The sequence below is a fragment of the Nocardioides sp. NPDC092400 genome (genome assembly GCF_040684155.1).
In the GTDB taxonomy this organism is placed as follows: domain Bacteria; phylum Actinomycetota; class Actinomycetes; order Propionibacteriales; family Nocardioidaceae; genus Nocardioides.
The window spans coordinates 188234-300901 of sequence record NZ_JBFBFJ010000002.1; the positions used below are offsets into that span (position 1 = coordinate 188234).

Below are 112668 nucleotides of genomic sequence, written 5' to 3' on the forward strand. Positions count from 1 at the left end.
GCACATGAACAACCTCGAGTCGGTGCTGACCTACGAAGGCACCGTCGAGATGCACACCCTCGTCGTCGGTCAGGCGATGACCGGACAGGCCGCGTTCCGCTGAGGCGGACCCGCCCGCCGCGCCCGGCCCGTCCGCCGGTCGCGGCGGGCGCGCGGCCCGGCGTCCCCACCTCGGCCGGAGCCGGACCCACGGCTCGCCCGAGGCGCTGCAGCGCGCCTCCGCACGCGGGCCGCCCGTCGGTCACGACGTGACCCGGGCCACGTCGTAACCGAATCGTTACCTCCCCGGTCTGGTCTCGTCATGGAACTGGTGAGAACGTTATCGCACTCAGTGAGAACGTTCTCGCATCCCTCGACACCATGGAAGTAGAGACCAGTGACTTCTCTCGCCCTTCCCCTCCGCCCTGTCGCACCGGACATCGCACCGACGCTCCGCACGACCGTCGGCCAGCGCTCGTTGACCCAGGAGATCGCCTCCGAGGTCGTCCGTCGGGACCTCGACACGGTGTTCTTCGTCGGCATGGGAGGCTCGTGGGCCTCCTCGGTGCCGGCCACCTTGAGCCTGACCGGGACGGCCACCGGTCTGGCGGTGCACAACGTCAACGCCGCCGAGTTCGTGCTCACCCACCTCGACCGCGTCGGTCCCCGCTCGCTGGTGGTGGCCTCCTCGCACTCGGGTGGGACGCCGGAGACCGTGGCGGCGGCGCAAGCGGCTGCGAAGGCGGGTGCCCACGTCGTGTCGGTCGCCCGGGACGCCGACAACCCGCTCGCCGAGGCGGCGCGGCACCAGCTCGTCTACGGCAGCGAGAAGACCGCGACCAGCGCGAAGTACGAGCTGCTCGAGGAGCTCAGCTGCTCGATCTTCGAGGCGACCGGCGCCGGCGTCGACGTGGCAGCGGTCCGCGCCGGCCTCGACGCCATCGCGGACGCGACGGTCGCGGCCGTCGAGGCCACCGAGGAGCAGACCCGCGCCGCCGTCGCGAAGATCTACGACGCCGACAACGTCTTCGTGCTCGGCACCGGTCGCCTGCTGGGCCTCGCCTACATGCTGTCGGTCTGCTACCTCGTCGAGATGCAGCGCCAGAAGTCGACGCACTTCAACAGCGCGGACTTCTTCCACGGTCCGTTCGAGATGGTCGACGAGCAGAGCACGCCGGTGATCCACCTCGCCGGTGAGGACGAGACCCGGCCGATCTCCGAGCGGGTCGACCGCTTCCTGGGGCGCTACGGCCGTGACCACTACGTCCTCGACTCCGCGGCGCTCCCCCTGCCCGGTGTCCCGGACGAGGTGCGCGGCAGGGTCGCGCACATCGCCATGGCCTCGGTCGCCTCCCGGATCGCCTACCACTTCGAGCCGATGACCGGGCACGACCTCGACATCCGCCGGTACATGTACAAGGTCGAGTACTGAGCCGATGACACGCATCTGCGGGGTCGGCGACAACGTCGTCGACCGGTACCTCGAGACCGGGTTGATGTACCCGGGGGGAAGTGCGGTGAACGTCGCCGTGCACGCCCGGCGCCTCGGCGCCTCGGCCGGGTACGTCGGCATCCTGGGCGACGACGAGGCGGCGACCCACGTCCTCAAGTCGTTGCTCGACGAGGGCGTCGACGTCTCGCGCGTCCGCCACGAGGCGCACCCCAACTCCTTCGCCGACGTGACGCTCGACCCGGACGGCAACCGCGTGTTCGGCGAGTTCGTCCCGCCGGTCGGTCGTCTCGAGCTGGACGAGGACGACCTCGCCTACCTTCGCGGCAGCGACTGGCTGCACACCGGCCACAGCAGCTTCACCCTCTCCGAGGTGCCGACGCTCGGGTCGCTGGCGCCGGTGGTCTTCGACTTCTCGTACAAGAGCCTCGAGTGGGCAGCCCCGGTGCTCCCGCACGTGACCGCGGCGTTCTTCTCGCGCGGCGAGGCCGACGACGAGCAGTGCGTCGCCTTGATCGAGGAGGTCCGTGCGCTCGGCCCCGGCCTGGTCGTCGTCACCCGCGGCGCGCGGGGGTCGGTGGTCTGGCGGGAGGGTGACGTCGTCCACCTCGAGCCGGCCGCGCCGGCCGCGCCGATCGACACCCTCGGTGCCGGCGACGCCTACCTGGCGGCGATGCTCTGCGCACTCGCGGAACACCGCGGGCTCGACGTCGCCGCTGCCGAGGCGGCGGCGTACGCAGCAACGGTCTGCGAGCACTTCGGGGCGTTCGGACACCCCGTACCCATCCATCAGCCGACCGAGGAGGCGACACGATGACCGCGACACCGCCCACCCCCGTGCTCGACGTGGCAGGCGTCACCAAGACCTACGGGCACGTGCAGGCCCTCCGGGGGGTGGACCTCCAGGTCCGCCCCGGCGAGGTCCACGCCCTCGTGGGGGACAACGGGGCCGGCAAGTCCACCCTGATGAAGATCATCGCGGGAGCCGTCCCACCCACGTCGGGCACGGTCTCGGTCCGCGGGGACCGGGTGAGCTTCGCCAGCCCGTCGGAGGCCCAGGCCGCCGGGATCGAGACGGTCTACCAGGACCTCGCGCTCGCGCCCACCCTGACTCCGGGCGAGAACCTCTACCTCGGGCGCGAGATCCCGCGGAAGGGCCTGCTCGGCAGGCTCGGCTTCATCGACCGCCGGTCGATGAACCGGTCGGCCGAGGAGCAGCTGACCTCCCTCGGCGCCAGCCTCCAGTCGCTCAGCAACGAGGTCGGGTCGCTCTCCGGTGGGCAGAGGCAGGCCGTGGCCGTCGCCCGCGCCTCGCTGTGGGGCAGCGCGCTGATCATGCTCGACGAGCCGACCGCGGCGCTCGGGGTCTCCCAGACCGAGCAGGTGCTCCGGCTCGTCGAGCGACTGCGCGACGAGCGCGGCCTCGCCGTGCTCCTGATCTCCCACAGCATGCCCGACGTCTTCCGGGTCGCCGACCGGGTGACCGTGCTCCGCCTCGGCCGCACGGTCCTGACCGCGGACACCTCGACCCTGAGCACGAACGACCTCATCGCCGCGATGACCGGTGTCACCACCGGACTCGCCCCGGCCACGCAGGGAGGTGCGGCATGACCGTCACCATCGAACCGACCCCGGGCGTCGACGACCCCACGCCGGAGCCGGACCACCGGCCGGGCCTCGGGACGCGGCTGCTCGCCAGCCAGCGCTTCTCCAACGTCACGATCTTCGGGCTGCTGCTGCTGATCGTCGTCTTCTTCAGCATCGTCACGCCGAACGGCTCGTTCCTGTCGAACTTCAACCTGACGAGCATCGCGCTGTCGGGCTCCCAGCTGCTGCTGCTGGCGGCCGGTGTGACGTACCTGCTCATCGCCGCCGGGCTCGACCTCTCCGTCGGAGCGATCGTCGTCTTCTCCTCGGTGCTCGCCGTGAAGCTGATGGTCAACCTCACCGCGGGCCTGGCCGACACGACGGCCGGCGGAGTCGAGCTCTGGTCCCGGATCCTCCTCGCCCTCGGCGCCGGGCTGCTCACCGGCGCGGCCTGGGGCCTGGTCAACGGCCTGCTCGTCGTGAAGTCGAAGATACCCTCGTTCATCGTCACCCTCGCGACCAGCACGATCATCCTGGGCCTGGCGCAGGTGTGGACCGGCGGCATCAACGTCAGCGGCGTGCCGCCGGCGCTCAGCACGTCCTTCGGCCTCGGGAAGGTCCTCGGGATCCCGTGGCCGGTGGTCGTCTCCTTCGCGGTGACCGGCGTCCTGTGGGTGATCCTGGCCGGGACGCGCTTCGGCATGCGGACCTACGCGATCGGGGCCAACCCCGAGGCCGCCCGCCGGGCCGGCATCAACGTCGATCGGCACCTGCTGGTGCTCTACACCCTCGTCGGGGTGCTGGCGGGCCTGGTCGGGATGATCGACATCGCCCGCTTCACCACCGCCTCGGTGACCGGGTACAGCACGATCGCCCTCCAGGCGATCACCGCGGTGATCATCGGAGGCACCTCGCTGTGGGGCGGGCGGGGCAAGATGTCGGGCACCGTCGTCGGCGCCTTCATCCCGGCCACGCTCACGAGCGGCTTCGTGATCATGAACCTCCAGCCCTTCTGGCAGAACGTCGCCATCGGCTGCGTCCTCATCTTCGCCGTCTTCGTCGACCAGTACCGGCGTCGGGCGGTGAACACCCTGTGACCAACGGACCGGGGATCTCGGACACGCACCACATCCAACTGTCGTGCCGTCGGCCGACCAGCGAGAGGAACCGACCATGAAGCACCCCTGGCACAAGATCGCCGTCCTGACCCTGGCCGGGCTGGCGTTGACCGCCTGCTCGACCGAGGAGGACACCGCCGCCTCGGCCTCGCCAGGAGGCGATGCGGGCGACATCAAGGTCGTGATGCTGCTCAACGACCAGTTCGACCCGTACTACCTGACGCTGGTCAAGGGCGCCGAGGAGAAGGCGGAGGAGCTCGGCATCGACTTCTCCTGGCAGGCTCCGACGACGCTGGACGTGGCGAGCCAGACCCAGCTGCTGCAGTCGATCGCCGCGACGAAGCCCGACGGGATCATCATGTCGGCCCTCGACGCCGACGCGATGGTCGCACCGATGAAGCAGGTCCAGGACTCGGGGATCCCGATCGTCACCGTCGACAGCGACGTCAACGACGCCTCCGCCCGCCTCGCGACCTTCAAGTCCGACGGCAAGGTCAACGGGGAGATGGCCGCCGACGAGATGGCCGAGCTGCTGGGTGGGGAGGGGAAGGTCGGGTACGTCGGCTACACCCCCGGCATCCAGAGCGTCGACATCCGCCTCCAGGGCTGGACCGAACAGCTCGAGGAGCACGCCGGCCTCGACAACGAGGGCGAGCAGTACGCCGGCGCGGACATCGCCGAGAACGCCGCCAAGGCCTCGGCGCTGATGTCCCGCGTCCCGGACCTGGCCGGCATCTACGCCTCCTGGACCAATGCGACCATCGGCGCGGCCAACGCCGTCCAGCAGGCCGGGAAGAGCGAGGACGTCGTCGTCATCGGCGTCGACGCCTCGCCCGACGAAGTCGCCCTGCTCCAGCAGGGTCAGGTCGACGCGCTCATGGTCCAGAAGCCCTACGACATGGGCAAGGACGCGGTCGAGGCGCTCGTGGAGCACGCCCAGGGTGGCGAGGACCCCGACAGCGAGAACCTCTACGACGTCGTGATCGCCACACCCGAGAACGTCGACGACCCCGACATCAGCCAGTACCTCTACGTGAAGCCGGAAAGCGAGTAGACCCGTGACCCGACTTGGGATTGACGTGGGCGGGACGTTCACGGACGTCGTCGTCCTGCACGAGGACGGCCGCCGTGTCGTCGAGAAGGTGCCGAGCACGCCGGAGGACGCCTCGATCGGCATCCTGCGCGGCATCGAGCAGATCCAGGCGACGCGGGGCGTCGACGTCGGGGAGCTGGACGTCTTCTGCCACGGATCGACGGTCGCGACCAACGCGCTGCTCGAGTCCAAGCTCCCGCGCACGGCCCTCGTGGTCACCCGCGGGTTCCGCGACGTGCTCGAGATCGGCACCCAGCTGCGCAGCGACCTCTTCGACCTCCGGGTCGCGAAGCCCCGTCCCTACGTCCCCCGGTCGCGGGTGATCGAGGTCGACGAGCGCGTCGACCGCCTGGGCGGCGTCGTGCGGCCCCTCGGGGACGCCGAGGTCGAGCGCATCGTCGAGGCCGTCCGGGCCGCGGACGTCGAGGCCTGCGCCGTCACCCTGCTGTTCGGGTTCCGCAACGACGAGCACGAGCGACGGCTCGCCGACGCCCTGCGCGCGGCGATGCCGGAGCTCTCGGTTGCGGTGAGCAGCGAGGTGGCCCCGGAGATCAAGGAGTACCCCCGCGCCTGCACCACGGTGGTCAGCGCAGCGCTGCGACCGCTGGTGGCGCGCTACATGGCCGGGATCCTGGCCGGCCTCGAGCCGGCCGGGGTCACCTGCCCGACGTTCATCATGCAGTCCAACGGTGGCGTGATGAAGGTGACCGAGGCGGCGGAGAACGCGCACCGGATGGTGCTCTCCGGCCCCGCCGCCGGCGTCCTCGCAGCCACCCAGGTGGCCGCGCAGTCGAGCTATCCGCACCAGATCACCTTCGACATGGGCGGTACCTCGACTGACATCTGCCTGGTCCACGAGGGCAGGGCGCGCGTCGAGCGGGAGAGCCTCTTCGAGGGGCGGCCGATGCTGGTGCCGCAGTTCGACATCCACACGATCGGCTCCGGCGGCGGCTCCCTGGCGTACGTCGACGAGGCGGGCGGCCTGCACGTCGGGCCGGAGAGCGCGGGCGCCGTGCCCGGGCCCGCCTGCTACGGCCGTGGCGGGACCCGCCCGACCACCACCGACGCGCAGCTGGTTCTCGGCCGGATCGACCCGGCGTCGTTCCTCGGGGGAGAGATGAGCCTCGACCTCGAGGCGGCGCGCCTCGCGGTGAAGACCCACGTCGCCGACCCGCTCGGCGTGGACGTCGACACCGCGGCCATCGGGATCCTCGACGTCGCCGACGCGGTGATGGCCCGCGGCGTGCGCGTCGTCAGCGTCAACCGCGGGTACGACCCGCGCGACTTCCACCTGCTGCCGTTCGGCGGGGCGGGCCCGATGCACGCCCTCAGCGTGGGCGCCCTCGTCGACGTGGGAGCCGTGCTCGTCCCACCGAACCCGGGCACGTTCTCGGCCGTCGGCCTGGCGGGGTCGGACATCAAGTACAGCTTCGTCCGAGTCGTCGACGTCGACGTCTCGGACCTGGACGTCGCCGACGTGGAGGCCACCTACGCCGACCTGCAGTCCGCAGCCGCCGACCGCTTCGCCGGCTCGGGGGTCGCCCGGGTCGACCACATCCGGCTGGCGCGCTTCCGCTACGCCTGGCAGGACAACGACGTCGAGGTGATCGTCGAGGGCCCGGTCCTCGACGAGAACGCCCTGCAGCAGGCCGTCAAGCAGTTCCACGAGCAGCACCACTTCGAATTCGGCCACAGCAACGTCGAGGACCGGGTCGAGCTCGTCGCCGTGGGCCTCGAGGCCTACGGCCTCCTCGACACCAGCGCCAGCGGCGCGGTCGTGCCCGTCCAGGGGACCGCTGAGCCCGCCGAGCACCGCGAGGTCTACTTCAAGGGCCCCGGACGTGTGCAGACACCGGTGTACCTGCGGCCGGCGCTACCGCCGGGGACGGTGATCGACGGGCCGGCCATCATCGAGGAGCGCGAGGCCACGACGGTCGTCATCCCGGACACGACCGTGCGCGTCGACGACGACCTCAACCTGCTGATCACCTACAACGACCGTGAAGGGGCTTGACGCCATGACTGCCACGACGGACGCGGTCGGCGAGCGCCTCGCCGATCCGATCACCACGGAGGTCGTCCGCCACGCCCTCGAGACCATCGCCGAGGAGATGGGCACCGCGCTGCGGCGCACCGCCCTCAGCGTGGTCGTCAAGGACATGCGCGACTACTCCTGCGCGCTCTTCGACGCGCAGGGCCGGATGCTCGCAGCGGCACTGGACATCCCCAGCCTGCTGGCCTCAATGGCGCCCGCGCTCCAGTCCTGCCTCGAGAAGTGGGGCGACGACATCGAGCCCGGCGACGTCTTCATCAACAACCACCCCTACCTGGGTGCCTGCCAGACGAACGACATCAACATCTTCGCGCCGGTGTTCGACGCGCAGGACGTGCTGGTGGGGTTCACCGGCGTGATCGCCCACCACGCCGACTGGGGCGGCCGCACGCCCGGCACCGCGGCGGCTCGCTCGGAGTCGGCGTACGAGGAGGGTGTGCTGCTGCCGGCGCTCAAGGTGGAGGTAGCCGGCAGGCCCAACACGACGGTGCTCGACATCATGAACGCCAACGTCCGGCACCCCGCCCAGAACGTCGGCGACCTGCGTGCGCAGGTGGCGGCGGCCCGGTCGGGCGGCACCAGGTTCGCCGCGCTCGCCGAGAAGTTCGGGACCCCGGTGCTGCTCGCCGCGATCGACGAGCTGTTCGGCTACACGGTGCGCCGCACCCGCGCGGAGCTCGCCAAGCTCCCCGACGGTGACTACCGCGCCGAGGGCTACCTCGACAACGACGGCCTCGACCTGGACTCGCCGGTCAAGATGGTCGTCACGGCGACGATCGAGGGCGACCGGATCCACTTCGACTTCACGGGGTCGGACCCGCAGATGCGGGGCGGGATGAACATCCCGAACTCCACCCTGCGGTCGGTGGTCCACTACGCGGTGAAGTGCCTGATGCCCGCCGACGTGCCCTTCAACGAGGGCTCGCTGGCCCCGGTCACCCTGCACGCCCCGTCGGGCACCGCGGTGAACCCGGACTTCCCGGCAGCGGTCGGTGACCGGCACCTCGCCTCGCAGCGACTCGCGTCGATCGTGACGCGTGCGCTCGCGGAGGCCGCCCCGGACCGGGCCTCGGCGGAGTGGTTCGTCGGGTGGCCCGTGCTCGTGTGCGAGTCCCGCTCGCCGAAGTCGGGTGAGGGCGTGGTCCTGCTCGCGAACGTCGCCGGGGGCGCCGGCGCCTGCGCCGAGCACGACGGTGCCGACGCCCTCGACGTGCACATGGCGAACTGCCAGCTGATCCCGGCCGAGGTGATCGAGTCGTCCTACGAGCTCCGCGTCGAGCAGTACGCGCTGATCCCGGACTCCGGCGGAGCGGGTCGCTACCGAGGCGGCCTCGGCATCCGAGCCGACTACCGCAACATCTCCGAGAAGCCCCTGCACTTCCTCTCCGAGGCCGAGCAGACCCGCCCGGAGTACGCACCGCTCGGCCTCGACGGCGGACGGCCCGGCCGCTCGGCGTCGCTCGCCCTCATCGACGAGGACGGCCACGAGGCCGCGCTGCCGGTCAAGGGCCAGGGCGTCGCGGCGCCCGGGCAGGTCGTCAGCCTGCGCGCCGGCGGGGGCGGCGGGTACGGCGATCCGGCGTCGCGCCCGGCCGAGGCCCTGGCCGCCGACGTGCGCGACGGGCGCGTCAGCGAGGAGGGGGCCGCCCACTACGAGGTGGCGTCGCGGTGACGGTCGACTTCGATCGGCTCTGGCACGTCGGGGTCGTCGTGGGTGACCTCGAGCAGGCGATGGAGCAGCTGGCGGACTCCTTCGGGCACGACTGGGCGACCGTCCTGGAGCGGGAGGTGCCGGTGCACGTCGTCGGCGGGACGCAGAGCAGCCGCGTGCGCTGGACGGCCTCGCGCGGGGGGCCGCCCCAGTGGGAGGTCATCCAGGCCGAGTCCGGGGTCTGGTCGGTCGACGCCAACCCGGGCGGCGGCCTGCACCACCTGGCCTACTGGAGCGACGACCTCGCCGGCGACAGTGCGGCGCTCCAGGCGCAGGGGTACCGCCTCGAGGCGTGGGGCGACGACGAGCACGGGACCACGCGCTTCATCTACCTGCTGGGACCGAACGGCCTGCGGATCGAGATCGGCGCGGCCGAGACGCGGCCGGCCTGGGAGGAGTGGACGTCCGGTGGCGACTACGGCATCCGGTTCTGACGTGCTCGCTGGTGGTGTCGCGCACGTCGGCGTCGTCGTCGACGACCTGGAGGCGGCCATGGCCGACCTGCCGCTCGTGGGTGCGTGGAGCAGCGTGCTGGAGTGGGACACCACGGTGCGTCGGGCCGACGGCTCGATCGAGCGCCGACCGGTCCGTTTCGTGACGGCCGCCGGTGCACCCGCGCACCTGAAGCTCATCGAGTCGGCGCCCGGCAGCGTCTGGGCGCCGACCGGCGGGGTGCAGCAGCTGCACCACCTGACGTACTGGGTCGCTGACCTGGGCGCGGCGACGGCCCAGCTGCACGCCGCGGGCTACCGGACCGAGGCCGACGGCCTCGAGGAGGACGGCAGCGTCCGCTTCCGCTACCTGGTGAGCCCGCTGGGTGTGCGCATCGAGCTCGGTCTCCTGGCCAACAAGGCCGCCTTCGACTCCTGGGCCTCCGGCGGGGACCACGCCTGAGGGTGGTCAGGGAGCGGCGGGCGCCGCGGGGGCCGTCGACCCGCGGACCAGGAACGACGTGGGCAGCAGGATCCGGCGCGGCTCCTGGTCGTCGCCCGCGATCCGCTCCAGCAGGCGCTGGGCGGCGCGGGCCCCGATCTCGTGGACCGGTTGCTCGACCAGCGTGAGAGCGGGGCGGACGAGCGTCGTCCAGTCCAGGTTGTCGAAGCCCACGAAGGACAGGTCGCCCGGCAGGTCGAGGTCGAGCTCGCGGACCGCGCGGAACCCGCCGACCGTCATCACGTTGTCGATGGTGACCAGCGCGCTGGGGCGGTCGGAGCGGGAGAGCAGCTGGCGAGCGCACTCCACCGCGCCGTCCACCTCGTACGTCCCGGTCCGGCAGACCAGGGTCGGGTCGACCGGCACGCCGGCCGCCCGGTGCGCGCGGAGGTAGCCGAGGAGCCGGGCGGCGCTGGCGTTGAGCTCGCCTCGGTCCCGGTCGAGACCAGGGCCGAGCAACGTCTGCCAGTCCGCCTCGCGCTCGATGCGGAGCTCGGCCAGGATGCCGATCCGGCGGTGCCCCAGCTCGAGCAGGTGGGAGACCGCGAGCTCGGTGGCGCGGACGTCGTCGACCGTCACCACGTCGGCGCTCAGCATCGAGCTGATCCGGTCGATCAGGACGACGGGAGTGCCGCGTTCCTGCGCCGTCGCCAGGTGGGCGACCTCGCAGACGTCCGCGGCGGAGACCACCATCCCGTCCACCCGCTTGTCCATGAGCAGGGCGATCGCCTCGCGCTCGGTGGCGACGTCCTCGTCGGTGTTGACGAGGAGGATGTCGAAGCCGGCCTTCTTGGCCTCGTCGGTGACGCCTCGGACGACACCGGCGAAGAACGGGCTGGAGATGTCGGCGCAGACGACGCCGATGGTGTTGGTCCGGCGGGTGATCATGCTGCGGGCGACGCTGTTGGGACGGTAGCCGATCTCCTCGGTGGCGGCCTGCACCCGGGCGCGCGTCTCGTCACTGACACGGCCGTAGTTGCCGAGGGCCCGGCTGGCGGTCGCGACCGAGACCCCGGCGACACGAGCGACGTCGCGGATCGTCGGGTTCCGTCCGGGCTCACGCACATGAGAACGTTATCGCACCGGCGCCCGGAGTGCTCGTCGCGCGTCGGGGGGTCCGGGCGGGGACCGCCCGGACCCCCGGGTCGTCACCCGAGGTTGGCGGCCATCTCGTTCGGCTCGTGGTCGAGCTCGACCGAGGCGGTGGTCTCGCCGGTGGTGAGGTCGACGGCGTGGACCTGGTTGGTGGCCGGGTCCGCGACGTACACGGTGTCTCCGTCGACGGTCAGCGCCGGGTGCGGGTCCTGCCAGTCGGCCGGGCCCTCCCACGGGTCGATGACGGGGTAGTCGTCGGTGATCTCGCCGGTGGCGGGGTCCAGGACGTGGATCGCGCCGTCGGTGCCGAGGAGGTACGCCAGGTCGTCCGGGCCGCGGACGACGCCGCGCCAGGTGTAGGCGACGCCCTTGGGCAGGTCGACCGTCTCGAGGGTGCCCTGCTCGGTGTCGATCAGCGCGACCTGGGTCAGCTCGTAGCCCTCGGCGTCCGGGTCGGTCTTGTAGTCGCCGACGACCAGCGGGCTGGTCTCGGAGACGTAGGCGTTGCCCATCCGGCCGAACTCGTCGGGGGCCTGGAGCTTCTCGAAGGCCCCGTCGCGGTAGAGCAGCGCGCCGTCCTCGCAGCCGAAGACGACGGCCTCGCCGGCCGCGGTGCCCTCGCCGTGCACGCCGGGGCACTCCTCGTTGCGGGCGGTCTCGGTCCAGTCCTCGCCGTCCGGCTCCAGCGCCATCGCGCCGGAGCGGGTCTCCTCGTCGCCGATCGTCGTGAGCAGGGTGCCGCCCTCGAGGACGATCGAGACGCCGTGGTGCGCCTCGGGCGCCCGGAAGCCGGTGGTCTCGGGCAGCTCGCCCTCGCCGGCGAGGAGCGCGTCGGTCTCGAAGATCGTCGTCTCGCCGGTGCCGTCGGCGAAGAGGATGGTGTGCTCGCCGTGCCGTACGACGTGGCCCGCGGCCTCGGCGGCGAAGACGGCGTCGGTCAGCTCGGGCGCCTGGGTGTCGATGACCTGGAACCCCTCGCTGGTGGTGAGCAGCACGTGGTGGCCGTCGCCGACGGCGTTGACGCGGGTGAACTCCTCGGTCTCGAACTCCTCGAGGACCTCCAGGGTCTCGCCGTCGAGCACGGCGACCCCGTCCTCGTAGGTGACCGCGAGGCGCGGCTGCGTGGTGGCCGCGGCCGCGGTGGTCTCGGGGGCGTCCTCGGACGTCGCGGACTCCTCCTCGGCCCCGCCGCAGGCGGCGAGGGCGAAGGTGAGGACCGCCAGCGCGGCGGTGCCGCGCAGTCCTCGGGTGGGGCGTCGGTGCATGGTGTTCCTTCCGGTCGGGGCGCTCAGGACGAGAGCCCGGTGGTGATGCGTGCGGTGTTGGCGCGCTGCATGTCGAGGTAGGTCTCGGCTCCCTCGCCGGGCCCGGTCAGGGACTCGGTGAAGAGCGGGACGACCCGGACGTCGAGGCCGACCTCGTCGGCGAGGACCTGGACGAGCCGGTCGGGCTGTGAGGACTCGGCGAAGATCGCGGGGACCTCGGCCTCCTCGATCGCGGTGGCCAGATCGTCGAGGTCGGCGGCGCTGGGCGAGGCGAGGGTGGTGCCGCCGGGGATGACGGCACCGACGACGCGGAACCCGAAGCGCTCCGCGAGGTAGCCGAAGACGTGGTGGTTGGTCACCAGGCTGCGCCGCTCCTCGGGGATCGCCGCGAACGCCGTCGTCATCTCCTGGTCGAGCCGCTCGAGCTGGCCGCGGTAGTCGGCCGCCCGCTGCTCGAGCACGCCGGTGTCGAGCCCGTCGACACCGGCGAGCGCTTCGGCCAGCGCGTCGACGACCTCGACCACCTGGGCCGGGTCGGTCCAGAAGTGCGGGTCGGGCGCGCCGCCCTCGGCGGCGGAGTAGTCGAGGACGTCGACGTGCTCACCGGCGACGAACATCTCCGCCCCGGACCCGGCCGCGCGGTCGAGGTGCTGCTGCAGGCCCTCCTCCAGCCCGAGCCCGTTGGAGACCACCAGGTCCGCCTCGGCCATCGAGGCCGCCTCACGGGCGGAGATCTCGAAGGAGTGGGGGTCGGCGTTCGGGCGCATCAGCACCGTGACCTCGGCCTCCTCGCCGACGACGTTGCGGACCAGGTCGCCGAGGATGTTCGTGGTCACGACGACCTCGGGCCGGTCCGGGCCGTCGTCGGCGGTGCAGGAGGAGAGCGCGAGGACCGTGGCCGCGAGCGCCGCGGCGAGGGCGCTGGCGCGGGTGCGCCGCGTCATCGGCCCGTCTCCGCGAGGAAGGTGGGCGCGACGTTCGTGCGCAGGCGCCGCGCGACCCGGGCGGAGTCGGCGTAGTCGATCTCGTGGACGACGCCCTCCTCCGGCGAGCTGAGGTACGCGCGCTCCTGGTCGACGACCAGCTCCACCCGTGCCGCGGCCCGGGGGCGCCGCACGCTGCCGGCCACGAGCGGAGCGGTCACGGCGAGCTGCTTCCCGGTGCCGGCGGCGTACACGCGCACCCGGCCGCTCCGGTCGAGCGCGACCACGTGGCCCTCGGCGTCGTCGCTGGCCGAGACCCGCAGGAGCGGTACGTCGACCTCGTGCAGCCGCCAGGTGCGCTCGCGCGTGTCGAGGAGCCAGAAGCCGTCCGTCCCCGCCAGGGCGGCCACGGTCGGTCGGCTCTTGCGGGCGTCGAAGCCGGTGGCCGGCGGGGCCTGGGAGCCGCGGGGATAGGGGATCCGCTCGACCGCGGGCCGCTCGCCGTCCTCGGTCCACAGCAGCGCGCCGTCGGCGCACCCGACCACGAGGCCGACCGAGGTGGTGATGGTGCCGCTGGCGTCGGGGCAGGAGGTGCGCGTGCCCGGCACCGGGGTGCCGTCCGCGTCGAGCAGCTCGACGTCGGTGGCCGTGCCGGAGGCGTCGGGGACGGTGACCACGGCGCCGTCCGCGAACGGCGCGACCAGCCCGTCGTGCGGACGCGTCGACACCCGGAAGGTCTCGCGCAGCTCGCCGTCGGCGAGGGCCTCGTTGTCGAGCAGGACCGCCTCGCCGGAGCCGGCGAGGAAGAGGCCGGTGCCGCCCGCGGTGGAGAGCGGCCCGGTCGAGACCGTGGCCTCCCCGCGGCCGGGGACGGTGCCGAGGACCCGCGGCTCCGCGCGGTAGTAGTGGTGGTGGTCGCCGTGGTTCCAGGTCCACACGCCGCTGTCGACGACCTCGACGCCGGAGGCGGTGGTGGCGAAGACGTACCGGCCGTCCGAGGCGACCGCGGACGGCTCCCCGACGGTGCCGACGGTGGAGGTCTCCTCGGTGAGGAGGTCGAGCATCCCGACCCGGCCCGTCGCGTCGACGGTCGTCAGGTGCAGCTGGGGCTCGGCCACCTCCTGTGCGCCGTCGACGGCGCCGTGCCCGTCCCCGCCGGAGCCGGTGGCGGAGGACGAGGGTCGCTCGGCGGGCCGTGCCTCGGAGGTGTCGCTGGAGCAGGACGTGCCGAGCAGGAGGACTGCTCCGAGCGCGGCGGTCAGGGTCCGGTGGGTCATGGGTTCCTGTCTGGTTCCGGGGTGGTGGGACACGCTGGTCGCGGGGTCGACGGCCGCGGGCTCAGTGCGCGGGGGCGGGTCGCCGGGGCCCGGGGGTCAGCCGGCGGACGACGGCGGACAGTGCGGCGAGGACGACGGCGGTGTAGGCGATCGAGGACCCGGCGGCCGTCCCGGCGTGCCAGCTGACGAGCAGGCCGGTGAGGACGGCCAGCACGCCGACGAGCGCGGCGAGCGCCATCGTGGTGGGGATGCGGGTCGTCCACTGGCCGGCCGCCACGGCCGGCGCGAGCAGCAGGCCGACGACGAGCAGCGAGCCGACGGCCTGGTACGACGCGACGACGGCGACGGTCACCAGGCCCACGAGCACCGCCTGGGCGAGCCCCGGTCGGAGGCCGAGCGTCCGGGCCACCCGCGGGTCGAAGGCGGCCGCCACGAAGGCGCGGTGGAAGACCGCCGTCACCACGAGGGTCGCGACGGCCGCCAGCGCGAGCAGGGCGAGGTCGCCGTCGCGCAGGGCCAGGACGTCGCCGAAGAGCATGACGGTCGCGTCCGTGGCGAAGCTGCCCGAGTGGGAGACGATGATGACGCCGAGCGACAGCATGCCGACGAACAGCAGGCCGATCGCGGTGTCGTACGACAGCCGCCCGCGCCGGTGCAGCGCGCCGATGGTCGCGCTCATCACCACGGCGCTCGCCGCGCCGCCCACGAGCACGGGGGCGCCGACCAGCGTCGCGACCGCGACGCCGGGGAGCATCCCGTGCCCGATGGCCTCCCCGAGGAAGGCCATCCCGCGGATGACGACCCACGTGCCGACCGCGCCGCAGATGACCGCGACCAGCGAGCCGCCCAGCAGGGCGCGCTGCATGAAGTCGGTGCTGAAGGGGTCCTCGAGGAGTGGCACGGCCAGGACGCTAGATGATTTTGAGAATCATTACCAATTAGTCAGGATGAGGCCATGGACGCGCCGAGCCACCCCGTGGTCGCCACCGGACTGTGCTACGCCCACGCGGACGTCGACGTCCTGCACGACGTGTCGGTGGTGCTCCCGAGCGGAGCGGTGACCGCGGTCTGCGGCCCGAACGGCGCGGGGAAGTCGACGCTCGTCGAGCTGCTCGCCGGCGTCCGCGCACCCCGTCGGGGCCACGTGTCCCGCACGGGGCGGGTTGCCCTCGTCGTCCAGCGGCCGGCGGTGCCGGACAGCCTGCCGGTGACCGTCCGCGACGTCGTCACGATGGGCACGTGGGCGAGGCGACGTCCCCGAGCGGCGGCCCGCCGCGCGGTCGAGGACGCGATCGCGCGGGTCGACCTCGTCGGCCTCGAGGACCGGCCGCTGGCCACCCTGTCCGGTGGTCAGCGGCAACGGGCGCTGCTGGCGCAGGGCATCGTCCAGGACGCCGACGTCCTGCTGCTCGACGAGCCGGCGGCCGGCCTGGACGCGGCCAGCCGGGAGACCACCCGCCGCATCCTGCGGGACGAGGCCCACGAGCGTGGCGCGGCCGTCGCCTGCGTGACCCACGACGAGGAGAGCGTCCGCGCCGCGGACCGCGTGCTCCGCCTGGAGGCGGGCCGCGTGGTCGGCCGGGACCCGTCGCTCGCGCACGGCGGGCGTCGTCCGTGAGCAGCGGGCGGAACCCGGACGGCGAGCGACCGGTGACCCTCGTCGCCGTCTGCGGCGGGCCGGGCTGCTCCTCGGGGACCGAGTCCGTGCTCGCCGAGCTCCGTCCCGTCGTGCGTGGAGCGCCCGGGGCGGTGCTGGTGCGTACGCCGTGCCTCGGCGGGCCGTGCGACCCCGCGCCGCTGCCCGACCCGACCACGAGGGTGAGGGTCCAGCGCTGCGCCGGCGGCCCGGCCGGGCTCCGGCCGACCGGGCGGCCGACCGACCTCGCCGTCGCCGATGCGGGTCGGTGCGCTCGCACGGTCGCGGCCTGGCTCCGCGCCGGGCTCGTCCTGCGGTGGCGCGGCTGAGGAGGCGGCCGAGGCGCGGCTGGGGAAGCGGACGACGCGGGCCCGACCCCCTCCCGGGGTCGGGCCCGCGCCGCGTCCGTGCCCTCCGGGCCCGCTCAGCCCTGACGTGCCTTCAGGCGCGGGTTGCGCTTGTTGATCACGAACGTGCGCCCGCGGCGGCGCACGACCTGTGCTCCGGGTTGCTTCTTCAGCGAGCGCAGCGAGTTGCGTACCTTCATCGTCCCTCCCTCCTGGGCTGTCCGGTGCCGGGGCCGACGAGGCCGCGGTGGACTGCGGCCACGAGCCTGCGGGGGACCCGGTGGCGCTCGCCGTCGACGGTGACGGTCACCAGGTCGGGCGGGGCGGCCTTCCACTGCGAGCGGCGGTGGCGGGTGTTGCTGCGCGACGTCCGTCGCTTCGGTACGGCCATGGTCGTGACCTCCTGGTCGGTGACGCTCTCGGGTGTCGGTGCGGGCTAGGCGACGTCGCGGACCGGGCCCAGCCAGGGCTCGAACCCGTCCTCGCCCACCGTCCAGCGGGTGGCCGACGCCTCGTCGGGCCCGAGCAGGGTCGCGTCGAAGACCCGGCGCAGCTCGGCCGGCGCGGGCCCGATCCCGGTGGCGACCAGCCGGGTGTGCGGTGGCTGCGAGGCCCACGCGTGGGCGTCGCCCACGCTCAGCTGGCCCCCGGAGCCGTCCCACACGAGCGCCCGGCCCGGCCGGGTGGGCAGCCAGAACACGCCGCGCGAGCGGTGGCCGTCGCCGGCCAGCGCCTCGAGGTGGTCGAGCAGCCGGTCGGGGTGGAACGGGTGCGGCGAGGCCAGGTCGAGGCGCCAGGCGAGCGCCGCGTCGGCGCCGGCGAGCGGTGGGACCGGCCCGTCGAGGGCCGGACCGGTCCAGGCGAGGGTGCGCTCGTGGTCGTGCAGGCGACCGGTCGCGCGTGCCGCGTCCAGGTGCTCGGTCCCGGCGACCACTTCGGCCCCCGGCCGCGCGAGGGCGCGCAGGAGCGCGAGCGCGACCGGGTCGGTGTCGCCGTACGTGACGGCCACGTCGGCCCGCTCGACCATGGCGCAGCCCACCTCGCCGACCCCGCGGCGGTCGTCGGGCCCCGTGTGGGCACCGCGCTCGGCCAGCAGGTCGTCGCCGAGCAGGTCGTCCACCACGGTCGGTCCCGCGAGAGCGGTCACGACGCTCGCGATCCGCAGGTGCCGGGCGAGCCGGCTGTCGACGGCCACGACGTGGCACAGCTGGTCGGCCTCGGCGCCGACCGGCAGGTGCGCCACGATCGTCGACCAGCGCCCGGAGCGGGCCACCCGCTCCAGGGTGGGGAGCACGTCCTCGCGCAGGGCGCAGCTGACGCACGCGTGCTCGAGGCCGGTCTCGTCCTCCTCCACCAGCCCGTGCACGTCGCTGACGACGCGGCGCAGCACGCTGCGCTCGACGTCGATCTCGTGCCGCACCGACACCGCTCCGGGCAGGTCGAACTGCAGGCCCACCGCGGTGGCGGCCACGGCGTCGCGGTCGACCCCGGTGAGGACCACGACGGGCACCCTCACGAGCCGGCTCCGTACCGCCGGCGGAACCGCTCGACGCGGCCCTCGCTGTCCAGCTCGCGCGCGCGGCCGGTCCAGAACGGGTGGCTGTGGCTCGTGACGTCGACGTCGACGACCGGGTAGGTCACGCCGTCGACCTCGACGGTCCGGTCCAGGGTCCGGGTGCCGACGAGGGTCGACCTCGTCACCACCACGTCCCCGGTGGAGCGGTCGCGGAACGCCACCGGCCCGTACGCCGGGTGGATGCCCTCTCGCATGGGTCCTCCTGTGTAGAATGAGAATCGTTCTCATTATCGTACCCGTCAGGAGGAGCCATGTCACGCACGTGCCAGGTCACCGGGCGCACGCCCGGGTTCGGCCACCACGTCTCCCACTCGCACCGGCGCACCAACCGCCGCTTCGACGTCAACGTGCAGCGCAAGCGGTACTGGGTGCCCTCGCTCGGGCGCTCGGAGACCCTCCGGGTGAGCGCGCGCGGCATCAAGGTCATCGACGTGCGCGGCATCGACGCCGTCGTCGCCGAGGTCCTCCGGCGCGACGGGCGGATCTGATGGCTCGCCGCGGCAACGACCTCCGGCCGATCGTGAGGCTGCGCTCGACCGCCGGCACCGGCCACGCCTACGTGACGCGCAAGAACCGTCGCAACGACCCGGACCGGCTGGTGCTGCGCAAGTACGACCCGCGCGTCCGCCGCCACGTGGACTTCAAGGAGGAGCGCTGAGATGGCCAAGACCAGCAAGATCGCCGCGCAGCGGCGACGCGAGCGCGTGGTCGAGCGGTACGCCGAGCGCCGGGCCGCCCTCAAGCAGGTGATCCGCACCGCCGAGCCGGGCTCGATCGAGCACGCGTCCGCCGTGCGCGGCCTCTCGCGCCTGCCGCGCGACGGCTCGCCGGTGCGTCTGCGCAACCGCGACCAGGTCGACGGGAGGCCCCGCGGCCACCTCCGGAGGTTCGGGCTGTCACGGATCACCTTCCGGGCGATGGCCCACCGCGGCGAGCTCCCCGGGGTCACGAAGTCCAGCTGGTGAGTCCCGGCGGCGGTGCTCGGGCCCCGGAGGCCGGCCGGTCGCGTCGGTATCGTGACGGCGTGGCCCCCACGAACAGCTCCCGGACGACGCCCGCCCACGACGCCGCGTCGCCGGGGCCGCGGAGCACCCGGCAGCGCCGCGCGCTCGTGGCGGAGCTGGCGGCCAGCGAGGGGTTCCGCAGCGCGCAGGACCTCCACCACGCGCTCCGCGAGCAGGGCGAGCCGGTCGGGCTGGCGACGATCTACCGCGCCCTCCAGGCGATGGTGGACGCGGGCGAGCTGGACACGGTCAAGGCCGACGGGAACGAGGCGGTCTACCGGCTGTGCAGCCCGGCCCACCACCACCACCTCGTGTGCCGGCGGTGCGGCCGGACCGTGGAGGTCTCCGGCCCGGCGGTCGAGCGCTGGGCCAGCAAGGTCGCCGAGGAGCACGGCTTCGCCGACGTCGACCACACCCTCGAGCTGTTCGGCGTCTGCCAGGTCTGCCGCACGGCCGACGCCGGCTGACCGGGCCTCCCGGTCACCGGAAGCTCGCCGGGGGAGCGCGGGCGTCCCGTGCGACGTTCGCGCGGACCGTCCCCGCGTGCAAGGAGCTCCCCGTGACCGAGACCGCCCCGGCAGGCGCCGCGCTCCTCGACGTGGCGCCGGTCCCGCTGGACCGGGTGCCCACGTTCGACCACGAGGTCGACGTGCTGGTGGTGGGCCTGGGGTGCGCGGGTGCCGCGGCGGCGATGGAGGCGGCCCAGGCGGGCGCCTCGGTGATCGCGCTGGAGCGCGCGAGCGGGCCGGGCGGCTCGTCGGCGCAGTCCGGCGGTGAGCTCTACCTCGGTGGTGGCACCGCGGTGCAGCAGGCGTGCGGGTTCGCCGACGACGCCGACAACATGTTCGCCTTCCTCCGCGCGGCGCTCGGGCCGCACGCGGACGAGGGGAAGCTCCGGCTCTACTGCGACGGCTCCGTCGAGCACTTCGAGTGGTTCCGCTCCTGCGGCGTCACCTTCAACGAGTCGCTGCACGACGCCCCCACGTGGATGCCCTTCACCCAGGACGGGCTGATGTGGCTGGGCGAGAACGCCTGGCCCTACGACGAGCTGGCCCGTCCGGTGCCCCGCGGACACCGCCCGGCCACGAAGGGCTGGGCCGGGCACACGCTGATGGGCGCGCTGCTCCGCACCTGCGCGGAGCGTGGGGTGGTCACCCACACCGACACCCGCGCACGGTCGCTGGTGGTGGACCCCGACGGCCGGGTCGTCGGGGTGGTGGCCCGGCGCTTCGGCGAGCAGGTCACCTACCGGGCCCGGCGCGGGGTGGTGCTCACCACGGGCGGCTTCGTCGACGACGAGGGGATGCTGGCCGACCACGCGCCGGTGCTGCTGGGCCACGGCAAGGTCAGCGACGGCCTCGACGACGGCTCGGGGATCAAGATGGCGGCCGCGCTCGGCGCCGCCACCCGGAGGATGGGCTTCGTGGAGGCGGCGTACACCGCGGTGCCGGCGATGGTCTGCCGCGGCATGCTGGTCAACGGCCTCGGCCAGCGGTTCGTCAACGAGGACGTCTACCCCGGCCTGTTCAGCCACGCCGCCCTCCACCAGCCCGGCCCGTGCTGGGTGCTGCTGGACGAGCAGGGCCTGGAGTCGGTGCCCGAGGCCGACCTGATGGGCGTCCGGCCGACGTACGCCGCCGAGACGCTGGCCGAGCTCGAGGAGGAGCTCGGCCTGCCGGCCGGCTCCCTGGAGCGGACGGTGGCGACGTACAACGCGCACGCGGCGGTCGGGGAGGACCCGCTCCACCACAAGGCGGCCCGCTGGCTGCGCCCGCTGAAAGGTCCGTGGGCGGTGGTCGACCCGCGGCTGGGCTTCTTCGCCGAGGGCAGCGCCGCCGGCGGCGGCACGGGGTTCCAGGGGTTCACCCTCGGCGGGCTGAGCACCACCGTCGACGGCGAGGTCCGCTCGGTGGCGGGCCCGCCGGTGCCCGGCCTGTACGCCGCGGGGCGCGCCAGCAGCGGGATCCACGGCGAGGGCTACATCTCGGGCACCTCGCTGGGCGACGGGACCTTCTTCGGGCGCCGGGCGGGACGGGCCGCGGCGCGCGCCTGAACCTCTCCCGGAGGTCAGCGCGGCAGCGGCGTCAGCAGGAGGCGGACGGCGAGCCGCAGGTCCTCCTCGCCCTCCTCCTGGGTGGTGTGGCCGTTGAGGATGGAGATGAGCACGCCGTACCAGTTCTGCTCGACCAGCCGCACGAGCCGCAGGTGGATCGGCTCGGGGTCGTGCGCCGCCCGGAGCGCGCGCAGCATGACCCCGTGCGAGACCCCGGCGACCTCCCGGCCCAGCGGGGTCGCGGTCAGGGCGTTGTTCGACTGCATGATCGAGGTGGTCAGCACCGGGTGCTCGAGCATCCGGCGCCCGACGCGGATGAGGAGCTCGCTGAGCTCGTCGGCCGGGTCCCGGTCCAGCGACGGCCCGACGTACTCCGCGTCGAGCCGGGCGACCTGGTCGGCCATCACGGCGGCGAACAGGTGCGTCTTGGAGGGGAAGTAGCGGTAGAGGGTCGCGATCGCGACGCCGGATGCCTTGGCCACGTCGTGCATCTGCACCCGGTCGATCGGCAGCCGGGCGCCGATCGTGGTGGCCGCGCGCACGATCCGGTCGCGCCGTGCCCGCTGCTCGAGCGACACCGGGGCGGCCGGCGGGCGGCCCTCCGCGATCCTGGGCACTCGTCCCCTCCGTCGGTCCCGTGCACGCCGGACCCGTGCCGGCCGGGTCATCGTGGCCCGCGCCGGGGAGGAGGAGCGTCGGCTCGCCCGTTGAGTGAGACCTGGCTCACAGCGGACCCGGCTGGCTCCTCAGGCCCCGCTCGGGCCGGTCGCGGGGTCCGTCCTCGGGCCCAGGTGGACGGCGAGCAGCGCGACGTCGTCCTCGGCGCCCCCCGGCACGAGGCGCTCCAGCAGCCCGTCGCAGACCTCGTCGAGGGGGAGCCCGTCGGCGACGAGCCCGGTCAGCTCCCGCACCAGCCGGTCGATGCCCCGGTCCAGCGCCTCGCCGCGCCGCTCGACGAGCCCGTCGGTGTAGAAGAGCACGGTGCTGCCGCGCGGCAGGGCCACCACGTCGTCGGTGCGCTGCTGGTCCGGCACCACGCCGATCAGCGTGTGCCGCTCGGAGGGGGCGAGCACGGACACGGTGCCGTCGGGGGCGACGACGACGGGGTCGAGGTGGCCGGCGTTCGACCAGCGCAGCCGGGTGACCCCGGCGCGGCGGTCCTCCGGGATCTCCTCGAACCGGGCGACCAGGGCGGTCGCCATCGTGTCGACGGCGAGCGCGTCGACGACCCGGTCGACGCCGGCGAGCACCACGGCCGGGCCGTCGCCGGTGTGCGCGGCGATCCCGCGCAGCAGGCTGCGCAGCTGGCCCATCGCCGCCGCGGCGTCGACGTCGTGGCCGACGACGTCGCCGATCACCACGACCATCGCGCCGTCGTCCTGCACGAACGCGTCGTACCAGTCGCCGCCGACCTGCGCGGAGTGCGCCGCCGGGGCGTATCTGACCGCCACCTGGAGGTCGTCGGGCTGCGGCGGCTCGGTGAGCATGCTGCGCTGGAGGGTCTCGGCGAGCTCGCGCTGCCGCCCGAACATCCGGGCGTTGTCGATGGCGATGCCCGCCCGGTTGCCGATGTCGGTCAGCACGGTGACGTCGTCCTCGCCGAACGCGCCCCGCTCGGGGCCGCGGAACGCCGACAGCAGGCCGACGACGTGCCCGCGCGCCCGCAGCGGCACGAAGGCGCCCGACCTCGGCCGGAGCACCTGGATCGCGTCGTACGCCGGGCCGGGCGCGAGCGCGGCGAGCAGGGCCTCGGTGGCGTCGGTCCGGTGCAGCACGGGGCGCTGCTCGGCGACCGCGCGGGCGAGCGGCGCGCTGTCGGCGAGCGCGGTGAGCCGGGTGGTGGCGTAGTCGTCGACCGCTCGCCGCAGCGCGGGGTCGTGGTGCCAGTAGCCGGCGTCGCGCAGGTTCTCGCGCCACCCGGGGTCGACGTCGACCTCGGGCGCGCCCTCGACGGTCACGCCGCGACGGGTCCGCGCGCTGCTGGGCGCCGGCTCGCGCAGGAGCGTGATGATGCACCAGTCGGCCATCACCGGCGTGACCAGGCGCGGCAGCCGCCGGACCGCCTCGGTGATGTCGAGGGTGTCGGTCAGCGCCTCGGTGACGCTGGCGACCAGGCCGGCGCGGGCGGTGGCCCGGTCGACGTCGGACTGCGCCCGGCGGCGCGCGCTCACGTCGACGAAGTAGACGGCGAGCCCGTCGGGGGAGGGCCAGCCGCGGATCTCGTACCACCCGTCGAGGGGCGCGGGGTAGTAGGCCTCGAAGGCGACCGGCTCGCCGGAGCGGACCGCCCGGCGGTAGTGCTCCTCGAACGCCGTACCGACGGTGGCCGGGAAGAGCTCCCACACCGAGCCGCCCACCAGCTCCTCGCGCCGCCGGCCGAGGAGCCGCTCGGCCTCGGCGTTGAGGTAGCTGAACCGCCACTGCCGGTCGAGCTGGTAGAACGCCGTCGGCATCGACTCCAGGACGCGGGCGACCCGGGACTCCTCGCCGCGCACCGAGGTCGAGTCGTGGGCGGCGCCGAGCAGTCGCACGGCGCTGCCGTCGGGGCCGGGCAGCGCCCGGCCGCGGGCGGTGATCCAGCGCTCCTCGCCGGTCGGGAGGACGACGCGGTACTCCGCCTCGTACTCGCCGCACTCGTCGACCGCCCGTGCCAGCGCGGCCGAGACCCGGTCGCGGTCCTCGGGGTGGACGCACGCGCTGAACGCCTCGATGGTGCCGGCGAAGGTGCGGTGGTCGAGCCCGAAGAGCTCCAGCAGCCGGTCGTCCCACCGGAGCCGGCCGTCGACCAGGTCCCAGTCGAACGCCCCGACCCCGGCCGCGTCGACCGCCACCCGCCAGGCTGCGTCGGGCACCTGGTCGAGGCCGTCGAGCAGGCGGGCGACGAGCCGCGCCTGGTCGGCGGTGACCGGCGGGTCGGCGGGGCCCGACGCGCCTCCCCGACGGGGGAGCACGGCGCCGCGCTCCCCAGGGTCGGGCTGGGACACGTGCAGGACCTCCAGAAGGTCGGTTGTCCCGAACGATCCCACACACCGCAGGTGCGCCGTCGCCGAACGGTCACGGCGGTGACGCACGTCGCCGCCGGGGTGCACGGCCGCCCGTCGCGGGACCGCGCCGCGCCGCTCCCGGAGCGTCAGCCCAGCCGCGCGGGCAGTACCTGGTACCCCCGCAGGATGCGGGTGTCGCGCCTGGCGGCGCCGGGCTCGAGGCGCAGGTCGGGGTACCGCTCGACGATCCGCTGCAGGCCGACCTGACCTTCCATCCGGGCCAGCGCGGCGCCGAGGCAGAAGTGCCGGCCGGCAGAGAACGACACGTGGTCGGCTGCGTTCTCCCGGCTGACGTCGAAGCGGTGCGGGTCGGCGAAGACGTCGGGGTCGCGGTTGGCCCCGGCGAGCAGCGTGGTCACCACCGCCCCGCGGGGGACGGGGACGCCGGCGACCTCGGTGTCGCGCACGACGGTGCGGCCGGTGAGGAGGACGGGCGGGTCGAGCCGGAGCACCTCCTCCACGGCGTTCGACCACAGGCCGGGGTCGGTGCGCAGCGCGGCGAGCTGCTCGGGGTGCTCGTGGAGCAGCGCGATGCCGTTGGAGAGCAGGTTGACCGTCGTCTCGAACCCGGCGGCCAGCACCAGCCCGGCGGTCGCGACCAGCTCCTTGTCGGTCAGCGCGACGCCGTCGTCGTCCCGGGCCGCGACCATCTGGCTGAGCAGGTCGTCGCCCGGCCGGCGCCGCTTGCTCTCGATGTGGTCGACCAGCCAGGCCTCGAAGGAGGACAGGGCGCCCTCGACGGTGCGGAAGCGGCGCCACGAGAGGCCGAGGTCGAGGCTCGGGGCGGCCGCGGTGCCGAACTCGAGCACCGTGTGCCGCTCGGAGTCCGGGACGCCGAGGATCTCGGCGATCACCGTGACCGGCAGCAGGGCGCAGTAGGCCTCGACCAGGTCGACCGGCCGGCCGCCCGCGGACTGCCGGGCGAGGTCGCCGAGGAGCTTGTCGGCGATCTGCTCGGTCCGCTCGCGCAGCCGCTGCACGGCCTTGACCGAGAACACCCGGGTGACCAGCTTGCGCATCCGGGTGTGGTCCGGCGGCTCGGTGACCAGCAGCGAGGGTGGCGTCAGCGGGCCCATCGGCGTGGTCTCGTGCGCCCAGCGCCCGATCCGCCCCAGCGGCCCCGCGCCGGTACCGAGGTCCACGCCCGCGCGCACGTCGGGGTTGGCCAGCACCTCGCGCACCACCGGGAGGGTGGCGGTCACGTAGGCGTACCGCGACCGGTGCAGCGGTCCGCTGGCCCGGATCTCGTCGAAGAGGTCGACCGGCACGTCGCTGCTGGTGCTGCTGGTGACGATGAGCCGGGCATGCAGGTCGCCGCGGCGAGCGGCCGCTCGCATGACGGTCTTGGGCAGGGCGTGACCCAGGCCCCAGCGGACCGCGGGGCGCGCGGCCGAGCGCAGGGCATCGGCTCTCGGCACGAGCGGGTGGGTCGCGGTCCGGAGCAGCACGGGCCCTCCTGGGCGTCGGGAGCGGGGTCGGTTGGATACCGGCCGGTATCCGATACCTTCCGGTATCGTCCCCGCCATGTCAACGGTCCCGCCCGCGCCGGCCGAGGCGCGCAGGCGCCCCGCCCGCGAGGAGGTGCGGCGCGCGCTGCTCGACGCGGCCGCCCGGACCTTCGCCCGCCAGGGCATCGACGGCGCGAGCCTGGACGACGTGGCGGCCGCGGCCGGGTTCACCAAGGGCGCGGTCTACAGCAACTTCGGCAGCAAGGAGGGGCTGGTCGCCGCCCTCGTCGACGACCGCGTCTCGGCGTACCTCGACCTCGGCCTGGCCGCGGTGGAGAACGACCCCGGCGCCACGCTGGCCGAGCGGGCGCGCGCGCTCGGCGACCGGTTGACCGCCGCGACCGACGAGCAGCACGACTGGCACCTGCTCTTCCTGGAGCTGTGGCAGCGGACCGTGCGCAGCGGCCGGACCGAGGGGGCCTTCGTGCAGCGCCGTCGCGAGCTGCACGCCGCGGTGGCGGGGGCCGTCGCCGCCCACGCCGAGCAGGCGGGCGCCGAGCTCCCGCTGCCGGCGACCTCGATGGCGACGCTGCTGATGGCGCTGTCCAACGGGCTGGCGATCGAGCGGCTGGTCGAGCCCGGCTCGGTGCCCGACGACCTGATGGGGCAGGTGCTGGCCCTGGTCGTCCAGGCGGGCCCCGTCGCCGGCACTGGAGCAGACCAGCACTGACCTGGCCGTTTGTGGCGGGCGTCGCCGGGCACAGTCCCATCACCCCCGAGAAAGGTGACGACATGAACACCCGCACCATCGCCATCATCGCCCTGATCATCGCTGCTGTCGTGCTGGCGCTGCTCGTCCTCTGACGGCGGCCGGAACACCTCGGCAGGGGCCTGCGACCGCTGGTCGCGGGCCCCTGCCGCGTCGTTGCGGGGCGTCGCGAGCCGGCACGCGAGACTGGTCGGCGTGACCGCCTCGCTGACCGCCGTCCGCCTCGGCGGCCGCCCCGACCTCCCCCTCCTCGTGCTGGGGCCCTCGCTGGGCACCTCGGCGACCGCGCTGTGGCGCGACTGCGCCCGCCACCTCGCGCGCGACTTCCAGGTCGTGGCCTGGGACCTGCCCGGCCACGGCACGAACGCCGCCGTACCGTCGACCGCGGAGGAGCCGCTGACGGTCCCCGACCTCGCCGCCGGGGTGCTCGCGCTGGTCGACACCATGGCCCAGGGCCTGCACGCGCCGAGCTTCCACTACGCCGGCGACTCCGTCGGCGGTGCGGTCGGGCTGCAGCTGCTGCTCGACGCGCCGGCCCGCGTGGAATCGGCGACGCTGCTGTGCACCGGCGCGCGGATCGGCACCCCCGAGTCGTGGGCCGAGCGGGCCGGGACCGTGCGCGAGCGCGGCACCGAGGCCCTGGTCGAGGCCTCCACGGAGCGGTGGTTCGGGCCGGGGTTCGTCGAGCGGGAGGCCGAGAGCGCGGCCGCGCTGCTCCGGTCGCTCACCGCCGCCGACGACGAGGCGTACGCCGCGGTGTGCGGTGCGCTCGCCGCCTTCGACGTCCGCGACCGGCTCGGCGAGGCCACGGTGCCGGTGCTCGCGGTGGCGGGCTCCCACGACGTGCCCACGCCGCCCGGGCTGCTGCGGGCGCTGGCCGAGGGCGTGCCGGACGGGCGGTTCGCGGAGCTCGACGGCGTCGCGCACCTGGCGCCGGCCGAGGCGCCCGAGGAGGTCGCCCGGCTGGTCCGCGAGCACGCGCTCGGCCCCGACCAGGACGGCCCGCCACCGGAGGTCGAGGCCCTCCTGGCCGCGGTGCGGGCGGCCCGGGCGGCGGGCCTGCCGCCGGCCGAGGTGCGCGAGGTCGTGCGGGCGGCGCTCGCGGAGTAGCGGCGGCGACGCCGGCTGCTGCCAGACTCGGGCCATGAGCGAGGACCGCCCGATCGAGTACTGGCTGACCGACATGGACGGGGTGCTGGTCCACGAGGAGGACCCGATCCCCGGCGCCGCGGAGTTCCTGGAGGCGCTGAAGGAGTCGGGGAGGAAGTTCCTGGTCCTCACCAACAACTCGATCTTCACCCCGCGCGACCTGCGCTCGCGGCTGCTGGCCAGCGGGATCGACGTGCCGGAGGAGTCCATCTGGACCTCGGCGCTGGCGACCGCGCAGTTCCTCGCCGACCAGCGGCCGGAGGGGCGCGCCTACGTCGTCGGGGAGGCCGGGCTGACGACCGCGCTGCACGACATCGGCTACGTGCTGACCGACCGCGACCCCGACTACGTCGTGCTCGGGGAGACCCGGACCTACTCCTTCGAGGCGATCACCCGGGCGATCCGGCTGATCGACGACGGGGCGCGGTTCATCGCCACCAACCCCGACCCGAGCGGGCCGAGCCAGCAGGGCAAGCTGCCCGCGACCGGGTCGGTCGCCGCGCTGATCAGCACCGCGACCGGGCGGACGCCGTACTTCATCGGCAAGCCGAACCCGCTGATGATGCGCTCGGCGCTCAACCGGCTCGACGCGCACTCGGAGTCGGCGGTGATGATCGGCGACCGGATGGACACCGACATCATCAGCGGTCTCGAGGCGGGCATCCGGACGGTGCTCGTGACGACCGGGTCGACCCGCCGGGAGCAGGTCGAGACCTTTCCCTACCGCCCGACCCGGGTCGTCGACTCCATCGCGGACCTGGTCGACCTCGCCCGCGGGCAGAGGCTGCCCGCCGGGGAACCCGACCGGCCGGCCTAGACGGCTGCCGCCGCGGCGCGGCCCGCGACCCGGCCGGAGAACAGGCAGCCGCCGAGGAACGTCCCCTCGAGCGCGTTGTAGCCCATCATCCCGCCGCCGCCGAAGCCGGCGACCTCGCCCGCGGCGTACAGGCCGGGGAAGGGGGTGCCGTCGGCGCGCAGGCAGCGGCCCTCCAGGTCGGTCTCCAGCCCGCCGAGGGTCTTGCGGGACAGGATGTTGAGGCGCACGGCGATCAGCGGGCCAGCGGCGGGGTCGAGCAGCTTGTGGGGGCTCGCGACCCGGATCAGCTTGTCGCCGAGGAACCGTCGGGCGCCGCGGATCGCGGTGACCTGGGCGTCCTTGCTGTAGTCGTTGTCCATCTCGCGGTCGCGGGCCTCGATGAGCGTGCGCAGGCGCTCGACGTCGATCGGCGCGACGCCCTCATCGGCGACCCGGTCCATGCCGGCGACGAGCTCCTCGAGGGTGTCGGCGACGACGAAGTCCTCGCCGTGCTGCTTGAACGCCTCGACCGGCCCGGCCGCGCCCTTCTTGACCCGGGAGAGGAGCAGCCTGACGTCCTTCCCGGTGAGGTCGGGGTTCTGCTCGGAGCCGGAGAGCGCGAACTCCTTCTCGATGATCCGCTGGGTCAGCACGAACCAGGAGTAGTCGTGACCGGTCGCGCGCAGGTGCTGGAGCGTGCCGAGGGTGTCGAACCCCGGGAAGAACGGCGCCGGGAGGCGGTTGCCCTCGGCGTCGAGCCACAGGGAGGAGGGGCCGGGGAGGATCCGGATGCCGTGGTTGTCCCAGATCGGGTCCCAGTTGCGCAGGCCCTCGACGTAGTGCCACATCCGGTCGGGGTTGACGACGGTGGCGCCGGCGTCCTGGGTGATCCGGAGCATCCGGCCGTCGACGTGCGCCGGGACGCCGGCGACCATCCGCTTCGGCGGGGTGCCCAGCGGGGCCGGCCAGTTGCGCCGCACCAGCTCGTGGTCACCGCCGATGCCGCCGCTGGTGACGACGACGGCCGACCCCCGCGCCTCGAACTCGCCGACCACCGTGCGGCTGCTCGGCCGGCCGCGCTCGACGTCGGTGGGCTCCAGCACGCCGCCGCGCACGCCGACGGCGACGCCGCCCTCGACGAGCAGCTCGTCGACCCGGTGGCGGCAGGCCAGCCGCACCCGGCCGGAGGCGACGTGCTCGCGGACCCGGCGCTCGAACGGCTCCACGACGCCCGGGCCGGTGCCCCAGGTGATGTGGAAGCGGGGGACCGAGTTGCCGTGACCCGTGGCCGTGCCGTCACCGCGCTCGGCCCAGCCGACGACCGGGAAGATCCGGTGGCCCATCCCGCGCAGCCAGGAGCGCTTCTCCCCGGCGGCGAAGTGCAGGTAGGCCTCGGCCCACGCCCGGGGCCAGCGGTCCTCGGGCCGGTCGAACTGCGCGCTGCCGAACCAGTCCTGCCGCGCCAGCTCGAGGCTGTCCTTGACGCCCATCCGCCGTTGCTCGGGGCTGTCGACCAGGAACAGCCCGCCGAGGCTCCAGAACGCCTGCCCGCCGAGGTTCTGCTCGCCCTCCTGGTCGACCAGCAGCACGCTGCGGCCCGCGTCCGCCGCCTCCGCGGCGGCCACCAGGCCGGCGAGACCGGCACCCACGACGACGACATCGGCACGCAGCTCGGGCATGGGCGTCATCGTCGCCGATCCGCACCGCCCCGGCGTGCCCGGGTCGCGGGTCGGACCGGGGTCGCGGCCGCACCGATCGTTCAATCGCGCGGTCCTGACCGTGTGCAAGCGCTTGCGCACCGTCACCAGCCGACAATTGAACGGTTGCGACGGCCCGAGGACGCCCACCCGGCGAGGGACGGCTCAGTCCACCGACCACTCGACGGCCGAGACCAGGTGGTCGCCGGAGAGCCCCTTGAGCCGGACGGAGCGCGGCTCGGTGAGGACGAGGTCCTCGGCGTCGGCGAGGGCGGCCGCGACCGGCTCGCTGACCAGCACCTCGCCGCCCTCGGCGAGGGCCGCGACGCGGGCGGCGTGGGCGACGTTGCGGCCGAAGATGTCGTTGTCGCGGTGGACGACGTCGCCCTGGTGGATACCGATGCGGACGGCGACCGGCACGCGTCCCCCGCGCCGGCCGCGGTCGAGGGCGCGCTGGACCGAGGTGGCGCAGCGCACGGCCTGCTCGGCAGTGGAGAAGGCGACCATGAACCCGTCGCCCTGGGTCTTGACCACGTGCCCGGCGTGCCGCTCGACCCGGCTGCGGACGAGCTGGTCGTGGCGGGCGAGCAGCTTGACGAACGCCCGGTCGCCGAGCTCCTCGTTGAGGGCGGTGGAGCCCTCGATGTCGGAGAAGAGGATCGCGACCGTGTCGTCGACGCCGGCGAGGCGCACGAGGTCGGGCCGCTCGACCTGCGCCCAGCCGGCAAGGTCCTCCACCGAGCTGCGCAGGGCGCCGCCGAGCCCCTTGTCGCGCACGAGCGTCGCGGTCTCCCAGACCGCCCTGACGACCTCGTCGGGCCGGGGCACGAGCCGCCGCGGCGGCTTGCGGCCGTCCCGCAGCGCCGCGACCTCCGCGCGCAGGCGCCGTACCCGCCGCCGGCCGCCCAGCCACAGCCCGAGGAGCACCCCGAGCCCCACGGCCTCGACGGCGACCGCGACGGCGAGCAGGACCGTCGACGTCGTCACCGGGGGATCATCGCGGACGCGACGCCGCCCGCCGCGACCGTCCCGACGCTCGGCCTTGGCGCTGCCCTCTACGCTTCACCCCGAGGGGAGTACCCCGCTCAGTGCCACCGGTCAGTACGACGTCCCCTGCGGCGTCCCGGTGGCCGCCCGGCCCGGCCCCGTCCGGACCGCCGGGTGGGGGAGACCTCGAACGACACCCGTTCGAGGAGTCCTGCATGCCCACCATCGGCACACCCCTGCTGTGGACGGTCACCATCGGTGCCGTCCTGGTCCTCCTGCTCGTCGACTTCCTGCTGACCCGTCGTCCCCACGAGGTCTCGATGAAGGAGGCACTGGGCTGGTCGGCGTTCTACGTCGCCCTGCCGCTCGCCTTCGGCACCTGGATCTGGGCGCAGCACGGCAGCACGACCGGCGTGGAGTACTACACCGGCTACCTGGTCGAGAAGACGCTGAGCGTCGACAACCTGTTCGTCTTCATGCTGCTCCTGGCGGCCTTCGCCGTCCCGCGCGAGCTCCAGCAACGCGTCCTGCTGTACGGCATCGTCGGCGCGCTCGTCCTCCGCGGCATCTTCATCGCCCTCGGCGCCGCCGCGCTCGCGGCGTTCGACTGGGTCTTCCTGGTCTTCGGCGCGGTGCTGCTGCTCACCGGCCTGAAGCTGCTGCGCGACGCCGTCCGCGGCCAGGAGCACACCACCGACGTGGACGACATGCGCGTCGTGCGCCTGGTGCGCCGGGTCGTCCCCGTCACCGAGGAGTACGACGGCCCGCGGATGCTCACCCGCACCGCCGTGGGCCGGACCACCCGCCGCGCCCTCACGCCGCTCGCGCTGGTCGTGATCGCGGTCTTCGCCACCGACGTGGTCTTCGCGATCGACTCGGTCCCCGCGGTCTACGGCATCACCGGCGACCCCTACCTGGTCTTCGCGACCAACGCCTTCGCGCTGCTGGGCCTGCGGGCGCTCTACTTCGTCCTCGAGGGCGCGCTGGCGAAGCTGGCCCACCTCTCCTACGGGCTGGCGGCGATCCTCGGCTTCATCGGCGTCAAGCTCGTCCTGCACTGGGCCCACCTGGTGTGGCCGTCGGTCCCCGAGATCCCCACGCTCGCCTCGCTCGGCGTCATCGTCGGCGTGCTCGCGGTGACGGTCACCACGAGCCTGCTCGCCTCCCGCCGGGCGGACCGGGAGCAGCCTGTCCAGACCGGTCCGCAGGACGGCGCCGAGGCACCCCTGGCCCGTTCGGGCCATGCCGAGGACGACCTGCGTAGTCCGTTGTGACCAGCGGAAACGGCGGCGCCTGACCTGTTCGGGAAAGGCCGGGGACGAGTTCCCCGGCCGTTCACCGGAGGCGGCGCATCCGTTCCCGGAGGGTCCTGAGCATTCAGGGCGCGCGGACACCTCGTCCGCGCGCCCGACCAGATCAGGACCACCGTGACCACCCTCCCGCTGCCCGGCACCGACGACGACGTGCGTCCCCGCCGGATCTCCCGACGCCCCACCGGCGCGGACGCGGTCTTCGCGCACGCGAGCCGTGCCGTGGGCGCGTCCGTGCTCGTGGTGACCGGGGGCGTCGGCCTCTTCCTCGCCTGGCAGGCCTACCCGACCCTGGACCGGTACGGCTGGTCGTTCTTCACCGAGAGCCAGTGGCAGCCCGAGGCCGACGTCGTCGGCATCGCCGCGGTCCTCGCCGGCACCGCGTCCGTGGCGCTGGTCGCCATGGCCTTCGCGTTCCCGCTGGCGCTGCTCACCGCGCTCTACATCAGCGAGTACGCCCCGGCGCGGCTGCGCTCGACGCTGGTCTCGCTCGTCGACCTGATGGCCGCGATCCCCTCGATCGTCTACGGGCTGTGGGGCTTCTCGCTGGTGATGCCGCACGCGGCCGAGCTGGCGCTGTGGCTGCACCGCAACCTCGACTGGATCCCGTTCTTCGACGTCCGCGGGTCCGACCCCGACGCCGCGGTCTGGGACGCGAGCCGCTACACCGCCAGCGCGTTCTGCGCCGGCATCGCCGTCGCCGCGATGGTGATGCCGATGTCGTGCGCGGTCATGCGCCAGGTCTTCTCCCAGACCCCGCCCGGTGAGAAGGAGGCCGCGCTCGCGCTCGGCTCCACCCGCTGGGGGATGATCCGCACCGTCGTGCTGCCCTTCGGCCGCGGCGGCATCATCGGCGGCACGATGCTCGGCCTCGGCCGCGCGCTCGGCGAGACGATCGCGGTCTTCCTCATCGTCTCCCCGGCCTTCGAGATGAAGTGGAACGTCCTCGAGATCGGCACCAGCACGGTCAGCGCGCTGATCGCCGGCCGCTTCGGCGAGGCCAGCGACGCCCAGCTGTCCGCGCTGCTGGCCGCCGGTTTCGTGCTCTTCCTGATCACCCTGGTGGTCAACACCCTCGCCGCGGTCGTGGTCGGACGCAGCCGGTCCGGAGCGGGGACCGACGCATGACCGCGACGCTCCCGCCCGAGGCCCCCGGCCTCCACCCCGGCGCGCACGCGGCGGCGCCCCCGACCACCCACCTGCCGACGTACGACGAGGACGCGGCGCCCGCCGTCCCGCGCGCGAGCCTGGGCCGGCTGAGCCCCGACGAGCGCTTCTCCCGGCTCGGTCCGTGGGCCGCGGCGCTGGGCCTGTCCTGGCTGGTGACCCAGCGGCTGCTGCCGCTCGCCGGCCCGGCCTGGTTCGTCATCGTGTGGTTCGGCCTCGGCCTGGTCCTGACCGCCACGACCGCGGCGATGTCGGGCGGTTCGACCGAGGTGCGCGACCGGCTCGCCGAGGCGGTCGTCACCGGTGGCGCCGTGGTCGTCGCCGGCGTCCTGGTGACCACCGTCTACGACGTGTTCTCCCAGGGCTGGCGCCCGCTGACCCACCTCAACTTCTTCCTCGACGACATGTCCGGCGTGGGCCCGAAGGACTCCTTCGACCGCGGTGGCGTCGCGCACGCGGTGGTCGGCTCGCTCATCGAGCTCGGGATCGCGCTGGTGGTCACGCTGCCGCTCGGCATCGGCACCGCGGTCTTCATGACCGAGGTCGGCGGCCGGTTCGCGACGCTGGTCCGCACGGTCGTGGAGGCGATGACCGCCCTGCCCTCGATCGTCGCCGGGCTGTTCGTCTACACCGTGCTGATCCGCGCGCTGGGCTACCCGCGCTCGGGCCTCGCGGCCGCGATGGCGATCGCGGTGATGATGCTCCCGATCATCGCCCGGGCCGCCGACGTCGTCCTGCGCGTCGTGCCCTCCGGCCTGCGCGAGGCCAGCCTCGCGCTCGGCGCCAGCCGCTGGCGCACCGTGTGGTGCGTCGTGCTGCCGACGGCGCGCCCCGGCCTGGCGACGGCGGTCATCCTCGGCGTCGCCCGCGGCATCGGCGAGACCAGCCCGGTCCTGCTCACCTCCGGCGCGGCGGCGTTCATGGTCGCCGACCCCACCGAGGGAGCGATGAACTCGCTGCCGCTCTACATCTTCTCCCTCGTCCGCTCCGGCGAGCCGACCGCCATCACCCGGGCGTACGGCGCCGCCGCGGTGCTGCTCGGCCTCGTCCTGCTGCTCTTCGTGGTCGCCCGCCTGCTGGCCCGGCCCCGCGGCACGCGGCCACCCCTCCGCTCCCGTCTCGTCACGCGCCTGCGCCAGGCGCCCTCCATCTCGCAGGAGAACCGTTGAGAACCGCGTCCCGAGCGGTCCGTCGCTGCACCCGCAGCTGGATCGCCTTCCTGATCGCCCTCGGCTGCGTCGCGACGCTGCCGGGCGCCGCCCACGCCGCGGCGTACGCCCAGATCGAGGGCACCGGGTCGACCTGGTCGGAGCTGATCGTCCAGCAGTGGATCTCCGACGTCGACGCCAACGGCATGAAGGTCGTCTACACCGGCGGCGGCTCCTCCAAGGGCCGCAAGGACTTCTCCCAGGACAGCACCGACTTCGCGATCTCCGAGATCCCCTACCAGGGCGTCGACGAGGCCGGCAACGCCGACACCAGCGGCGGCCGCGAGTTCGCCTACCTGCCGATCGTGGCCGGCGGCACGGCGTTCACCTACCAGCTCAAGGTGGGCAACGAGCTGGTCCGCAACCTCCGGCTCTCCGGGGAGACGCTCGCCAAGATCTTCACCAACCAGATCACCAACTGGAACGACCCGGCGATCGCGAAGGACAACAACGGCCGCGCGTTCCCCTCGCTCCCGATCACGCCGGTCGTCCGCTCCGACGGCTCGGGCACGACGGCGCAGTTCACCACGTGGATGGACCACGAGTACCCGTCGATCTGGCGGCCGTTCTTCGGCCGCTCCGGCCTGACGTCGTACTACCCCCGCAAGGGCCGCGCGGTCGGCCAGGCCGGCTCGGACCAGGTGATGAACACGATCGCGGGCTTCGCCGGCAACGGGACGATCGGCTACGTCGAGTACTCCTACCCGGTCAACAAGGACTATCCGGTCGTCAAGGTCCTCAATAAGGGCGGCTACTTCGTCGAGCCGACGCAGTACAACGTCGCGGTCGCGCTGACCAAGGCCAAGATCAACCAGGACAAGGGCTCCGCGCTCTACCTCACCCAGGTCCTCGACGGGGTCTACACCGCGACCGACCCGCGGGCCTACCCGCTGTCGTCGTACAGCTACATGATCATCCCGACCGGGAAGAGCGACCCGCGGATGTCGACGGCCAAGCGCCAGACGCTCGCGGACTTCCTCTACTACTCGCTGTGCGCGGGCCAGGCCAAGGCCGGGCCGTACGGCTACTCGCCGCTGCCGCTCAACCTCGTGCAGGCCGGCTTCCAGCAGATCGCGCAGCTCAAGCAGGCCGACAGCGCGGTCGACCTGACCGACCGCGACGTCACCTCGTGCAACAACCCGACGTTCGACGGCAAGAACCTCTCGGGCAACAAGCTGGCCCAGATCGCCCCGCAGCCCGCGGCGTGCGACAAGGTCGGTGCGGGACCTTGCGGCACCGCGACCGGCACGGGCACGCCGTCGACGGACGAGGGCACCGGCGCCGCCGGCGGCCAGGGCGGCGGCACCGGGACCGCGGCCGGTGGCGGGACGGGCGGCGGCGGGGCAGCGGGCGGCGGGGCCGCCGGCGTGCCCGGCGGTGACGCCGCCCCGGTCATCGACCCCGAGACCGGTGCCGTCGTCGGGGGCGGGGACGTCGTCGCGACCGGGGGCGAGGCGATCTACGCCAACCCCACCGAGCTCGCCGCCGACCGCGCCGCCGACACCCGCGCGTTCGGGTGGCTGGCCGCCGTCGAGCTGGTCGCGCTCGTGCTGCTCCCGGGCCTGTACGTCGCCTCGCTCAAGCGCCGCCGGAGCGTCCGGTGACGCGCCGGGCGGGCCTGGTCCTCGTCGCGCTGGCCCTCGTGGCGCTCGGCCTCGCCGTCCCCGGCCGCCTCGGCGCCCCCGCGCAGGCCGCGCCGGCCGCTTCCGCCGCCTCGGCCGCCTCGGCCGCCGGGAAGGCGAAGGACGGCTACCGCGCCACCAAGGAGCTGACGCGCGTCTTCGCCAACGCCGACGGGACGTCGTACTCCTTCCCGACCCACCGGGTGACCGTCACCGCCGACAAGACCAGGAACCTGCGCGGCCGGCAGCGGATCCGGATCAGCTGGAAGGGCGCCCAGCCCAGCGGCGGCCGGGCGAGCAACCCGTACGGCGAGAACGGTCTGGCCCAGGAGTACCCGGTCGTCGTGCTGCAGTGCCGCGGCGTCGACGACCCGTCCGTGGCGGCCGGCAAGCGGCTGCGGCCGGAGACCTGCTGGACGGCCTCGGTCGCCCAGCGCTCGCAGGTCACGCGCTCGGAGGGCGAGGCGACCTGGCGCCACGACCTGTACGCCGACGCGGCCGACAAGGCGCGGGTCTCCGGCGTCGCGCCGTTCCCCGGCGCCGAGGAGTGCCCCACCGCCGACATCGACCCCTACGCCACCCGGCTGACGCCGTTCGTGGCCCGCGGCGGCCGCACCTACCTGGCCTGCGACGCCGAGCACATGCCGCCCGAGGCGGCCGTGGGCGCGGCCTTCCCGCCCGCGGAGATCGCGGCCTTCACCGAGCCCGACGGCACCGGCAGCGTGCAGCTGGAGGTCCGCAGCGACACCGAGAACGAGTCGCTCGGCTGCAACCACGAGGTCGCCTGCTCGGTCGTCGTCATCCCGATCGTGGGCCTCAGCTGCGACGCGCCGTCGGAGCCGGCGACCGCCGGCGACCAGGCGTGCCGCAAGGGCGGCCGGTTCGCGCCGGGCTCGAGCAACTACAGCAACGAGGGCATCGACCAGGCCGTCGGCCCGGCGCTGTGGTGGGCGGAGTCGAACTGGCGCAACCGGTTCGCGATCCCGATCACCTTCGGCCTGCCGCCGGACACCTGCGACATCCGCGACCCGCGCCCTCCGACGGGCTTCTACGGCTCCGAGCTGCTCGCCCAGGCCGCGACCCAGTGGTCCCCGGCGTACTGCCTGGCCAAGGACCGGTTCAAGTACCAGCTCAACCAGATGTCCGACGAGGCCGGCTGGAACCTCATGGAGAGCGGCGGCGGCGCGGCCGCGGCGGTCTCCTCTGAGCACCAGCGGCGCGGGACCGACCCGGTCGGCTACGCGCCGACGGCGGTGACCGGCTTCTCGATCGCCTACGTCGTCGACGAGCCCGACAACGGCGGGGAGTACTCCCGGCTGCGGCTCAACGCCCGGCTGGTCGCCAAGCTGATGACCCAGAGCTACCTCGGCTCCGACCTCGGCCGTGGCCACCCCGGCATCGGCGGCAACCCGCTGGCGATCATGAACGACCCGGAGTTCCAGCAGCTCAACCCCGGGCTGAGCACCACCACCCAGGAGGCCGGCGCGGCGCTGCTGTCGCTGTCGAACTCCTCCGACGTGGTCGAGCAGGTCACGGCGTACCTCGCCGAGGACCCCGACGCCCGGGCGTTCCTCTCCGGCAAGCCCGACAAGTGGGGCATGAAGGTGAACCCCGAGTACGAGGGCATCGAGGTGCCCCGCTCGGAGTGGCCGCTGCTCGACACCTACGTCCCCGAGACCGAGAACACCTGCCGCCAGGAGAACCCCGCGGTCTACTTCACCCAGCTCGCGGCTCCGGTGACCACCCTGCGCAAGATCTCCGAGGCGCTGCTCGACGCCTGGCCGAACGTGCAGACCCGTTGCGAGCTCGACCAGTCCGCCCAGCAGTACAAGCTCGGCCGGGTCGACCGCCAGTCCTTCGGGTCGCGGTTCATGCTCGGCATCACCAGCCTCGGCGACGCGGCGCGCTACGGCCTCCGCTCGGCGGCGCTGGAGACGAAGCCGGGCCGGTACGTCGCGCCGACCGACGCCTCGCTGGGCGCGGGCGTGCGGCTGGCCGAGCAGGCCGAGCCGATGCAGCCGTTCGTCCTCGACCAGGCCGACGTGCGCAAGGACGGCGCGGCCTACCCGGGCACGATGGTCGTCTACACCGCCGCGCGCCTGCGCAACCTGCCGAAGGCCGACGCGACGAAGGTCGCCCAGTTCATCCGGGTCTCGACCACCGAGGGCCAGCGCCCCGGCAGCGGCAACGGCGAGCTCCCCGAGGGCTACCTGCCGATCCGGCGCACCGGCGTGACCGCGAAGCTGTTCCGCTCCGCACAGCGCGTCGCGGACGCGGTCGCGGCGCAGCGCGAGCCGGCCGGTGGCGGGGACACCTCCGGCGGTGGCAGCGGCGGAGGCGACACCTCCGGCGGCGGCACCGGGCTCCCCGGCGGCGACGTCCCGGTGGGCGACGTGCCCACCGACGAGGTCCCCGGCGCCGACGAGGCGCCCGGCGCGGACGAGCCGGCCCCGCCGGCCACCGCGGCGCCGGTGATGCCGGCCACCGAGCCGGTCGGCTCCCGCCTCGGCGGCGGCCTCCTGCCGGCCCTGGTGCTCGTCGGGCTGGTCTCGGTGCTCGGCGCCAGCGGCCTGCGCTTCTTCGTGCGGGTGCCGCGGTGACCGCCCTCGACGACCGCCCCGCCCCCGAGGCGGGCGCGGCACCCGGCACCGACGCCGGGTCGCCGTCCGCCGGCCGCGCCCGTCCGCTGGTCCCGGCCCGCCTGGCCGGCGTCCTGCGGGGCCTGCGCGGCCCGGCCCGGCCCGCGCGGCCCGCCACGAAGCCGGACGAGCGCACGGCGGTCGCCTCCTCGGCGCTGACCATGCTCGCGCTGGTCTGCCTCTGGACGGCGGCGCAGCTGCTCTTCCTCGGCTCGCTGTCCCACGAGCGCGCCCAGGAGCTGCTCTACCGCGACCTCCGCACCCAGATCGCCTCCGCCACCGCCCCGGTCGGGCCCGTCGTCCCGGTCGGCGACCCGGTCGCGCTGCTGCGCATCCCGAGCCTCGGGGTCGAGGAGGTCGTCGTCGAGGGCACCGCCTCCGGCGACACCCTCGACGGGCCCGGCCACCGGCGCGACACCGTGCTGCCCGGGCAGGTCGGCACGTCGGTCGTCTACGGCCGGGCCGCGACGTACGGCGGCCCGTTCGGCGACCTCCCCGACCTCCGGGTCGGCGACGCGGTCGAGGTGACCGGTGCGCAGGGCGCGGTCACCTTCTCCGTCCTCGGCGTCCGCCGCGGCGGCGACCCGTTGCCCGCGCCGGCGAAGGAGGGCGCCGCCCGGCTGACCCTCGTCACCGCCGAGGGCGAGGGCCGGTTCGCCGCGGTCTCCCCGGGCTCGGCGGTCTACGTCGACGCCGAGGCCCGCGAGGGCTTCCCGGCGCCCCCGGGCCGGCCCGCCGCCGTGCCGGAGTCGGAGAAGGCGATGGCGGCCGACGACGGCGCCGTACCGCTCCTGGCCCTGCACCTGGCGCTTCTCGTGGCGCTCGTCCTCGCCGTGGTCGCCGCGCGCCAGCGCTGGTCGACCGTCCTCGTCTGGGTCGTCGCGACCCCGCTCGCCCTCGCCCTGTCCTGGGCGACCACCGACGTGGCCGTCCGGCTCCTGCCGAACGTCCTCTGAACCAACCCGCACCACCACCGCGCACCACCACCACCACGCACCACCCACCTCCAAGAAAGCGATGTCGAGATGTCTGTACGCAAGTCCCTCGCCGGTCTCGCGGCCGCGGCCGTGACCGGCTCCGTGCTCGCGCTCACGGCCGCCCCGGCGACCGCCGCCGTCGACCCCGACGACACGACGTTCGCCCCGGTCGCCGCGGACCTGGTCGGCGTCGGGTCCGACACCAGCCAGCACGCCCTCAAGCTGCTCGCCGACGGCTGGAACGCCACCTCGCCGGCCGCGAAGCTCGCCACCTACGCCGCCACCGGCGGCGGCGACGTCACCCTGCACACCGGCGCCCTCAAGCGGCCCAACGGCTCCGGCGCGGGAAAGGCCCTGCTCTACGGCGCCGGCAACAACGCGGGTGTGGATTTCGCCCGCTCCTCCTCCGGCCCCTCGACCGCCGAGGTCCAGGCCGGCCTGCAGAACTTCCCGTTCGCGCTCGACACCCTGGTCATGGCCGTCTCCGGCTCGACCGCCTCCAACGCGCCCGCCGCGCTCACCAAGGACCAGATCGTCGACATCTACGACGGCACGGTCACCAACTGGTCGCAGGTCGGCGGCAAGGACGGCGTCATCAAGCCGCTGATCCCCCAGGCCGGCTCGGGCACCCGCAGCTTCTTCACCGCCCAGCTGCAGGCCGCCAACGGCGGCGTCGCGGTGACGCTCGCCAAGTCGGTCGCCGAGGTCCAGGAGCACGACGACACCGCGATCAAGGGCGACCCGAACGCCGTCGCGCCGTTCTCCGAGGGCCGCGCCGGCCTGCTCGGCAAGACGCTGCGCCTCGAGACCGGCTTCCGCGCCGACCGCGCGCTCTACAACGTCGTCCGCGGCGCCGACCTCGCCACGGCCGCCGTCCAGTCGGTCTTCGGCGAGAAGGGCTACCTCTGCTCCTCCGACGCCCGCGCCCTCATCGAGCGCGCCGGCTTCAAGCAGCTCGCCACCCCGGCCCAGGGCGGCGTCTGCGGCCAGGCCACCCAGAGCGCGACCAGCAACTTCACGCTCAACGAGTCGGTCCGGACCACGCTCGCGCTGAGCGGCTCCAGCACCCGCGCGAAGTCGGCGACCCTGGTCGCCCAGGTCACCGGCAGCACCGCTCCGCAGGGCACGGTCACCTTCACCTCCGGCGGCACCACGCTGGCCACCGGCGTCCCGCTGGTCTCCGGCCGCGCGACGTACACCGCCACCGGCCTGGACCTCGGCAGCCGCTCCTTCGCCGCCGAGTTCGTCCCGGCGCAGGGCTCGGCCTTCGAGGGCTCGACCGCGACCGCCTCGGTGGTCGTCAAGGCCGGCTCCGCCGTCTCCGAGACCTTCCCCGCGAAGGTCGCCAAGGGCAAGAAGGCCGCCGGCACCGTCACCGTCGCGCTCACCGGCGCGAGCGGCCAGGCCACCGGCACGGTGAAGGTCATGGAGGGCTCCAAGACCCTCAAGTCGGTCGCCCTCAAGGGCGGCAAGGCCACGGTCAAGCTGCCGAAGCTGGCCAAGGGCAAGCACTCCCTGAAGGCGGTCTGGGGCGGCAACGGCGTCGCCGTCGGCGCCACGAAGTCCTTCACCATCACCCAGAAGTAGCCCGCACCACCGGCACCGGGCGGTCGTCGTACGACGGCCGCCCGGTCCGCGCGGTCGACCAGCGAGGAACCGAACCATGAGCACCACCGACGAGACCACCGTCCTGCCCGCCGTCCCGGCCGGCCCGCCCGCCCCCGTGGCGCCGCTCGCGCCGCTCGCGCCGCTGGCCGAGCTGCGGGCCCACGAGATCACCGCGTGGTTCGGCGAGCGCAAGGTGCTCGACCGGGTCTCGCTCACGATGCCGGCGGGCGGCATCACCGCGCTCATCGGCCCGTCCGGCTGCGGCAAGTCGACCTTCCTGCGCATCCTGAACCGGATGCACGAGCTGGTGCCCTCGGCCCGGCTCGCGGGCGAGGTGCTGCTCGACGGCGAGGACGTCTACGACCCCGACCGGCGCCTCATCGACGCCCGCCGCGCGATCGGCATGGTCTTCCAGAAGCCCAACCCGTTCCCGGCGATGTCGACCCGGGAGAACGTCCTGGCCGGCCTGCGCCTCACCGGCACCCGCGCCTCGCGGTCGGCCAAGGAGGAGCTGGTGGAGTCCTGCCTGACCAAGGCGGGCCTGTGGACCGAGGTGCGCGACCGCCTCGACGCGCCCGGCGGCGGCCTGTCCGGCGGCCAGCAGCAGCGGCTGTGCATCGCCCGCTCGCTCGCGGTCAAGCCGCGGGTGCTGCTCATGGACGAGCCCTGCTCGGCGCTGGACCCCACCTCGACACGCGTGATCGAGGAGACCATGCTGGAGCTCGCCCGGGAGGTCACCATCGTCATCGTCACGCACAACATGCAGCAGGCCGCACGCGTCTCCACGCAGTGCGCCTTCTTCCTGGCCTCCCACGGCACGCCCGGCGTGATCGTGGAGCACGGCGACACCGGCGCGATGTTCTCGGCCCCGCGCGACCAGCGCACCAGCGACTACGTCAACGGCCGGTTCGGATGACCGGACGCGTCCGCGCGCTCCCCGCGGTCCTCGGGTTCCTGCTCGCCCTCGCGGTGCTCTCCGGCACCGCGTTCTGGGCCCAGCAGCGGGTGCTCGACCCGGCCCGGACGCGCAGCGCGGACGCGACGGCCGAGCCGCTGGTGGCGGCTGTCCCCGAGGTCGCGGCGCCCGAGGAGGCCTCCGGCCGGGCGGCCACCGGGAGCCGCGGAGGCGTCCGGGCCGGGTCCGGCGTGCCGGCTGTGGACCCCACGTGGGCGGCGACCACGGCGGACCGCTCCGGGATCCCCGCGCCCGCCGTCGCGGCGTACGGCCGGGCCACGCTGGTGGCGCCCGACGGGTGCTCGGTCGGCTGGACGACGCTGGCCGGCATCGGCTGGGTGGAGTCCCAGCACGGCACCATCGGCGGCCGTGCCCTCGGGGAGGACGGGCACTCCTCCAGCCCGGTCCTCGGTCCCGCGCTCGACGGTCGCGGCAAGGTGGCCGCGATCCCGGCCACCCCCTCCTCCAGCCGCTGGCACGGCGACCCCGACTGGGACCACGCGGTCGGGCCGCTGCAGTTCATCCCCTCGACCTGGCGGCGCTGGTCCGCCGACGGCGACGGCGACGGGACCGAGGACCCCAACGACCTGGACGACGCCGCGCTCGCGGCGGTCCGCTACCTGTGCGCCGACGGGCACGACCTGACCACCGGGGAGGGCTGGTCGGCGGCGATCTTCTCCTACAACCACGCGCAGGAGTACGTCGCGGCCGTCCACGCCGCCGCGACCGCCTACGCCGAGCGGACGGGATGAGCATGACCCTGCAGCGCACCGACCGGACCGGGACCTTCGGCGCAGAGGAGATCACCGAGGCCTACGCCGCGTTCCACGCGCGGGTCGAGGGGTTCACCGCGAGCGGCGACTGGCACGGGTACGCGGACCTCTTCACCGAGGACGCGACGTACGTCGAGCACGCCTACGGCACCTTCCGCGGCCGCGAGGAGATCCGCGAGTGGTCGGTGCGGACGATGACGAGCTTCCCGGGCAACGTGATGACCGGGTTCCCGCTGGCCTGGTCGACGGTCGACCTCGAGCGCTCGCGGCTGGTCTGCGAGGTGCGCAACCTGATGCCCGACCCGGGGGACGGGTCGCTGCACGAGGAGTCGAACCTGACGATCATGACCTACGCCGGGGACGGGCTCTTCTCCGGCGAGGAGGACGTCTACAACCCGCTGCGGTTCCTGCGCACGACGCTGCGCTGGGCGGCCGTGGCCGAGGCGCACGGCCGGCTCGGGGACGAGGGCCGCGCGTACGTCGCGACGTACGGCGGCACGTCGGGCGGCTGAGGCCGGGCGTTCACGCGGGGTTCCCCCGCCGCGGGTAGAACCGGCCCGGTGCGGGTGCTCGTGGAGCCGGTGGGCTGGCTGCTGGTCCTCGCCGGCCTGGTGCTGCTGCCGCTGCCGGGGCCCGGCGTGGTGCTCCTCGCCTGCGGCCTCGGCCTGCTCGCCCGGCGCTACGACTGGGCCGGGCGCTGCGTCGAGCGGGTGCGGGCGGTCGCGGGCCGGCAGGCGGTCAGCACCCCGCTGCGCTCGGCCGTGAGCCTCGGCGGCACGGCGGTGCTGGCGCTCGCCGGCCTGCTGTGGATCTGGCCGGCCTGGCCCTGGCTGCCCGGCGGGACCTGGACCGGCGTGGGGCAGCTGGTCTCGGGAGTGGCGGCGTTCGCGCTGCTGGTGGCCGAGCACCGGCGGCACCGGTCACCGGTGACGGGCTTGCCGCGCTCTGGGATGCTCGACGCCATGGACACCGCCACCGCCCGCGCGACGGAGAGCGAGTCGTGAAGGGTGCCGCGCGCCGGGTGACCCTCGAGGTCGTCGGCTGGTTCCTGGTGGTCGCGGGCGTCGCCGCGCTGATCCTGCCCGGCCCCGGGCTGCTGATGCTCTTCGGCGGCCTGGCGGTCCTCAGCCAGCAGTACGAGTGGGCCGAGCGGCGGCTGGACCCGGTGAAGTACCGCGCGCTCAAGGGCGCCGCGGAGTCGGTCGAGACCAAGGTCCGCGTGGTCTTCTCCGCCGGCGTCGCGCTCGTGCTGGTCGCCGCCGGCGTGCTGTGGATCTGGAAGCCCGACGTCCCCGCCTGGTGGCCGTTCGCGGACTCGTGGTGGCTGCCGGGCGGCATCGCCACGGGGATCACGCAGGTCGTGTCCGGCATCGTCGCGCTGGCGCTGCTCGTCTACAGCTACCGCCGTTTCCACGGCCGCCCCGACGCCGTCGCCGCGCTCGAGCGCGACATCGACCGGGCGGACCGCCAGCAGGGCTGAGGTGCCCCGGGGCGCCCGGGACGCCGACAGCGACAGGGGAGGCCCGCCGGCTCGTGGCCGGGGGACCTCCCCTGTCGCGTGGAGCGGGACCGTCAGCGGCGGGTGGCCCCGGCCGTCGGGCAGAACGGCAGCGGCAGCGGGACCGGGCCGAGCACGTCGCACAGCGGGTCGAGCGGGCCGCCCGCGCAGGGGTCGGTGGACGGCAGGCCGGTGGGCAGGCCCGTCGGCAGGCCGGTCGGCAGGCCCGGGCCGGGCGTCGGCGTGGCCGTCGACGTCGGGCGCGGGCTCGTGGTGGCGCTCGGCGAGCAGGTCGGGCTCGGGCTGGTGGTGCCCGTCGGCGTGGCCGTCGCGCTGCCGCTGGGGCTGGCCGTGACGGTGGCCGTCACGGTGCTGGTGGCCGTGCTGGTCGGCGCGGAGGTCGCCCGGTCACGGCAGTCCGAGAGGTCGCGGCGGGCGGCGTCGCGGTCGCTGCGCGCCCGGGCGAGGTTCGCCTTGACCCGGTTCTTCGAGGCCTTCGCCTGCGCGAGCGCCTTCTTCGCCTGCGCCCGCTTCTTCGAGCCCTTCGGTGCCTGCTGGTAGGCCTTCCGGGCCTGCGCGACCTTGGCCGACCTCGTGGCCAGCGCGCGCTCGAGGCGGTCCACCCGGTCCTCGGCGTCGTCGTAGGTGTTCTGCTCGGCGGTGCAGCCGGGCGGGGCCGCGGCGGCGCTCGTGGTGCCCGCGGAGGTCAGCGCGACGCCGACCCCGACGACGGATCCGACCACGAGGGCGACGGAGGCCAGCGCGGTGAGCAGCTGGCGGAGGACGGGGTTCGACATGGCGGCTCCTGCGGTGGCGGGTGGGGTCTGGTGGCTCAACGACCCGGCCGAGCGGACGTTAGGCGCGTCCTGTGCGCGAGATCACGGTGTGCGGACGTCGCGAACACTGCAGATCGTCCGGAGCACCCGTGCCGAGACGATAAGATTTCCGTTGGAGAGGCCCGGCTGACGACCCGCCGGCGTGCCGCCACCAGCTCCACCCGGAAACACAGCAGACCCACGCGGTCGCCACGCCATGCGCGAGGCGGCCGCGTCGTACGTGCGCGCCCCGAGGCGCGCCAGGAATGGACGGACCAGCAGTGCCCCTCGAGCTCGCGAGCCTCATCGGACTCGCCGCCACCCTCCTCGCCTTCGGCTACACCGTGCCGCAGTTCCGCAAGCTGCGCCGCACCGTCTCCGCGGCGGGCGTCAGCGTCGCCGCGCTCGCCTGCTCCAGCATCAGCAACGTCGCGTGGACGCTGTACGGCACCCTCGAGCGCGACGTGTGGGTCGCGCTCCCCGCGGCGGTGAGCATCCCCGCGACCGCGGGCGCGCTCGTCCTCGCCTGGCGCCGCGGCGGCTCCCGCGACCGGCTGTGGCTCCCGCTGGTGTGGGCCGTCGTGGTGGTCTCCGCGGGCCTCTCCGCGCTGTGGGTCGGGCACGGACCGGTGACCGTCGTCCTCGGCTGCTCGGTCGCGCTGCTGGTCACCCCCGCGGCCCTGACCGCCTGGCGCAGCCACGACGTCGCGGCCATCGCCGTCTCGGGCTGGGTCATGCTCGTCGTCGACGCGCTGCTGGCCGGTGCGTACGGCGTGCTGGCCGGCGTGGAGGCCAACGTCATCTACGCCGCCGTCGCCACCCTCGGCTCGCTCGCGATCCTCACCCGCGTCGGCCTCCCGCCGCACGTGCACGCCCGGCTGGTCCGCCTGCCCACCCCCGCCCCCCTGGCGGCCGTCTCCGCCGACGAGCTGAGCCTGGTCGCCTGAGCGGGTCGCGGGCCGCCGCAATCGTTCAATTGCGCGGTTCTGACCGGTTCCTGGCCTCGGGACCCGCCGCAATCGTTCAATCGCGCGGTTCCGACGGCGCACCCCGGCCACGGCGCCGGCCCTGTCGGCGCCGGGTGGCATGCTGCGCCGCGTGCCCCTCCACCTGCACTCCGCGCCGCGGACCGACCAGCTCGCCGACGCCCTCGGCGACCTGCTGTCGCGCCCGCTCGCGGACCCCTTCGCCGAGGAGGTGGTCGCGGTCCCGGCGAGGGGCGTGGAGCGCTGGCTCACCCAGCGCCTCTCGCACCGGCTCGGCGCGTCGCCGGGCGGTGGGGACGGGGTCTGCGCGGGGGTCCGCTTCCTCAGCCCGCGGTCGCTGGTGGGGCTGCTGCTCGACCGCGACCGCGACGACCCGTGGGACCCCGACCGGCTGGTGTGGCCGCTCCTCGGGGTGATCGACGACAGCCTCGACGAACCCTGGTGCGCGACGCTGGCCGCCCACCTCGGCCACCGCCTGGAGGGCGAGGAGGCGGCCCTGCGGCGCAACCGGCGCTGGTCGGTCGCCCGCCGGCTCGCCGGGCTCTTCGCGTCGTACGCCGTCCAGCGGCCCTCGCTCGTGGCCGACTGGCGCGCGGGGCGGGACACCGACGGTGCGGGTGCGCCGCTGGACGAGGACCTGCGCTGGCAGCCCGAGCTGTGGCGACGCCTGCTCCAGCGGGTCCCGGTCGACCCGCCGGACGTCCGCCACGAGGCGACGCTCGCCGCCCTCCGGGCCGGCGGTGACGGGCTCGACCTGCCCGACCGGCTCTCGCTCTTCGGCCACACCCGGCTGCCGGTCACCGAGGTCGAGCTGCTCTCCGCCCTCGGCACCGACCGGGAGGTGCACCTGTGGCTCCCGCAGCCCTCGCCCGCCCTGTGGCGCGACCTCGCCGGGGTGGGCGGCCCCGTCGCCCGCGCCGAGGACGACACCGCGCTGCGGGTGCGGCACCCGCTGCTCGCCTCCCTCGGGCGCGACACCCGTGAGCTGCGGCGCGCGCTGGCCGCCGCCGACGTCGAGGAGCACGAGACAGCGGCGACCGACCCCGCGGCGGCGGGGGCCCCGGGCGCGACCCTGCTCGGCTGGCTGCAGCACGACCTCCGCGCCAACGCGGCCCCCGACGCCGCGGAGCGGGCGGCCCGACGGCCGGCCCCCGACGATCGCAGCGTGCAGGTCCATGCCTGCCACGGACCCGCACGACAGGTCGACGTGCTCCGCGAGGTGCTCGTCGGCCTCCTCGCCGACGACCTGACGCTCGAGCCGCGCGACATCCTCGTGATGTGCCCGGACATCGAGACCTACGCCCCGCTGGTCTCGGCGGGCTTCGGCCTGGCCGACGTGGTGCCCGACGACCACGGGCACCCCGCGCACCGGCTGCGCGTCCGGCTGGCCGACCGCGCCCTGACCAGCACCAACCCGCTGCTGTCGGTCGCCGCCCGGCTCGTCGCGCTCGCCGGTGGCCGGGTGACGGCCAGCGAGGTGCTCGACCTGGTCTCGGCCGAGGCCGTCCGCGCCAGGTTCCGGCTCACCGACGACGACGTGGCCCGGGTGACCCGCTGGGTCGGCGACGCCGGCGTGCGCTGGGGCCTGGACGCGGAGGGACGCGCGGGCTTCGCGATGAGCGGGTTCGCGCACAACACGTGGCGCGCGGGCCTCGACCGGGTGCTGCTCGGCGTGGTGATGAGCGGCGACGACCACCGGCACCTGGGTCGCGGGCTGCCGCTGGACGACGTGGGCAGCGGCGACATCGACCTCGTCGGCCGGTTCGCCGAGCTGCTGGCGCGCCTGGAGGAGTGCCTGCGGGCGCTCGGCTCCGCGGCGCTCGTGGGGGAGTGGATGACCGCGCTGCACGACGGCGTCCGCGCGCTGACCGACGTACCGCTCGAGGACGCCTGGCAGCTGCCCCAGCTCGAGCGCGAGCTGGCGCGCGCGGTCGAGGCGGCCGGGTCGGGCGCGGACGTGCCGCTGCGGCTGGCCGACGTCCGGGCGCTGCTGGAGTCCCGCCTCGGCGGCCGGCCGACCCGGGCGAACTTCCGCACCGGCACGCTGACGGTCTGCACCATGGTCCCGATGAGGTCGGTGCCGCACCGGGTGGTCTGCCTGGTCGGCCTCGACGACGGCGTCTTCCCGCGCACCGGGTCCGTCGACGGCGACGACGTGCTGGCCCGTCGGCCGTGCACCGGTGAGCGCGACCCGCGCAGCGAGGACCGCCAGCTGCTCCTCGACGCGGTGATCGCGGCCTCGGAGACCCTGGTCGTCACCTACACCGGCGCCAACGAGCACTCCGGTGCCCCCCGCCCGCCCGCGGTGCCGCTGGGCGAGGTGCTCGACGCGCTCGACCGCACCGCCGCCGCGCCGGTCCGCGACCAGGTCCTGGTGCGACACCCGCTGCAGCCCTACGACGCACGCAACTTCGCCGACGGCGCGCTCGGCGTGGCCGGGCCGTTCGGGTTCGACGAGCCCGCGCTGGCCGGCGCCCGCGCGGCGCTCGGCGAGCGCCACCCCCGCCCGGTGTTCCTCGCGGCCCCGCTGGCCGAGCGCGACACCGACGACGTCGCGCTCGCCGACCTCCACGACTTCCTGCGGCACCCGGTCCGCACCTTCCTGCGCCGACGGCTCGACATCGGCACGCCGCGCGCGGCCGAGGAGGTCAGCGACGCGATCCCGGTCGACCTCGACGGGCTGCGCTCGTGGGAGGTCGGCGACCGGCTCCTGAACGAGCTGCTCGCCGGGCAGGACGCCGCGGCGGTGATGACCGCCGAGCAGCTGCGCGGCTCGCTGCCACCGGGCCGGCTCGGGCACGCGTCCCTGACCCAGGTCGTCGAGGAGTCCCAGAAGCTGTGGGCCAGCACCACCGACCTGCGCACCGGCCCCGCTCGCAGCCTCGACGTCGACGTGCCGCTCGGCGACGGCCGCCGGCTCTCCGGCGTCGTGCAGCGGGTGCACGGCACCCGGATCGTCACGCTGAGCTACTCCCGGCTGAAGGCCAAGCAGCGGCTGGCCTCCTGGGTCGACCTGCTCGCGCTGAGCGCCGGCCGGCCCGACGAGCACTGGACCGCCCACGCGGTCGGCCGGGACAAGGCCGGGCCCAAGCGCGCCCTCGCCGGCCCGGTCGACCACCGCGCGGTCGACCGGCTCCGCGAGCTGGTGGAGCTGATGGACCTCGGGCTGACCCGCCCGCTGCCGATCCCCGTCCTGACCGCCCACGCCTGGGCGGAGGCACGCGTCCTGGAGCTGATGGGGAACGACCGCTCCCCCGACCAGGCCGCGGAGCGGGCGTGGCGCACCGACCCGGGCAACAGCTGGGGCATCGAGGGGGAGGACGCCGACCCCCACCACGTCCGGGTGTGGGGCGAGCGCGCGCCGCTGTCGGTCCTGCTCGACGCCGGCCTGGCGACGTACGCCTGGCTGGTCTGGGAACCGCTGCTCACCGGCGGGGAGCGGGTGGCCGCGCTGTGAGCACGACGGCCTTCGACATCCGCGACCAGCTGCCCACCGGGACCACCCTGCTCGAGGCGAGCGCCGGAACCGGCAAGACGTGGACGATCGGTGCGCTGGTGACCCGGTACGTCGCGGAGGGGGTCTGCCCCCTGGAGCAGATGCTCGTCGTGACCTTCGGTCGGGCCGCCAGCCAGGAGCTGCGCGAGCGCGTCCGCGGCCAGCTGGTCGAGGCCGAGCGCGCGCTCGCCGACGACCCCACCCTCGCGCCGGCCGAGCCGTCCGCGCTCATCGAGCTGCTGCTGGACTGCGACGCCGACGAGCGGGCGCTGCGGCACCGCCGGGTGACCGACGCGCTCGCCGGGTTCGACGGCGCCACGATCGCCACCACCCACCAGTTCTGCTCCATGGTGCTCGGCTCCCTCGGGGTCGCGGGCGACACCGACGCTCGGGCCCGTCTCGTCGAGGACCTCGACGACCTGCTGACCGAGGTCGTCGACGACCTCTACCTGCGGGCGTTCGCCTTCGCCGACACCGCCCCGGCGTTCAGCCGGGCGGAGGCGATGGGCATCGCCCGGGCCGTCGTCAGGGACCCCCAGGCCCGCCTCGAGCCGGCCGAGGAGGACCGCTCGACCCCGGCGGGCCGGCGCGTCGCCTTCGCCCGCGCGGTGCGCACGGAGATGGAGCGGCGCAAGCGCAGGCTCGGGGTCCTCTCCTACGACGACCTGCTCGCCCAGCTCGCCGACGCCCTCGAGCACCCCGACGCGCCGGCCCGAGCCCGGATGCGCCAACGGTGGCGGATCGTGCTGGTCGACGAGTTCCAGGACACCGATCCCGTGCAGTGGCAGGTGCTGGACCGGGCGTTCACCGGCCACGCCACGATGGTGCTCATCGGCGACCCCAAGCAGGCGATCTACGCCTTCCGCGGCGGCGACGTCACGACGTACCTCCACGCGGCGGCGACCGCGACCACCACCAAGACGCTGCCGGTCAACTGGCGCAGCGACGAGCACCTCCTCGACGCGTTCCAGACCGTGCTGCGCGGGGCCGAGCTCGGCGACCCCCGGATCGTCGTGCACGACGTCACCCACCACCACCCCGGCTCGCGCCTCGCGGGGGCGCCGAGCACCGCGCCGTTCCGGCTCCGGGTGCTGCGCCGCGACCAGCTCGGCCGACGCGGCACCGCGCCGCTCTACGTCAGCCAGACCCGCCCCCACGTGGCACGCGACCTCGCGCTCGACGTGCGGCGACTCCTCGCCTCCGGCGCGACGTTCGAGGGCCGGCCGCTGGAGCCTCGGGACGTCGCCGTCATCAGCTACCGGCACGCCGACCTCGCCGCCTGCCGAGCCGCCCTCCACGAGCTGGGCGTCCCCGCCGTGATCGCCGGGGGCGGGAGCGTCTTCGCCACCCCGGCGGCCACCGAGTGGCTGGAGCTGCTGGAGGCCCTCGAGCAGCCGCACCGCAGCGCCCGGGTCCGGACCGCGGCCCTGACCTGCTTCTTCGGCCACACCGCGACCGAGCTGGACGCCGGGGGCGACCGGCTCACCGACGACGTCGCCGACACGCTGCGGTCCTGGGTCGAGGTGTTCACCCGGCGCGGCGTCGCCGCGGTCCTGGAGGCCGCCACGGTCGCGGGCCTCCCGGCCCGGGTGCTGGCCGAGGTGGGCGGCGAGCGCCGGCTCACCGACCTGCGCCACCTCGGCGAGGCCCTGCACGAGGCGGCGCTCACCGAGCGGCTCGGGCTGGTCGCGATGCTGGCCTGGCTGCGCGGCCAGGTCGCCGACGCCCGGGAGGGCCGCGGCGCGGAGCGCACCCGGCGGCTGGACTCCGACGCCGCCGCGGTCCAGCTCGCGACCATCCACGCCAGCAAGGGCCTGGAGTACCCCGTCGTCTACCTGCCAGCCCTCGCCGACCGCAACGTCCCCAAGCCGTCCATGCCGCTCTTCCACGACGCCCAGGGGCGCCGCTGCCTCGCGGTCGGCGGACCCGGAGGGGACGACTGGGACGACCACGTCCGCCGGTGGGCCGAGGAGGAGGCCGCCGAGCACCTCCGGCTGCTGTACGTCGCCCTCACCCGCGCCCGGTCGCAGGTCGTCGCCTGGTGGTCGCCCACCCGCAACACCCCCTGCTCGCCGCTGCACCGGATGGTCCTGGGCCGCCGGCCGGGCATGGCCGAGGTGCCGGCGGAGTTCGCGAACCGCACCGACGACGAGGCCGCAGAGTTCCTCGCGCGCTGGGAGGCGGCCGGTGGCCCGACCGTCGAGGCGGCGGTCCACGCCGACCCCGGCGCCGACCCCGTCCGCCCGGCGCTGCCGGCGCTGGCGGCCCGCCGCTTCCAGCGCGAGGTCGACGTGGCCTGGCGGCGCACGTCGTACTCCGCCCTCACCCGCGTGGACGTGGTCGCCGCCTCCGCCGGCCCGGGAGGGGTGACCAGCGAGCCGGAGGTGGTCGCGAAGGAGGACGAGCCGGACGTCCCGGTCCCGACGCCGCGCCCGGCCGAGGGCTCCGTGCCCTCGCCGATGGCGGGGCTGCCGGTGGGCGCGACCTTCGGCTCCCTCGTCCACGCCGTCCTCGAGCACGCCGACCCGGACGCCCCGGACCTGCGCGCGGAGCTGCTCGGCCACGTCCGCGAGCAGCTCGTGCGGTGGCCCGTGCCGCTGGACCCCGAGGAGCTCGCCGACGCCCTGGTCGCGGTGTGCGACTCCCCGATGGGCCCGCTCGCGCCGACCACCCTGCGGCAGGTGCCGCTGCGCGACCGGCTCCGGGAGATGGACTTCGAGCTCCCCCTCTCCGGAGGCGACCTGGCCGCCGGACGTGACGCCCGGCTCGGCGACCTCGCACCCCTGCTGCGCCGGCACCTGCCCGAGGGTGACCCGGTGCGGGCCTACGCCGACGCCCTCGACCAGCCGGCGCTCGGCGGTCAGAGCCTGCGCGGCTACCTGACCGGGTCGGTCGACGTCGTGCTCCGCCTGCGCGACGAGCAGGAGCGCCCGAGGTACGTCGTCGTCGACTACAAGACCAACTGGCTCGGCCCGGTCGACGAGCCGCTCACCGCGCACGCCTACCGCCCCGAGGCCCTCGACGCCGCGATGGGCCACTCCGACTACCCGCTCCAGGCGCTGCTGTACGCCGCGGTGCTGCACCGGTTCCTGCGCTGGCGCCAGCCGGGCTACGACCCGGAGGTCCACCTCGGCGGCGTGCTCTATCTCTACCTGCGCGGCATGTGCGGGGCGGACACCCCGCTGGTCGACGGCGAGCCGTGCGGGATCTTCTCCTGGCGGCCGCCGGTGGCGCTCGTGACGGAGCTGTCCGACCTCCTCGACGGGAAGATCCAGCCATGACCGAGCTGTTCGAGCCCGTGGGGGAGCAGGACCCGCGCCTGGCGCTCGGGGCGACCGGACCGCTCGCCGAGCTCAACCGGGCCGGCCTGCTGGAGGCCGGCGACCTGCACGTCGCCACCCGGGTGGCCGACCTCGCCGGCGAGACCGGGCCGGACGCCGGGCCGGACGCCGACCTGGTCCTGCTCGCCCTGGCCCTCGCCGTCCGCGCCGTGCGCCACGGCTCGGTGGCGGTCGACCTGGCGACGGCACCGGAGGTCGCGCCCGAGCTGGACTGGCCCGAGCCCGGGGCGTGGCTGCGCGCGGTGGCGGGCTCGAGGCTGGCGGCGCAGGGCGCGCTGCGTCTCGAGCACGGCCTGCTCTACCTCGACCGTTACCACCGCCTCGAGCAGCAGGTCTGCGACGACCTGGTCGCGCGGGCCGGGCAGCGGCCGTCCGAGGTCGACGAGGCCGCGCTGGCCGCCGCGCTCGAGCGGGTCGGCGCCGGCCGGCTCAGTGCCCAGCAGCGCGAGGCGGCCGAGCGCAGCGTGCGCCAGTGGACGACCGTCCTGACCGGCGGCCCCGGCACCGGCAAGACCACCACGGTGGCCCGGATCCTCGCGGTCCTGGCCGACCAGGCGGCCGCCCGGGGCGAGCGGCTCTCGGTGGCCCTCAGTGCGCCCACCGGCAAGGCCGCCGCCCGGCTGCAGGAGGCGGTCGAGACCGAGCTGGCCGGCCTGCCGGCCGAGGACCGCGACCGGCTGCGCCGCCTGGACGCGATGACGCTGCACCGGCTGCTGGGCTGGCGACCGGACAACGCGACCCGGTTCCGGCACGACCGGACCAACCGGCTGACCTACGACGTGGTCGTGGTCGACGAGTCCTCGATGGTCGAGCTGACGCTCATGGCGCGGCTGCTCGAGGCGGTCCGGCCCCAGGCCCGGCTGCTGCTGGTCGGCGACCCCCGCCAGCTGACCTCGGTCGGCGCAGGGGCGGTGCTCTCCGACCTCGTCGCGGGGCACGAGGGCGACCCGGCCTCGCCGGTGGTCTCCCTGACCGAGAACTACCGCTCCACCCAGGACATCAAGACCCTGGCCGAGGCGCTGCGCACCGGCACGGCCGAGGAGGTGCTGGCGGCGCTGCGGGAGCCCTCGGCGGAGGTCGAGTTCGTCGAGACCGACGACCCTGCGAGCGTGCTGCGCCCGGACACGCTGGCCTCGGCGCTCGCCGTGCGGAGGGCCGCCGAGCGGGGCGACCCGGCCGCCGCCGTACGCGCCCTCGACGAGCACCGGCTGCTCTGCGCGCACCGCGAGGGCCCCTTCGGGGTGCGTGTCTGGAACCGGACCGTCGAGCAGTGGCTCGCCGAGGAGATCGGCCAGGACCTGCACCAGGAGTGGTACGTCGGCCGGCCGCTGCTGGTGACCACCAACGACCACGCGCTCGAGGTCTACAACGGCGAGACCGGCGCCGTGGTGCTCGGTGGCGACGGGCGCGTGCGCGCCTGGATCGCCGGGTCCGGCGGGCTGCACGACTTCGCCCCCGGGCGGCTGGACGCGGTCGAGACGATGCACGCGATGACCATCCACAAGAGCCAGGGCAGCCAGGCGCGGCGGATCACGGTGCTGCTGCCCGAGGAGGGGTCGCGGCTGCTGAGCCGGGAGCTGTTCTACACCGCGGTGACCCGGGCCCAGCGGCACGTGCGCGTGGTGGGCTCGGAGGCCGCGGTGCGGGCCGCGGTCGAGACCCGCGCGCAGCGCGCCACCGGCCTGCGGCAGCGGCTCCAGGCCGCCCGCGGCGGCGCGACACGCCGGCCCGAGGCGTGAGCGGGAGAAACCAGGGCGCAACGTCGGCGCACTAGGGTCGCGAGCATGCCCTTCCTGCTGCGCGTCGAGCTGCCCGACGTCCCCGGGTCGCTGGGGCGCCTGGCCACCGCGATCGGTGAGGCCGGCGGCGACATCGAGGCCATCGAGATCGTCGAGAAGCGCCACGACGGCACCGCCCTCGACGACGTGCTGCTCGAGATGTCCGGCGGGGCCATGCCCGACTCGGTGGTCTCGGCCTGCAACCAGATCGACGGCGTGGAGGTCGTCTGGATCAGCCGGTACGCCGCCGGGGGCAACCTGGTGCTCGACCTGGAGGCCGTCGAGGAGCTGACGGCCGACCCGGCGAAGGCCGTCGACCGCTGCGTGGACCTGCTGCCGGTGACGTTCCGCTGCGACTGGGCGGTCCGCATCCACCGCGCGCTGGGCGTCCGGCACAGCACCGAGGCGGCGCCCGACGACCTGGACTTCGTCGAGATCGACCGCACCGAGCGGCTCGAGGTCGACGGGGACGACGTGACGATCTACGCCGCGGTCCGGCTCGACGGCAACGAGATCGTCGTCATCGGCCGCCGCGGCGGCCCGGAGTTCCTCGACTCCGAGCTCGCCCGGCTCGACCACCTCGTCGGGCTCGCTCAGACGATGGCGCGGGTGGGCTGACCCGCCCGGGCGTCAGTCCTCGACGCGCTCGAGCAGGAAGACCGGGATCTCGCGGTCGGTCTTCTCCTGGTACTCCGCGTACGGCGCGTACTGCGCGACGCAGCGCTCCCACCACTCCGCGCGCTCGGCGCCGGTGACGACGCGCGTCCGGTAGAGCGCGGGCTCCGGTCCGTCCTGGAGCTGCACGACCGGGTGGGCGAGGAAGTTGGCGTACCAGCTGGGGTGCTCCGGCGCGCCGCCCTTGGAGGCGACCGCGGCGTACACGCCGTCCTTCTCGACCCGCATCACCGGGTTCTTGCGCAGCTTGCCGCTCCTGGCGCCCTGCGAGGTGATCACCACGATCGGCCACTCGGGCTTGCCCATCAGGGTGTGCGCCTCGCGGCCGCCGGTGCGCTCGTAGGTCTCGACCTGGTCGCGCACCCACTGGTCGGGGCTGGGCTCGTACTCGCCGTCAAGGAGGTCCATGACCTACCAGAACCCGTTCCGGGCCCACCCTGTTCCGCCCGGTCCTCCTCCGGGGCGCCGTCGCGCCGCGGCTAGGGTCGGGCGCATGAGTGCGATCGACGGCGTGTCGGAGATCTTCGACCCCGAGCTGTGGGACGTCGTCCCGGGCTTCGAGGACCTGACCGACCTGACCTACCACCGCGCGCGGGCGCACGGGACGGTCCGCGTCGCGTTCGACCGGCCCGACGTGCTGAACGCCTTCCGCCCGCACACCGTCGACGAGCTGCTCCGGGTGCTCGAGCACGCCCGGACCACCAGCGACGTGGGCTGCGTGCTGCTGACCGGCAACGGGCCGGGCGAGCGGCACGGCAAGTGGGCGTTCTGCACCGGCGGCGACCAGCGGATCCGCGGTCGCGCGGGCTACCAGTACGAGAAGGCCGACGGGGTCGAGGGAGACGACGCCGGGGTCACCGTGGACAAGGCACGCCTCGCGAGGCTGCACATCCTCGAGGTGCAGCGGCTGATCCGGTTCATGCCGAAGATCGTCATCTGCGTGGTCCCCGGGTGGACGGCCGGCGGCGGGCACAGCCTGCACGTCGTGTGCGACCTGACGATCGCCAGCCTCGAGCAGGCGCGGTTCAAGCAGACCGACGCCGACGTCGGCTCCTTCGACGGCGGGTTCGGCTCGGCGTACCTCGCCCGCCAGGTGGGCCAGAAGTTCGCCCGCGAGATCTTCTTCCTCGGCCAGGAGTACTCCGCCGAGGACGGCGTCCGGATGGGCGCCGTCAACCGTGCGGTGCCGCACGCCGAGCTGGAGGCCACCGCGCTGGAGTGGGGGCGGCTGGTCAACGGCAAGAGCCCGACGGCGCAGCGGATGCTGAAGTTCTCCTTCAACGCCATCGACGACGGGCTGGTGGGACAGCAGATCTTCGCCGGCGAGACCACCCGCCTGGCGTACATGACCGACGAGGCGCAGGAGGGCCGCGACCAGTTCCTCGAGAAGCGCGAGCCCGACTGGTCGGCCTACCCCTGGTACTACTGAGCCGCACCGGTCACCGAGCCCCCGTGCGCCCCTCCCTCGCCGCCGTCCTGCCCGCGCTGCTCCTCGCGGGCCTCGGCGGGCCTGCGCTCGGCGGCTGCGGGAGCGAGGACGCCGAGCTGCCCACCGACCGGCTCGAGTCCGAGGTGGCCGCGCTCTACCCGGCCGCAGACGAGCGCGTCCGCGTCGACGTGCGCTGCGCCGGGCCGCTCGCCGCCGAGGTGGGAGCCACCCAGGACTGCCGGGTGGCGGTGCGCCGGGACCTGGCGACGGTCCGGGCGACCGTCGTCGAGCAGACCGACGCCGGTCCCGTGTTCGAGACCGCGCCGGTGCTCCCGGCCGACCAGGTCGCGCGGACAGTGCTGGACGGCCTCACCCGCGAGGAGTACGTCGTGGGCGAGGTGGTCTGCGAGTCCGAGCTGGTCGGCGTCGTCGGTGAGTCCGTCGCCTGCACCGCGACCCCGCCCGACGGCGGCCGGCCCACGCCGGTCGAGGCGTCGGTCCGCGCGGTGGAGGGGCTCGACGTCCGGCTGCGGTACCGGCTCGTGGGCTGACCCCGCTCCGCTCGTGGCAGGTGACACACTCCAGGCATGGAGCTGAGGTCGTCATGAGGGTCGTGGTGCTGACCGGGGCCGGGATCTCCGCCGAGAGCGGGGTGCCGACCTTCCGGGACGCCGACGGGCTGTGGGAGGGCCACCGGGTCGAGGACGTCGCGACCCCCGAGGCCTACGACGCGCAGCCGTTCGTGGTGCACCGCTTCTACGACGCCCGCCGGGCCGCGCTGTCGGGGGTGAGTCCGAACCCGGCCCACCACGCGCTCGCGCGCCTGGAGGAGGAGCTCGGCGACGACCTGCTCGTCGTCACCCAGAACATCGACGACCTGCACGAGCGGGCCGGCTCCCAGCGGGTGCTGCACATGCACGGCGAGCTGCTCTCTGCGGTCTGCCGCGCCTGCCGCGGCCGCTCGCGGTGGGAGCAGGACCTCTCCGACCTGCCGCCCTGCCCCCGCTGCGGCGTGCCCGACCTGCGCCCGGACGTGGTGTGGTTCGGCGAGATCCCCTACGAGATGGACCGCATCTACCTCGCGCTGGAGTCCGCGGACCTGTTCGTCTCGATCGGCACCTCCGGCGCCGTCTACCCCGCTGCCGGGTTCGTCCAGCAGGCCGCGACGTACGGCGCCCGCACCCTGGAGCTGAACCTCCAGGCCAGCGAGGTCACCACCCTCTTCGACGAGACCCGCCACGGCCGTGCCGGCGAGCTCGTCCCCGCCTGGGTCGACGAGCTGCTCGTCCGGCGCTGAGGGCCGCTGCGCGTCCCACCAGCACCACCTACCCCAGCAGCACCCCGACGTGCGGGGGCAGCGAGAGCGCGCCGCCGGGCAGCAGCTCGGCGCCGGTGGGGGTGGCGAAGAGGACGGCGAGGTCCGGGTCGACCGTGAGGTCGGCGGGGGAGTCGCCGAAGTTGATCGCCATCAGGGTGCCCGCCCGCTCCATCGTGAAGACGCGCGTGCCCTCGTCGGCGGTGCAGGAGACCGAGGTGAACGCGGGGTCGGTCAGCGCGGGGACGGTACGGCGCAGCTCGCCGAGCCGGCGGTAGACGTCGAGCAGGACGGCGTGCCGGCCGGAGGAGAGCTCGGTCCAGTCCAGCTGGGAGCGCCGGAACGTCTCGGGGTCCTGGGGGTCGGGCACGACCGCGGGGTCCCAGCCCATCTTGGCGAACTCCGAGATCCGGCCCTCGGCCGTCGCCTTGCCCAGCTCCGGCTCGGGGTGGGAGGTGAAGAACTGGAACGGCGAGGAGGCCGCCCACTCCTCGCCCTGGAACAGCATCGGCGTGAACGGCCCGGCCAGGGTGAGCAGCGCCGCGCAGGCGAGCTGGTCGTCGTCGAGCACCTCCGCGATCCGGTCACCGACGGCGCGGTTGCCGATCTGGTCGTGGTTCTGGTTGGCGACGACGAGCCGCCAGGTGGGCATGTGCTCGGTGTCGATCGGCACGCCGTGCTCGCGCTCGCGGAACGACGACCACGTCCCGGCGTGGAAGAAGCCCTCCTCGCACACCTTCGCCAGCGCCGACAGCGGCTCGAAGTCGGCGTAGTAGCCGGACGTCTCACGCGTCAGTGCCACGTGCACGGCGTGGTGGAAGTCGTCGCTCCACTGGGCGTCGAGACCGTAGCCGCCGGCCTCCCGGGGCGTGACCAGCTTCGGGTCGTTGAGGTCGGACTCGGCGATCAGCGTGAGCGGACGGCGCAGGTGCGCCGACAGGGCGGCGACCTCGATCGCCATCTCCTCGAGCAGGTGGACCGGCGAGGCGTCCTCGAGCGCGTGCACGGCGTCGAGCCGCAGCGCGTCGACGTGGTAGTCGTGCAGCCACATCCGCACGTTGTCGAGGATGTAGCGCCGCACCTCGGCCGAGCCCTCGCCGTCGAGGTTGACCGAGTCGCCCCACGTGTTGCGCCCGCTCGTCAGGTAGGGCCCGTAGACCGGCAGGTAGTTCCCGCTCGGCCCGAGGTGGTTGTAGACGACGTCCTGCACGACGCCGAGGCCCGCCTGGTGGCAGGCGTCGACGAAGCGCTGGTACGCCGCCGGGCCGCCGTACTGCTCGGCGACGGTGTGCCACAGCACGCCGTCGTACCCCCAGTTGTGGGTGCCGTTGAAGCCGTTGACCGGCAGCAGCTCGACGAGGTCCACGCCGATGTCGCGCAGGTGGCCGAGCTTGCCGATCGCCGCGTCGAGGGTCCCCTCGGGGGTGAAGGTGCCGACGTGCAGCTCGTAGACCACCGAGCCCGGCAGCTGGCGGCCGGTCCAGGCCGCGTCGCCCCAGGTGTACGTCGCGGGGTCGTAGGTGCGCGACCGCTCGTGCACCCCCTGCGGCTGGCGGCGCGAGCGCGGGTCGGGCAGCACCGTCCCGGAGTCGTCCACGAGGTAGCCGTAGTCCACCTCGCCGCCCGCGGGGACCGGCTCGGCCGGCGCCCACCAGCCGTCGTCGCCCCGGGTCATCTCGACGACCTCGGTGGCGTCGGCCGGGCCGAGGGCGAGACGGACCCGGGAGGGCTTGGGGGCCCACAGGTCGAAGGGGCCCCGGGCGGGGGTGCGGGTCGTGGGGGTCGTGCCTCGGGTCATTCAGTCCTCCTGGACGAGCAGGGCGACGGGGTACCCGTCGAGCAGCTCCGCCAGCCGGGGCGAGGCCGGCCGGTCGGTGACGACGTCGCGCCAACGGCCCGGCGGCAGGTCGAGGGTGGTGTCGCCCCAGCCGCCGCGGGAGGCCAGGCCGACGGGCAGCCGCGTGACGACGGCGATCGCGCCGCCGCGGTCGTAGGCGAGCACGTGGTCGGCGGCCGAGCCGGTCGCCGGCACCGCGGCGTAGGAGCCGAACAGCTCGGGCCGGTCCCGGCGCAGCGTCAGCGCGGCGTGGGCCACGCGCAGCTTCGCCGAGCCCGGGTCGTCGAGCGCCTCGCCCAGCGGGGACCACTCGGCCATCTCGAGCATCGTGCGGCGGGCGTCGAAGTCGACCGGGCGGCGGTTGTCGGGGTCGACCAGCGACTGCTCCCACAGCTCGCTGCCCTGGTAGACGTCCGGGACGCCGGGGAGCGTGATCGACAGCAGCTTCGCCGACAGCGCGTTGACCCAGCCCGGCCCGACGACGCGGGGCAGGAACGCCTCGATGGTCGTGCGGACCTCCTCGTCGTCGAACGCCGCGTCGACGGCCGCGTGGACCGCCGCCTCGTACGCCTCGTCGGGGTCGGTCCACGTCGTCCGGTCGCCGGCCTCGCGCATCGCCTTCTCGGCGTACCCGTGCAGCCGGTCGCGCAGGTCGGGGTCGGAGGGCAGCCAGGCGCCGACGACGGCCTGCCACAGGAGCGAGGCGAAACCGGGGTCGGGCAGCGGCACCAGCTCCAGGAGCCGGTCCAGCGTCTGCTCCCACGCCCCGGGCACCTCGGCGAGGGCGGTGATCCGGGCGCGCACGTCCTCGCCGCGCTTGGTGTCGTGGGTGGAGAGCGTGGTCATCGCGTGCGGCCAGCGACCCTGGCGCACCGTCATGTGCTCGTGGAACGTCGCGGGGTCGAGGGAGAAGACGCTCGGGTCGCCGCCGACCTCGTTGAGCGAGGTGAGCCGGGAGTACCGGTAGAACGCGCAGTCCTCGACGCCCTTGGCCATCACCATGCCGCTGGTCTGCTGGAAGCGCCGGGCCGGCGGCGTCCACGGGTCGCCCAGCACGGGCAGGAGCACGTCGAACGTCGCGTCCAGGTCCGGCCGAGCCTCGCGCGCCGCGGCGAAGGCCTGGTCGAGGTGCTCGCGGCCCTCGGGCAGGTAGGAGCGGTACACCGGGAAGCACGCCAGCATCTCGGCGAGCGCGTCCACGACCCGCTCGGTGGTCGAGTCGGGGCCGGCCGGGACGATCCGCCGCACCTCGCGGGTTATCCGGCGGACCTCGCTGTTGAGGATGCCGTCGGCCACCTCCCGCTTGGTGCCGTGGATCATCCGGTGCCAGTCGACGCGGCCGCCGCGCAGCCGTGCCTCGAGGTCGTCGAGCGGCTCCTGGCCGGCCGGGTCGGTGAGCACGCGGTCGATGTGGGCGAGCACGTCGTACCCGGTGGTGCCGGCGGTGGCCCAGGTCTCGGGCAGCTCCTCGCCGGGCTCGAGGATCTTCTCGACCAGGACGTAGGCGCCGCCGGTGAGCTCGGCGAGGTCGTCGAGGTAGCGCTTGGGGTCCCGCAGGCCGTCGGGGTGGTCGACGCGGAGGCCGTCGACGAGCCCCTCCTCGAACCAGCGCCGGATCTCCTTGTGCGACTCGGCGAAGACCTCGGGGTCCTCCACCCGCACCGCGGCGAGGGTGTTGATCGCGAAGAACCGTCGGTAGTTGAGGTTCTCGTCGGCCATCTGCCAGTGGACCAGCTCGTAGGCCTGGCGGGCGTGCACGTCGTTCGCGTCGTCGCCCTCGGTCCACGTGCCGGGAGCCACCGGGTAGTGGTTGTCGTGGTAGAGCAGCTCGGCGCCGTCGGGGGTGTCGACGACACGCAGGTTGCGGATCCGCCCACCCTCGGCGGCCGGGTCCTCGAGGTCGTCGTCGCCGATGACCGGCACCCGGATCCGGCCGTCGCCGGCCGCCCACTCGATGTCGAACGCCGAGGCGTGCTCGGACTCGCGGCCGTGCTTGAGCACGTCCCACCACCAGGCGTCCTCCGACGGGGTCGCCACGCCGACGTGGTTGGGCACGATGTCGACGAGCACCCCCATGCCGAGCCGCCTGGCCTCGGCCGAGAGGGCGGCGAGGCCGGCCTCGCCGCCGCGGGAGGGGTCGATGTGGTCGTGCGCCACGACGTCGTACCCGTGGGTGCTGCCGGGCTCGGCCGCGAGCAGCGGGGAGAGGTAGACCCAGTCGACGCCGAGGTCGCGCAGGTACCCCAGCCGGCGGGTCGCCTCGAACAGGTCGAGGTCCTCGCTGATCTGCAGCCGGTAGGTGCTGACCGGGACCCGCTGCCCGTCCGCCGGTCCGGCGTCGCGGTGCCTGCCCTCCGTGCTCACTCCTGCTCGCTCTCGATCAGCGCCGCGACGGAGGCGGCGACGGAGGTGTCGACCTCGGCCTCGGGGGCGGCGTGCTGGCGCAGCACGACGAGGCTGTGGGTCTCCAGGAAGAGGGTCGACCCGGGCTGGAGGCCCGTGGCGTCGCTGTCGCGACCGGTGTCGACGACGACGTCCCACGCGTCGGCGTACTCGTCGGCCGGCAGCACCACGTCGGTGGGTCCGTCGGCGTTGAAGTAGAGCAGGAAGTGGTCGTCCACGATCCGTTGGCCGCGCTCGTCCTTGCCGGCGATGCCGTCGCCGTTGAGGTACATGCCGATGACCTGCTGGCCGCCCTCCCAGTCGCCGTCCTCCATCGGCCGGCCCTCGGGGTGCAGCCAGACGATGTCGTTGAGGCGCTCGCCGTCGCCGGTGCGCACCTCGCGCCCGGTGAAGAAGCGCTTGCGGCGGAACGTCGGGTGCTCCTTGCGCAGCTGGGCGATCGCCGCGGTGAACTCCAGCAGCGCGGTGTCCGCGCGGTCCCAGTGCATCCAGGCGATCTCGGAGTCCTGGGCGTAGGTGTTGTTGTTGCCGTCCTGGGTGCGGCTCATCTCGTCACCGTGCAGCAGCATCGGCACGCCCTGGCTCAGCAGCAGCGTGGCCAGGAAGTTGCGCTGCTCGCGCGCCCGGGCGGTGAGGATCCCCTCGTCGTCGGTCGGGCCCTCCACGCCGTGGTTCCAGGAGCGGTTGTGGCTCTCGCCGTCGTTGTTGTCCTCGCCGTTCGCGTCGTTGTGCTTCTCGTTGTACGACACCAGGTCGCGCAGCGTGAACCCGTCGTGGGCGGTGACGAAGTTGATGCTGGCGAAGGGTCGCCGGCCGGAGTGCTCGTAGAGGTCCGAGGACCCCGCCAGGCGGCTCGCGAACTCACCGAGCGCGGGCTCGCCGCGCCAGAAGTCGCGGACCGTGTCGCGGTAGGCGCCGTTCCACTCCGTCCACTGCGGCGGGAAGCCGCCGACCTGGTAGCCGCCGGGACCGATGTCCCACGGCTCGGCGATCAGCTTGACCTGCGAGACGACCGGGTCCTGCTGGACGAGCTCGAAGAACGTCGCCAGCCGGTCGACCTCGTAGAACTCGCGGGCCAGGGTCGAGGCCAGGTCGAAGCGGAAGCCGTCGACGTGCATCTCGGTCACCCAGTAGCGCAGCGAGTCCATGATCAGCTGCAGCGAGTGCGGGTGGCCGACGTTGAGGCTGTTGCCGGTGCCGGTGTAGTCCATGTAGTAGCGCTTGTCGTCGTCGACGAGGCGGTAGTAGGCCTGGTTGTCGATGCCGCGGAAGCTCAGCGTCGGGCCCATGTGGTTGCCCTCGGCGGTGTGGTTGTAGACCACGTCGAGGATCACCTCGATGCCCGCGGCGTGCATCGCCTTGACCATCGACTTGAACTCCTGCACCTGCTGGCCGGGCTCGCGCGTGGAGGCGTAGTCGGCGTGCGGGGCGAGGAAGCCCAGGGTGTTGTAGCCCCAGTAGTTGCGCAGCCCCTTCTCCAGCAGCGTGCTGTCCTGCACGAACTGGTGGACCGGCATCAGCTCGATCGCGGTCACGCCGAGCTTCTGCAGGTGCTCGGTGACGGCGGGGTGCGCGAGGCCGGCGTACGTGCCGCGCTGGGCCTCGGGGATGTCGGGGTGCAGCTGGGTCAGGCCCTTGACGTGCGCCTCGTAGATGAAGCTCTCGTTGTAGGGGATGCCCAGCGGCCGGTCGCCCTCCCAGTCGAAGAACGGGTTGATCACCACGCCCTTGGTCATGTGGGCGGCCGAGTCGAGGTCGTTGCGGGAGTCGGGGTCGCCGAAGTCGTAGCCGAAGAGCGCCTGGTCCCAGTCGATGTCGCCGCTGGTGGCCTTCGCGTACGGGTCGAGCAGCAGCTTGTTGGGGTTGCAGCGCTGTCCCTCGGCCGGGTCGTGCGGGCCGTGCACGCGGTAGCCGTAGCGCTGGCCGGGCTGGACGGCCGGGAGGTAGCAGTGCCAGACGAATGCGTCGACCTCGGTCACGTCGATGCGTGTCTCGGTGCCGTCCTCGTCGAAGAGGCAGAGCTCGACGCGCTCGGCGGCCTCGCTGAAGAGGGCGAAGTTCGTGCCGGTGCCGTCGAACGTCGCACCCAGGGGGTACGGCTGGCCGGGCCAGACCTCGGTCATGTGGTGCCCTTCGTGGTGGTGGCTTTGGATCGATCGAATCCCAGGGCGCGGAGAAGCGCCCCCGGGCGCTCCCGTTACCCACTCCGTCCACGGGTCACCCGTCACCTGTCCGGGCGTGCTACTGGCGAGTAGGATCGCCGCCATGAAGCGCGACATCTACGACGAGGACCACGAGGCGTTCCGCGGCTCGGTCCGTGAGTTCCTCGAGCGTTCGGTCCTCCCCCACGTGGAGGAGCACGCCGAGGCGAAGGCGATCCCGCGGGAGTTCTGGCTCGAGGCGGGCAAGCAGGGCTTCCTCGGCCTGGAGATCCCCGAGGAGTACGGCGGCGCGGGCGCGGGCGACTACCGCTTCAACGCCGTCCTGATGGAGGAGCTGAACAAGGTCAACGCCGCGCTGGGGTCGTGCTGGGGCATCCACGCCGACATCACCGCGCCGTACCTCGTCGAGCTGGGCACCGAGGAGCAGAAGCAGCGCTGGCTGCCGGGGGTGGCCTCGGGCGAGATCCTGCTGGCGATCGGCATGACCGAGCCCTCCGGCGGCTCGGACCTCGCGGCGCTGAAGACCACCGCCGTGCGCGACGGCGACGACTGGGTCATCAACGGCTCGAAGACCTTCATCACCAACGGCTACTCCGCCGACCTGGTCGTCACCGCCGTGCGCACCAGCCCGGAGAAGAAGGCGCGCGGCATCACCCTGTTCGCGATCCCGGCGACCGCCGAGGGCTTCAGCCGCGGGCGCAAGCTGGACAAGGTCGGCCAGCCCGAGTCCGACACTGCGGAGCTGTTCTTCGAGAACGTCCGCCTGGGCGACGACCACATCATCGGCGAGGTCGACTCCGGCTTCATCCACATGATGCAGAAGCTCCCCCAGGAGCGGCTCGGCTGCGCGATCTGCAACCTGGCGCACGCCAAGCAGATCTTCGAGGAGACCGTCGCCTACACCAAGGAGCGCACCGCGTTCGGCGCCCCGGTCGGCTCCTTCCAGCACAACAAGTTCCTGATGGCCGACATCGACACCCAGATCGACGTCAGCCAGGCCTTCATCGACCGGTGCGTCGAGCTGCACGACAAGGGCGAGCTCACCCCCACCGACGCGGCCAAGGCCAAGCTGTGGACCTCGGAGATCCAGAACCGGATCCTCGACCACTGCGTGCAGCTGCACGGCGGCTACGGGTTCATGAACGAGTACCGCGTGGCCCGCGCCTGGCGCGACGCCCGCGTCTCGCGGATCTGGGCCGGCTCGAACGAGATCATGAAGGAGCTCATCGGCCGCGACCTCGGCCTCTGAGCGAGCTGGGGCGTGCCGGGCGGGGCGCGGGCCGGAGAACCGCCACCGCCCGGCGACCCTGCCGCACCCGTCCGACCCAGCCGCACCCGTCCGTCCCGGGCGGACCCTCACTACGCTCGGGGCATGACTGGTGTCGCGATCACGCACAACCCGGGCAAGAGCCGCTACGAGGCGACGGTCGACGGTGAGCCGGCCGGCTTCGCGGAGTACCAGCTGACCGACGAGATCATCGTCTTCACCCACACCGAGGTGGACCGGCGCTTCGAGGGCCGCGGCGTCGGGTCGGCGCTGGCGCGGACCGCGCTCGACGAGGTGCGCGCCGAGGGGGTCCGCCAGGTGCTCCCGATCTGCCCCTTCATCAAGGGCTGGATCGGTCGCCACCCCGACTACCACCACCTGATGTACGGCGCGCCGCGCTCGACGGCGGTCGACTGAGTGGCCGAGGGCCGGCCGATCCCCACCCCGGGCCCCACCTCGGGCCCCACCTCGGGCCCCACCTCGGGCCCCACCCCGGGCCCCACCCCGCCACCCGCCCCCGGGCCGCACGAGCGCGAGCCGCACGGCGGGGGCCTGCGGGGTCGGCTGAACTGGCTGCGCGCCGCCGTGCTCGGCGCCAACGACGGCATCGTCTCCACGGCGGGCATCGTGGTCGGCGTCGCCGGCGCGACGACCGACCGGGGCGCGATCGTCGTCGCCGGGAGCGCCGGTCTGCTCGCCGGCGCGATGAGCATGGCCGCCGGGGAGTACGTCTCGGTCTCCACCCAGCGCGACTCCGAGGAGGCGCTGCTGGCCCTGGAGGAGCGCGAGCTGCGCGAGGACCCCGAGGACGAGCTGGCCGAGCTGGCCGGGATCTACGTCGGCAAGGGACTGACCGAGGACCTCGCCCGCCAGGTGGCCGAGCAGCTGACCGCGCACGACGCGCTCGCCGCGCACGCCGAGGCCGAGCTCGGCCTGGACACCGAGGACCTGACCAGCCCCTGGCGGGCGGCGCTCGCCTCGATGGCGGCGTTCACGGTAGGGGCGCTGCTCCCGCTGCTCACCATCCTGCTCGTCCCGGCCGGCGCGCGGGTGGCGGTGACCGTCCTCGCGGTGGCGCTGGCGCTGGTGCTCACCGGGTGGAGCAGCGCGCGACTGGGCCACGCACCGCCCGGCCGCGCGGTCGTCCGCAACGTCAGCGGCGGACTGCTCGCGATGGCGGTGACCTACGCGGTCGGGTCGCTCCTCGACGTCGACGTCTGAGCGCTCCCCAGGCGGCGCAGGGAGTCGATCAGGTCGGTCGCCGGCAACGACCCCGGGCCGGACCGGAGGCGCTCGACCAGCCCACCGGCCAGCGGCTCGAGGCCCTGCACCTCCTGGTGCAGCCGCTCCATGGTCGCGTCGAGCGCGTAGGCGGTGTCCGAGGCCTCCTTGAGCCCGACGAGCAGCTCGGCCGGGACGTCGCGGCGGTACTTGTAGTAGATCTTGTGCTCGAGGCTGGCCCAGAAGTCCATGGCGATGGTGCGGAACTGCACCTCCACCACGACCGGGACGGTGCCGCCGGAGAGGAAGACCGGCACCTCGACCAGCGCGTGCAGGCTGCGGTAGCCGTTGGGCTTCGGCTCGGCGATGTAGTCGCGCAGCTCGAGCGTGCGGACGTCCTCCTGGGCCATCAGCAGGTCGACGACGTGGTAGACGTCGGAGACGAAGCTGCAGGTCACCCGCACGCCGGCGACGTCGGTGATCCGCTCGCGCACCAGCGACAGCGGGTCGGGTCCGTCGAGGTCGATCCCGCGCCGCTCCATCTTCTCCAGCAGGCTCTCGGGCGACTTGAGCCGGGAGCTGACCTGCTCGATGGGGTTGTAGTCGTGCAGGTGGGCGAACTCGTCGCGCAGGATCGAGAGCTTGGTGACGACCTCGTCCATGCCGAAGCGGTGCTCGAGCAGGAACCGCCGCACGATCTCGTCCCAGGCCCCCTCGCTCACGCCCCTCAACGTACGCCGCCCGGCGCCGCCGGCCGCAGGCGGCTGCCACCCCGTCGTACCCTCGCGGCGTGCGGATGTTCGCAGCCCTGGTCCCGCCCGACGACGCCCTCGAGCACCTCGAGGAGTTCCTCGAGCCGCGGCGCGACGCGGGCCGGTTCCGCTGGGCCTCGGCCGAGCAGCTGCACGTGACGCTCGCGTTCTACGCCAGCGTGCCCGACCGCTGCCTCGACGAGCTCGTGGAGCGGCTGGGCACGGCCGCCGCGCGGCGCACCCCGTTCGCGGCGCGGGTCGCCGGGGGCGGCGCCTTCCCCGACCCCGCCCGGGCGCGGGTGCTGTGGACCGGTCTCGACCTCGACGACCCGGGCGCCACCGAGCTGGACCGGCTGGCCGTCGGGTGCCGCGCGGCCGCGGTGGCCAGCGGGGTCGAGGTCGACGGCCAGCGGTTCGTCCCGCACGTCACGCTGGCCCGGCTCGGCCGCCCGGCCGAGGTCACCCGGTGGGTGCGGCTGCTGGACGCCTACGCGGGGCCGGCCTGGACGGCCGACCGGGTGACGCTCGTGCAGTCGCACCTGGGGGAGGGGCCGCGACGCCGCCCGCGCCACGAGGTCGTCGCCGAGCTGCCCCTGGGGCCGGCCGACGGCTGAGGGACGGCGGCTGGCCTGCCGGGTCAGCCCGCGACGCCGTACAGCCGGTCGCCGGCGTCGCCGAGGCCCGGGACGATGTAGCCCTTCTCGTCGAGCCGCTCGTCGACCGCCGCGGTGACGACCGTGACCGGCACGTCGAGGTCGGCGAGCTCCCGCTCGAGCCGCTCGCAGCCCTCGGGGGCGGCGAGCAGGCAGATCGCGGTGATGTGGTCCGCGCCGCGGTCGGTGAGGAACTTGATCGCCGCGGCGAGGGTGCCGCCGGTGGCCAGCATCGGGTCCAGGACGTAGCACTGGCGCCCGGAGAGGTCGGCGGGCAGCCGCTCGGCGTACGTCGAGGCCTTGAGGGTGTCCTCGTCGCGCACCATGCCGACGAAGCCGACCTCGGCGGTCGGCAGCAGGCGCATCATCCCGTCCAGCATGCCGAGGCCGGCGCGCAGGATCGGCACGACCAGCGGCCGGGGGGAGGCGAGGGCGACGCCGGTGGTCGGCGAGACCGGCGTGCGGATCTCGACGTTCTGGACGCGCACGTCGCGCGTGGCCTCGTAGGCCAGCAGCGTCACCAGCTCGTCGGCGAGGTGCCGGAACGTCGGTGAGTCGGTGCGCTCGTCGCGCAGGACGGTCAGCTTGTGGGCGACGAGCGGGTGGTCCACGACGTGGGTGCGCATGGGCCGAACTCTAGAGGTCCCCACCGGAAGGGGGTTGGCCGCACGGCAGGGGTCTGCGACGCTGGAGGACCTCGCACCCTCGCCGCGCCGGAGGAGGAACGACATGCCCGACCCGCTCGACCAGCTCGACGCCGTCGACTTCGCCGTGGCTGCGTACCGCGAGGACGGCAGGTGGACCGTCGCCGAGCTCGTCCACGACCACCTCGACGACGTCACGACCCTGGCGAGCGGGCTGCGCCGCCTGCCCGGCGACGCCGGTGCCGTCGGCATGGTCGCCGTCGACGAGGACTTCTTCCTCGTCGTGCGCGTGGCGGGCCCGAGCACGCGCGTGCTGCTCTCCGACATCACCGCGGCCGACGAGTGGGAGCTGGCCACCTCCGCGGTGGAGTTCCTGCGCCTGCCGATGCCCGAGGACGAGGACGACCAGGTCCCGGCCGGCGACCTCGACCTGCTGGGCGACCTCGGTGTGCCCGCGATGGACCTGGCCGCCCTGCTCGACGACCCCGACCTCTACCCCGACGAGGTGCTTTCCGACGTCGCGCGGCGGCTCGGGTTCGGCGAGCTCTTCGACGACGCCGTGGGGCTCACCTCGGCGTGACCGCAGCACTGCGCTGGCGCGGGCCCATGCTCGCCGCCCTGGCCGAGGCGCGCGCCGCGCTGGCCACCGGCGACGTACCGATCGGCGCGGTCGTCCTCGACCCCTCCGGCGCGGTGGTCGGCACGGGTCGCAACGTGCGGGAGGCCGACGCCGACCCGACCGGCCACGCCGAGGTGGTCGCGCTGCGCGAGGCCGCCCGTGCCCGCGGCGAGTGGCGGCTGGACGGCTGCACGCTGGTGGTCACCCTCGAGCCCTGCACCATGTGCGCCGGCGCGGCCGTCCTCGCCCGCGTCGAGCGGATCGTCCTCGGCGCCTGGGACCCCAAGGCCGGCGCGGTCGGCAGCCTCTGGGACGTCGTCCGCGACCGCCGGCTCAACCACCGCCCCGAGGTCGTCGGGGGCGTCCTCGCCGAGGAGTCGGCCGCCCTGCTCGAGGACTTCTTCCGCGCCCACCGCTGACCCGCGGCGACCGGCCTCAGCGCCGGACCGCCTCCCCGCCGTCGAGCAGGCCGAGGTCGTCGCGGGTCGGCAGCCCCTCCCAGTCACCGGGGCTCGTGCACGCGAACGCCCCGCACCGCACGGCCGTCCGCAGCCGGTCGGCGGCCGGCGGGCCGGCCACCAGGTCGGCGAGGTAGCCGGCCACGAAGGCGTCGCCCGCCCCCACCGTGTCCACGACCGGCACCGCCACCGCCGGCACCACCAGCCGCTCGCCGCCGACCACGGCCGCGCAGCCGCGCTCGCCGAGCTTGAGCACCGCGTCGCCGCCCGACGCCTCGGCCAGGGCGTCGAGCAGGTCGGCCGGGTCGGTGGCCGAGGTACCGGTGAGCAGCCGCGTCTCGTCCTCTCCGGCGAAGACGACCGAGGCGGCGCGGGCGAGGGACGCGTACGACGCGCGCGGGTCGCGCCCGCGCCAGACCCCGTCGCGGTGGTTGACGTCGAAGGAGACCGGGACCCCGGCCGCCGCGGCCTCGGCCAGCGCGGCGTCCACGGCTGCGGCCGCCGAGGCGGACAGGCCCGGGGTGATGCCGGTCAGGTGCAGCACGTCGGCGCCGGCGACCAGGCCCGGCGGCAGGTCCGCGGGCGAGAGCCGGCTGCCGGCGCTGCCGGCGCGGTAGTACCAGACGCTCGAGGACACCGCGGACCGTCGCTCCTTGACCATCAGCCCGGTCGGCGCGTCGGGGTCGCGCACCGCCGCGAGGTCGACGCCCTCGGCGCGCAGCTCGCGGAGCACGCGGGCGCCCAGCGGGTCGTCACCGACCCGGCCGACCCAGGTGGCGGCGGCCCCCAGGCGGCGTACGCCGATCGCGACGTTGCTCTCCGCGCCGCCGATCCCCAGCTCGAGCGCCGCCGCGTGCGGGAGCGCGGTCGACGAGCTGGCCAGCGCCATGGTCTCCCCGAGCGTCACCACGGACGAGCCGGACCGGGTCGTCACGAGGCGTCCGCCAGGAGCCAGCTGCCGCTCACGGCGAGGACGGCGTCGAGCGCGAGGTACTCCGCGGCCGACGCCGCGGTGACCCCGCCGCTCGGTACCAGGCGCAGCCCGGGGAACGGCCCGGCGAGCGCGCGGACCATGGCCGGCCCGCCCAGCTCGCGCGCCGGGAAGAGCTTGACCAGGTTGAGGCCGAGGGAGAGCGCGGCCATCACCTCGCCGGGCGTCGCGACGCCCGGCAGGACCGGGACGCCGAGGGCGAGGCAGCGCTCGACCACCGGGGCGCTGAACCCGGGCGTGACGACGAAGGCGGCGCCCGCGTCGACGACGCGGTCCACCTGCTCGGGCACCAGCACGGTCCCGGCGCCCACGAGCACCGGACCGCCGGCGGCCCGGGCGAGCGCCGCCTCGGCCACGCCCGTGCGCAGCGCCACCTCGAGGGTCCCGGTGCCGGTCGCCCCGAGCCGGTCGACGGCGGCGAGCGCGTTGTCCACCGACGCGGGGGTCACCACCGGCAGCACCCGGTCGCGGGCGAGCAGGTCGCGGAAGCCGGTCACCGCCCCAGCCAGCCGCCGTCGACGGGGAGCACGATCCCGTCGACGTAGTCGGAGGCGCGGCTGCACAGGAAGACGGTGGCACCGGCGAGGTCGTCGGCCCGGCCCCAGCGACCCGCCGGGATCCGCTCGAGGATCGACCGCGAGCGGTCGGGGTCGTCCTGGAGGGCCTGGGTGTTGTCGGTCGCGATGTAGCCCGGCGCGATCGCGTTGACGTTCACCCCGCGTCCGGCCCACTCGTTGGCGAGCGCCTTGGTGAGCCCGGCGACGCCGGACTTCGAGGCGGTGTAGCCGGGGACGTTGATGCCGCCCTGGAAGCTCAGGAGCGAGGCGGTGAAGACCACCTTCCCCGAGCCCCGCTCGAGCATCGGGCCGGCGAGGGCCTGGGTCAGCGCGAACTGCGAGCTGAGGTTGACCTGCAGCACCTCGTCCCAGAGCTCGCGGGCGTGCTCCACCGCCGGCTGGCGGCGGATGGTGCCGGCGTTGTTGACGAGGATGTCGGGTGCCCGCTCCGCGAGCCGGCGACCGAGGTCATCGACGGCCGCGGCGTCGGCGAAGTCGCAGCGGACCGCCTCGAAGCGGCGACCGGCCGCGGTCACGGCCCGGCCCACCTCGGAGGCCTGCGGGTCCTCCTCCAGCTGGGCGCTCACCCCGATGACGTCGGCCCCGGCCGCGGCGAGGGCCTCGGCCATCGCCCGACCGATGCCGCGGCGGGCGCCGGTGACGACCGCCAGGCGGCCGGTGAGGTCGAAGGGACCGGTGCTCATGCGCCGGCCTCCTGGCAGTCGACGAGGACCTTCATGGCCTGGCCGGACTCCAGCGCGGCGAACGCGTCGGCGACGCGGCTGATGCCGACGACCTCGGTGACCAGGCCCGCGGCCGGCACGACCCCGGCGGCCAGGAGTTCCACGGCGCGCTCGAAGTCGGTCCGCTCGTAGACGCGCGCGCCGAGCAGGCGCAGCTCGCGCCAGAAGACGCGCTGGAGGTCCACCGGGACCGGCCGCGGGTGGATCGCCACCACGACGACCGTGCCGCGCACCTTGGCGACCGAGGTGGCGGCGAGGACGGCGGGTGCGGCACCGGACACCTCGAACACCACGTCGGCGCCGGCTCCACCGGTCCGCTCGTCGACGGCGCCGACGAGGTCGGCCGCCGTCGGGTCGAGCGTCTCCAGCCCGAGCCCCTCGACCAGCGCGCGCCGGCCCGGGTCGGGCTCGGAGACGAGCACCTCCGCGCCGGCGTGGCGGGCGACGATGCCGATGAGGACACCGATCGGACCTCCGCCGAGCACGACGACGCGGTCGCCGGCGCCGAGCCCGGAGCGGCGTACGTCGTGCACCGCGACGGCCACCGGCTCCACCAGTGCGGCGTGCTCGAGGGAGAGGTCCCGCGGCAGCGGCACGAGGAGGTCGGCACGGACGTTCCAACGCCCCTGCAGGGCGCCGGGGGAGTCGATCCCGACGAAGTCGAGGTTCTGGCAGACGTGCTGGTGCCCGGCCCGGCAGGCAGGGCAGGTGCCGTCCCAGTCCAGCGGCATGACCGTCACCGGGTCGCCCGTGGCCCACCCGGTGACGCCCTCGCCGACGGCGGCGACCCGCCCGGACATCTCGTGGCCGATGACCGCGGGCATCGAGACCCGGGCGTCCATCGACCCGTGCAGGATGTGCAGGTCGGTGCCGCAGATGCCGACGTACGCCACCTCGACCTGCACCTCGCCCGGACCCGGGGGTGCGGGCTCGGCCTCTCCGACGGTCATGGTCCGGTCTCCGACGTACGCCGCGGTCAGCATGCTGCTCCTGGGGGTGAGGCCGCGGGTCTGGCGGAAGCGGTTGCCCCGGACGCGGCAGGGGGCCTATTGTTGCGCAAACGATTGAGCACGTGTCAAGGGACGCGGCGGTGAAGGAGGTGTCGTGCTCGAGCCGGACGACCTCCCCCTCGCGGGCACGACGGTCCTCGACTTCAGCCAGTTCCTGGCCGGCCCGGTGGCGGCGCTGCGCCTGGCCGACCTCGGCGCGCGGGTGATCAAGGTGGAGCGACCGGTGACCGGCGAGATCGGCCGGACCCTTGCCTTCGCCGGCCGCTGGAAGGACGGCGACACGCTGTCCTTCCACGCGATGAACCGTGGCAAGGAGGCGGTCGTGGCCGACCTCAAGGACCCCGGCGACCTGGCCCGGGTCAAGGCGCTCGTCGCGCGGGCCGACGTGCTCATCCAGAACTTCCGTCCGGGCGTGATGGAGCGGATCGGCCTCGATCCCGCCGCGGCGATGGCGCTGAACCCCGGGCTGGTCTACGCCAGTGCGTCGGGGTACGGCGTCGACGGCCCGTGGGCCGGCCGTCCCGGCCAGGACCTGCTCGCCCAGTCGGTCGCGGCCCTGCCGTGGGTCACCGCGACCGGCGACCGGCCGGTGCCCGTCGGGCTCGCGATCGCCGACCACCTGATGAGCTGCCACATCGCCGAGGGCGTGACCGCGCTGCTGGTCCGCAAGGCGCGGACCGGTCGCGGCGGCCTGGTGGAGACCAGCCTGCTCGAGGGGGTCCTGGACCTGCAGGTCGAGCTCCTCACCGCCCGGCTCAACGACCCGGCGCTTGCCTCGGGCCGCGGGCCGCACTCGGCGCACGGCTACCTCCCGGCGCCGTACGGCCTCTACCCGACCGCCGACGGCCACCTCGCGATCGCGATGGCGCCGGTCGACCGGCTCGGCCGGCTGCTGGGGGTCGAGGAGCTGGCCGCGCGCGCCGACCCGGCCGCGTGGTGGGACGACCGCGCGCGCATCGAGCGGCTCCTCGCCGACCGGCTGCGGACCGCGCCGACGCGCCGGTGGCTGGAGGTGCTCGACGCCGCCGATGTGTGGTGCGCGCCGGTGCTCACCCTCGAGCAGCTCATCGAGCACCCTGCCTTCGAGGCGGTGGGCATGACCCAGGTGGTGGAGCGGCCGCCGGCCGAGCCCGGCGGCGAGCCCGTGCGGCTCACCACCACGCGCAGCCCGATCCGGATCGACGGCGAGGTGCTGACCTCCGGGCGCGCGGCACCCCGCCTCGGGGCCCAGGGTCGTCTCGCCGACGGCGCCGACCCCTTCGCCGACCCCTTCGCCGCGCACGGCGACGGCTAGGCGGCACGCGCGTGGACGGGCCCGGTCGGCGGGCGACACCCGCGACCCCGGCCGGCCCGGAGAGCTCGCCGAAGCCGGCGACCGGCGTCGCGGGCGGCAGTAGGGTGCGATCCATGGCCACCCTGGGCGACGTCGCCGCGCGTGCCGGCGTGTCGATCTCCGCGGTGTCCCGGGTGCTCAGCGACGCACCCTCCGCCAGGGTCAGCGAGGGGACGCGCCAGCGCATCCTCGACGCGGCCAAGGAGCTGCACTACCGGCCGAACTTCGCCGGCCGTGCCCTGAAGTCCGCGCGCACCCAGGTCATCGGCCTGGTCGTCCCCGACCTCACGAACGCGCTGTTCACCGAGCTGATGCACGGCGCCGAGGACGAGGCGGCCGAGCGGAAGTACACCGTGCTCCTCGGTCGCTCCGACGACGTGCGCCCGGGCGGCGAGGTGATCGCGCGGCTGATCGGGGAGGGCCGGGTCGACGGCATGGTCGTCCAGGTCGGGGACGGCGTCCCGCCGGCCGGCCTCGGGGAGCTGCTCGCCTCGCAGGCGCCGATCGTGCTGATCAACTCGGCCTACCCGGGCCACGTCGGCTCGGTGGCGCTCGACGACGAGACCGGCGCCCGGATCGCGACCGAGCACCTGCTCTCCCTCGGGCACGAGCGGATCGCCTTCGCCAACGGGCTGCCGCGCTCGTTCACGGCCAAGCGCCGACGGGTCGGCTACAAGGCCGCGATGACGGCGGCGGGCCTCGCGGTCCCCCGCGGCTACGAGACCCGGCTGGGCTACACCGCGGAGAACGGGCGTACGGCGCTGCGCCGCCTGCTGGCGCTCGAGCCCAGGCCGACCGCCGTGGTCGCCGCGAACGTCAACGCCGCGGTCGGCATGCTCGCCGAGGCGCGTGCTGCCGGGATCGCGGTGCCGCGCGACCTCTCCGTGGTCTGCGTGCACGACTCCTGGACCGCGGAGAACACCTGGCCGCCGCTGACCGCGGTGCGCATGCAGTTCTACGCGATGGGCCGGACCGCGGTCCGCAGCGTCATCGCGCGCATCGAGCACGGCGAGATGGTCGACGCGACGATCACCGACCCCGCGCCCGAGCTGGTCGTGCGCGAGTCCACCGCACCGCCGGCCTGACGCGCCGGTCCCGTCCCCGGTCCCGTCCCCGGTCCCGTCCCCGGTCCCGTCCCCGGTCCCGTCCCCGGTCCTCGCCCGAGCCCTCGGAGGCGACCCCGGACCGTCGCCCGGAGAGTCTGGTCCAGACGGGCGCGCGCCGACGGAGCCCTTGACGGATCGCTCTTGAAACGTTTCGATCAGCGGCGCCGCTTCCGGAGTGAACGCGATCACGTCAAACGATTGACCAACCGAATGTGTCAGGTCTAACGTTTGAGCAGTTGCGGACGTCACGTCGCCCCGAGCGCGCGGAGTCCCCCGAAATCGCGAAGGAGCAAGGCCCATGAAGTCACCCGGTGCTCGTCTCGGGAAGAAGCGTGCTGCGGGAGCTGTCTCCCTGCTGGCCGCGCTCTCGCTGCTCGCCGCATGCGGCGGCGGCGACGGCGACGGAGGCGGCGCGTCCGCCGCCGACTCGCAGACCGACTCCGGCGGCGCGATCACGGTGTGGGTCGACCCGCCGCGCGTGCCGGCGGCCGAGGCCTTCGAGAAGGCCCACCCGGACATCGACATCACGATCAACCAGATCGACGGCACCGTGGGCGGCAAGTCGCTCCAGCAGCAGTTCGCGCAGTTCAACCAGGCCGGCAAGGGCTGGCCCGACGCGATCTTCTTCCCCTCCAACGACGACATCGCCTGGGCGAGCGGCGCCCAGATCGACTACGCCGCCGACCTCACCGAGCTGCTGCCCGACGTCATCGAGGGCTACGACGAGGCGGTCATCGCCCCCTGCGCGATCGACGGGGAGATCCGCTGCCTGCGCAACGACGCCGCCCCGGACGTGTTCTGGTACAACGCGAAGTTCTTCGAGCAGAACGGCTACGAGGTCCCCACCACGTGGGAGGAGTACGGCGACCTGGCCGTGCAGATCGCCGAGGAGCACCCGGGCAAGATCAGCGGCTTCACCGGTGACGCCTACGCCCCCGACCGCTACCTGTGGGCCTCCGGCTGCCCGACCAACGCCCGCCAGTCGGAGACCGAGGTCGTCATCGACCTCGACGACCCGACCTGCGTCCGCGCCAAGGACCTGCTCACCACGATGGTCGAGGCCGACGCGGCCTCCCCGCTCGGCATCTTCGACGCCGACGCCGCGAGCGTCGGCAAGGACCTGGTCATGAGCCCCGGTGCCGCCTGGTGGGGCGACTACCTCTTCCGCACCACCTGGAAGATCCCGGCCGGCGAGATGACCGCCGTCGAGCCGCTGGCCTGGGAGGGTGAGGACTCGCCGTCCACCGGCAACGAGGGCGGCGGCCTGTGGGGCGTCTCGTCCCACATCAAGGGCAAGCAGCTGGAGAACACCCTGGAGTTCGCCCGCTTCGTCGCCACCGACCCGGCCTGGCAGGTCGAGCTCTCCACCGGCCTCCCGGCGTACGGGCCGGTCCAGGGCGCCTGGGCCGAGAAGCAGGCGGAGGCGAAGTACTTCGCCGACAACGACACGACGTTCGAGGCCATGAAGGCGGCCATCAGCCACGTCAAGCCGGACCACGCCTACATGCTCTACAACACCGGCAGCGTCTGGACCGAGACGATCGCGCCCGCCCTCGTCGACGGCCAGCCGCTCGACGCCGCCTGGAGCGACTTCGGCACCGAGCTGCTGAACCAGGCCAAGGCCATGGGCTACACGGTCAAGTGACCTCACCCGGGCGGGCCGGGGCGGCGGAGACCCCGCAGCCCCGGCCCGCCCGCCGAGCAGCGCCCGCACGACCACGCGAGGAGACCCCAGCATGACGACCGCGCTCACCGAGGAGCGGGCGGCCGGCGCCCCTGCGCCGACCCCACCGGCCAAGCGCCCACGCACCCGACGGGTGTCGCGGCCGAGCGAGACCCGGGGCGCCTGGACGCTCATGGCGCCGTACGTCGTGCTGCTGATGATCGGCGGCATCATCCCGGTCGGGTACGCCGTGAAGACCTCGCTCGAGCGCTCGCCCACGCCGCTCGACCCGACCACGGGCTTCGGGGGCGTCGACAGCTTCAAGACCGTCTTCACCGACTACCGGTTCCTCGACACCTTCACCAACGTCTTCGCCACGCTCGTGGTCTGGCTGCCGATCATGATGCTCGGCATCGTCGGCCTGGCCCTGCTGATCCACGCCAGCCCGGGCCGGTTCGGCTCGACGATGCGCTTCGTCTACTACATCCCCGGCGCGCTGGCCGGCATCGCGAACTTCGTCCTCTGGGTCTACCTGCTCAACCCCGCCCAGTCGCCGATCGAGGGCTTCTGGAACGCGCTGGGCATCGAGACGATCAAGCAGGCCGTGGCCACGCCCGGGCACCTGCCCTTCATCCTCACCGCGATGATGTTCTTCCAGGGCGTCGGCTCCTGGATCATCGTGGTCAACGGCGGCCTCAACGGCATCTCCGAGGAGACGCTGGAGGCGGCCAGCCTCGACGGCGCGAACGCCTGGCAGCTCGCCTGGCACGTCAAGCTCCCGATCATCAAGCCCTGGATCGGCTACGCCGCGCTGATGAACCTGGCCTACGGGTTCCAGCTGTTCCTCGAGCCGCAGCTGCTCGACCAGGTCTCCAGCAACGCGCTGCCCGACCAGTGGACGCCCACCCAGCTGGGCTACGCGTTCGCCTTCAGCAACTACAACTTCCCCGCCGCGGCCGCGATGTCGTTGATCCTCCTCGTGATCACCCTCGTGATCGGTCTCCTCATCGTCTTCCGCAGCGGTCTCTTCGGCGAGGAGGAGCACTGATGACGCAGGTCGCAGTCCGGCCCCCGGTGGACCGGCCCACCCGGAACGGCGGTCGCCCGCGCGGCGTCGAGACCTGGAGCGCCGGCCGGCTGGCCCGCGTGGTGACCATGCTGTTCGTCGCCGCGATCTTCGCGCTCCCGGTCCTCGGGTTCATCGCCATGGCGTTCCGCTCCAACGACGGGGTCGCCGCCGGCGACGGCGGCTTCCTCGGCCTGGGCGACGTGTCGCTGGACAACGCCCGCTACAGCTGGTCGCAGGTCAACGGCTTCGGTCCCGACGGCGGGCTCTTCACCCGCTGGATGCTCAACTCCTTGGTGGTGGCCGGCGGCGGTGCGGTCCTCGCCGTCCTGGCCGCGCTCCCGGCCGGCTACGCGATGGCCCGGCTGCGCTTCCGCCTGCGCCGCGCGGTCCTGCTGGTCACGCTCGTCACGATGGTCATGCCGAACACCGTGCTGGTCATCCCGCTCTTCCTCGAGGTCAACGCCGTGGGAGCGGTCGGGGAGCTGTGGCCGGTGGCGCTGATCATGGGCTTCTTCCCCTTCGGCGTGTACCTCTCCTACATCCACTTCATGACGACCATGCCGCGCGAGCTGGTCGAGGCCGCGCGCATCGACGGGCTCACCGAGACGGCGATCTTCTGGCGGATCGGCCTGCCGATCTCCAAGCAGGCGGCCGTCCTGGTCACGTTCTTCGCCTTCGTCGCCAACTGGACCAACTTCTTCCTGCCGCTCGCCCTGCTCTCCTCGGTCCAGGACAACCAGACGGTCTCCATCGGCCTGCAGCAGCTCATCGGCGCCAGCCCGCTGTTCAACCCCACCGTCGCGGCCGGCCTCGACGTCAAGCTCTACATGCCGCAGCTGGCCCTGGCCACCTTCATCTCCATGCTGCCGCTGCTCGCCGTCTTCCTCGGCGCGCAGAAGTTCCTGATCCGCGGGGAGACGGTCGGGGCGGTGAAGGGCTGATGGAGCCCAGCCGGCTGCCCGAGCTGGACCCCCACCCGGGCTACACCCTCGCGCTGCCCGACCACCCGCGACCGATCGTGGTCCTGGGCGCCGGCGGCATCGTGCGGGACGCCCACCTGCCGGCGTACGCCAAGGCCGGCTTCGACGTCGCCAGCATCACCGACCTCCGGCTCGAGCGGGCCGAGGAGCTCGCCGTGCAGCACGGCGTGCCGGCGACGTACGACGACGTCGCAGCCGCCGTCGCAGCCGCGCCGGCCGACGCGGTGTTCGACGTGGCCCTGCCGCCCGAGGCGCACGTCGAGGTGCTCGAGCAGCTCCCGGACGGCGCCGCCGTGCTCCTGCAGAAGCCGCTCGGCAACCACCTGCCCGACGGCGTGCGGACCCGCGAGGTCTGCCGCCGCAAGGGCCTGGTCGCCGCGGTCAACACCCAGCTGCGCTTCGCGCCGTACGTCGCGGCCGCGCGCGAGCTGGTCGCGGCCGGCACGATCGGCGAGCTCTACGACCTCGAGGTCCGGATCTCGGTCAACACGCCGTGGGAGATGTTCCCCTACGTCCTCGACCTCGACCGGCTCGAGATCAACATGCACAGCGTCCACTACCTCGACCTGGTCCGCTCCTTCCTCGGCGACCCGACCGGCGTCTCGGCCGTCACCGTGCGCCACCCGGGGAAGTCGCACGCCAACAGCCGCTCGGACATCGCCCTGCACTACGGCGACCGGCCGGTGCGCGTGGTCGTCTCGACCAACCACGACCACCACTTCGGCGAGCGCCACGAGGAGTCGTTCGTGAAGTGGGAGGGCACGCGCGGAGCGGTCCGCGCGCAGCTCGGCCTGCTCCTGGACTACCCGCGCGGGGGCGAGGACCTGCTCGAGGTGGTCACCGACGACCGGCTCGACGAGGGCTGGCGGCCGGTGCCGTTCGAGGGCTCGTGGTTCCCCGACGCCTTCATCGGGTCCATGTCGGTCCTGCAGCGCCACCTCGAGGGGTCGATCCCCTCGCTGCCGACCTCGGTCGAGGACGTCTTCCGGACCATGGCCGTCGTCGAGGCTGCCTACCGGTCCGCCGCGGCCGGCGGCGAGCCGCCGCCGTACGACGCCTGACCGGCGCCCCGCATCCGCACCCGCACCCGCTCCTGCACCAGACACCGCCCCTCCGGAAGGAACCCCTGATGAGAATCGCCCGCCTCGGGCCCCGTGGCGCCGAGACCCCGACCGTGGTCGTCGACGGCACCCACCTCGACCTCCGTCCCGTCCTCGGCGGCGGTGACGTCGACCGCGTCTTCCTCGCCGGCGGCGGGCTGGCGCGGATCGCCGAGGCGGTCGCCGCAGGCACCCTCGAGGAGCTCCCGGGCGCCGCGGACCTGCGCACCGGCGCACCGGTCGCGCGGCCCGGCAAGGTCGTGTGCATCGGCCTGAACTACCGCGACCACGCCGAGGAGACCGGCGCCGCGATCCCCGAGGAGCCGGTCGTCTTCATGAAGGACCCCTCCACCGTCGTCGGTCCCCACGACACCGTCCTCGTCCCGATCGGGTCCACCAAGACCGACTGGGAGGTCGAGCTCGGCGTCGTCATCGGCGCCCGGGCGCGCTACCTGGCCTCGCCCGACGACGCGCTCGCGCACGTCGCGGGGTACGTCGTCTCCCACGACGTCTCCGAGCGCGAGTTCCAGCTCGAGCGCGGCGGCCAGTGGGACAAGGGCAAGAGCTGCGAGACCTTCAACCCGCTCGGCCCGGTGCTCGTCACCGCCGACGAGGTCCCCGACCCGCAGGCGCTCCGGCTCTCGCTGGCCGTCAACGGCACCAAGCGGCAGGACGGCACCACGGCCGACATGGTCTTCGGCGTCGCGCACGTCATCTGGTACCTCAGCCAGTTCATGGTCCTCGAGCCCGGCGACGTCATCAACACCGGCACGCCGGCGGGCGTGGCGCTCGGCATCGAGGGCCAGCCGTTCCTGCGGGCCGGCGACGTGGTCGAGCTCGAGATCGAGGGGCTCGGCACGCAGCGCCAGGCCTTCGAGCAGGCGACCCGATGAGTGCGGACCCGACCCGGGAGTACGACGGGCTCGTCGCCGCCGTCACGGGTGGCGGCGCGGGGATCGGCCTGGCCGTCGTCGAGGAGCTCGCCGCCCGCGGGGCCCGCGTGGCGGCGCTCGACCTGGACACCTCCGAGGTGCCCGCGGGCGTCCTCGGCGTCACCTGCGACGTCACCGACCGCTCCTCGGTCGAGGCGGCCGTCGCCACGGTCGCCGAGCGCCTCGGCGGCCTCGACGTGCTGGTCAACAATGCCGGCATCAGCGCGGTGGGCACCGTGGAGGACCTCTCCGACGACGACTGGCACCGCGTCCTCGACGTCAACGTCGTGGGCGTCGCCCGGGTCTCGGCCGCGGCGCTGCCGCACCTGCGCCGCTCGGCGCACGCCGCGGTCGTCAACATGTGCTCGATCGGTGCCCTCAACGGGCTGCCGCAGCGGGCGCTCTACAACGCCTCCAAGGGAGCGGTGCTCTCGCTCACCTACGCCATGGCGACCGACCACGTGCACGACGGGATCCGCGTCAACTGCGTCTCGCCCGGCACGGTGCACACCGGCTTCGTCGACCGCATGCTGCAGCGCTTCCCCGACCCGGCCAAGGAGAAGGCGGCGCTCGACGCCCGCCAGGCGACCGGCCGGATGGTCACCCCCGAGGAGGTGGCCACCGCGGTGGCGTACCTCGCGAGCCCCCGGTCGGGCTCGACCACCGGCTCGGCGCTCGAGGTCGACGGCGGCGTGACCCACCTGCGGGCCCGACCCGTGCAGGTGACCTCGTGACCGGCGCGGAGGACGCCCTCGAGCTGCCGCTCGCGGGGATCACGGTCCTCGACTTCAGCCAGTTCCTCGCCGGCCCGGTGGCCGCGCTGCGCCTCGGGGACCTCGGCGCGCGGGTGATCAAGGTCGAGCGCCCCCAGGGCGGCGACCTGGGCCGCACGCTCGCCTTCGGCGGCCTGATGGCCGGTGACTCCTCGATGTCCTTCCACGCGATGAACCGTGGCAAGGAGAGCCTCGCCGCCGACCTCAAGGACCCTGCCGACCTCGCCCTGGTGCGCGACCTCGTCCGCGAGGCCGACGTGGTCATCCAGAACTTCCGCCCGGGCGTCATGGAGCGGATCGGCCTGGACTACGACTCCGTCCGCGAGCTCAACCCCACCGTCGTCTACGGCTCGGTGAGCGGGTACGGCGACAGCGGCCCGTTCAAGGACCGGCCCGGCCAGGACCTGCTCGCCCAGTCGATCGCCGGCCTGCCCTGGCTCAACGGCTCGGCCGACGACCCGCCGGTGCCGGTGGGGCTCGCGGTGGCCGACCACCTCGCCAGCTGCCACCTGGCCCAGGGCATCACCGCCCTGCTCGTGCGCCGCTTCCGCACCGGCCGCGGCGGCCACGCCCAGACCAGCCTGTTCGAGGCGCTGCTGGACCTCCAGTTCGAGCTGCTCACCACGCGGCTCAACGACCCCACGGTGGCCGTGCAGCGCAAGGGCCCCCGCTCGGCACACGCGTTCCTCTCCGCGCCGTACGGCATCTACCCCACCAGCGACGGCTTCCTCGCGATCGCGATGAACCCGGTGCCGACGATCGGCCGGCTGCTCGGCGTCCAGGAGCTGGTGTCGATGACCGACCCCTCGGCGTGGTGGGAGCGGCAGGGCGAGATCGAGGAGCTGATCAGCGCCCGCCTGCGGACCGGCACGCGCGAGGAGTGGCTCGCCGTGCTCGACGCCGAGGACGTCTGGTGCGCCCCGGTGCTGACCCTGGAGGAGCTCGTCGAGCACGACGGGTTCCGCGCGATCGCGATGACCCAGGAGCTCACCCGTGAGGGGCTCAGCCTCACCACGACCCGCAGCCCGATCCGCATCGACGGCCGGCTCCTGACCGACCCCCGGCCGGCCCCGCGCCTGGGCGAGCACGACGCGGTCCTCCGCCCCACGAGCGTCGCGGAGCCGGCATGACCACGCTGCGCGGCATCACCTGGGAGCACCCCCGCGGCTACGACTGCCAGGTCGCCGCGGCGAAGGAGCACGCCCGGCTCACCGGCGTCGAGGTCCAGTGGGACCTCCGCTCCCTGCAGGCGTTCGCCGACGAGCCGCTGGCCGACCTGACGGCCCGCTACGACCTGCTCGTCATCGACCACCCCCACGTGCCGCTCGCCGCGGCCGAGGGGCTGCTCGCGCCGCTCGACGGCGCCGGCCACGACGACCAGCTGGCCGCGCTCGCCGCGGACGCGGTCGGCGCCAGCCACGCGTCGTACGCCCACGACGGGCGGCAGTACGGCCTGGCGACCGACTCCGCGGCCCAGGTGGCCGTGCACCGGCCCGACCTGCTGCCGACCGCCCCGTCCGGGTGGGAGGAGGTCCTCGAGCTGGCCGAGGAGGGCCGGGTGCTGTGGCCGGCCAAGCCGATCGACGCCTGGTCGACCCTGGCCACCCTCGCCGCCAACCGCGGCACGCCCGTCGCCGCGCGGCCGGGGGAGTTCCTCTCGGCCGAGGAGGCGGCGCCGGTCCTCGACCTGATGCACCGGCTCGCCGAGCGCGTCCCGGAGTGGTGCCTGGCGGCCAACCCGATCGAGGTCGCCGAGGCGCTGGCGGGCGACCGCACCGACGGCGAGGGCCGCTGGGCCTACGCCCCGCTGGCCTACGGCTACACGAACTACTCCCGGTCGGGGTTCCGCACCCACCGCCTCAAGTACGTCGACATCCCGGCCGGCCCGCGCGGCGTGGCCGGCTCCCAGCTCGGCGGCGCCGGCGTGGCCGTGTCGGCGCGCGCCGGCGACCTCGACGCGGCCCGGGCCTACGCCCTGTGGGTCGCCTCGCCCGAGGTGCAGTCCGGGGTCTACTACGACGCCGGCGGCCAGCCCGGCTACGCGTCGTCGTGGGACGACGACCGGCTCAACGAGGACTCGTGGGACTTCTTCCGCGGCACGCGGCAGACCCTCGAGCAGGCCTGGGTCCGACCCCGGACCGCGGGCTACATCGAGTTCCAGGACACCGTCTCGCCGTGGGTCACCGCGACCCTGCGCGGCGAGCTGACCGACGAGGACCTGCTGCGGCGCGCCGGCGAGCTGGCGGCGCGCGTGCTGGTCGAGGAGGACGCGTGAGGACCGAGGACCGCTGGTTCGAGGACTACGAGATCGGCGAGCACCGCACGTCGGTCGGCCGGACCATCACCGAGGCCGACGTGGTGCTCCACGCCGGCCAGACGGGGGACTTCTTCCCCCACCACATGGACGCCGAGTGGATGAAGACGCAGCCGGCCGGCCAGCGCATCGCCCACGGCACGCTGATCATGTCGGTGGCCGTCGGCATGACCGCGGGCGACATCAACCCGCAGTCGATGTCCTACGGCTACGACAAGATCCGCTTCGTCAAGCCGGTCTTCATCGGCGACACGATCACGGTGCGCGCCGAGATCACCGAGAAGTCCGACCACAAGCGGATGGCCGACACCCACGGCTACGTCCACGAGCTGGTGACGGTGACCAACCAGCGCGACGAGACCGTGCTGGTGCTCACCCACCTCTACCTCACCAACAAGAGGGGCGGATGACCGAGCCGCGCCCCGCTCGGCCCCTGCGGCTGCTCGGGAGGGACTTCGCCGGCTTCCGCGGGGCGGTCGCCGCGCACGCCGCGGCGGGGCCCGTCGAGGTCGAGGCGACCTGGCTCGGGCTGCCCGAGCTGCAGGCCGCCGTGCTCGGCCCCGACGCCCCGGACGCCGACCTGCTCGTCGTGCCCGCCGACTGGCTGCCCGCGCTCGCCGCGGCCGGCCGCGTGCGGTCGCTGGCGGCGTACGTCGCCACCGACCCGCCGGAGGGCTGGCCGGACGCGTGGTCCCCGTCGTTCCACGAGGGCGTCACCTGGGCCGGGGAGGTCCACGGCCTGCCCTTCCACGACGGGCCGCAGCTGCTCTTCACCCGTCCCTCGCTGCTGGCGCGCGCCGGCCTCGACGCGCCCCGCACCTGGAGCGAGCTGGTCGAGGTCGCCGGGGCCCTGCACGGCCCCGGCCGCGCCGGCACCGTGCTGGCCGGTGCCCCCGACGGGCACAACAACGTCTACGACCTCGTCCTGCACCTGTGGCGCTGCGGCGGGGACCTCCTCGACGGCGACCGGGTCACCGTGGACAGCGCACCCGTGCGCGAGGCGCTCGCGTTCCTCCGGCGGGTGGCGACCACGCTCGCCCCGGCGCACGCCCACGACCTCGACAGCAACGGCAGCGGCGAGGAGTTCGCCGCCGGCGGTGTGGGCGTGGTCGTCAACTGGGCGGGGTACGCCGCCCTCGCGGCGGCGGGGCCGGTCGCCGACGACCACGCCTGCGCGGTCGCGCCGACCCACGACGACGGCACCCCCACGACCACCGTCAACGCCTTCTGGGTCGCCTGCGTGACCACCGCCTGCGCCGAGCCGGACCGCGCGTGGGCCCACCTGCGCCATGCCGCCTCGGCCGCGATGGACCTCGCCACCACGCAGGCCGGGGCGTCGGGGGCGCGGCGGAGCACGTGGGGCCACCCCGACGTCCTCGCCGCCCAGCCCGAGCACGCGCTCTTCGAGGCCGCCCACGCCTCCTCGCGGCCGCTGCCCCGGATCGCCGCCCTCCCGGCGGTCGTCGACGTGCTGAACGAGCTCGTGGACGCCGTGGTCTGGCGCGGCGAGCCGGTCGACCCGGCCCTCGGCGCCGCGCAGCGCGCGGTCGAGGCCCTGGTCGGTGCCCCTCGGCACGACGACCTCGAGGCCGTCCGGTGAGCGCCGCGACCGGCAGCCTGCCGACCCGCACCGTCCGCGGCCTGGAGCTCACCGAGCTCGGGCTCGGCGGCGCCCAGCTCGGGAACCTCTACCGCGAGGTCAGCGACGGCGAGGCCGCCGCCGGCTTCGCCGCCGCCTGGGGCGCCGGTGTGCGGTACTTCGACACCGCGCCGCACTACGGGCTCGGCCTGTCCGAGCGCCGCCTGGGCGAGCTGCTGCGCCGGCACCCGCGCGAGGACTACGTGCTCTCCACCAAGGTCGGTCGCCTCCTCGTGCCCGACCCGGACGGCGCAGGCCGCCAGGACGACCAGGGCTTCGCCGTGCCCGCCTCCACCCGGCGCGTGTGGGACTTCAGCCGCGACGGCGTCCGCCGATCGGTCGAGGACAGCCTGGAGCGGCTCGGGCTGGACCGGATCGACGTGGTCTACCTCCACGACGCCGAGGACCACTGGGCGCAGGCGGTCACCGAGGGGCTGCCGGCGCTGCTGGAGCTGCGCGAGGAGGGCCTGGTCCAGGGCGTCGGGGCGGGGATGAACCTCGCCGGGCCGCTCACCGAGCTGGTCCGCGAGCACGACGTCGACCTGGTGATGTGCGCCGGGCGGTACACCCTGCTCGAGCAGGCCGACGAGCTGCTCGAGGCGGCGCTCGAGCGCGGCGTCGGCGTGGTGGCGGCCGGGGTCTACAACTCCGGGCTGCTCGCCCGCCCGCGTCCCGGCCCCGACCCGACGTACGACTACGCACCCGCACCGCCCGCGCTCGTCGACCGGGTGAACGCGCTCGCGGACCTCTGCGAGGCCCACGGGGTGACCCTCCCCGAGGCCGCCGTCCACTTCCCGCTGCGCCACCCCGCGGTCGTCTCCGTGGTGGTCGGCGCGGCGGGCCCGGACCAGGTCGGCGACGCCGTCGACCGGTACCGACGCACGATCCCGGAGGACCTCTGGGACGCCCTTCCGACCACGGCACCGCCGTTCCACGCCCCCACCCAGGAGCCCACATGACCCGCATCACCGCCGTCGACGTCACCGACGTCCGCTTCCCGACCTCCCTGTCCATGGACGGCTCGGACGCGATGAACAAGGACGGGGACTACTCGGCGACGTACGTCGTGGTGCGCACCGACGACCCGGACGTCGCCGGCTACGGCTTCACCTTCACCATCGGCCGGGGCAACGACATCTGCACGCTCGCCGCGCAGCGGCGTGGCGAGCCGCTCGTCGGCCGGGTCGTCGAGGACGTCGTCGCCGACCTCGGCGGCGTCTACCGCGAGCTGGCGTCGGACTCCCAGCTGCGCTGGCTGGGCCCGGACAAGGGCGTCGAGCACCTGGCGATGGCGGCGGTCATGAACGCCGTGTGGGACCTCGCGGCGCGCGTCGCGGGCAAGCCGCTGTGGCGGCTGCTGGTCGACATGACGCCCGAGGAGCTGGTCGACGCGACCGACCTGACCTACCTCAGCGACGCGCTGACCCGCGAGGAGGCGATCGCGATGCTCGCCGAGACGGTGCCCACCCGGGCCGAGCGGGTCGCCGACCTCGAGCGGACCGGCTACCCCTGCTACACGACCTCCGCGGGCTGGCTCGGCTACTCCGACGACAAGCTGCGCCGGCTGGCCGCCGAGGCGGTCGAGCAGGGCTACCGGCACATCAAGCTCAAGGTCGGCGCCGACCTGGAGGACGACATCCGCCGCTGCTCGATCGCCCGCGAGGTGATCGGCTGGGACGCCCACCTGATGATCGACGCCAACCAGGTCTGGGACGTCCCGGAGGCGATCGAGTGGGTCAAGGCGCTCGCCGAGTTCAAGCCGCTGTGGATCGAGGAGCCGACCAGCCCCGACGACATCCTCGGGCACGCGGCGGTGCGCAGGGCGGTGGCGCCGATCGGCGTCGCGACCGGCGAGCACGGCATGAACCGGGTGCTGTTCAAGCAGATGTTCCAGGCCGAGGCGATCGACTTCTGCCAGCTGGACTCGGCCCGCCTGGCCAGCGTCAACGAGATCGTGGCGGTCTACCTGATGGCCAAGAAGTTCGGCGTCCCGGTCTGCCCGCACGCCGGCGGCGTGGGCCTGTGCGAGCTCGTCCAGCACCTCTCGGTCTTCGACTACGTCGCGGTCTCCGGGACCACGGAGAACCGGGTCACCGAGTTCGTCGACCACCTGCACGAGCACTTCACCGACCCCTGCATCGTCGAGGACGGCGCTTACCGGCTGCCCTCGCAGCCCGGCTACAGCGCGCAGATGCACGCCTCGTCGGTCGCCGAGTACGCCTACCCCGACGGCGCGTACTGGACCACCCGGCACCCGCGTCCCGCCGCCGTCTGAGGAGACCCGCCGTGATCATCGACGCCCACCAGCACGTCTGGGACCTCGACCGGTCGCCGTACCCCTGGCTCGGACCGCACGTCCCGCAGTGGAACCGCACCTTCACCTTCGAGGAGGTCGCCCCCCACCTGCGCCGCAACGGGGTGGGGGCGACGGTCCTGGTGCAGTCCGACGACCACGACGGCGACACCGACCTGATGCTCGAGGTCGCCGACGCCCACCCCGAGGTCGTCGGCGTCGTCGTCCACGTCCCGCTCGACCGGCCCGACCGGGCCGCCCAGCGGCTGGAGGAGCTGCGCGGCGACGACCGGGTCGTCGGCGTGCGCAACCTCATCCACGACCTGCCCGACCCCGACTGGATCCTGCGGCCCGAGGTCGACGAGGGCCTCGGGGTCCTGGAGGCGGCCGGCGTCACCTTCGACTACGTCGCGGTGCTGGCCAGCCACCTCGAGCACGTGCCGACCCTGGTCGAGCGCCACCCCGGCCTCCGGCTCGTGGTCGACCACCTCGCCAAGCCGCCGGTCGGCGACCCGGTGGGGGAGCCGTGGGCCTCGCTCATGGCGGCCGCGGCGCAGGGCCCGAACGTCCACGCGAAGGTCTCGGGGCTCTACCCCGGCTCCGACATGGGCTCCTGGACCCCGGACGGCGTCCGCCCCTATGTCGAGCGGGCCGTCGAGCTCTTCGGCGCCTCGCGGCTGATGTACGGCGGGGACTGGCCGATCTCGGTGGCGGCCGGTGGCTACGACCGGGTCTTCGCCGGTCTCGCCGAGGTGCTGGCCGAGCTGCCGGAGGGCGATCGGGAGCAGGTGTGGTCCGGCACGGCACGGCGGTTCTACCGGCTCTCGGAGGACCGGCTCGCTGCCGCGGCCGCGGCCTCGGCGGCGACCAGCGGTTGATTTCACGGCCGCGTGCGCCCTCCGGTATGTTCTCCCGCGGTGGCGTGTCCGAGCGGCCTAAGGAGAACGCCTCGAAAGCGTTTGTGGGTGCAAGCCCACCGAGGGTTCAAATCCCTCCGCCACCGCCAGGGGCTGGACACCTAGGTCTCCAGCCGCGGACACGAAAGTGTCAGGAACGCCGGGACCGGGCTCCGCGAGGGGCTCGGGACCGGCGTTCGTCGTTCCGACCGGACGCGAGCGCCTAGCGGCTGGCCGACTCCAGTGCCCGGGCGAGCTCCACCGGGCGGCTCACCATCGGCCAGTGCCAGGTCGGCAGCTCGACGTACGTCCAGTCGCCGTCGACCATGTGCGCGAACACCGGCGCGTGGGGCGCCATCTGCCGCAGCTGCTCAAGGCTGAAGCTGCACAGCACCCCTGTCCGCGGCAGGCGCTCCCAGGCGCGGGTGAGCACGACCGGCTGGGTGGCGGTGCGCCAGGGCTGCGGCTGCGAGGCGTCGGCCAGCGCCGCCACGGCATCGTCGCCGACGTCGGGCACCTCGGCGGCGAGCACGGCCCAGGGCGGCGGCGGCAGCTTCCAGCCCTCGCCGTGCGTCCTGACCAGGTCCTCGTTGGCCGCCCGCGCGTCGGGTCCCTCGAAGTCGGCCTGCGCCATGCCGTCCGGCAGGGGGCCGGAGTCGACGTAGACCAGCCGGCCCACGCGCTCGGGCGCGCGGTCCGCCGCACCGGTCGTCACGAGCGCGCCGTAGCTGTGGCCGACGAGCACGACGTCGTGGAGGTCGTGCTGCTCGAGCAGGTGCACGACCTCGTCGACGTGGGTCGTCAGGTCGGTCTCCGGCGAGGCGAGGGACGCGCGCTCGCCCATGCCGGTGAGGTCGACGGCGTGCACGACGTGGCCGTGCTCGCCCAGCTGGTCGGCGACGGGGCGCCAGACCGAGGCGCCGAGCCAGAAGCCGGGGACGAGGACGTAGGTGGTGGGGTTCATGTCGCCGACGCTAGGGTGATTTGTGGACAGTTCCCGCCCGGTATCGCGAACCCGCAGCGCAGCCGTCTCCAGGCGACTGCGAGGAGCGCCGTGACCCGCCCCACCGCACGCGTGCTGGCGATGCTGGAGCTGCTCCAGGCAGGCGGGCAGCGCACCGTCGGCGATCTCGCGGCGCGGCTCGGGGTCGACGAGCGGACCGTCCGGCGCTACGCCGAGCACCTCGCCGACCTCGGGATCCCGGTCCAGGCCCAGCGGGGCAGGTACGGCGGCTACCGGCTCTCACCGGGCTACAAGCTGCCGCCGCTGATGCTCACCGACGACGAGGCCGTCGCGGTCGTCCTGGGCCTGCGGGCCGCGGAACGCACGGGGCTCGCCACCACCGACCACGCCGCGACGGCGAGCGCGCTGGCCAAGGTGTCACGTGTGCTGCCGCGGGCCCTCGGCCAGCGGCTCGACGACCTGCTGTCCACCGCGCACTTCACGATCCCGGCGCGCGCCAGCGTTCCCGCCGGCGCCGACACGCTGCTCGACCTCGCCGGAGCAGCGCAGGCGCGGCGCACCGTCGTGATCGCCTACACCGCCTGGGACGGGCAGGAGTCGCAGCGTGAGGTCGACGTCTACGGCCTGGTCTTCCACTCCGGCCGCTGGTACGCCACCGGGCACGACCACGGCCGCGACGACGTGCGGACCTTCCGCCTGGACCGCATCGCGTCGGTCAGGCAGGGCGACGGCTCCTACGTCGTGCCCGCCGACTTCGACGCGACGACGCAGGTCGTGTCCGGCATCGCTGCGGTGGGGTGGGCCCACGAGGTCGCCGTCGTGCTGCGGACCACCCTCGCGGAGGCGGGCGAGCGACTGCCCCCGAGCGTGGGACGGCTGGACGAGCACCCCGACGGCGTGCTCCTCCGGGCCCGCGTCGAGCACCTCGGCGGCATGGCCCGCATGCTGGCCGGGCTCGGCTGGGACTTCGAGGTGATCAGCCCCGGCGCCCTGCGCGACGAGGTCGTGGCCGTGTCCGACCGCCTCCGGGCCAGCGCGGGGAGGGGCGTCGCCCGCACGCCCGGTCCGGCCGGGTCCGGCGGACCAGCGGTCAGCGGAGCATCACGCCGCCGCCGTCCACCATCAGCGTCTGGCCGGTGATGTAGGAGGCGTCGTCGCTGGCCAGGAAGACCGCGGCGCGGCCGATGTCGGCCTCGGGGTCGCCCAGCCGGCCCAGCGGCGCGCCGCGCAGCAGCGCGGCCTCGCGCTCGGGGTGCTCGGCGAGGAACCGGTCGACGCCCTCGGTGCGGGCCAGCGGTGAGATCACGTTGACGTTGATGTCGTCCTTGGCCCACTCGTGGGCGGCCACGCGGCTCATCGCCCGCACGGCCTCCTTCGCCGCGGCGTACGACAGCTGCGTGGGGTGGCCGACGAGCCCGGCGCCGGAGGCGAAGTTGATCACCGAGCCGCGCGTGGCGCGAAGGTCGGGGTAGCAGGCCCGCATCAGCCAGAACGCCGGGTAGAACCCGGTGTCGAAGGAGAGCGCGAACATCTCCATCGTCGTCTCCACGAACGGCGCCTGGCGGCTGGCGTGGGCGTTGTTGACCAGCACGTGCACCGAGCCCCACGCCGCGAGCGCGGCGTCCCGGACGACCTCCGCGCTGGCCTCCTGGGAGATGTCGACTGCCAGGAACCGGACGGCGTCGCCGAGCTCCGCGGCCAGCTGCTCGCCGCGCTCCTCGTCCACGTCGACGGCCATCACCCGGGCGCCCTCGGCGACGAACGCGCGGACGATCCCGCGGCCGATGCCGTTGGCGCCGCCGGTGACGATGGCGGTCCTGTCCTGCAGCCGGTCGGCCATGCGCGCTCCTGGGGGCTCGGGTGCCCGGACGCTAGGTCCGGGCCGCGGCGTCCGCAGCCGGCGTCCCGGTGAACGGGTGCGGGGCCCCGGGTCCGCGCGAACCGGAGCGGCCGGGCGTGCGTCGTACCCGACATGCGCACCGCGACCACGCTCCTCCCCGTCCTGTCCGTCCTCGCCGCCGTCGCCGGTGGCCTGACGACCGCCCCGGCCGACGCCGCCGCGCCACCCCCGACGTGCCTGGGTCAGCGGGCGACCGTGGTCGGCACGCCCGGCGCCGACACGATGACCGGTACGCCGGGTCCCGACGTCGTCGTCGCGCTCGGCGGGGACGACGTCGTCGACGGGCGGGGCGGGGACGACCTCGTCTGCGGCGGCCCGGGGGCCGACGTCCTGCACGGCGGGGCCGGGGACGACCGGCTGGCCGGCGGCGAGGACCGGGTGACGCCCGACCGGGGGCAGGACGTCTTCGGCGACCGGCTCGCCGGCGGGCCGGGCGACGACTGGCTCGATGCCGGCCCGCGCGGCACCGGCAACGTCGTCCAGCCCGACACCGTGACCTGGGAGGACGCGGCCGCCGGGGTCGCCATCGACCTCTCGGGCGCGCAGGGCACCGCGACCGGTGAGGGGACCGACACCATCGTCCTGGGCGCCGGCCTGCGGGTCGAGGCGTCGGCGCACGACGACGTCGTCGTCGGCGGTCCCCGGACCGACCGGATCCGGGCCGGGGCGGGCGACGACTCCGTCAGCACCGGCGACGGGTCCGACCACGTCGTGCTGGACCCGCCGGGCGGCGACCCGTCGGGCGACGACCGCCTCGACCTCGGCCCCGGTGGCGGGCTGTCGTACCAGAGCGCGCGCAGCAACGGCGGTCGCGACGAGGTCGTGACCGCGGGCGGCGCTTCCGAGTACGTCTCCGTCCGCGGGCGGCAGCCGGTCACGGTCGCGGTCGGCGACGGCGGCGACACCGTGGAGCTGCGCGCCGACGTCCGCGGCGCACGGGTCGACCTCGGCGCCGGCGACGACGCGGTCCGCCTCCGCGGCGGCCGCGGGCAGCACGCCCGGACGGCCACGGTGGACGCCCGGGCGGGCACGCTCGCCGCTGCCGGGGTGGCCGGCACCAGCACGCTCACGGGCGTCGAGTCCTGGGCGCTGGCGTACGGCGCCGCGTGGACGTTCCTCGGCTCGGACGCGCGCGACCTGCTCGACCTCACCCTCAGCGACGGGGCCACGACCGTCCGCCTCCGCGGCAGCGACGACCGCGTGATCGCCGGCCCGCACGCCGACGACCTCGCGGGCGGCCAGGGGCGTGACCGGGTGCTCCGGGGTGGCGCGGACGACAGCTGCCGCGGGTTCGAGGTCGGCGGCTGCGGCTGAGCGGGCCCGATGCGGCAGGCTGGGACCGTGACGGAGGAGCAGCGGGCGGCGACCGGCGAGGAGCTCGCGACCTGGATCGAGTCCCTGGGACTCGAGGGCCACCTGACCGAGGCCGGCCTGCCGACGTTCCGTCGCGACGGGGAGGGCGGGCTCGCCCGCTGGATCGACCCCGGCACCGGCGGCGACCTGACGGCCGAGCAGCTGCAGGACGTCGAGCAGCTGCTCCGCAGCGAGGGGACCGAGCCGGAGCACGCCGTACCCGTGTCGCTCCTGGTGCTCCGCCGCCACGCGCGGCTGCGGGTCGAGCTGCTCGCGACCCCCTGGTTCGACTACGCGTCGCTGGCGCAGGTGCGCGGCACGTCGCTCGAGGCGACCCGGTTCGCGGTGCACAAGGCGGCCTCGACGCACCGGCTGCTCGTGGTGCCCGTCGAGGAGCGCAGCGTGGTGCCGGCCTTCCAGCTCACCGCGGCCGGCGAGCTGCGCCCCGACCTCGCGCCCGTCCTCGAGCCCCTGCTCGCCGCCCGTATGGACCCCTGGCGGGTGTGGGCCTGGCTGACCCAGCCCGCCGCCCTGCTCGGCGGCCTCGTGCCCGAGCAGGCCGCCGCCGACCCCGAGGACGGCGACCTCGTGCTGCACGCCGCAGTCCGCCTCGCGGAGCGCGTCACCGCCGACTGACCCGGGGTCGGTCACCCGCGGGGCGACCGATGAGCACGGGAGGTTGGAGGTGTCTGGACCTCCAACCAGCACGGCAGTCCGGTGGCCTTGCAGCCCGGTACGTCGCAGCCGACGGCCGTCGGTCCACTCGGGCATGCTGGCCCCGCCACCGGAGGACGGAGACCCATGAGCGACCAGCCCGCGAGCCACCCCGCCGACACCCACGACCTGATCCGCGTGCGCGGCGCTCGGGTCAACAACCTGCGCGACGTGAGCGTCGAGCTGCCCAAGCGCCGACTCACGGTCTTCACCGGCGTCTCGGGGTCGGGGAAGAGCTCGCTGGTCTTCGGCACGATCGCCGCGGAGTCCCAGCGGCTGATCAACGAGACCTACAGCGCGTTCGTGCAGGGGTTCATGCCGACCCTGGCGCGCCCGGAGGTCGACGTCCTCGACGGGCTCACCACGGCGATCATCGTCGACCAGGAGCGCCTCGGCGCCAACCCGCGCTCGACGGTCGGCACGGTGACCGACGCCAACGCGATGCTGCGGATCCTCTTCAGCCGGTTGGGCGACCCGCAGATCGGCCCGCCCAACGCGTACTCCTTCAACGTCCCCTCGGTCCGCGCGAGCGGGGCGATCACGGTCGAGCGCGGCGGCCGGACGAAGGCGGAGAAGGCGACGTTCAACCGCCTCGGGGGCATGTGCCCGCGGTGCGAGGGCCGCGGCGCGGTCTCCGACATCTCGCTGCCGGCGCTGTACGACGAGACGAAGTCGCTCAACGAGGGCGCGGTGACGATCCCCGGCTACAGCATGGACGGCTGGCAGGGGCGCATCTTCCGCGGCTGCGGCTTCTTCGACCCCGACAAGCCGATCCGGGACTTCTCCGAGCGCGAGCTCGACGACCTCCTCCACAAGGAGGCGACCAAGATCAAGGTCGACGGGATCAACCTGACCTACCTCGGCCTGGTCCCCTCGATCCAGAAGTCCTTCCTGTCCAAGGACGTGGAGTCGATGCAGCCGCACGTGCGCGCCTTCGTCGAGCGGGCGGTCACCTTCGCCACGTGCCCGGACTGCGAGGGCACGCGCCTCGCGCCGGAGGCGCGGTCCTCGAGGATCCAGGGGCTCAACATCGCCGACGCCTGCGCGATGCAGATCAGCGACCTCGCAGCCTGGGTGCGCGACCTCGACGAGCCGTCGGTGGCGCCCCTGCTCAAGGCCCTGGGCCACACGCTGGACTCCTTCGCCGCGATCGGCCTGGGCTACCTCTCCCTCGACCGCCCCTCCGGGACGCTCTCGGGCGGCGAGGCGCAGCGCGTGAAGATGATCCGGCACCTCGGGTCCTCCCTCACCGACGTCACCTACGTCTTCGACGAGCCGACCATCGGCCTGCACCCGCACGACATCCAGCGGATGAACGAGCTGCTGCTCCAGCTGCGCGACAAGGGCAACACCGTCCTGGTCGTCGAGCACAAGCCGGAGACGATGGCGATCGCCGACCACGTCGTCGACCTCGGCCCCCGGGCGGGCAGCGAGGGCGGCGAGATCGTCTACGAGGGCACCCTCGAGGGCCTGCGCGCGAGCGGCACGCTCACCGGCCGGCACCTCGACGACCGGGCGGCGCTCAAGGACGCGGTGCGCACGCCGAGCGGCGTGCTGGAGGTGCGCGGCGCGAGCACCCACAACCTGCGCGACGTCGACGTGGACGTGCCGCTGGGCGTCCTGGTCGTCGTCACCGGGGTGGCCGGCTCCGGCAAGAGCTCCCTGGTGCACGGGTCGGTCGTCGGACGCGAAGGAGTGGTCGCGATCGACCAGACCGGCATCAAGGGCTCGCGGCGCAGCAACCCGGCGACGTACACCGGGCTGCTGGAGCCGATCCGCAAGGCCTTCGCCAAGGCCAACGGCGTCAAGCCCGCGCTGTTCAGCGCCAACTCCGAGGGTGCGTGCCCCACGTGCAACGGCGCCGGCGTCGTCTTCACCGACCTCGCCACCATGGCGGGCGTGGCGACCACCTGCGAGGACTGCGGGGGCAAGCGCTTCCAGGCCGCGGTCCTCGAGCACCGGCTCGGCGGTCGCGACATCAGCGAGGTGCTGGGGATGTCGGTGACGGAGGCCGAGGCGTTCTTCGCCGGCGAGGCCAAGGTGCCCGCGGCGCACAAGGTCCTCAGTCGCCTGGCCGACGTCGGCCTGGGCTACCTCACCCTCGGCCAGCCCCTCACCACGCTCTCCGGCGGCGAGCGGCAGCGGCTCAAGCTCGCGGCGCAGATGGCCGACACCGGCGACGTCTACGTCCTCGACGAGCCGACGACGGGCCTCCACCTCGCCGACGTCGAGCAGCTGCTCGGCCTGCTCGACCGGCTCGTCGACTCGGGGAGGTCGGTCATCGTCATCGAGCACCACCAGGCGGTGATGGCGCACGCCGACTGGATCATCGACCTCGGTCCCGGTGCCGGCCACGACGGTGGTCTCGTCGTCTTCGAGGGCACCCCGGAGGACCTGGTCGCGGACGGCTCGACGCTCACCGGGCAGCACCTGGCGGCGTACGTCGGGGCGTAGCGGGCGGGCCCGGCTCCGACGGCCCGGCGGCGGGGTGTGGAATGACGCCCGTGAACCTCTTCGAGTTCGAGGGCAAGCGCCCGACCGTGCACCCGGACGCCTGGATCGCCCCGACCGCGACCCTGGTCGGCGACGTGACCGTCGAGGCCGGCGCGAGCGTCTGGTACGGCGCGGTGCTCCGCGGGGACGTGTGCCGCATCGTCGTCCGCGAGGGCAGCAACATCCAGGACAACAGCGTCCTGCACGCCGGGCCGGACCAGGTGCTGACCGTCGGGCCGAACGCGACGGTCGGGCACGGCTGCGTCGTCCACTGCGCCGAGGTCGGCGAGCAGGCGCTCGTCGGCAACGGCTCGACCCTGCTGGACGGCGCGACGATCGGCGCGGGCACGCTCGTCGCCGCCGGCTCGGTCGTCACCCCGGGCACCGAGATCCCCGCCGGCGTCGTCGCGACCGGCACCCCGTGCAAGGCCGTCAAGCCGATCGAGGGCACGTCCTCGCAGTTCTGGGTCGACACCAACGCGGTCTACTACGCCGACCTCGCGACGCGGCACCGCGCCACGGCGCACCCGGCCTCCTGACCCGACGCGGAGGGGTCAGGGCCGGCCGAGGCAGACGGCGACGAGCAGCCCGGGACGGCGGCCGGTGAAGACCTCCCAGCCGCGGTCGAAGGACACGACGCGGAGCCGGCCGTGCCCGGTCCGCACGAGCGCGGAGGTCGGCTGGACGCCCGGGGCGAAGCCGCGGGTCGAGCACCGGTGGTCGGAGATCGCGCGCTGCACGACCGGGGAGGAGGCGTCCACGGTGAACGCCGGAGGCCGGGCGTCGGGGGCGCCGACGGTCCCGGAGGCGGCCAGGCCGGCGGTGACCGTCAGCGCGAGCACCGAGGCGAGGACGGCGGCCCTGACCGCCAGGAGCACCGCGGAGAGCCGCGCCCGCAGGGGGCGCCGCCTGGTGGTGGGTCGCATCGCGGCTCCCGCTGCCGGTGGGTGGGTACGCCGGGTCAACGAGGTCCGCGGGGACCGGTCACGTCGCGGCGGGCGACGTGAGCCAGATCTCTGGACCGGTCGCGTGCGGGGACGATGGGTGAGGATGGGCGCATGACGACGGCCGACTGGTTCTCCTCGCCCGACGACGCCACCGAGCGGCTCGGGGCGACCGGCTACCTCGCCGACCCGGCGACCGCCACCACGGCGTACCTCGCCGGCGCCCTGGAGAAGCCGCTGCTGGTCGAGGGGCCGGCGGGCGTCGGGAAGACCGAGCTGGCCAAGGCGGTCGCGCGCGCGACCGGAGCCGACCTCGTCCGGCTGCAGTGCTACGAGGGCCTCGACGAGGCCCGGGCGCTGTACGAGTGGAACTACCGGAAGCAGCTGCTCCGCATCCAGGCGACGCAGGCCGGCCCCGGCGACGCGACCTCGTGGGACGAGACCCACGACGACATCTTCACCTACGAGTTCCTGCTGACCCGCCCGCTGCTGACGGCGATCCGCCGCGAGGAGCCGACGGTGCTGCTCATCGACGAGGTCGACAAGACCGACGTCGAGGTGGAGGGCCTGCTGCTGGAGGTCCTCTCGGACTTCCAGGTCACGATCCCCGAGCTGGGCACGGTGAGCGCCGTGCGCCGCCCGTTCGTCGTGCTCACCTCGAACGCCACCCGCGAGCTGTCCGAGGCGGTCAAGCGCCGCTGCCTCTACCTGCACCTGGACTACCCCGACGCCGAGCGGGAGCGGGAGATCGTCTCCAGCCAGGTGCCCGACCTCGACGAGCGGGTGGCGGGCCAGCTGGTCGCGACGGTCGCCCGCCTGCGCGAGCTGGAGCTGAAGAAGGCGCCGTCGATCGCGGAGTCCGTCGACTGGGCCCGGACGCTGATCGCGCTGGAGATCGGCGACCTCGACGACAAGGCCGTCGCCGACACGCTCGGTGTCGTGCTCAAGCACGCCTCCGACCACGACCGTGCCGTCCGCGAGCTCCGGCTCCGGAAGTGACCGGTGAGCCGCCGGTGAGCGGCAGCGGGCTGCTCGAGCGGCACATCGCGTTCCTCGAGGCGCTGCGGTCCGCGGGCCTGCCGGTGTCGCTGGCCGAGGACCTCGACGCGATCGCGGCGCTCTCGGCGCTGGAGTGGGGCAGCCGCGCGACCGTCCAGGCGGCGTACGCCGCGACGCTGGTCAAGCGGCAGTCGCAGCGGCCGACCTTCGACGCGCTCTTCGACCTCTGGTTCCCCCGGATGGTCGGCTCCGGTGCGGCCGCCGAGCGCTCCGACGAGGCGGGCGAGGAGTTCTCGGTCCGCGACGGCGCGGACGCGCTGCGCGACTTCCGCGGCGCGCTGCTCGAGGCGCTGGCCGCGGACGACCAGCAGGCGCTGGCCGCCCTCGCCGCCGAGATGGTCGCGCGGTTCGGCGCCATGCCGGGCCGTGGACCGGGGCTCTCCAGCTGGTCGGCCTACACCGCCCTGCAGCGGGTCTCCCCGGGCGAGCTGGTCGACAAGCTGGTCGCCGGGCTGCTCGCGGACGGCCGCACCGAGGAGGAGGCCGAGCGGACGGCCGGGCGGCGCGTCGACGCCTTCACCGCGCTGGTCGAGGGCGACGCCCGCCGGCGGATCGCCGAGGAGAAGGGGCCAGAGCACGTCGCGAACGTCGCCCTGCGGCCGAGCATCGACCGGCTCGACTTCCTCGCCGCCCGCCGCACCGACCTGGAGCAGATGCGCCGGGAGATCTACCCGCTCGCCCGTCGCCTCGCGGCCCGGCTCACCAAGGAGCACCACGCGCAGCGGCGCGGACCGCTCGACTTCCGGCGTACCGTCCGGGCCTCGATGTCCACCGGCGGCGTGCCCCTGACCACCCACCACCGGCCCAAGCGCCCGCACCGCACCGAGCTCGTGGTGCTCTGCGACGTCAGCGGCTCGGTGGCCAACTTCGCCCAGTTCACGCTGCTGCTGGTCTTCGCGCTGCGCGACCAGTTCCAGAAGGTCCGGGCCTTCACCTTCATCGACCACGTGCACGAGGTGACCGACCACTTCCGGCCGGGCGCCGACGTCGTCGACGTGATGGCCGACCTCGCGGCGAGCACGTCGCACGCGGCGCTGTGGGGGCGGACGAACTACGGCCGCGCGATCACGAAGCTCGCCGAGGACCACGCCGACGCGCTCGGCCCGAAGTCCTCGCTGCTCGTCCTGGGCGACGCCAGGTCGAACTACTCCGACCTGGCGCTGGACACCCTCGGCGAGCTCGTCGGCGGCATCCGCCACGCGTGGTGGCTCAACCCCGAGCACCGGCGGCACTGGGACAACGGCGACTCGGCCGCGTCGCGCTACGGGGCGGTCGTGCCGATGGTCGAGTGCCGCAACCTGACCCAGCTCGGCGAGTTCGTCCACGACATCCTGTGACCTCCAGACGTCCTCGGGAGGGGCCGTCGACGGGGCCTGGCGCGGGATTTACCCGCCGTTCCCGGCCCTGCGGATGTCGCGCTGCGCCGCGGTGCGACTAGCCTGCGGACAGCCGGACGCGCCTGCGGCACCACGCGCAGGACGCCGGACGTGCCGCCGGCCCTTCGCCGGGCCGGCACGGCACGACCCCAGCAGACCTGACAACGAACAGGAGCTCCACCATGAACAAGGGACAGCTGCGCGACGCCGTCGCCGAGCAGACCGGCCTCGGCAACAAGGAGGCCGAGCAGGCCCTCGACGCCGTCATCGACAGCATCGTCAAGGCCGTCGCCTCCGGCGACAAGGTCAGCATCAGCGGCTTCGGCACCTTCGAGTCGCGCGAGCGCTCGGCGCGCCAGGGCCGCAACCCGCAGACCGGCGAGACCATCGAGATCGCCGCGACGACCGCGCCCGCCTTCAAGGCCGCGTCCGCCTTCAAGCAGGCCGTCTCCGGCAGCTGACCAGCCGCCACGCACGACGGTCGAGGGCCGGGCTCCAGTCGGAGCCCGGCCCTCGCGCCATTTCCTGCGGCGCCGGGTGGGGTCGGCGGCGCGGGAGCTTCGTCGGCTGGCCGCTGAAGCTCCCGGTCGGACGCTGAAGCTTCATCGGCCCAGCGACAGCTTCAGCGGCCAGCCGCTGAAGTCTGCGGGCGCGGAACCCCTACCCCGCCAGGTAGCCCAACGAGGTGAGCCGGTCGAGCTCGGAGCGGACCGCCGGGTGGTCGGCGCGGTCCGCGGCCCGGCCGCCGGCGACGTACGCGCTCTCCCGCGAGCCGTCGACCGCACCGGCCTCGAAGACCACCGTCAGCCGGTTGGGCGCCTCGAGGTTGAGCAGCGAGCCCAGCAGCGCGACCGGGTCGGCCCGGTCCTCCAGGGCCAGCACGCGGGTCGGCTCGGGGACGCGGGAGACCTGCGCGGCAGGAGCGCCCGCGGTGACGACCTGCTCGATGGTGAACCGGTCGGAGCGGACCGCGGCGGCGACCTCGGCCGCGGTGACGCCGCCCTGCGCGGAGCCGACCAGCATGACCCGTGCATCGGGGTCGCCCTCGACCGCCGCCTCGACCGCGCGGACCACCCGCGCGGCGTACGGCGTCGCGTCGCCGCTGACCAGGCGCAGCCGGCCCCCGCCGCCGGAGGGACCCGGGAGGTAGGCGATGTAGCGGCCGGCGCCGACCTGCTCGACCGCCACCGACGCGGTGACGGCGCCGAGGCTGCTCATCAGCCCCTCGAGGCCGCGCGGCGCGCCCGCCGCGCCGTCCGCGCTCCCGCCGGCGGGCCGGCCACCCGGCACGGCCTCCTCCGGGGCGTCGGTCACCGCACCTGCTGCGACGTCGCGCAGCGCCGAGGCGAAGTCCGGGCGCAGCTCGTCCGCGCCGACCGCCTGGAGGCCGCCGCGGGCCGCCGCCCGGCCGGTCTCCCCGGCGAGCAGCCCGACGGTCAGCAGCGAGCGCATCCGGAGCCCGTCGAGCAGCCCGCCGCGGCCCGAGACGTGCTCGAGCAGCTCGGGGTGGTCCTGCGCGAGCTCGGAGAGGTACGCCGCGACGCCGTCGCGGTCCAGCGCGTCGGTCTCGATCAGGCCCGCGCTCACCACCGGTCCGCCCAGCGCGACCTCGGGTGCGAGGTAGCCGATCGCGCGGCCGGCGATGGCGCCCAGCGTGCGTGAGGCCTCGGCCGCGAGCTCGTCGATCCAGCGGTACGTCGCCACGGTGGCCCGCACCACCATCGCGTCGGCGTCCAGCTCGGCGGACCGCGCGAGCAGGCCGTGCTTCTCGCCGGTCGCGGCGAGCACGTCGCGCTCGACCTCGGCCCACGTCGGGCGGGCGACCTCGGCGGAGTCGGCGACCGCGGGGTCCCCGAGGACCTGCGCGCCGAGCCCGGCGCGCGCCCGGGCCTCCTCGCCGGCGGCGTCGAAGAGGTCGGCGAGGCGGGTCATCCGGTCGTACTTGTCGGCCAGGTCGGCGGCCTCCACCGCGTCCTGCGGGACGGTCGGCTGCTCCGGCTCGGGCCCGGTCGGCTCGGCGAGGGGCACGGACTCCGTCATCGGGTCACCTCCGCGAGCACCGGCGCGAGCAGCGGACCGAGGTCCGCGGGCTCCACGCGGCGCACCTCGACCCGGGCCTCGTCGCCGACCCGGTCGCGGTAGGTCCGCAGCGCGTGCCACCCGTCGCCGAGCAGCACCCAGGAGAGGACGCCCACGACGGTCGTCTGCTCCCCCGAGGTGTCGGCGACCAGCGCGCGGAGCCGGCCCTGCACCTCGCCGCTGAGGCCGGCGAGGACGTCGAGCACCTCCGTGGCGTCGTACGTCGTGCCGTCGCCGCCGCGGACCGTCGCGCCCTCCTGGGCGGCGAGCACCGCGAGCAGGTCGGGCCGGGAGGACCGCACCGCCTCGGCGGCCGCGTCCGCGAGCTCGTAGGGGAGGTCGACGTGCGCGGGGACGCCGGACCCGGTGGCGCGGTGGTCCTCGGGGAGCACGGCCACCCGCGCCAGCTCGGCCGGCCAGTGGTCGGCGGCGAACCACGCCAGCTCGAAGACGACGCCGTCCACCGTGGCGAGGGTCGCGACCGCGCCTCCGGCCATCCGGTGCCAGGCGCGGGCGCGGACCCCGTCGCCACCGGTCCCGACGGCCACGTCGAGGTCGAGGGCCAGGTCGGGGACCGCGAGGAGGCCGATCGCCCCGGCGAGCCCCTCCTCGAGGGCGCCGTCCACGAGCAGGCCGCGGCGGGCCAGCGACGTGGCGGGCGGGTGCAGCGCGTCCATGACGGTCCGCCGGGCCTCCGCCTCGGCGGAGCCGCGGGAGCGTCCGAGCCGGGACTCCAGGCCGCCGGCCGCGCCGTCGGCCGAGGCGTCCGGCTCGACGGCGTCGAAGGGCAGGGGGGCGCCGCCGGCGTGGTCGGCCGCGCAGCGCAGCTCGGGCAGCGTGAGCGCCACCCGGCGGGGCAGCGCGTCCAGCAGCCCCGAGGTGGGCGCCGGGCCCGCGGGGGGCGTGCTGAGGTCGACGAGGGTCACGGGTGCCTCACAGTCCGGGAAGGTGGACGCCGAGCCAGTCCTGGTGGCCGGGCGGGGGAGGGTCGAACGCAGCGAGCTGCAGGTCGGTCGGGTCGGGAGTGCGGGTCGCCCCGGCGGGGTCGCCCGCGGCCAGGGACTGCACCCGGGAGACGCGGGACCGGGCGTCGGCCACGAGACCGGTCGCCTTGCGCTCGACCTGCGCGATGGCGTCCTTGACCCGGTCGACCTCCTGGAGGTGGCGATCGAGGGAGTCCGCGGCCCGGTCGTGCCCGGCGGCGGCCTCCCGCAGGCGCGAGGCGCGGTCGTGGACCCGCTCGCGCATGGACTCCGCGGCACGGCCGGTCCAGCCGGTGCCCTCGGTGCGCGCCACGAGCTGGTCGGCGAGCGTGCGCAGGTCGGTGCCCTGCTCGCGCAGCTGCCGGGCCCGCCGGCGCATGGCGTCGCTGTCGCCGTACATCGATCGATCCTCCTCACCGGACCGCTCGACGTGCGGTCCCGGCTGCCGGTCGCATTCCCGCGGGGCCCTGTCCCGAAACGCCCGCAGGCGGCAGGATCGGGCCCATGCGCCACCGCCGCTCCGCCGTGCTCGCCGCCCTCGGCCTGGTCCTCGCGATGAGCGGGTCCCCCTCGGGGCCGCTCGCTCCCGCCGCCGCGGAGGAGGTCCCGACCTCGGCCCAGCAGACGGCGCGCAAGGCCGACGGGGTGCGGCGGGCGGTCTTCGTCGGCAACAACTGGGACGGCACCGCGAGCATCGTGACGCCCGGGAACCTCCGGCGCCTCGGGCGGATCGACATCATCCCGGACCGGGCCGAGCGGATGCAGGAGATCGCGCTCAACCCCTACCGGCTCGCTTACTTCCTGGCGATCCGCGCGCTCATCGGGGAGGGACACGACCAGTACGTCGACGACATGTACTCCTCCAACGACGGCAGGCTGCTGGTCGTCTCGCGGCCCTCGTTCGGCGACGTCGTCGGCATCGACCTGGCCAGCCAGGAGATCGCCTGGCGCTTCCCGGTCGCCGGCGTCCGCTCGGACCACATGGCGGTCTCGCCCGACGGCAAGCGGGTCGTCGTCAGCGCCTCCACCGGCAACGTCGTCCACGTCCTGCGGATGAGGGACGGCAAGGAGGTCGGCCGGTTCCCCTCCGGCGGCTCGCCCCACGAGAGCACCTACATCGACGGCGGCAGGCGGATCCTGCACGCGAGCATCGGGCTGGTCTACACCCCGCTCGACGACCCGGCGCTCGACCCGCTCAAGGACGACCGGGTGCTGCAGGTCGTCGACGCGCGCACCGACGAGGTGGTCCGCCGCTACGACCTGCGCAAGGCCCTCGACGACCGCGGGATGACCGAGGTCAGCACGGCGGTCCGCCCGATCACGCTGAGCCCGGACGAGGAGAAGCTGTACTTCCAGCTCTCCTTCTTCCACGGCTTCGTCGAGATGGACCGGCGCACCGGCGCGATCACCCGCGTCAAGCGGCTGCCGAACCTCGTCCCGGACACCCCCCGCGAGCTCTACCTCCTCGACTCCGCCCACCACGGGATCGCGATGAACCACCGCGGCACCAAGCTCTGCGTCGCCGGGACGATGTCGGACTACGCGACCGTCGTGGACGCCCGGACGTTCCGGACCGGCAAGCTCCTCGAGGGCGGGCTGAAGCCGTACTGGGTCACGCCGAGCTGGGACGGCGAGCACTGCTACGTCTCGTGGAGCGGCTCGGACAAGATCTCCAAGATCTCCTACGCGACCGGGCGGATCGTCCGCAGCGCGAAGGTCGGCTACCACCCGCAGCGGGTCCGGAACGGGTTCGTGGCCCGGGGCCTCGTCGCCGGCCTGCCCGAGGTGGTGCCGGAGCCGTCGCTGCTGCAGCAGGTCCCTACGGCCCCCTGACCACCGCGAAGGACTGGCCGGTCACCGTGGTGCCCGGGCCGCCGACGTAGCCCTGCCCCGCGAGGTGCTGGAGCACGTCGGCCACCGACGGGTGCGCGGTCCCCTCGGCCACCGCCGTGTCGAGCGCGGCGGCCACCGCGGTGTGGTGCCGGATCCCGTGGGCGTCGGCGGGGCCGGCGGGCCCGGGGTCCTGGTCGCCGAACCGCACCGTCGTCTGCTGGACGGTGTCGGGGTTGTCCTCGCCGTCGAGCAGCGGCACCACGTCGCCGCGGTGCTCCAGCGAGAGCACCTGCGACCCGGCCGGGAAGCCGTCGAGGTGCGCGGTCGGCGCGCCTGCCGTCACCACGGCGGTCACCGCGAACGGGCTGCCCTGCGCCAGCACCGCAGCGGCCACCATCCCGCCCTGCGAGTGCCCGACGAGCAGCACCGGCTCGTCCCTCCCGACGCCCGCCTGCGCCATGGCGTCGAGCACGCCCTGCTGGTAGGGGTTGTCGGCCCCGGCGAGGAGCAGGAGGTTCGTCTGCAGGTCGCGCACGTCCCCGTCCCGGGTCCACGGCAGCGTCGTCAGGTCGTCGGTACCCGGGAGGTACACGACGTGGCGCACCGAGCCGTCGGCGCCGGTCGCCGTCTGGACCTCGATGGTGCCGTCGGCCCCGGCCGTGTGCACCTCGTCGAGGTGGGCGAGCAGGTCGGCCAGCCCGCCCGGCTGGCGGCCGGCGTGCGGCGGTCCCAGGGGCACCGCCACGCCCGTCCCGGGATCGCCGTACGCCGTGGCCAGCGCCGCGGCGGCCGCCTCGGGGCCCGGCGTGAGGGCCGGCACCCCGAGCGGCGCACCCGCTGGCACGCCCCACGGGCCGCGCAGCCCGTCGAGCAGGCCGCCGCCGCCGTTGACCAGGTGCTGCAGCGCGCCGGGGTGCCGGGCGGCCAGCCGCCCCACCAGGGCCGGCAGGTACGGCGCCAGCGGGGCCAGGGCCGGCAGCAGCCCGGGCACCAGGGCCGGCAGCGCGGTGCCGACCGCCCGCCCGGCCAGGTGGTCGAGCACCTCGAACGCCGCGTGCACCCCCGCGTCGGCCTCCTCCAGCGCCGCCACCGCCAGCCGCACGGCCACCGCGTCCGCCTCCCACGCGGCGGCCGAGGCCAGGGCGCCCTGCGGACCGGTCGCCGCGGCCAGGACGGCCACCTCGGCCTCGGCGAAGGTCCGCGGCGCGAGCAGGGCCGACGCGGCCAGGTCGCCGTCGAGCAGCGTGCGCGTGCCGAGCAAGGCCCACCCGCGCATCCGGTCGCCAGCGCGGTCGTAGGCCTCCGCGAGGGCCCGCACCGCGACGTACGCCGCGGCGAGGCCGTGCGAGCCCCCGGTCACGCCGGTCACCTGGGCCGCTGCTGCCGCCGCCGGCACGGCGCCGCTCACCACGGCACCCGCGGCAGGTCGACGTCGAGCCAGTCCCGGTGCCCGGGCGGCGGTGGCGAGAACTGGTCGAGCAGCCGCTCGACCGGGTCCCCCAGCCCTCCGAGCCGGTCCAGCGCCGCCGCGACGAGCGCCCGGAACCGTGCCTCGGCCGCGGCGACCAGCTCGAGGCGGTGCTCGACCTCCGCGGCGTGCCGGTCGAGGGCGTCGGCGGCGTCGTCGTGCAGCGCGGCGGTGCGCCGCAGCCCGGACCCGCCCGCGGCCGCACGGTGCCGCAGCGCGTCGGCCGCGAGACCGTCCCAGGGGACCGCCCTGGCCAGCCCGACCAGCCGGTCCGCCTCGGACCGGACCTCCGCCGCCTGCTCGCGCAACCCAGCGGCGAGCGCCCGGATCGCCCCCGGGTCGCCGTACCTGCTGCTGCCTGCTCCGTCCATGGGGCAGGCCTGCCCGGGCGCGCCGGGGGGATAACCCGTGTGTCAGAGGGCTGTGGACAACCGCTCGAGAGCCTGCTCGATCTCCGACTGCTGGCCCGCGAAGGACATCCGCACGAACCGCCCGCCCTCGACGGTGTCGAAGTCGACGCCCGGCGCCACCGCGACGCCGACCCGCTGCAGCAGGTCGTGGGCGAGGGCCATCGAGTCGTCGGTGAGGTGGCCGACGTCGGCGTAGACGTAGAAGGCCCCGTCGGCCGGCGCGAGCCGGGTGATCCCCAGCCCGGCCAGGCCGTCCAGCAGCAGCCGGCGGTTCGCGGCGTACCGGGCGACGTGCCCGTCGAGCTCGGCGTACGACGCGTCGTCGAACGCCGCCAGGCAGGCGCGCTGCGCGACCACCGGCGGGCAGATCGTGAAGTTGCCGGTCAGCACGTCGACCGCGCGCCGCAGCCGGTCCGGGACGAGCATCCAGCCGATCCGCCAGCCGGTCATCGAGAAGTACTTGGAGAACGACGAGAAGACGACCGCCTCCCGCGACGTCTCCCACGCGCTGCGGGCCAGGGCCGGGGCGCCGTCGAGCGGTGCGTACTCGATGCCGTGGTAGATCTCGTCGGAGATCAGCTGCACCCCGTTGGCCTCGCACCAGGCGGCCAGGGCCGCGAGCTCCTCGGGCAGCAGCATGGTGCCGGTCGGGTTGGCCGGGCTCGCCACGACCAGGCCCGCGAGGCCGACCTCGGCGTGCACCGCGGCGACCTGCTCGACGCTCGGTTGGAACCGCGTCGCCGGGCCGGTCGCGATCTCGACCACCTCGCAGCCGAGCGCCGCCAGCACGTTGCGGTAGCAGGGGTAGCCCGGACGGGCCATCGCCACCTTGTCGCCCACGTCGAACGCCGCCAGGAACGCCAGCAGGAAACCGCCGCTGCTGCCGGTGGTCACCACGACGTCCTGCGGGGCGACCTCGATGCCGTGCGCACGGCGGTGGTGGCCGGCGATCGCCTCCCGCAGGTCGAGGATGCCCGCGGCCGGGGTGTAGCCGAGCGGGTCCCCGGACTGCAGCAGCCGCACGGCCTCGGCCGCGACCGGCGCCGGGGCCCCCGTGCTCGGCTGGCCGGCCAGCAGGTTGACCATGTCGCCGTGCGTGCGCTGCCGCTCGGCGGACGCGGCCAGCAGGTCCATCACGTGGAACGGCGGGACGTTGGCGCGGCTGGCGACGGCGAGACGCTCGTGGTTCACGCCGCCGACCCTACGGCGGCCGTCGGCGCGGCCTCAGCCGGCCGAGGCGAGCCGGGCGCGGGCCGCCGCGACGCCGGCACGCCGCCCGAAGAACGACCCCTCGCCGAGCTGGGTGCCCGAGCAGTAGCCCTTGCCGTCCTGGGCGAGGTTCGAGGCGCACGCGCCCGCGGCGTACAGCCCCGGCACGACGGAGCCGTCGGCCCGCTGCGCCTCGCCGTCGACGGTGGTGCGGACGCCGCCGAGGGTGAACCCGGCGTACACCGCCTTGCCGAGGGTCAGGTCGAAGACCGCCCAGGGGCCGACCCGCTGGGAGGCGAGCCAGTCGGGGTGCTTGTGGAAGTCGGGGTCCTCGCCGCGCTCGGCGTGGTCGTTGTAGCGGTCGAGCGTCGCCTGCACCGAGCCGCTCGGCAGCCCGAGGGCCTCCTCGAGCTCCGCGACGGTCTCGTAGCCGTCGACCAGCGGGACGAGCGGGTACTTCGCGTACTCCACGTGCTCGCTGTCGACGACGAGGTAGGCCGCGGAACCGGCCTGCTCCATCACGAGCTGCGACGTGCGCGAGTGGTAGGAGTCCTCGGCCACGAACCGCTGCCCCGCGCGGTTGACGATGATGCCGGTGAGGAGCACCGACGGCGGGTAGAACGGCGCGGTGATGAACGGCTCGTCCATGTGCTTGAGCTCGGCGCCGACCGAGCTGCCCAGGCGGATGCCGAGCCCGTCGTCGTAGGTGGAGCCGAGCACGAAGGGCTTCTCCGCGAGCCGGGGGGTGTGGGCGGCGACCATGTCGGGGTTCATCACGAACCCGCCGGCGGCCAGCACGACGCCACCCGCCCGGACGTGCCCGGTCGTCTCGAAGGAGCGCCACGCGACGCCCTCGACGACCTGGCGGCCCTCGGCTTCCTCGCCGACGACGAGGTTGGTCACCCCGGTCTCGTAGCGGACCTCCACCCCGGCCTCCTCGAGCCGGTCGCGGAGCAGGTCCATCACCATCTTGGTGCCCTCGGTGTCGCCGGCGACCGGCACCTTGTGCCCGCGGGGCGCGGGACGGGCCAGGTCGCGGTAGGGCCAGACCTTTTCGCTGCCGGTGTACATCAGTCCCTGGGTGCCGGGCTGGATGACCGCCTTCTCGGGGTAGTAGGAGCGCTCGAACTCGAAGCCGAGCCCCTCGAGCCAGTCGAAGTGCTCGACCGAGCCCTCGCAGTAGGCGCGGATCTTGTCGTGCTCGGGCTCCTTGGAGACCGCGACGAGGTAGTCGTACATCGCCTCGACCGAGTCCTCGTGCCCGGTGGCCCGCTGCACCGCCGTGCCGCCGCCGAGGTAGAAGTGGCCGCCCGAGAGGCTCGAGGTGCCCCCGTGCACCGCCGCGCGCTCCAGCAGCAGCACCCGGGCGCCCGCCCGCGCCGCCTCGAGCGCCGCGCAGCCGCCGGCGATCCCGAAGCCCACCACCACGACGTCGTAGGACTCGGCGTCGGCGGGCAGCGAGGAGGCCGGGACCGTCGCCGGGACCTCGGTGCCCTTGCTCGGGGTGTCGGGAGTCGTCGCAGTCATGCGAGGAATCTAGAACATGTTCCAGTTTCGTGCGATCCTCGCGGGCATGGTGGTCCTCATCGACGTCGACGGCACCTCGCACGACCTGCCGCTCATCGAGGGGTACGTCGACGCCGACGCCCTCGCGGCCGCGACCGGGTGGGTGCTCAAGCCGGTCGGCCTGTGCCGGGGCGACGTGTGCGTGCCGCTGCTGGGCCGCTCCGTCGCCCACCCCGACGACCCGCGGCGGGTGTCCCTGGCCGCGTGGGCGGCCGCGCTGGACCTGCTGCTCGTGCTGGACGCCGAGGAGCAGGTCGCCGCGGTCGCGCCCTCGGCGGCGGCGCACGCCCGCGACCTCGGCGACGGCCGGGCGCCCAGCCTGGTCCTGCCCGACGTGGACGGCGAGCCGGTGTCCTTCGACGACCTCTCCGGCCACAAGCGGGTGCTGGTCACCTGGGCGTCCTGGTGCGGGTGCCGCCACGAGCTGGCCGGCTGGCAGCGGGTGCAGGACGAGCTCGCCGACGCCGGGCTGCGGATCTTCTCCGTCGCCCTCGACGCCGACCCCGAGGACTCCCGGCCGTGGATCGTCGCCGGCGCGCCGACGTACCCCGTCGCCGTCGACACCGCCCACGTCACCGCGGAGCGGTACGGCATCACGAACGTCCCCTCGGTGGTGTGGGTCGACGAGGACGACCGGATCGTCAAGCCGCCGACCATCGCGCCGGGCGACGACCAGTTCGTCGACTTCACCAGGATCGACAGCGAGCAGCACCACGAGGCCCTGCGGCGCTGGGTGCACGACGGCGTGCTGCCGGCGAGCGCGTCCGCCCCGGCCCCCGAGCGCACCGACGACGAGCAGCGGGCGCTGGCCCAGCGGCGGGTGGCGGCGCATCTCCAGCGGACCGGGCGGACCGGCGCCGCCCGGGCGCACCTCGCCACCGCGCAGGCGCTGGCGCCGTGGGACTGGACCGTGCGCCGGGGCGGGATCATGATGACCGGCGGCGACCCCTTCCTGGGCGAGGAGTTCACGTCCTTCTGGGAGGAGTGGGACGCCGCGGGCCGTCCCGGCTACACCCCCACGACCTGACCGGTCGCACCTCGGCTCCTGCGTCGGGGAGCGGCCTCGCCGGCCGATAGACTGAGGGCTCCGCCGTCCCCGATCGCCCGAGGTGAGATGACCTTCGACGCCCATCAGCTGGACGTGTTCCTGCTGGTCGGCTCGGCCGTCGCGTTCCTCGCCGTCCTCGCCGTGCGTGCCTCGAGCAGGGCCGGGCTGCCGAGCCTGCTGATCTACCTGCTCATGGGCGTCCTGCTGGGGGAGTCGGGCCTCGGGATCCACTTCGAGGACGCCGAGCTCGCCCACGCGCTCGGCTTCGGCGCGCTCGTCGTGATCCTCGCCGAGGGCGGCCTGACGACGAGCTGGCGGGAGATCAGGCCGGCGATGCGGCTCGGCGTCGCGCTCTCCACCCTCGGCGTCGCGATCTCCGTGGCGGTGGTGGCCTGCGGCGCGCACTACCTGCTCGGCATGGACTGGCAGCTCGCCGTCCTCCTCGGTGCGTGCACCTCGGCGACCGACGCGGCCGCGGTCTTCTCGGTGCTGCGCGCGGTGCCCCTGCCGCGACGGCTGACCGGCGCGCTCGAGGCGGAGTCCGGCCTCAACGACGCCCCGGTCGTCGTCCTGGTCGTCCTGGTCTCCTCCGGCGCCGCGGCCGAGGACGGCGTGCTCGCGATGGCCGGGCTGATCGTGTTCGAGCTCCTCGCCGGCATCGCCATCGGCCTGGCGATCGGCTTCGGCGGCGGCTGGGTGATGCGCCGGGCGGCCCTGCCGTCCTCGGGGCTCTACCCGATCGCGGTCATGTGCCTGACGGTCCTCGCGTACGGCGTGGGCGCGGCGGTCCACGCCTCCGGCTTCGCCGCGGTGTACGTCGCCGCGCTGGTGCTCGGCAACGCCGAGCTGCCCCACCGCGCGGCCACCCGGTCCTTCTCCGAGGGCATCGCCTGGATCGCGCAGATCGGCCTGTTCGTGATGCTCGGGCTGCTCCTGTCGCCGGGCCGGCTCACCTGGGAGACCGTCGGCCTCGGGTTCGCCTCCGGGCTCGTGCTGACCTTCGTGGCCCGCCCGCTCTCGGTGCTGGCCTGCTGCCTGGTGCAGCGGATGCCCAAGCGGGAAGCGGCGTTCATCTCCTGGGCCGGCCTGCGCGGCGCGGTGCCGATCGTCTTCACGACCATCCCGCTGGCCGAGGGCATCGACGGAGCCGAGCAGCTCTTCGACATCGTCTTCGTGCTGGTGGTCATCTACACCCTGCTCACCGGCCCCACGCTGCCGCTCGTGGCCCGGCTGCTGCGGGTCGCCCGGCGCTCCCAGCCGCGCGACCTCGAC

At 74.4% G+C, this 112668-nt stretch carries 108 protein-coding genes and 1 tRNA gene (2 of these 109 only partly in view); 74 read left to right on the forward strand and 35 right to left on the reverse strand.

Annotated elements, in window-relative coordinates; genetic code table 11:
- The 10 genes from AB0N29_RS08435 to AB0N29_RS08480 form a co-directional block, all read left to right on the forward strand.
- A protein-coding gene (locus tag AB0N29_RS08435) for an acyl-CoA dehydrogenase family protein (protein ID WP_364866841.1) crosses the window boundary here: on the forward strand, positions 1–103 show its end. 1088 nt of this gene lie to the left of the window's left edge; the window shows 103 of its 1191 coding nt (coding positions 1089–1191); its start codon lies beyond the left edge, outside the window; its stop codon occupies positions 101–103.
- Between the two features lie 273 nt (positions 104–376).
- Entirely contained in the window at positions 377–1411 is a 1035-nt protein-coding gene (locus AB0N29_RS08440) for an SIS domain-containing protein (protein ID WP_302269005.1), read from the forward strand.
- A gap of 4 nt (positions 1412–1415) precedes the next feature.
- Positions 1416–2246, forward strand: a complete 831-nt coding sequence (locus AB0N29_RS08445; protein WP_364865762.1) for a PfkB family carbohydrate kinase — start codon at positions 1416–1418, stop codon at positions 2244–2246.
- Positions 2243–3040, forward strand: a complete 798-nt coding sequence (locus tag AB0N29_RS08450) for an ATP-binding cassette domain-containing protein (protein WP_364865764.1) — start codon at positions 2243–2245, stop codon at positions 3038–3040. Before AB0N29_RS08445 ends, AB0N29_RS08450 begins: the two co-directional genes overlap by 4 nt.
- Positions 3037–4113, forward strand: coding sequence for an ABC transporter permease (locus AB0N29_RS08455; RefSeq protein WP_364865766.1), 1077 nt, complete (start codon positions 3037–3039; stop codon positions 4111–4113). Before AB0N29_RS08450 ends, AB0N29_RS08455 begins: the two co-directional genes overlap by 4 nt.
- 76 nt (positions 4114–4189) lie before the next feature.
- Positions 4190–5188: an ABC transporter substrate-binding protein gene (locus AB0N29_RS08460; RefSeq protein ID WP_364865768.1), complete on the forward strand. Its 999-nt coding sequence runs from the start codon at positions 4190–4192 to the stop codon at positions 5186–5188.
- A gap of 4 nt (positions 5189–5192) precedes the next feature.
- Entirely contained in the window at positions 5193–7241 is a 2049-nt protein-coding gene (locus AB0N29_RS08465; protein ID WP_364865770.1) for a hydantoinase/oxoprolinase family protein, read from the forward strand.
- A 4-nt stretch (positions 7242–7245) separates the two neighbouring features.
- A complete protein-coding gene (locus AB0N29_RS08470) occupies positions 7246–8952 on the forward strand; it encodes a hydantoinase B/oxoprolinase family protein (protein WP_364865772.1) in 1707 nt (568 codons plus the stop codon).
- Positions 8949–9425, forward strand: coding sequence for a VOC family protein (locus AB0N29_RS08475; protein ID WP_302269014.1), 477 nt, complete (start codon positions 8949–8951; stop codon positions 9423–9425). The genes AB0N29_RS08470 and AB0N29_RS08475 overlap by 4 nt, the downstream gene beginning before the upstream one ends.
- 1 nt (position 9426) lies before the next feature.
- Positions 9427–9885 carry a VOC family protein gene (locus AB0N29_RS08480; RefSeq protein ID WP_364865775.1) on the forward strand — a complete coding sequence of 153 codons (459 nt, stop codon included), beginning with the start codon at positions 9427–9429 and terminating at the stop codon, positions 9883–9885.
- Between the two features lie 6 nt (positions 9886–9891).
- Here AB0N29_RS08480 and AB0N29_RS08485 read toward each other — a convergent pair whose 3' ends face one another.
- The 5 genes from AB0N29_RS08485 to aztB all read right to left on the reverse strand — a co-directional run bounded on the left by AB0N29_RS08485 (position 9892) and on the right by aztB (position 15385).
- Positions 9892–10989: a LacI family DNA-binding transcriptional regulator gene (locus AB0N29_RS08485; RefSeq protein ID WP_364865777.1), complete on the reverse strand. Its 1098-nt coding sequence runs from the start codon at positions 10987–10989 to the stop codon at positions 9892–9894.
- Between the two features lie 83 nt (positions 10990–11072).
- Positions 11073–12284 carry a zinc metallochaperone AztD gene (aztD, locus tag AB0N29_RS08490; protein WP_364865779.1) on the reverse strand — a complete coding sequence of 404 codons (1212 nt, stop codon included), beginning with the start codon at positions 12282–12284 and terminating at the stop codon, positions 11073–11075.
- Between the two features lie 23 nt (positions 12285–12307).
- The gene (gene aztC / locus AB0N29_RS08495; RefSeq protein ID WP_364865782.1) at positions 12308–13228 is read right to left on the reverse strand and encodes a zinc ABC transporter substrate-binding protein AztC; all 921 of its coding nucleotides are present in this window, start codon (positions 13226–13228) and stop codon (positions 12308–12310) included.
- Complete coding sequence (locus tag AB0N29_RS08500; RefSeq protein ID WP_364865784.1) at positions 13225–14484, reverse strand: ABC transporter; 1260 nt, start codon at positions 14482–14484, stop codon at positions 13225–13227. The genes aztC and AB0N29_RS08500 overlap by 4 nt, the downstream gene beginning before the upstream one ends.
- A 61-nt stretch (positions 14485–14545) precedes the next feature.
- A complete protein-coding gene (gene aztB / locus AB0N29_RS08505) occupies positions 14546–15385 on the reverse strand; it encodes a zinc ABC transporter permease AztB (RefSeq protein WP_364865786.1) in 840 nt (279 codons plus the stop codon).
- 54 nt (positions 15386–15439) lie between these two features.
- Here aztB and aztA point away from each other — a divergent pair, with 54 nt between their 5' ends.
- A complete protein-coding gene (gene aztA, locus AB0N29_RS08510) occupies positions 15440–16102 on the forward strand; it encodes a zinc ABC transporter ATP-binding protein AztA (protein ID WP_364865788.1) in 663 nt (220 codons plus the stop codon).
- Positions 16099–16449: a hypothetical protein gene (locus AB0N29_RS08515; RefSeq protein WP_364865790.1), complete on the forward strand. Its 351-nt coding sequence runs from the start codon at positions 16099–16101 to the stop codon at positions 16447–16449. The genes aztA and AB0N29_RS08515 overlap by 4 nt, the downstream gene beginning before the upstream one ends.
- Before the next feature lie 95 nt (positions 16450–16544).
- Here AB0N29_RS08515 and ykgO read toward each other — a convergent pair whose 3' ends face one another.
- Genes ykgO through AB0N29_RS08535 form a run of 4 tightly spaced genes read right to left on the reverse strand, consistent with a single transcriptional unit; the run spans position 16545 to position 18237 of the window.
- Positions 16545–16667 carry a type B 50S ribosomal protein L36 gene (gene ykgO, locus AB0N29_RS08520; protein WP_302269025.1) on the reverse strand — a complete coding sequence of 41 codons (123 nt, stop codon included), beginning with the start codon at positions 16665–16667 and terminating at the stop codon, positions 16545–16547.
- Positions 16664–16858 (reverse strand): 50S ribosomal protein L32, encoded by a 195-nt coding sequence (rpmF, locus tag AB0N29_RS08525; protein WP_364865794.1) that lies wholly within the window; start codon positions 16856–16858, stop codon positions 16664–16666. Before rpmF ends, ykgO begins: the two co-directional genes overlap by 4 nt.
- 45 nt (positions 16859–16903) lie before the next feature.
- Complete coding sequence (locus AB0N29_RS08530) at positions 16904–17983, reverse strand: GTP-binding protein (RefSeq protein WP_364865796.1); 1080 nt, start codon at positions 17981–17983, stop codon at positions 16904–16906.
- Positions 17980–18237, reverse strand: coding sequence for a type B 50S ribosomal protein L31 (locus AB0N29_RS08535; RefSeq protein ID WP_364865798.1), 258 nt, complete (start codon positions 18235–18237; stop codon positions 17980–17982). Before AB0N29_RS08535 ends, AB0N29_RS08530 begins: the two co-directional genes overlap by 4 nt.
- A gap of 57 nt (positions 18238–18294) precedes the next feature.
- On the opposite strand from AB0N29_RS08535, the gene rpmB reads away from it, so the two are divergent.
- The 5 genes from rpmB to AB0N29_RS08560 all read left to right on the forward strand — a co-directional run bounded on the left by rpmB (position 18295) and on the right by AB0N29_RS08560 (position 21100).
- Entirely contained in the window at positions 18295–18531 is a 237-nt protein-coding gene (gene rpmB / locus AB0N29_RS08540; RefSeq protein ID WP_364865801.1) for a 50S ribosomal protein L28, read from the forward strand.
- Positions 18531–18701 carry a 50S ribosomal protein L33 gene (gene rpmG / locus AB0N29_RS08545; protein ID WP_364865803.1) on the forward strand — a complete coding sequence of 57 codons (171 nt, stop codon included), beginning with the start codon at positions 18531–18533 and terminating at the stop codon, positions 18699–18701. Before rpmB ends, rpmG begins: the two co-directional genes overlap by 1 nt.
- 1 nt (position 18702) lies before the next feature.
- Positions 18703–19008, forward strand: coding sequence for a 30S ribosomal protein S14 (rpsN, locus tag AB0N29_RS08550; RefSeq protein WP_302269032.1), 306 nt, complete (start codon positions 18703–18705; stop codon positions 19006–19008).
- 59 nt (positions 19009–19067) lie between these two features.
- Entirely contained in the window at positions 19068–19514 is a 447-nt protein-coding gene (locus AB0N29_RS08555) for a Fur family transcriptional regulator (RefSeq protein ID WP_364865806.1), read from the forward strand.
- 92 nt (positions 19515–19606) lie between these two features.
- Entirely contained in the window at positions 19607–21100 is a 1494-nt protein-coding gene (locus tag AB0N29_RS08560; RefSeq protein WP_364865808.1) for an FAD-dependent oxidoreductase, read from the forward strand.
- A 14-nt stretch (positions 21101–21114) separates the two neighbouring features.
- Here the strand turns inward: AB0N29_RS08560 and AB0N29_RS08565 are convergent, their stop codons facing one another.
- From AB0N29_RS08565 to AB0N29_RS08575, 3 genes are all read right to left on the reverse strand, one after another.
- On the reverse strand, positions 21115–21717 hold the full coding sequence (locus tag AB0N29_RS08565) for a TetR family transcriptional regulator (RefSeq protein WP_364865810.1): 603 nt from the start codon (positions 21715–21717) through the stop codon (positions 21115–21117).
- 129 nt (positions 21718–21846) lie between these two features.
- Positions 21847–24084, reverse strand: a complete 2238-nt coding sequence (locus AB0N29_RS08570) for a SpoIIE family protein phosphatase (RefSeq protein ID WP_364865812.1) — start codon at positions 24082–24084, stop codon at positions 21847–21849.
- 146 nt (positions 24085–24230) lie between these two features.
- The gene (locus AB0N29_RS08575; RefSeq protein ID WP_364865814.1) at positions 24231–25592 is read right to left on the reverse strand and encodes a cytochrome P450; all 1362 of its coding nucleotides are present in this window, start codon (positions 25590–25592) and stop codon (positions 24231–24233) included.
- Between the two features lie 76 nt (positions 25593–25668).
- Here AB0N29_RS08575 and AB0N29_RS08580 point away from each other — a divergent pair, with 76 nt between their 5' ends.
- The 4 genes from AB0N29_RS08580 to AB0N29_RS08595 all read left to right on the forward strand — a co-directional run bounded on the left by AB0N29_RS08580 (position 25669) and on the right by AB0N29_RS08595 (position 28327).
- Positions 25669–26322, forward strand: coding sequence for a TetR/AcrR family transcriptional regulator (locus tag AB0N29_RS08580; RefSeq protein ID WP_364865816.1), 654 nt, complete (start codon positions 25669–25671; stop codon positions 26320–26322).
- 11 nt (positions 26323–26333) lie between these two features.
- On the forward strand, positions 26334–26456 hold the full coding sequence (locus tag AB0N29_RS08585; protein WP_364865818.1) for a hypothetical protein: 123 nt from the start codon (positions 26334–26336) through the stop codon (positions 26454–26456).
- Positions 26457–26556: 100 nt separating this feature from the next.
- Positions 26557–27471, forward strand: a complete 915-nt coding sequence (locus tag AB0N29_RS08590; RefSeq protein WP_364865820.1) for an alpha/beta fold hydrolase — start codon at positions 26557–26559, stop codon at positions 27469–27471.
- A gap of 34 nt (positions 27472–27505) precedes the next feature.
- Positions 27506–28327: an HAD-IIA family hydrolase gene (locus tag AB0N29_RS08595; protein ID WP_302269042.1), complete on the forward strand. Its 822-nt coding sequence runs from the start codon at positions 27506–27508 to the stop codon at positions 28325–28327.
- Here AB0N29_RS08595 and AB0N29_RS08600 read toward each other — a convergent pair.
- A complete protein-coding gene (locus tag AB0N29_RS08600) occupies positions 28324–29985 on the reverse strand; it encodes an FAD-binding dehydrogenase (RefSeq protein WP_364865822.1) in 1662 nt (553 codons plus the stop codon). The genes AB0N29_RS08595 and AB0N29_RS08600 overlap by 4 nt on opposite strands.
- Before the next feature lie 183 nt (positions 29986–30168).
- The gene (locus AB0N29_RS08605; RefSeq protein ID WP_364865824.1) at positions 30169–30990 is read right to left on the reverse strand and encodes an adenylate/guanylate cyclase domain-containing protein; all 822 of its coding nucleotides are present in this window, start codon (positions 30988–30990) and stop codon (positions 30169–30171) included.
- Positions 30991–31205: 215 nt separating this feature from the next.
- Here AB0N29_RS08605 and AB0N29_RS08610 point away from each other — a divergent pair, with 215 nt between their 5' ends.
- From AB0N29_RS08610 to AB0N29_RS08665, 12 genes are all read left to right on the forward strand, one after another.
- Positions 31206–32264, forward strand: coding sequence for a TerC/Alx family metal homeostasis membrane protein (locus AB0N29_RS08610; protein ID WP_364865826.1), 1059 nt, complete (start codon positions 31206–31208; stop codon positions 32262–32264).
- A 153-nt stretch (positions 32265–32417) separates the two neighbouring features.
- The gene (pstC, locus tag AB0N29_RS08615) at positions 32418–33428 is read left to right on the forward strand and encodes a phosphate ABC transporter permease subunit PstC (RefSeq protein ID WP_364865828.1); all 1011 of its coding nucleotides are present in this window, start codon (positions 32418–32420) and stop codon (positions 33426–33428) included.
- A complete protein-coding gene (pstA, locus tag AB0N29_RS08620; protein ID WP_302269048.1) occupies positions 33425–34636 on the forward strand; it encodes a phosphate ABC transporter permease PstA in 1212 nt (403 codons plus the stop codon). The genes pstC and pstA overlap by 4 nt, the downstream gene beginning before the upstream one ends.
- On the forward strand, positions 34633–36279 hold the full coding sequence (locus AB0N29_RS08625; RefSeq protein ID WP_302269049.1) for a phosphate ABC transporter substrate-binding protein PstS: 1647 nt from the start codon (positions 34633–34635) through the stop codon (positions 36277–36279). Before pstA ends, AB0N29_RS08625 begins: the two co-directional genes overlap by 4 nt.
- Positions 36276–38897, forward strand: a complete 2622-nt coding sequence (locus AB0N29_RS08630) for a hypothetical protein (RefSeq protein ID WP_364865831.1) — start codon at positions 36276–36278, stop codon at positions 38895–38897. The genes AB0N29_RS08625 and AB0N29_RS08630 overlap by 4 nt, the downstream gene beginning before the upstream one ends.
- A complete protein-coding gene (locus AB0N29_RS08635; RefSeq protein WP_364865833.1) occupies positions 38894–39892 on the forward strand; it encodes a class E sortase in 999 nt (332 codons plus the stop codon). The genes AB0N29_RS08630 and AB0N29_RS08635 overlap by 4 nt, the downstream gene beginning before the upstream one ends.
- Before the next feature lie 69 nt (positions 39893–39961).
- The gene (locus AB0N29_RS08640) at positions 39962–41500 is read left to right on the forward strand and encodes an Ig-like domain repeat protein (RefSeq protein ID WP_364865835.1); all 1539 of its coding nucleotides are present in this window, start codon (positions 39962–39964) and stop codon (positions 41498–41500) included.
- A 76-nt stretch (positions 41501–41576) separates the two neighbouring features.
- A complete protein-coding gene (locus AB0N29_RS08645; RefSeq protein ID WP_364865837.1) occupies positions 41577–42437 on the forward strand; it encodes a phosphate ABC transporter ATP-binding protein in 861 nt (286 codons plus the stop codon).
- The gene (locus tag AB0N29_RS08650) at positions 42434–43228 is read left to right on the forward strand and encodes a lytic murein transglycosylase (RefSeq protein WP_364865839.1); all 795 of its coding nucleotides are present in this window, start codon (positions 42434–42436) and stop codon (positions 43226–43228) included. The genes AB0N29_RS08645 and AB0N29_RS08650 overlap by 4 nt, the downstream gene beginning before the upstream one ends.
- A gap of 2 nt (positions 43229–43230) precedes the next feature.
- Entirely contained in the window at positions 43231–43761 is a 531-nt protein-coding gene (locus AB0N29_RS08655) for a nuclear transport factor 2 family protein (protein ID WP_302269056.1), read from the forward strand.
- Positions 43762–43809: 48 nt separating this feature from the next.
- Positions 43810–44253: a PGPGW domain-containing protein gene (locus tag AB0N29_RS08660; RefSeq protein ID WP_302269057.1), complete on the forward strand. Its 444-nt coding sequence runs from the start codon at positions 43810–43812 to the stop codon at positions 44251–44253.
- Entirely contained in the window at positions 44250–44729 is a 480-nt protein-coding gene (locus AB0N29_RS08665; RefSeq protein ID WP_302269059.1) for a PGPGW domain-containing protein, read from the forward strand. Before AB0N29_RS08660 ends, AB0N29_RS08665 begins: the two co-directional genes overlap by 4 nt.
- Before the next feature lie 92 nt (positions 44730–44821).
- Here the strand turns inward: AB0N29_RS08665 and AB0N29_RS08670 are convergent, their stop codons facing one another.
- Positions 44822–45544 (reverse strand): hypothetical protein, encoded by a 723-nt coding sequence (locus AB0N29_RS08670; RefSeq protein WP_364865843.1) that lies wholly within the window; start codon positions 45542–45544, stop codon positions 44822–44824.
- Between the two features lie 284 nt (positions 45545–45828).
- Here AB0N29_RS08670 and AB0N29_RS08675 point away from each other — a divergent pair, with 284 nt between their 5' ends.
- The 5 genes from AB0N29_RS08675 (at position 45829) to AB0N29_RS08695 (ending at position 55781) form a co-directional block, all read left to right on the forward strand.
- A complete protein-coding gene (locus tag AB0N29_RS08675; protein ID WP_302269062.1) occupies positions 45829–46509 on the forward strand; it encodes a SemiSWEET family transporter in 681 nt (226 codons plus the stop codon).
- Between the two features lie 151 nt (positions 46510–46660).
- Positions 46661–50005 carry an exodeoxyribonuclease V subunit gamma gene (gene recC, locus AB0N29_RS08680; RefSeq protein ID WP_364865847.1) on the forward strand — a complete coding sequence of 1115 codons (3345 nt, stop codon included), beginning with the start codon at positions 46661–46663 and terminating at the stop codon, positions 50003–50005.
- Positions 50002–53325, forward strand: a complete 3324-nt coding sequence (locus AB0N29_RS08685; RefSeq protein ID WP_364865849.1) for a UvrD-helicase domain-containing protein — start codon at positions 50002–50004, stop codon at positions 53323–53325. Before recC ends, AB0N29_RS08685 begins: the two co-directional genes overlap by 4 nt.
- Positions 53322–55124 (forward strand): exodeoxyribonuclease V subunit alpha, encoded by a 1803-nt coding sequence (gene recD, locus AB0N29_RS08690; RefSeq protein ID WP_364865851.1) that lies wholly within the window; start codon positions 53322–53324, stop codon positions 55122–55124. Before AB0N29_RS08685 ends, recD begins: the two co-directional genes overlap by 4 nt.
- 45 nt (positions 55125–55169) lie before the next feature.
- The gene (locus AB0N29_RS08695; protein ID WP_302269069.1) at positions 55170–55781 is read left to right on the forward strand and encodes an ACT domain-containing protein; all 612 of its coding nucleotides are present in this window, start codon (positions 55170–55172) and stop codon (positions 55779–55781) included.
- 12 nt (positions 55782–55793) lie between these two features.
- Here AB0N29_RS08695 and AB0N29_RS08700 read toward each other — a convergent pair whose 3' ends face one another.
- On the reverse strand, positions 55794–56246 hold the full coding sequence (locus AB0N29_RS08700) for a nitroreductase family deazaflavin-dependent oxidoreductase (protein ID WP_302269070.1): 453 nt from the start codon (positions 56244–56246) through the stop codon (positions 55794–55796).
- A gap of 85 nt (positions 56247–56331) precedes the next feature.
- Here AB0N29_RS08700 and AB0N29_RS08705 point away from each other — a divergent pair, with 85 nt between their 5' ends.
- From AB0N29_RS08705 to AB0N29_RS08715, 3 genes are read left to right on the forward strand one after another with little or no spacing between them, the layout of a single operon-like run.
- Entirely contained in the window at positions 56332–57267 is a 936-nt protein-coding gene (locus AB0N29_RS08705; protein WP_364865854.1) for a 1,4-dihydroxy-2-naphthoyl-CoA synthase, read from the forward strand.
- Positions 57268–57290: 23 nt separating this feature from the next.
- Positions 57291–57818 (forward strand): DUF4333 domain-containing protein, encoded by a 528-nt coding sequence (locus AB0N29_RS08710; protein WP_302269072.1) that lies wholly within the window; start codon positions 57291–57293, stop codon positions 57816–57818.
- 53 nt (positions 57819–57871) lie between these two features.
- Positions 57872–58564, forward strand: a complete 693-nt coding sequence (locus tag AB0N29_RS08715; protein ID WP_364865857.1) for an NAD-dependent deacylase — start codon at positions 57872–57874, stop codon at positions 58562–58564.
- 28 nt (positions 58565–58592) lie between these two features.
- Here the strand turns inward: AB0N29_RS08715 and treZ are convergent, their stop codons facing one another.
- Genes treZ through glgX form a run of 3 tightly spaced genes read right to left on the reverse strand, consistent with a single transcriptional unit; the run spans position 58593 to position 64945 of the window.
- Positions 58593–60380 carry a malto-oligosyltrehalose trehalohydrolase gene (treZ, locus tag AB0N29_RS08720; RefSeq protein WP_364865860.1) on the reverse strand — a complete coding sequence of 596 codons (1788 nt, stop codon included), beginning with the start codon at positions 60378–60380 and terminating at the stop codon, positions 58593–58595.
- Positions 60381–62783 (reverse strand): malto-oligosyltrehalose synthase, encoded by a 2403-nt coding sequence (gene treY, locus AB0N29_RS08725; RefSeq protein WP_364865863.1) that lies wholly within the window; start codon positions 62781–62783, stop codon positions 60381–60383. It lies immediately after the preceding gene.
- Positions 62780–64945, reverse strand: a complete 2166-nt coding sequence (gene glgX / locus AB0N29_RS08730; protein WP_364865866.1) for a glycogen debranching protein GlgX — start codon at positions 64943–64945, stop codon at positions 62780–62782. The genes treY and glgX overlap by 4 nt, the downstream gene beginning before the upstream one ends.
- A 142-nt stretch (positions 64946–65087) precedes the next feature.
- Between glgX and AB0N29_RS08735 the strand changes: the two genes are divergently transcribed.
- The 3 genes from AB0N29_RS08735 to AB0N29_RS08745 all read left to right on the forward strand — a co-directional run bounded on the left by AB0N29_RS08735 (position 65088) and on the right by AB0N29_RS08745 (position 67472).
- Positions 65088–66233 carry an acyl-CoA dehydrogenase family protein gene (locus AB0N29_RS08735; protein ID WP_302269080.1) on the forward strand — a complete coding sequence of 382 codons (1146 nt, stop codon included), beginning with the start codon at positions 65088–65090 and terminating at the stop codon, positions 66231–66233.
- A gap of 123 nt (positions 66234–66356) precedes the next feature.
- On the forward strand, positions 66357–66668 hold the full coding sequence (locus tag AB0N29_RS08740) for a GNAT family N-acetyltransferase (protein ID WP_364865869.1): 312 nt from the start codon (positions 66357–66359) through the stop codon (positions 66666–66668).
- The gene (locus tag AB0N29_RS08745; protein ID WP_364865871.1) at positions 66669–67472 is read left to right on the forward strand and encodes a VIT family protein; all 804 of its coding nucleotides are present in this window, start codon (positions 66669–66671) and stop codon (positions 67470–67472) included.
- On the opposite strand, the gene AB0N29_RS08750 is transcribed toward AB0N29_RS08745, so the two are convergent.
- Positions 67436–68194 (reverse strand): GTP pyrophosphokinase family protein, encoded by a 759-nt coding sequence (locus AB0N29_RS08750; RefSeq protein ID WP_302269083.1) that lies wholly within the window; start codon positions 68192–68194, stop codon positions 67436–67438. The two genes, AB0N29_RS08745 and AB0N29_RS08750, sit on opposite strands and share 37 nt — an antisense overlap.
- Positions 68195–68268: 74 nt before the next feature.
- Between AB0N29_RS08750 and thpR the strand changes: the two genes are divergently transcribed.
- On the forward strand, positions 68269–68838 hold the full coding sequence (gene thpR / locus AB0N29_RS08755) for an RNA 2',3'-cyclic phosphodiesterase (protein ID WP_302271757.1): 570 nt from the start codon (positions 68269–68271) through the stop codon (positions 68836–68838).
- A 23-nt stretch (positions 68839–68861) separates the two neighbouring features.
- Here thpR and upp read toward each other — a convergent pair whose 3' ends face one another.
- On the reverse strand, positions 68862–69503 hold the full coding sequence (gene upp / locus AB0N29_RS08760) for a uracil phosphoribosyltransferase (RefSeq protein ID WP_364865874.1): 642 nt from the start codon (positions 69501–69503) through the stop codon (positions 68862–68864).
- A 103-nt stretch (positions 69504–69606) separates the two neighbouring features.
- On the opposite strand from upp, the gene AB0N29_RS08765 reads away from it, so the two are divergent.
- Together AB0N29_RS08765 and AB0N29_RS08770 are read left to right on the forward strand one after the other, a co-directional pair.
- On the forward strand, positions 69607–70101 hold the full coding sequence (locus tag AB0N29_RS08765) for a tRNA adenosine deaminase-associated protein (RefSeq protein ID WP_302269085.1): 495 nt from the start codon (positions 69607–69609) through the stop codon (positions 70099–70101).
- A 26-nt stretch (positions 70102–70127) separates the two neighbouring features.
- The gene (locus AB0N29_RS08770; protein WP_302271758.1) at positions 70128–70559 is read left to right on the forward strand and encodes a nucleoside deaminase; all 432 of its coding nucleotides are present in this window, start codon (positions 70128–70130) and stop codon (positions 70557–70559) included.
- Positions 70560–70575: 16 nt separating this feature from the next.
- Here AB0N29_RS08770 and AB0N29_RS08775 read toward each other — a convergent pair whose 3' ends face one another.
- The 4 genes from AB0N29_RS08775 to AB0N29_RS08790 are packed head-to-tail and all read right to left on the reverse strand — an operon-like array spanning position 70576 to position 73839.
- Entirely contained in the window at positions 70576–71532 is a 957-nt protein-coding gene (locus AB0N29_RS08775; protein ID WP_364865876.1) for a sugar kinase, read from the reverse strand.
- Entirely contained in the window at positions 71529–72086 is a 558-nt protein-coding gene (gene eda / locus AB0N29_RS08780; RefSeq protein ID WP_364865878.1) for a bifunctional 4-hydroxy-2-oxoglutarate aldolase/2-dehydro-3-deoxy-phosphogluconate aldolase, read from the reverse strand. The genes AB0N29_RS08775 and eda overlap by 4 nt, the downstream gene beginning before the upstream one ends.
- Entirely contained in the window at positions 72083–72850 is a 768-nt protein-coding gene (locus tag AB0N29_RS08785; protein WP_364865879.1) for an SDR family oxidoreductase, read from the reverse strand. The genes eda and AB0N29_RS08785 overlap by 4 nt, the downstream gene beginning before the upstream one ends.
- Positions 72847–73839 (reverse strand): alcohol dehydrogenase catalytic domain-containing protein, encoded by a 993-nt coding sequence (locus AB0N29_RS08790; protein ID WP_364865881.1) that lies wholly within the window; start codon positions 73837–73839, stop codon positions 72847–72849. The genes AB0N29_RS08785 and AB0N29_RS08790 overlap by 4 nt, the downstream gene beginning before the upstream one ends.
- Positions 73840–73993: 154 nt before the next feature.
- Between AB0N29_RS08790 and AB0N29_RS08795 the strand changes: the two genes are divergently transcribed.
- From AB0N29_RS08795 to AB0N29_RS08870, 16 genes are all read left to right on the forward strand, one after another.
- The gene (locus AB0N29_RS08795) at positions 73994–75193 is read left to right on the forward strand and encodes a CoA transferase (protein WP_364865884.1); all 1200 of its coding nucleotides are present in this window, start codon (positions 73994–73996) and stop codon (positions 75191–75193) included.
- Positions 75194–75306: 113 nt separating this feature from the next.
- Positions 75307–76317, forward strand: a complete 1011-nt coding sequence (locus tag AB0N29_RS08800; protein ID WP_302269092.1) for a LacI family DNA-binding transcriptional regulator — start codon at positions 75307–75309, stop codon at positions 76315–76317.
- A gap of 319 nt (positions 76318–76636) precedes the next feature.
- Positions 76637–77983 carry an ABC transporter substrate-binding protein gene (locus AB0N29_RS08805; protein WP_364865888.1) on the forward strand — a complete coding sequence of 449 codons (1347 nt, stop codon included), beginning with the start codon at positions 76637–76639 and terminating at the stop codon, positions 77981–77983.
- Between the two features lie 91 nt (positions 77984–78074).
- Positions 78075–79049: a sugar ABC transporter permease gene (locus tag AB0N29_RS08810; RefSeq protein ID WP_302269094.1), complete on the forward strand. Its 975-nt coding sequence runs from the start codon at positions 78075–78077 to the stop codon at positions 79047–79049.
- A complete protein-coding gene (locus AB0N29_RS08815) occupies positions 79049–80011 on the forward strand; it encodes a carbohydrate ABC transporter permease (protein ID WP_302269095.1) in 963 nt (320 codons plus the stop codon). The genes AB0N29_RS08810 and AB0N29_RS08815 overlap by 1 nt, the downstream gene beginning before the upstream one ends.
- Positions 80011–81111 carry a Gfo/Idh/MocA family oxidoreductase gene (locus tag AB0N29_RS08820; RefSeq protein ID WP_364865892.1) on the forward strand — a complete coding sequence of 367 codons (1101 nt, stop codon included), beginning with the start codon at positions 80011–80013 and terminating at the stop codon, positions 81109–81111. Before AB0N29_RS08815 ends, AB0N29_RS08820 begins: the two co-directional genes overlap by 1 nt.
- A gap of 68 nt (positions 81112–81179) precedes the next feature.
- The gene (locus AB0N29_RS08825) at positions 81180–82043 is read left to right on the forward strand and encodes a fumarylacetoacetate hydrolase family protein (protein ID WP_364865895.1); all 864 of its coding nucleotides are present in this window, start codon (positions 81180–81182) and stop codon (positions 82041–82043) included.
- Positions 82040–82816 carry an SDR family oxidoreductase gene (locus AB0N29_RS08830; protein ID WP_302269098.1) on the forward strand — a complete coding sequence of 259 codons (777 nt, stop codon included), beginning with the start codon at positions 82040–82042 and terminating at the stop codon, positions 82814–82816. The genes AB0N29_RS08825 and AB0N29_RS08830 overlap by 4 nt, the downstream gene beginning before the upstream one ends.
- Positions 82813–83985, forward strand: a complete 1173-nt coding sequence (locus tag AB0N29_RS08835) for a CaiB/BaiF CoA-transferase family protein (protein WP_364865897.1) — start codon at positions 82813–82815, stop codon at positions 83983–83985. Before AB0N29_RS08830 ends, AB0N29_RS08835 begins: the two co-directional genes overlap by 4 nt.
- A complete protein-coding gene (locus tag AB0N29_RS08840; RefSeq protein WP_364865899.1) occupies positions 83982–85130 on the forward strand; it encodes an extracellular solute-binding protein in 1149 nt (382 codons plus the stop codon). The genes AB0N29_RS08835 and AB0N29_RS08840 overlap by 4 nt, the downstream gene beginning before the upstream one ends.
- Complete coding sequence (locus AB0N29_RS08845) at positions 85127–85579, forward strand: MaoC/PaaZ C-terminal domain-containing protein (RefSeq protein ID WP_302269101.1); 453 nt, start codon at positions 85127–85129, stop codon at positions 85577–85579. Before AB0N29_RS08840 ends, AB0N29_RS08845 begins: the two co-directional genes overlap by 4 nt.
- The gene (locus AB0N29_RS08850) at positions 85576–86769 is read left to right on the forward strand and encodes an extracellular solute-binding protein (RefSeq protein ID WP_364865903.1); all 1194 of its coding nucleotides are present in this window, start codon (positions 85576–85578) and stop codon (positions 86767–86769) included. Before AB0N29_RS08845 ends, AB0N29_RS08850 begins: the two co-directional genes overlap by 4 nt.
- A complete protein-coding gene (locus AB0N29_RS08855) occupies positions 86766–87767 on the forward strand; it encodes an aldo/keto reductase (RefSeq protein WP_364865905.1) in 1002 nt (333 codons plus the stop codon). Before AB0N29_RS08850 ends, AB0N29_RS08855 begins: the two co-directional genes overlap by 4 nt.
- Positions 87764–89083, forward strand: a complete 1320-nt coding sequence (locus AB0N29_RS08860) for an L-fuconate dehydratase (RefSeq protein ID WP_302269104.1) — start codon at positions 87764–87766, stop codon at positions 89081–89083. Before AB0N29_RS08855 ends, AB0N29_RS08860 begins: the two co-directional genes overlap by 4 nt.
- 11 nt (positions 89084–89094) lie before the next feature.
- A complete protein-coding gene (locus AB0N29_RS08865) occupies positions 89095–89979 on the forward strand; it encodes an amidohydrolase family protein (protein WP_364865908.1) in 885 nt (294 codons plus the stop codon).
- 38 nt (positions 89980–90017) lie between these two features.
- Positions 90018–90107 (forward strand) — tRNA-Ser (locus tag AB0N29_RS08870).
- Between the two features lie 113 nt (positions 90108–90220).
- Here the strand turns inward: AB0N29_RS08870 and AB0N29_RS08875 are convergent.
- Positions 90221–90961: an alpha/beta hydrolase gene (locus AB0N29_RS08875; protein ID WP_364865911.1), complete on the reverse strand. Its 741-nt coding sequence runs from the start codon at positions 90959–90961 to the stop codon at positions 90221–90223.
- A gap of 90 nt (positions 90962–91051) precedes the next feature.
- Here AB0N29_RS08875 and AB0N29_RS08880 point away from each other — a divergent pair, with 90 nt between their 5' ends.
- Positions 91052–92101 (forward strand): YafY family protein, encoded by a 1050-nt coding sequence (locus AB0N29_RS08880; RefSeq protein ID WP_364865914.1) that lies wholly within the window; start codon positions 91052–91054, stop codon positions 92099–92101.
- Here the strand turns inward: AB0N29_RS08880 and AB0N29_RS08885 are convergent.
- The gene (locus AB0N29_RS08885; RefSeq protein WP_364865916.1) at positions 92052–92801 is read right to left on the reverse strand and encodes an SDR family oxidoreductase; all 750 of its coding nucleotides are present in this window, start codon (positions 92799–92801) and stop codon (positions 92052–92054) included. The genes AB0N29_RS08880 and AB0N29_RS08885 overlap by 50 nt on opposite strands.
- A gap of 132 nt (positions 92802–92933) precedes the next feature.
- On the opposite strand from AB0N29_RS08885, the gene AB0N29_RS08890 reads away from it, so the two are divergent.
- From AB0N29_RS08890 to AB0N29_RS08905, 4 genes are all read left to right on the forward strand, one after another.
- Positions 92934–94175, forward strand: coding sequence for a hypothetical protein (locus tag AB0N29_RS08890; protein WP_364865918.1), 1242 nt, complete (start codon positions 92934–92936; stop codon positions 94173–94175).
- A 27-nt stretch (positions 94176–94202) separates the two neighbouring features.
- Positions 94203–94850 carry a hypothetical protein gene (locus tag AB0N29_RS08895; protein ID WP_302269110.1) on the forward strand — a complete coding sequence of 216 codons (648 nt, stop codon included), beginning with the start codon at positions 94203–94205 and terminating at the stop codon, positions 94848–94850.
- A gap of 165 nt (positions 94851–95015) precedes the next feature.
- Complete coding sequence (locus AB0N29_RS08900; protein WP_364865921.1) at positions 95016–97382, forward strand: excinuclease ABC subunit UvrA; 2367 nt, start codon at positions 95016–95018, stop codon at positions 97380–97382.
- Between the two features lie 50 nt (positions 97383–97432).
- Entirely contained in the window at positions 97433–97960 is a 528-nt protein-coding gene (locus tag AB0N29_RS08905) for a gamma carbonic anhydrase family protein (protein ID WP_364865922.1), read from the forward strand.
- Positions 97961–97975: 15 nt separating this feature from the next.
- On the opposite strand, the gene AB0N29_RS08910 is transcribed toward AB0N29_RS08905, so the two are convergent.
- Positions 97976–98347: a hypothetical protein gene (locus AB0N29_RS08910; RefSeq protein ID WP_302269115.1), complete on the reverse strand. Its 372-nt coding sequence runs from the start codon at positions 98345–98347 to the stop codon at positions 97976–97978.
- Between the two features lie 132 nt (positions 98348–98479).
- Between AB0N29_RS08910 and AB0N29_RS08915 the strand changes: the two genes are divergently transcribed.
- The 3 genes from AB0N29_RS08915 to AB0N29_RS08925 all read left to right on the forward strand — a co-directional run bounded on the left by AB0N29_RS08915 (position 98480) and on the right by AB0N29_RS08925 (position 101261).
- Complete coding sequence (locus tag AB0N29_RS08915; protein WP_364865924.1) at positions 98480–99364, forward strand: MoxR family ATPase; 885 nt, start codon at positions 98480–98482, stop codon at positions 99362–99364.
- Positions 99365–99378: 14 nt separating this feature from the next.
- On the forward strand, positions 99379–100761 hold the full coding sequence (locus tag AB0N29_RS08920) for a VWA domain-containing protein (RefSeq protein WP_364865926.1): 1383 nt from the start codon (positions 99379–99381) through the stop codon (positions 100759–100761).
- Between the two features lie 197 nt (positions 100762–100958).
- Positions 100959–101261, forward strand: a complete 303-nt coding sequence (locus AB0N29_RS08925) for an HU family DNA-binding protein (protein WP_302271759.1) — start codon at positions 100959–100961, stop codon at positions 101259–101261.
- Positions 101262–101460: 199 nt separating this feature from the next.
- Here the strand turns inward: AB0N29_RS08925 and AB0N29_RS08930 are convergent, their stop codons facing one another.
- From AB0N29_RS08930 to AB0N29_RS08940, 3 genes are read right to left on the reverse strand one after another with little or no spacing between them, the layout of a single operon-like run.
- On the reverse strand, positions 101461–102840 hold the full coding sequence (locus AB0N29_RS08930) for a hypothetical protein (protein WP_364865928.1): 1380 nt from the start codon (positions 102838–102840) through the stop codon (positions 101461–101463).
- A complete protein-coding gene (locus AB0N29_RS08935) occupies positions 102837–103805 on the reverse strand; it encodes a hypothetical protein (protein WP_364865930.1) in 969 nt (322 codons plus the stop codon). Before AB0N29_RS08935 ends, AB0N29_RS08930 begins: the two co-directional genes overlap by 4 nt.
- A 7-nt stretch (positions 103806–103812) precedes the next feature.
- The gene (locus AB0N29_RS08940) at positions 103813–104262 is read right to left on the reverse strand and encodes a hypothetical protein (protein ID WP_302269120.1); all 450 of its coding nucleotides are present in this window, start codon (positions 104260–104262) and stop codon (positions 103813–103815) included.
- 104 nt (positions 104263–104366) lie between these two features.
- On the opposite strand from AB0N29_RS08940, the gene AB0N29_RS08945 reads away from it, so the two are divergent.
- Positions 104367–105695 carry a serine/threonine protein kinase gene (locus tag AB0N29_RS08945; RefSeq protein ID WP_364865933.1) on the forward strand — a complete coding sequence of 443 codons (1329 nt, stop codon included), beginning with the start codon at positions 104367–104369 and terminating at the stop codon, positions 105693–105695.
- Here AB0N29_RS08945 and AB0N29_RS08950 read toward each other — a convergent pair.
- From AB0N29_RS08950 to AB0N29_RS08965, 4 genes are read right to left on the reverse strand one after another with little or no spacing between them, the layout of a single operon-like run.
- Positions 105682–107103 carry a hypothetical protein gene (locus AB0N29_RS08950; RefSeq protein WP_364865935.1) on the reverse strand — a complete coding sequence of 474 codons (1422 nt, stop codon included), beginning with the start codon at positions 107101–107103 and terminating at the stop codon, positions 105682–105684. The genes AB0N29_RS08945 and AB0N29_RS08950 overlap by 14 nt on opposite strands.
- Positions 107100–107534 (reverse strand): hypothetical protein, encoded by a 435-nt coding sequence (locus AB0N29_RS08955; RefSeq protein WP_364865937.1) that lies wholly within the window; start codon positions 107532–107534, stop codon positions 107100–107102. Before AB0N29_RS08955 ends, AB0N29_RS08950 begins: the two co-directional genes overlap by 4 nt.
- 42 nt (positions 107535–107576) lie before the next feature.
- The gene (locus AB0N29_RS08960) at positions 107577–108764 is read right to left on the reverse strand and encodes an aminotransferase class I/II-fold pyridoxal phosphate-dependent enzyme (RefSeq protein WP_364865940.1); all 1188 of its coding nucleotides are present in this window, start codon (positions 108762–108764) and stop codon (positions 107577–107579) included.
- A gap of 33 nt (positions 108765–108797) precedes the next feature.
- Positions 108798–110309: an FAD-binding protein gene (locus tag AB0N29_RS08965; protein ID WP_364865942.1), complete on the reverse strand. Its 1512-nt coding sequence runs from the start codon at positions 110307–110309 to the stop codon at positions 108798–108800.
- A 46-nt stretch (positions 110310–110355) separates the two neighbouring features.
- Here AB0N29_RS08965 and AB0N29_RS08970 point away from each other — a divergent pair, with 46 nt between their 5' ends.
- Together AB0N29_RS08970 and AB0N29_RS08975 are read left to right on the forward strand one after the other, a co-directional pair.
- Positions 110356–111375, forward strand: a complete 1020-nt coding sequence (locus tag AB0N29_RS08970; RefSeq protein WP_364866845.1) for a TlpA disulfide reductase family protein — start codon at positions 110356–110358, stop codon at positions 111373–111375.
- Between the two features lie 87 nt (positions 111376–111462).
- On the forward strand, positions 111463–112668 hold the 5' portion of the coding sequence (locus tag AB0N29_RS08975) for a potassium/proton antiporter (RefSeq protein WP_302269126.1). The gene runs 321 nt beyond the window's last position; the window shows 1206 of its 1527 coding nt (coding positions 1–1206); the start codon lies at positions 111463–111465; its stop codon lies beyond the right edge, outside the window.

Coding starts and splice junctions, on each gene's coding strand:
- AB0N29_RS08445 (WP_364865762.1), top strand. CDS start 1,416: ATGACACGCATCTGCGGGGTCGGCGACAACGTCGTCGACCGGTACCTC.
- AB0N29_RS08450 (WP_364865764.1), top strand. CDS start 2,243: ATGACCGCGACACCGCCCACCCCCGTGCTCGACGTGGCAGGCGTCACC.
- AB0N29_RS08455 (WP_364865766.1), top strand. CDS start 3,037: ATGACCGTCACCATCGAACCGACCCCGGGCGTCGACGACCCCACGCCG.
- AB0N29_RS08460 (WP_364865768.1), top strand. CDS start 4,190: ATGAAGCACCCCTGGCACAAGATCGCCGTCCTGACCCTGGCCGGGCTG.
- AB0N29_RS08470 (WP_364865772.1), top strand. CDS start 7,246: ATGACTGCCACGACGGACGCGGTCGGCGAGCGCCTCGCCGATCCGATC.
- aztD (WP_364865779.1), bottom strand. CDS start 12,284: ATGCACCGACGCCCCACCCGAGGACTGCGCGGCACCGCCGCGCTGGCG.
- aztC (WP_364865782.1), bottom strand. CDS start 13,228: ATGACGCGGCGCACCCGCGCCAGCGCCCTCGCCGCGGCGCTCGCGGCC.
- AB0N29_RS08500 (WP_364865784.1), bottom strand. CDS start 14,484: ATGACCCACCGGACCCTGACCGCCGCGCTCGGAGCAGTCCTCCTGCTC.
- aztA (WP_364865788.1), top strand. CDS start 15,440: ATGGACGCGCCGAGCCACCCCGTGGTCGCCACCGGACTGTGCTACGCC.
- ykgO (WP_302269025.1), bottom strand. CDS start 16,667: ATGAAGGTACGCAACTCGCTGCGCTCGCTGAAGAAGCAACCCGGAGCA.
- rpmF (WP_364865794.1), bottom strand. CDS start 16,858: ATGGCCGTACCGAAGCGACGGACGTCGCGCAGCAACACCCGCCACCGC.
- AB0N29_RS08535 (WP_364865798.1), bottom strand. CDS start 18,237: ATGCGAGAGGGCATCCACCCGGCGTACGGGCCGGTGGCGTTCCGCGAC.
- rpmB (WP_364865801.1), top strand. CDS start 18,295: ATGTCACGCACGTGCCAGGTCACCGGGCGCACGCCCGGGTTCGGCCAC.
- rpmG (WP_364865803.1), top strand. CDS start 18,531: ATGGCTCGCCGCGGCAACGACCTCCGGCCGATCGTGAGGCTGCGCTCG.
- rpsN (WP_302269032.1), top strand. CDS start 18,703: ATGGCCAAGACCAGCAAGATCGCCGCGCAGCGGCGACGCGAGCGCGTG.
- AB0N29_RS08580 (WP_364865816.1), top strand. CDS start 25,669: ATGTCAACGGTCCCGCCCGCGCCGGCCGAGGCGCGCAGGCGCCCCGCC.
- AB0N29_RS08595 (WP_302269042.1), top strand. CDS start 27,506: ATGAGCGAGGACCGCCCGATCGAGTACTGGCTGACCGACATGGACGGG.
- AB0N29_RS08600 (WP_364865822.1), bottom strand. CDS start 29,985: ATGCCCGAGCTGCGTGCCGATGTCGTCGTCGTGGGTGCCGGTCTCGCC.
- AB0N29_RS08610 (WP_364865826.1), top strand. CDS start 31,206: ATGCCCACCATCGGCACACCCCTGCTGTGGACGGTCACCATCGGTGCC.
- pstA (WP_302269048.1), top strand. CDS start 33,425: ATGACCGCGACGCTCCCGCCCGAGGCCCCCGGCCTCCACCCCGGCGCG.
- AB0N29_RS08640 (WP_364865835.1), top strand. CDS start 39,962: ATGTCTGTACGCAAGTCCCTCGCCGGTCTCGCGGCCGCGGCCGTGACC.
- AB0N29_RS08645 (WP_364865837.1), top strand. CDS start 41,577: ATGAGCACCACCGACGAGACCACCGTCCTGCCCGCCGTCCCGGCCGGC.
- AB0N29_RS08650 (WP_364865839.1), top strand. CDS start 42,434: ATGACCGGACGCGTCCGCGCGCTCCCCGCGGTCCTCGGGTTCCTGCTC.
- AB0N29_RS08655 (WP_302269056.1), top strand. CDS start 43,231: ATGACCCTGCAGCGCACCGACCGGACCGGGACCTTCGGCGCAGAGGAG.
- AB0N29_RS08670 (WP_364865843.1), bottom strand. CDS start 45,544: ATGTCGAACCCCGTCCTCCGCCAGCTGCTCACCGCGCTGGCCTCCGTC.
- AB0N29_RS08675 (WP_302269062.1), top strand. CDS start 45,829: ATGGACGGACCAGCAGTGCCCCTCGAGCTCGCGAGCCTCATCGGACTC.
- recD (WP_364865851.1), top strand. CDS start 53,322: ATGACCGAGCTGTTCGAGCCCGTGGGGGAGCAGGACCCGCGCCTGGCG.
- AB0N29_RS08695 (WP_302269069.1), top strand. CDS start 55,170: ATGCCCTTCCTGCTGCGCGTCGAGCTGCCCGACGTCCCCGGGTCGCTG.
- AB0N29_RS08700 (WP_302269070.1), bottom strand. CDS start 56,246: ATGGACCTCCTTGACGGCGAGTACGAGCCCAGCCCCGACCAGTGGGTG.
- AB0N29_RS08705 (WP_364865854.1), top strand. CDS start 56,332: ATGAGTGCGATCGACGGCGTGTCGGAGATCTTCGACCCCGAGCTGTGG.
- AB0N29_RS08715 (WP_364865857.1), top strand. CDS start 57,872: ATGAGGGTCGTGGTGCTGACCGGGGCCGGGATCTCCGCCGAGAGCGGG.
- treZ (WP_364865860.1), bottom strand. CDS start 60,380: ATGACCCGAGGCACGACCCCCACGACCCGCACCCCCGCCCGGGGCCCC.
- glgX (WP_364865866.1), bottom strand. CDS start 64,945: ATGACCGAGGTCTGGCCCGGCCAGCCGTACCCCCTGGGTGCGACGTTC.
- AB0N29_RS08735 (WP_302269080.1), top strand. CDS start 65,088: ATGAAGCGCGACATCTACGACGAGGACCACGAGGCGTTCCGCGGCTCG.
- AB0N29_RS08740 (WP_364865869.1), top strand. CDS start 66,357: ATGACTGGTGTCGCGATCACGCACAACCCGGGCAAGAGCCGCTACGAG.
- thpR (WP_302271757.1), top strand. CDS start 68,269: ATGTTCGCAGCCCTGGTCCCGCCCGACGACGCCCTCGAGCACCTCGAG.
- upp (WP_364865874.1), bottom strand. CDS start 69,503: ATGCGCACCCACGTCGTGGACCACCCGCTCGTCGCCCACAAGCTGACC.
- AB0N29_RS08765 (WP_302269085.1), top strand. CDS start 69,607: ATGCCCGACCCGCTCGACCAGCTCGACGCCGTCGACTTCGCCGTGGCT.
- AB0N29_RS08770 (WP_302271758.1), top strand. CDS start 70,128: ATGCTCGCCGCCCTGGCCGAGGCGCGCGCCGCGCTGGCCACCGGCGAC.
- AB0N29_RS08785 (WP_364865879.1), bottom strand. CDS start 72,850: ATGAGCACCGGTCCCTTCGACCTCACCGGCCGCCTGGCGGTCGTCACC.
- AB0N29_RS08790 (WP_364865881.1), bottom strand. CDS start 73,839: ATGACCGTCGGAGAGGCCGAGCCCGCACCCCCGGGTCCGGGCGAGGTG.
- AB0N29_RS08800 (WP_302269092.1), top strand. CDS start 75,307: ATGGCCACCCTGGGCGACGTCGCCGCGCGTGCCGGCGTGTCGATCTCC.
- AB0N29_RS08805 (WP_364865888.1), top strand. CDS start 76,637: ATGAAGTCACCCGGTGCTCGTCTCGGGAAGAAGCGTGCTGCGGGAGCT.
- AB0N29_RS08810 (WP_302269094.1), top strand. CDS start 78,075: ATGACGACCGCGCTCACCGAGGAGCGGGCGGCCGGCGCCCCTGCGCCG.
- AB0N29_RS08815 (WP_302269095.1), top strand. CDS start 79,049: ATGACGCAGGTCGCAGTCCGGCCCCCGGTGGACCGGCCCACCCGGAAC.
- AB0N29_RS08820 (WP_364865892.1), top strand. CDS start 80,011: ATGGAGCCCAGCCGGCTGCCCGAGCTGGACCCCCACCCGGGCTACACC.
- AB0N29_RS08825 (WP_364865895.1), top strand. CDS start 81,180: ATGAGAATCGCCCGCCTCGGGCCCCGTGGCGCCGAGACCCCGACCGTG.
- AB0N29_RS08830 (WP_302269098.1), top strand. CDS start 82,040: ATGAGTGCGGACCCGACCCGGGAGTACGACGGGCTCGTCGCCGCCGTC.
- AB0N29_RS08840 (WP_364865899.1), top strand. CDS start 83,982: ATGACCACGCTGCGCGGCATCACCTGGGAGCACCCCCGCGGCTACGAC.
- AB0N29_RS08850 (WP_364865903.1), top strand. CDS start 85,576: ATGACCGAGCCGCGCCCCGCTCGGCCCCTGCGGCTGCTCGGGAGGGAC.
- AB0N29_RS08860 (WP_302269104.1), top strand. CDS start 87,764: ATGACCCGCATCACCGCCGTCGACGTCACCGACGTCCGCTTCCCGACC.
- AB0N29_RS08875 (WP_364865911.1), bottom strand. CDS start 90,961: ATGAACCCCACCACCTACGTCCTCGTCCCCGGCTTCTGGCTCGGCGCC.
- AB0N29_RS08885 (WP_364865916.1), bottom strand. CDS start 92,801: ATGGCCGACCGGCTGCAGGACAGGACCGCCATCGTCACCGGCGGCGCC.
- AB0N29_RS08890 (WP_364865918.1), top strand. CDS start 92,934: ATGCGCACCGCGACCACGCTCCTCCCCGTCCTGTCCGTCCTCGCCGCC.
- AB0N29_RS08900 (WP_364865921.1), top strand. CDS start 95,016: ATGAGCGACCAGCCCGCGAGCCACCCCGCCGACACCCACGACCTGATC.
- AB0N29_RS08910 (WP_302269115.1), bottom strand. CDS start 98,347: ATGCGACCCACCACCAGGCGGCGCCCCCTGCGGGCGCGGCTCTCCGCG.
- AB0N29_RS08915 (WP_364865924.1), top strand. CDS start 98,480: ATGACGACGGCCGACTGGTTCTCCTCGCCCGACGACGCCACCGAGCGG.
- AB0N29_RS08930 (WP_364865928.1), bottom strand. CDS start 102,840: ATGACGGAGTCCGTGCCCCTCGCCGAGCCGACCGGGCCCGAGCCGGAG.
- AB0N29_RS08940 (WP_302269120.1), bottom strand. CDS start 104,262: ATGTACGGCGACAGCGACGCCATGCGCCGGCGGGCCCGGCAGCTGCGC.
- AB0N29_RS08945 (WP_364865933.1), top strand. CDS start 104,367: ATGCGCCACCGCCGCTCCGCCGTGCTCGCCGCCCTCGGCCTGGTCCTC.
- AB0N29_RS08955 (WP_364865937.1), bottom strand. CDS start 107,534: ATGGACGGAGCAGGCAGCAGCAGGTACGGCGACCCGGGGGCGATCCGG.
- AB0N29_RS08965 (WP_364865942.1), bottom strand. CDS start 110,309: ATGACTGCGACGACTCCCGACACCCCGAGCAAGGGCACCGAGGTCCCG.
- AB0N29_RS08970 (WP_364866845.1), top strand. CDS start 110,356: ATGGTGGTCCTCATCGACGTCGACGGCACCTCGCACGACCTGCCGCTC.